Source organism: Serratia proteamaculans (genome assembly GCF_004684015.1).
In the GTDB taxonomy this organism is placed as follows: Bacteria; Pseudomonadota; Gammaproteobacteria; order Enterobacterales; family Enterobacteriaceae; genus Serratia; species Serratia proteamaculans_F.
This window is the reverse complement of the sequence record NZ_SRIA01000009.1, coordinates 1-85,909: the sequence shown is the minus strand read 5'-3', so window position 1 is coordinate 85,909 and position 85,909 is coordinate 1. Positions and strand designations below refer to the sequence as shown.

The following is an 85,909-nucleotide window of genomic DNA, read 5'->3' as shown; positions in this document are numbered from 1 at the left end:
TTGGTCGCAATTGCCCCGTTTTTCCCGTCCTCAAAGCGTTGTAGTTGTTGCGGCTTCACCATGAAAAAATTGCCTCTTGATGTGCGTAAATGGAATTGTCCGGAATGCCAGACAAGCCATGACCGTGACATTAATGCGGCACGGAATATAAAAGCTGCCGGGCTGGCAGCGTTAGCCCACGGAGAGCCTGTAAATCCTGAATCGCATCAAGCGGCTTAGGTTCGACTCAGTGAAGTGGGAATCCTCGCCCTTTAGGGCGGGGAGCAGTCAATGTTTTCTCCGCAAGTTAACGTGCATTATCACTCTTCGTTATATAAAAAATAATATAACGTCGCGCGGAAGCTTGTCATGCGGTTTATCGGCACAGTGGGAGATAACTTGAGAAACACCCGCCGAACGACGCCGACGGGTAGAGTGAAGAGGTGGTGCTAGGTGCGATTCTGTTTAGAATGACCCGCTTTGGAGAAAATGTTGAACACTTCCGCCAAGCCATAGATCAGGCCGAGTATGATGGCCATAACAACCGGCACCATCACTACGGCGAACAGCAAACTTTCCAATAATTCCAACATGGTAGCCTCACTTAACTGCCATTGAGCGGTAATGAACACCGCCACCTGTACTTTACTTTAAACCAAAACAAGCACTAGAACGTGGTTATTTTAAAGACTGTGCGAAATTTGTAACCGGCCAAACGTGCCATTTGGCGCTTTGCCCACAAATCGGCGACAATAAGTCTTTTGCAGCCGACAGGACGTGTTATGCAGGCCGAAATTCTTCTTACTCTAAAACTCCAGCAAAAACTGTTCGCCGATCCGCGCCGTATCGCGCTGCTTAAACAGGTCCGCCACACCGGTTCCATCAGTCAGGGGGCCAAACTGGCAGGTATCAGTTATAAAAGTGCCTGGGACGCGATTAACGAAATGAACCAGTTGGCGGAACAGACGGTGGTAGAGCGCGCTACCGGTGGTAAAGGCGGCGGCGGCGCTCAGGTCACTCACTATGGTGAGCGCTTGATCCAGCTTTACGATCTGCTGGGGCAGATCCAGCAAAAAGCCTTCAACGTACTGCAGCAAGACAACCTGCCACTCGATAGCCTGCTGGCGGCGATTTCCCGCTTTTCCCTGCAAACCAGCGCGCGCAACCAATTTTTCGGTACCGTGATCGAACGCGACCATCAGCAGGTGCAGCAACATCTGGATATTTTACTTAACGACGGTAAAACCCGTCTCAGTGCCGCCATTACCCAACAAAGCGCCGATCGGCTGCAGCTCTCGCCCGGTAAAGAAGTGCTGGCATTGATTAAAGCGCCGTGGGTAAAGCTGAACACCGATCCGGCATTGGCCGGGGCAGCAGACAACTCGCTGGCCGGCGTAGTGGCCAGTATCCAACCGGGTGCCGATCACAGCGAAGTATTGGTCACGCTCACCGGGGGCGAAACCCTGTGCGCTACCCTGACTACCCCAGAGTTGCAGCAACTTAAACTGCGCCCCGGCAGCGCGGTGTACGCCATGTTTAACGCCGACCGGGTGATTGTCGCCACGTTGTGTTAAACGCAACGTAACGTTGCATTTTTGCCGATTGACATCACCCTGCAATGCGCCTATTTCTAAACAAAATAATTGCATAAAAAGGAACAGGTGATGTCGTCGTTGCACATTTCGCAAGGTTCATTCCGTTTAAGCGATACCCGCACCCTGACACTGGATGCGCTGGCTATTCAGGCCGGGGACAGTTGGGCCTTTGTCGGCGCCAACGGCAGCGGTAAGTCAGCCCTGGCTCGCGCACTGGCCGATGAGCTGGTGTTATTGAGCGGCGAGCGGCGCAGCGATTTCAGCCATGCGGTGCGTATCTCTTTCGAGCAGTTGCAAAAACTGGTCAGCGATGAATGGCAACGCAACAACACCGACCTGCTGAGTCCTGGCGAAGAAGACACCGGCCGCACCGTGGCGGAAATCATTCAGGAAGAGCTCAAGGACCCAGCCCGCTGCGCGCAATTGGCCGAACAGTTCGGCATTACCCCGCTGCTGTCACGCCGCTTCAAATATCTTTCTACCGGCGAAACCCGCAAAACCTTGCTGTGCCGGGCGTTGATGCCGCAACCCGACTTGCTGATCCTCGATGAGCCTTTTGACGGGCTGGATGTCAATTCGCGCGCCCAGTTGGCTGCGCTGCTGAGCGACCTTTCGGGGCATGGCTATACCCTGGTGCTGGTACTCAACCGTTTTGACGAAGTACCGGACTTTATCCGTCAGGTGGGCGTATTGGCAGACTGTACTTTGGCAAGCCAGGGAACGCGGCAGCAGGTGATGGCGGACGCACTGGTCGCTCAACTGGCACACAGTGAAAACCTGGATGGCCTGTCGCTGCCGGAAACCGAGGATCCGGCGCAAAAAACCACGCTGCCAGCAGACCAACCCTTAATCACCCTGCGCGATGGCGTGGTCAGTTATAACGATCAACCGATCCTCAATCATCTTGACTGGCAGGTTAACCCCGGTGAGCACTGGCAGATCGTCGGCCCGAACGGCGCCGGTAAATCCACCCTGCTCAGCCTGATCACCGGCGATCATCCTCAAGGGTACAGTAACGATCTCACCCTGTTCGGCCGCCGTCGCGGCAGCGGGGAAACCATCTGGGATATCAAACGCCATATCGGCTACGTCAGCAGCAGCCTGCACCTGGACTACCGCGTCAGCGCCAGCGTGCGTACCGTCATCCTGTCCGGTTTCTTCGATTCGATTGGCATTTATCAGGCGGTGTCCGATCGCCAGCGGCAATTGGCCGACCAATGGTTGGCATTGCTGGGGCTGGGTGGCTCAAAGGGTGAAGCCCCGTTCCACAGCCTGTCCTGGGGCCAGCAACGGTTGGCATTGATTGCCCGCGCGCTGGTCAAACACCCGGCGCTGCTGATCCTCGACGAACCGCTACAGGGGTTGGATCCGCTCAATCGCCAACTGGTGCGCCGTTTTGTCGACGTGTTAATCGGCCAGGGCGCAACCCAGCTGTTGTTTGTCTCGCACCATGCAGAGGACGCGCCACAGAGTATTACCCACCGTCTGAGCTTTGTGCCTGACGGCGACGGCTACCGCTATCAACGCGATACACTGATCTGAAAAATCCGGATGGGTGGCTTTACCCCTCATCCGACGACATATCCGGCAACACTTCCCCGGTAACACATCACACTTGGCCTTTTATCATAAGGGGAAAGGATTCGTTTCTGGAGACACTATGTCCGCCGCACTGATTATTATCGATCTTATCGAGGATCTGATTGGCCCCAAAGGACGCGCAAATCATTGCCGTGAACAGGTGATCGCGCAAAATCTGATCGCCAACACCAATGCCGCTGCGGCTTACGCTCGGGTACGTAAAATTCCGGTGATTTGGGTACGCGTCGGCTTTGCCGATGACTATCACGATATTCCTGCCCATTCGCCGCTGTTTAACCACCTAAAACAGATCGGCGCGCTGCGTTTAAGCAGTCCGGGTTGCCAGTGGGATAAGGATTTGCAGGTCTTACCGGCGGATTTTCAGTTCGAAAAGAACGGTGTTTGCGCCTTTGCCGGTAACAATTTGTTAGCCTGGCTGCAGCAGCATCACTGCCATCATTTGTTGCTGGGCGGCGTCAGTACCCCGCTGGCAATCGAGAGTACCGCCAGACAGGCGCACGACGCCGGTTTTCAGGTCAGCATCTTGCAGGACTTGTGCGCCGCACCGACGCTGGAAATTCACCAGCAGAGCCTGGATATTCTGCAGAATCTAGCGGAGATCAGCCGATCGGCGGCCTGGATGAAAGGCTGAACGCACTATTTGAGCCACTGCACCGACCTTTACCATCATTTCCCTGTGCTACTATCCACATTAGCGCTCAACTTCGCCATCTTCGCACGCCGCAAGGGCACTGAGCGCCGTGTACATATTTTAAAGGGACATAGTTATGTGGGGCGTACTGGCTACGGGGTTATTCTTTTTGCCATTTAACCGGCTTATCGCCTGGTTGATTCTGGCTGCATCGGCAGGAATGGGGATGTACCACGGGGTACTGACCCCGCTCAGCCTGGCGTGTTTATTGGTCATTGCCGCTCTCGCGGGGCTACGGCATTATTATCGTGACAAACGTCCACTTGCCTTGCTGCTGGAAATTCTACTGGTTTCCTGTTCCCTGGCTTTGTTTTTGCATCTGATCCCAGGCATTAACAATTTCAAAGCCGTTGATGGCGACAAAGCTGGTCCATTAAGTGCGCCGTTCACCATGTATTACAACTTCGACAAGGCGCTGGTGCCTTTCCTGCTGTTTGCCTGCTTGCCTACGTTGTTTACCGCACAAACCGGTAAAAGTGCTAACAGATCCGCTTGGATCGCGCTGATTATCAGCGTTCCGGTCTTGCTACTGGTGGCAGTGGCACTCGGTGGTTTAAAGATTGAGCTGCATACTCCTTGGTGGATCTTGCCGTTTATCATGGCCAACCTGTTCTTTGTCTGTATGGCCGAAGAAGCCTTGTTCCGTGGCTATCTGCAGCAACGCCTCAGCCAATGGCTGGGCGCCTGGCCGGCATTGATTATCGCCGCACTGATCTTCGGCGCAGCGCACCTGGCCGGCGGTATGCTGATGGTGGCTTTCGCTACGCTTGCCGGGCTGATTTACGGTCTGGCGTGGATGTGGAGCGGCCGCCTGTGGGTGCCGATTCTGTTCCACTTCGGGCTTAATCTGACTCATCTGCTGTTGTTCACTTACCCGCTGTACCAGCACCCCTGATACTCAGAACCGGCAGGTAAATCCCTGCCGGTTCTGCCGGTGAAAACGCTATCACTCGTCCCTGATTGTTACTTTCCCTGCTTTATTCCCCCCTGGCGTACTGGCCGTATTCTTGCTTATGTCACACTGTGTAAACGATTCCATTTTTCGCTCTAGATCACCTTTTTACTCCCAAGGGCATGCTATATTTTTGGCCATAGTTATCCATTTATATGAGTCAAAGGTGCGTTAGCGGCAGGTGAAAGCGATTACACGCAGCCGTAGCGACCAAGAAAAAGGAACCGTCATGACGGATTTTAATCCCATCGATCATCCCCATCGCCGCTACAACCCGCTGACCGGCCAATGGGTATTGGTCTCCCCACACCGCGCCAAGCGTCCCTGGCAGGGCCAGCAAGAAGCCACACAGACTGAAACGCTGCCGCAGCACGATCCGGACTGCTTCCTCTGCCCAGGGAATACCCGCGTCACCGGTGACAAAAATCCGGACTATCAGAACACCTATGTGTTCACCAATGACTTTGCCGCGCTGATGACAGACACTCCGCTGGCGCCGGAGAGTCAGGATCCGTTAATGCGTTGCCAGAGCGCTCGCGGCACCAGCCGGGTAATTTGCTTCTCCCCCGATCACAGCAAAACTCTGCCGGAGCTAACGCTGCCGGCTCTGGAAAGCGTGATCGCCGCCTGGCAGGAACAGACTGCCGATCTGGGACGCAGCTATCCGTGGGTGCAGGTTTTTGAAAATAAAGGCGCGGCGATGGGCTGCTCCAACCCACACCCGCATGGTCAGGTTTGGGCCAACAGCTTCCTGCCGAATGAAGCTGCACATGAGGACCGCCTGCAACGCGAGTATTTCCAGCAGCACCACTCCTCAATGCTGTTGGACTACGTGCAACGCGAACAGGCTGACGGCAGCCGTACCCTGGTGGAAACCGAACACTGGCTGGCAGTAGTGCCCTACTGGGCCGCCTGGCCGTTTGAAACGCTGTTACTGCCGAAAACCGCAGTGCAACGCATTACCGATCTCAGCGCCGCACAAAGCAGCGATTTGGCGCTGGCATTGAAAAAGCTCACCAGCCGTTACGACAACCTTTTCCAATGTTCCTTCCCCTACTCCATGGGCTGGCACGGCGCGCCGTTCAATGATGCGGATAACCGCCACTGGCAGCTGCATGCCCATTTCTATCCGCCACTGCTGCGTTCCGCCACGGTGCGTAAATTTATGGTGGGTTATGAGTTGCTGGCGGAAACCCAGCGTGATCTGACTGCAGAACAGGCCGCAGAACGTCTGCGTGCCGTTAGCGATATCCATTACCGTGAAGCCGGAGCCAAAAAATGAGTTTGAAGAACCTTACCCACGCCCTGTTTACCGAACGTTTTGGCTACGCGCCCACGCTGACTATTCAGGCCCCGGGCCGGGTGAATTTGATCGGCGAACACACCGACTATAACGACGGTTTTGTGCTGCCGTGCGCCATTGACTATCAGACGGTGATCGCCTGCGCCAAACGCGACGATCGCCAGATCCGTGTGATCGCCGCCGATTATGAAGGCCAGCAGGATCAATTCTCGCTCGACAGCCCGATCGTCAGCCACCCTGATCAACGTTGGTCGGATTATGTCCGCGGAGTGATCAAACACCTGCAGCAGCGTAACGCCGATTTTGGCGGCGCGGATCTGGTGATTGCCGGTAATGTACCGCAGGGTGCCGGCCTCAGTTCTTCTGCCTCGCTGGAAGTTGCCGTTGGCCAGGCCATGCAGGCGCTGTATGCCCTGCCGCTCGATGGCGTGGCACTGGCGCTCAATGGTCAGGAAGCGGAGAACCAGTTTGTCGGCTGTAACTGCGGGATTATGGATCAGTTGATTTCCGCACTCGGTGAAAAAGACCATGCCTTGCTGATCGATTGTCGCTCACTGGAGACCCGGGCGGTATCGGTGCCGGAAGATATTGCCGTGGTGATCATCAATTCCAATGTAAAGCGCGGGTTGGTGGACAGCGAATACAACACCCGTCGCGAGCAGTGTGAAGAGGCCGCACGCTTCTTCGGCGTCAAGGCACTGCGCGACGTCAGCCCGGATCTGTTTTTCCCGATCCAGCATGAGCTGGATCCGATCGTCGCCAAACGCGCACGCCACGTGATCAGCGAAAACGCTCGAACCCTGGCCGCAGCCGATGCGCTGGCCGCCGGTGATATGAAACTGATGGGCAAATTGATGGCAGAATCACACGCCTCAATGCGTGATGATTTTGAAATTACCGTTCCGCCGATTGACCGGCTGGTGGAGATCGTTAAAGCAGTTATCGGCGATCGCGGCGGTGTACGCATGACCGGCGGCGGCTTTGGCGGCTGTATCGTGGCCTTGATGCCGTTGGCGCTGGTGGAGCCGGTCCGCGAAGCCGTGGCACGCGAATATCCTTTACAGACAAACGGGCTGAAAGAAACCTTTTACGTCTGCAAAGCATCAGAGGGGGCCGGTACATGCTAAGCGACAGCCAGACGCTGGCTCCGGATGGCCAGCCCTACCAGTTAACCCAGTTAAAAAACGCCGGCGGGATGACCGTTACGCTAATGGATTGGGGCGCTACCTGGCTTTCCGCCGTGCTACCGCTGAAATCAGGCAAAACACGTGAACTGCTGCTGGGTTGCCAAACACCGGCGGATTACCTGCAGCAGGCCGCCTATCTGGGGGCTACCGTCGGTCGCTATGCCAACCGTATCGCTAACGCCAGCCTGTTGATTGATGGCAAGCCGCATCCGCTGGCGGCCAATCAGGGGGAACACCAATTACACGGCGGGCCGGAAGGCTTCAACACCCGTCGCTGGCGGATTGTTCAGCGGGATGAACAGCAGGTGAGCTACGCGCTGCATTCGCCAGACGGCGACCAGGGGTTTCCCGGTAACCTCGACGTGCAGGTCAACTACCGCCTCACCGCAGATAATCGCCTGGAAATCAGCTATCAGGCGCAGACCGACAGCGCCTGCCCGGTCAACCTGACCAACCATGCCTACTTCAACCTGGACGGTGCCGGCACCGATGCCCGTCACCAGCGGCTGCAACTGTTTGCCGACCGTTATCTGCCGGTCGACAGCGAGGGGATCCCCAGCGCCTCCCTTACCCCGGTGGAAGGCAGCGGCATGGACTTCCGCCAGCCGAAAACCCTGCTGCAGGATTTTTTGAGCGATCGCGACCAGCAACGGGTAAAAGGCTACGACCACGCCTATTTGCTGCACCGCACCTGTGGCGCGCTGGATTGCCCGGCGGCTCACCTGTGGTCGGCCGATGGCCAGGTACAAATGAGCGTGTTCACCAGCGCACCGGCGTTGCAGCTCTACAGCGGCAATTATCTGGGCGGTACTCCGGCACGTGATGGTGGCAGCTATGCCAATTACGCCGGTGTGGCGCTGGAAAGCGAGTTTTTGCCAGACAGCCCAAACCACCCGGAGTGGCCACAACCCAGCTGTTGGTTGCAGCCAGGGCAGCAATATCTCAGTGCCACCCATTATCAGTTTTATCCTATTTGACCCGCTACGCCCCTTGCCACGCGGCAGGGGGCCGTTTGTTATAAATGCTTACCTTTTTACCCTTCCCCCTCGCGGGCCGCTGCCTTTCCTTATTCCAAAGTGCGCACTAGAATCAGGCTACGGTGATAAGCACAACACCTTGTGCAACGTCACAATTTTCGGCCACCCCGGCCGGTCAATAGCTGAAGGAACACCTATGCGTCTGATTACTGCACTTCCATTACTGGCAGGTTTACTGCTGAGCACCAACCTGATGGCTGCCGACACTGCGGCAAAAACGCCGTCACCGGCGCAGGCTGCACAACAGAAACGCATGACCGATTGTAATCAACAGGCCTCCAGCAAAACGCTGAAGGGCGCGGATCGCTCCACCTTTATGAGCACCTGCCTGAAATCCGAAGGCACCACTGCGACCAAAACCCTGACCCCGCAGCAGCAGAAAATGAAGACCTGTAACGCCGACGCCAAGACCAAAAGTCTGACAGGCGACGCACGTAAAACCTTTATGAGCACTTGCCTGAAAAAATCGGCCTGATTACCTCATTCTGACGCACGGCTAAATTCCCTTTAGCCGTGCTGCTTTCCCGTCCGACGCTCGCCTGATCGATTCAGCTTTTCCTCGGCACAGCACTTACTTTGCGGCAAGAAATTGGCTATGGTTAAACACTATCGATTGCCGAGCCACCGGCCGCGGCAATATAATGATTTTCGTTATCATTGAAATGTCAGATTATTAAGGAGTTAAGCTATGGCTGTAACTAAGCTGGTTCTGGTGCGTCACGGCGAAAGCCAGTGGAACAACGAAAACCGCTTCACCGGTTGGTATGATGTTGATTTGTCCGAGAAAGGCCGTACTGAAGCGAAAGCTGCCGGCGAACTGTTGAAAGAAGAAGGTTTTGCTTTTGACTTTGCTTACACTTCCGTACTCAAGCGTGCTATCCACACCCTGTGGAACATTCTGGACGAACTGGATCAAGCCTGGCTGCCGACTGAAAAATCCTGGAAACTGAACGAACGTCACTACGGTGCGTTGCAGGGTCTGAACAAAGCTGAAACCGCAGAAAAATACGGTGACGAGCAGGTTAAGCAATGGCGTCGCGGCTTCGCCGTTACCCCACCAGAGCTGACCAAAGATGACGAACGTTACCCGGGCCACGACCCACGTTATTCCGCGCTGACCGAAAAAGAACTGCCACTGACCGAAAGCCTGGCACTGACCATCGATCGCGTGATCCCTTACTGGGACGAAGAAATCCTGCCACGCATCAAAAGCGGCGAGCGCGTTATCGTTGCCGCTCACGGCAACTCCCTGCGTGCGCTGGTGAAATACCTGGATAACCTGAGCGAAGATGAGATCCTCGAACTGAACATCCCAACCGGCGTGCCGTTGGTGTATGAGTTTGACGAGAACTTCAAGCCAACCAAACGTTACTATCTGGGCAATGCCGACGAGATCGCTGCTAAAGCGGCCGCCGTGGCAAACCAGGGTAAAGCGAAGTAATTTTCGCCCGTTGATCTAAAAAGCCCCCGGTTTGGCCGGGGGCTTTTTTTTATGGCGCAAAGCGGGGCTTTACTTGTTGCGACGCACTTTCACAGCTTCCGCCAGTTCGCGCAGAACAGTTTCGGTGTCTGACCAGCCGATGCAGGCATCGGTGACGCTCTTGCCGTAAACCAGCGGATCGCCGCTTTCCAGGTTCTGGTTGCCTTCCACCAGATGGCTTTCAATCATCACGCCCATAATCGCCTTTTCACCGCCGGCAATCTGTTGGCAGACATCTGCGTTCACTTCCAGCTGCTTTTTGAACTGCTTGCTGCTGTTGGCGTGGCTGAAGTCGATCATCACCTGTGCAGGCAGACCCGCTTTGACCAGGCCTTCTTTGACTTCTTTCACGTGTGCCGCGCTGTAGTTCGGCTCTTTGCCGCCGCGCAGAATGATGTGACAGTCGCCGTTACCGCTGGTGTTAACAATGGCCGAGTGGCCCCATTTGGTTACCGACAGGAAACAGTGCGGCGCGCTGGCGGCGTTGATGGCGTCAATCGCCACCTTGATGGTGCCGTCGGTGCCGTTTTTGAAGCCAACCGGGCAAGACAGGCCGGAAGACAGCTCACGGTGCACCTGGGATTCGGTAGTCCGTGCGCCGATCGCGCCCCAGCTCATCAGATCCGCCAAATACTGCGGGGTGATCATGTCGAGGAATTCGCCGGCAGCCGGCAGGCCAGAATCATTGATATCCAGCAGCAGCTTACGCGCCAAACGCAGACCGTCGTTGATCTGGAAGCTGTTATCCATCTGCGGATCGTTAATCAGCCCTTTCCAGCCAACGGTAGTGCGTGGCTTTTCAAAATAAACGCGCATCACCACTTCCAGCTCGCCGCTCAGTTCCTGACGCAGCGCCAGCAGGCGACCAGCGTACTCTTTGGCGGCTTTGGTATCGTGGATCGAGCAAGGGCCGATCACCACCAGCAGGCGATCGTCGCTGCCACGTAGGATCTGATGAATGGCATTGCGTGCCTGTGACACCGTCTCTGCTGCGCGTTCAGTGGCCGGAAACTTTTCTAACAGGGCCACCGGTGGCAGGAGTTCCTTAATTTCTTTAATGCGTAAATCGTCATTTAGGTAGTTCATCACTTTTCCATTCGGTATCGAGAGGCGTTATTTCGCAGAGCGTAGATCAGACCAATTTAGCCTGTGAGGATAACGCTGTAAATCACCTTTGCCGCCAGCAGAATGAACGTCCGAATTAACAGCAGATTGTGCTGTTTCATCAGCAGAGCACAGTGGCTACTTTTTGGTTATGCTAGCAGCCAGGATCCGTTACCCGAGCAAAGCCATGCCTTCTTTGTTATTAGTTGATGACCACCCGGTGGTTCATGTCGCACTGGAAGCGGCGCTAATCAAATCCTCCCGCCCCTATCGTCTGCAGGCGGTCCAGGATGATGTACAGGCGCTGGCTCAGTTGGCCGCAGCCGACTTTGCACTGGTGATCCTCGATATCGGCCTGCCGCAGGTAGACGGCCTGCAACTGCTGAAAAAAATTCGCCGCCATTACCCACAGCAGTCGATCCTGATTTATACCGCGCAGGAAGAAGAAATTTACGCTCGTATGGCCTATGCGGCCGGTGCCAACGGCTTTGTCCACAAGGGCAGCCGACTGGAATATCTGGTGCTGGCCATTGAAACCGTGCTGGGCGGCGAGCTGAGCTTTCCTGCCGCGGCGATGGCGGAAGACACCCAGCCGACAGAGGGTTCGCTGCTGACGCCAAAAGAATTGCAGGTTCTCGGGTTGCTCAGCAAAGGGTTGTCCAATCTGCAAATTGCCGAGATGCTGAGCATCAGCAACAAAACCGTCAGCACCCACAAGAAAAATATTTTGCGCAAGACTGGCGCCAGTAACCTGCTGGAGCTGGTGGCGGTATTTAAAGAGCTGACGCCATGATGCGTGGACTGCTACTGCTGTTAACCCTGCTGCTGAGCCTTGCTAACGTCGCACAGGCGGCGCAGCCGGTACGTTATCAGTTGGTCAGCAACCTGAATATCCCGCTCGATATGCTGATCGCCAGTGAGAAAAACCCCTGGCGCGATGCCACCTTGCGTGTCGGCATCATCAGTGAAAATACCAGCCCCTATAACATCATTGTGGATGACGATTTGTACGGCTTGAACGCCGACTATCTTGGTTATGTTCAGCAGGTTACCGGCATTCATTTTCAGATTTACGGCTTTGCCGATCTGGCGCAGCTTGAGCAGGCGCTGCATGACGGAACTATCGATCTGGTGTATGGCATTCCGCAAAATGAAGCGCTGCACGGCCTGAAGATTTCGCAGCCTTATTACGTCAGTAATCTGCGAGTACTGCGGGATCGCAGCAACGATCGTCAGGTGATGCTCAACTCCAGCAATGCCCGGGTGGCGATCAGCACCCTGACCGATATGCAGGCCGGTCATGCGTTGCAGGCGGTGTCCTCTCACGTACAGCGTTATGACAACAACCTGCAGGCGGTGTATGCCTTGCTCAACGGCAGCAGCGACTACTTTATTGCCGACGAAGCCAGCGCCAGTTTTATTATTGACCAGTTACAGCTCGGCCAGCTTTATCAGATTGAAAGTACCGTTAACCTCGGGAATCTGTCATTCGTATTTGCCTCCGCCAACCCGACGCTGATCGAGACGCTCAACCTGGCCATCGCCGATACCCCGATGGAGTTTATGAACGCCCTTCAGAGCCGCTGGAGCAAGAAGATCCCCAGCTATCTCGATACCGGCAATGCCGATCTGACCCAGATGGAAAAAAACTGGGTGGCAACCCATCCCACCGTTTATTACGCCGCCATCGAAAATAATTTTCCGTTCGCCTACCGCGGTTCCGGCGGACAGGCGCGCGGATACGCCATCGACATTCTGAATATCGTCGCGCAGAACACCGGCCTACGCTTTATGCCACTTTGGGCACGCAACGCCGAGCAGGCCGACCAACTGGTGCAATCCGGGCAGGCGAGCTTCCGTACCGCCCTGCCGCTGGCGCGCGGCGTCAAGGCACGCTATAGCGCCAGCATGCCGATCCACCGTTCGCTGTGGGGGGTTTACGTCGGTCAGCAGGCCAACGGCATTTCCACCTGGAGCGATTTGGCCGGTAAACGTATCGGCGTGCTGCAGGGCGATCTGGCGCAAGGGCTGGTGCCGGCCAACGAAGAGCTGATCCGTTTTGCCGACAGCAAGGCCATGTATGACGCCCTGGCCAACGGTCAGTTGGATGCGCTGGTGGATAATGTGATCTCGGCAAACTTTGTCGCCCTGTCACGTTATTCCGGCGCAATAAAGCTGGCGTTCGCGGCCAATAACATCGCCTATCCAGTGGCATTCGGTGTGCGGCAAGATCAGCCGCTGCTGTTGGCTATCCTCGATAAAAATCTGATGCAAATTCCGTCTGAAACGCTGCAATCGCTGCGCGATGAATGGATTGTCGATCGCAGCAATCTGATTGATGCCGTAAATGAAAACCGCATGCAGCCGCAAACCACCTGGCTGCTGGCGCTGTTGGCGGCGGCGATCCTGCTGCTGTTGGGGCTGACCCTGCGGCGCTTCATCCTGCAACGTCGGGAAAAGCGTGAGCGTGAGGTCATCGAACAGGCTCGTCAGCATGCCGAAGCCGAGAACCGGATGAAGAGCAAGTTTCTGGCTACCGTCAGCCATGAGCTGCGCACGCCAATGCACGCCATTCTCGGCCTGCTGGAACTGGAGCTCAAACGCCAGCCGACGCCGGAGGGCTTGCCGGTGATTTACAGTTCGGCGTCGTCGTTGCTTAACCTGCTCAATGACCTGCAAGATCACGCGCGGCTGGAAACCGGTTCGTTGACGCTGGTCGCCCGGAGCGTGGCGCTGCAACCCTGGATAGCCCACATCAACGCCCTGTATCAACCGCTGATCGGCGAACGCCCGGTGACGCTAAACGTCAGTGCAGCCGACAACCTGCCCGCCGCTGTTCTCATTGATGGTGAGCGTTTACTTCAGGTAGCTAACAACCTGATAAATAATGCAATTAAGTTCACTTCTCATGGCACTATTGAGGTGAGTATCGGCTGGCATGAACAGGCTCCACCGCAGGGGGAACTGTGGCTGAGGGTGGCCGACAGCGGTTGTGGTATCGCCGCCGATGAGATAGATAAACTGTTCCAGTCGTTCTATCGCGCACGCGGCGCGCAGCGCGTATCGGTTCAGGGGACCGGGTTGGGGCTGTCTATCTGTAAAGAGATTATCGAACAAATGGGCGGTCGAATTGCGTTGCAATCGCAGCCCGGCAGCGGCACTCAGGTGACATTGACCGTGCCGGTAAGCCAGGTCGCCGTCGATCCCACGGCTCAGCAGGCCGACACACCACTCAATTTGCCGCCGCCCACCCTGCGCGTGGCGCTGATCGACGATCACCCTACCAACCTGCTGTTGATGGAGCGGCAACTGCGCCACTTCGGCCTGCAGCCGACATTATTCGAGCAGGGTTATAAGCTGTTGCAGGCCCACCGGCGGCAGCCCTTTGACTTGCTGTTTATCGATTACAATATGCCGCGTCCGGACGGCCTGACGCTGGCGAGACTGATACGTCGCGACGAGCAGCGCCATCAGCGCCCGGCCTGTCAGATCATTCTCTGCTCGGCCGACGTGCAGGAATTTACCCGCATCCCACCGGGGCTGGTGGCGATAGATCGCTTTTTAACCAAGCCAATTGCTCTGGCCGCAATAGCTCAGGCGCTACCGCAGCAACCCCAGGCGATGGAGCGGCAGTTAGTCCTTACTGACCTGCAGCGCACCCTGGTCGATATGGCCGGCAATGAGCGATCGATGATCCTGCGTCTGGCCACAACACTGCAGGCGACGCTGCGGCAAGACCAGCAACGGCTTGAGCAGGCGGCACAGAACCAGGACTGGCCAACCCTGGCGCAAACCGCGCATCGCATCAAGGGCAGCCTGCTGATGTTGCAACGGCCAACCGCAGCCAACCTGTGCCAACAACTGGCGGACGGCGGCCGTGAAGGAATATTCATTCAGGCCACCTATACTGAATTGAGTACGTTAGTAGAACAAATACTGATAGAACTGGATAATCTGGTCAGCACTGACGAGCCGTATTTTGCTATGGATAAGGAAGAATAATGTCGGACGCCCCACACGCACACCTGCCAAAAGACAGTAATAGTAAACGCCTACTGACCGCTTTTTTAGTCACTGCGGTCTTTATGGTCGCCGAAGTGGCCGGCGGGTTAATTTCAGGTTCACTGGCGCTGCTGGCGGATGCCGGCCATATGCTCACCGACGCCGCCGCACTGCTGGTGGCCTTGATGGCAGTTCACTTCTCACAGCGTAAGCCCAACGCCCGCCACACCTTCGGTTATCTGCGTCTGACCACGCTGGCGGCCTTCCTCAACGCTGCGGCGCTGTTGGTGATCGTGGTATTCATCCTGTGGGAGGCGATACGACGTTTCTTCGAGCCACAGCCGGTGATGGGTACGCCAATGCTGATTATCGCCATAGCGGGGCTGCTGGCTAACCTGTTCGCCTTCTGGCTACTGCACCGGGGCAGCGAAGAGAAGAATATCAATGTGCGCGCTGCCGCATTGCATGTGCTGGGGGATTTGCTGGGGTCGGTGGGTGCCATCGCCGCCGCCATTGTGATCCTGACCACTGGCTGGACGCCGATTGACCCGATATTGTCGGTACTGGTGTCCTGTCTGGTGATACGCAGCGCCTGGCGACTGCTGAAAGAGAGCTTCCACGAACTGCTGGAAGGCACGCCGCAGGAAGTGGACATCAACAAGCTGCAAAAAGACCTGTGCCTGAATATTCCGGAAGTGCGCAATATTCATCACGTCCATGTGTGGCAGATTGGTGAACAGAAATTGATGACGCTGCATGCGCAGGTGATACCGCCGCACGACCATGATGGCCTGCTGCGCCGTATTCAGGCCTATTTGCTGGAGCACTATCGGATTGGTCACGTGACCATTCAGATGGAATATCAGCACTGTGATACCCCCGACTGTGGGATTAACCGGGCCCCCGAGCCGAGTGACCACTCACATTCACATGTGGGACATCATCACTAGGATCCACTGGGGCGCCCTATTCGGCGCCCCAGCGTTATTATGGTGCAGAAGATAATGGCCGCGATTGATTGTTGCCGGCGCTTTTGATCCACAGCCAGGAGCCGTTCAGCGCAATCAGCGTCAGGATCACGTATTCCAGCGCCATGGCATAAACGCCCTGGTAGGCAAATATCGCCACGCTGATCACGTCAATCACCACCCACAACAACCAATTTTCCACGTATTTGCGCGTCATCAGGATCATCGCCACGATCGACAACACCATCATAGTCGAATCCCAGAATGGGAAGGCATCCGGCTGCAGCTGCGGCATTTGCACGCTCAGGCCAAGCCCCTGCATTACCGTCACCGCTGCCTGCGTCAACCAGGCAAACACGCGGTCAATGTTGAACGTCATCAAGGCGATGCCGATAACGCACACCGCCGCCCAGCTCAGCGCCTTCGGCAGCGACAACCAGCGAATCTTCAGCTCGGCCTGATTATCCTGAGTCTGACGGCTCCAGGCGTACCAGCCATAGATATTGGCGACAAAAAAGAACAGCTGCAGCAGCAGGCTGGCGTACAGCTGGATTTGGAAAAAAATCACCGCAAACAGCGTGACGTTAATCAGGCCGAACAGGTAATTGATAATTTTCTCTTTGCTGGCATACCAGATGCACAGCAGACCAAACAGGGTGCCGATAGCCTCAATCCATGACAGATCGTAGCCCCCCGCTCCCAGCGGGATATGCACCAGGATATTGCTGGTACTGAAAAAGCTCATTTTATCATCCTTATTAAACGGTTAAGCGTTCCCTTTAACCTGCACCCTTAACTCAGCGGCGAAATCCAACATCCGGTTCAGCGGGATCAGCGCCTTCTGGCGCAGCGCGGCATCGACGTGGATCTCATGCAGTGCACCGCCGTGCTCCAGCCCATCCGCGATCGCCTTCAGGCCATTCATCGCCATCCACGGGCAGTGCGCGCAGCTACGACAAGTGGCACCTTCCCCGGCGGTTGGCGCTTCGAACAGCTCTTTGTCCGGGCAGGCCTGCTGCATCTTATAAAAAATACCGCGATCGGTGGCAACAATCAGCTGCGGATTGGGCAGGGTCTTCGCCGCCTGAATCAATTGGCTGGTTGAGCCTACCGCATCGGCCAGATCTACCACCGCCTGTGGTGACTCCGGATGCACCAGTACCGCCGCGTTCGGGTACAGGGCCTTCATCCGCATCAGGGCCTGGGTTTTAAACTCGTCATGGACGATACAGGCGCCCTGCCAGCACAGCATATCGGCACCGGTTTGCTTTTGCACATAGTTGCCCAAGTGGCGATCCGGCGCCCAGATGATTTTCTCACCCAGGCTGTCGAGATGTTCAATCAGTTCAACGGCGATACTGGAGGTGACCACCCAGTCCGCTCGCGCTTTTACCGCTGCCGAGGTATTAGCGTAGACCACCACGGTCCGGTCTGGGTGGCTGTCGCAAAAGGCATTGAAGTCTTCTTCCGGGCAGCCGAGATCCAGCGAGCACTCCGCGTTCAACGTCGGCATCAGCACCCGTTTTTCCGGGCTGAGGATCTTGGCGGTTTCCCCCATAAAGCGCACCCCGGCAACCAGCAGGGTTGAAGCCGGATGATTGCTGCCAAAGCGCGCCATCTCCAGCGAGTCCGCCACGCAGCCACCGGTTTCTTCCGCCAACGCCTGGATCTCGGGATCGGTATAGTAATGGGCTACCATCACCGCATTACGCTGCTTGAGCAGGATTTTAATCTTCTCGCGGTAAAACGCCTTCTGCGCGTCGTCCAGCGGTACCGGCTTGGGCGGGAACGGGTACACCGCCGCATTAACATCAAACATTTCACTCATCGCTGCAATCTCTGTGCTAGGCTGGGTGTCTGCTGCCCGGGTATCACCCCATCGCAACCCCCTTCGTTTTATATACTAAACAAAATACCTTTATTTGTGCGAAAAGTCCGCTGATATTTTCAGTGCTGGGTCTTTATCGTTTAATGGATTGAATTTTTAATGAAAGTGATGAGATTGTAGAAAGTAAAATGCGTTTTTGAGGGCAAAGCGGATTGAAGGTGTTGTGGAAAACGTACCGGGGATACCGTGCGGGATTGATTCGGCCTTTGGCCTCACCCTGCGGGCAACGCTGCGCGTTGTCGTATCGCTGCGCGATGCTCGAACCTGAACGCAGGATCTCACCCACACGGTTCGGGTAATATTCCAGCTAGGAGTTTTTGAATAAGGAAGAGTATTTCTTTAAGAATGGTGGGCCGTGCGGGATTCGAACCTGCGACCAATTGATTAAAAGTCAACTGCTCTACCAACTGAGCTAACGGCCCACTGAGGGGATACTGCTGAACCGCGTAAGCAGGAGAGGAACTCGCTGCAATAATGGTGGGCCGTGCGGGATTCGAACCTGCGACCAATTGATTAAAAGTCAACTGCTCTACCAACTGAGCTAACGGCCCACTGACGTGGTTTACTGCTGAACAACCAATACAAAACCGAGGCTCGTATTGCGGAAAAACCATTCTGAAATGGTGGGCCGTGCGGGATTCGAACCTGCGACCAATTGATTAAAAGTCAACTGCTCTACCAACTGAGCTAACGGCCCACAGCAGTGGTGGGTGATGACGGGCTCGAACCGCCGACCCCCTCCGTGTAAAGGAGATGCTCTACCAACTGAGCTAATCACCCACTAGTGTGGTTACTGCTACTACTTCAGAAATTGGTGGGTCGTGCGGGATTCGAACCTGCGACCAATTGATTAAAAGTCAACTGCTCTACCAACTGAGCTAACGACCCAATTTCCTTGCTGCTTTAACATCTTGCAAGATGTCTTGGCAACGGCGGCATATATTACTAATTTATCTTGGCAGCGCAACCTAAATTTATAAACAACAGGTTCAACTGCTTGTTCTTCACACGAATGAGCCCAGAAAGCGGCCAAATCGACTAACTTCTGGGCTCATTTTTTTACTGACTAACCTGCTACGCGACTTTTCGCCTGTTTGGCCGCAGCACTGGTTGGGTATTGTTTAATCACCTGCTGGAACACGGCTTTGGCTTTATCGGCCTGCCCTTTTTCCTGCATGATGATACCCACCTTGTACATTGCGTCCGGTGCTTTAGGTGATTTTGCGTAATTCTTCACCACCACCGCATAATAGTAGGCCGCATCATCTTTCTTACCCTTGTTGTAGAACAACTGGCCCAGCCAATAGTTGGCGTTAGGCTGGTAAGTCGATTTTGGGTACTGTTTTACGAAGGACTGAAAAGCGGAAATAGCCTGGTCATACTGTTTTTTTTCCAGCGCCAATGAAACAGCGGCGTTGTAGTCGCTGTTTTCATCACCCGTACTGGCCGGCGCTGCTGCTGTAGCGCCCGCAGAGGCACTGTCAGCGCCGTCGGTGGACGCAGCCGCTGCTGCCCCGCCTGCGGCACCCGCTGCAGCAGCGGAGCTCTGAGCGCCGCCCTGGCTGATGCTATCCATCTGCTGATAGATCTGCTTTTGGCGTTCAACAACCTGATTCAGTTGATATTGGTTTTCCTGGATTTGCCCGCGGAGAGAGTCAATATCGCGCTGGTTGTCAGAGAGTTGTTGCTGGAGTTGGTTTAAAAGCTGGCCCTGAGCATTGCTGATGCGCTCAAGTGAGGTGACACGGTCTTCGACCGAGCCGGAGCCGACATTACTGATTGGCGCTTGGGCAGTAGCGGCCCATGGGACCGCTACGCCAACCAGTAACGACAGACTCAACAAGTGACGTCTGAAGTTACTGTTCATGCGATTCTCTTAGTAAACCAGAACTGCACGACGGTTTTTAGCATAAGCCGCTTCGTCGTGGCCCAGTACTGCTGGTTTTTCTTTACCGTAAGAAACGATAGAGATCTGGTCAGCAGAAACGCCTTTACCTTGCAGGTACATTTTGACTGAGTTAGAACGACGCTCACCCAGGGCAATGTTGTATTCCGGCGTACCGCGTTCGTCCGCGTGGCCTTCTACGGTCACTTTGTAAGACGGGTTGTTACGCAGGAATGCAGCGTGCGCGTCCAGCATCTGAGCGAACTCAGAGCTCACGTCATACTTGTCCAGGCCGAAGTAAACAATGTTGTTCTTCTGCAGTTCTTGCATCTGCAGACGAGCTTGTTCTTCAGAAGACAGGTTGCTGCTGCCATTTTCTGTACCAGTGCCAGCGCCAGCGCCCATACCAGATTGGTCGTTGTTTGCGCTTTTGTTAGAACTACAAGCCGCTACAGCCAGAACTGGCAGTGCCAGCAGAAGCCCTTTCAGCACTTTGTTCAGTTGCATTTCTTTAATCCTTTTATAGTTTGCCATACATATTTACACATGCATCACAGATACGGCGACCAGGCAGGGAATTTGACCTGTCCATCAGTTGCCGGAAGACGCGCTTTAAAACGCCCATCAGTCGATACCAGTTGCAGCACGGAGCCCATACCTTGCGTGGAGCTATAGATCACCATGGTGCCATTTGGCGCAATACTAGGCGTTTCGTCCAGGAAGGTGCCGGTCAAAACTTGAACCGCACCCGATCCGAGATCTTGTTTGGCGATATGCTGAGCACCACCGTTGGTACTCACCATCACCAGGAATTTACCATCAGAGCTGACTTCAGAATCCTGATTCTGAGAGCCTTCCCATGTCAGACGCTGTGACGCACCGCCACTGGCACTGATTTTATAAATCTGTGGTCTGCCGCCCTGATCGGAGGTATAGGCCAGAGACTGCCCATCCGGGAACCAGGTCGGTTCGGTATTGTTGCTGCGCCCGTCGGTGAGTTGAGTGATCTGGCCAGAGCCAAGATTCATCACGTACAGGTTCAGGCTACCGCTTTTAGACAGCGCAAACGCCAGGCGGCTGCCGTCCGGTGAGAACGCCGGCGCACCGTTGTGACGCGGGAACGAAGCGATCTGACGAATAGCACCGTTAGCCAGGGTTTGCACTACCAGCGCAGAACGGCCGCTCTCAAAGGTCACGTACGCCAGTTTGCTGCCGTCCGGCGACCAGGCCGGGGACATCAGAGGTTCTGGTGAACGATGTACCGTAAACTGGTTGTAGCCGTCGTAATCCGCTACGCGCAGCTCATACGGGAATTTCCCGCCGTTGGTCTGCACTACGTAAGCAATACGCGTACGGAATGCGCCCTTGATACCGGTCAGCTTTTCAAACACTTCGTCACTGGCGGTGTGAGCAGAATAACGCAACCATTGTTTGGTCACTTTATACTGGTTCTGCGCCAGAACGGTGCCTGGTGAGCCCGAAGTGTCCACCAGTTGATAAGAGATCAGGTAGCCGCCGTCTGCACCAGGTTGCACCTGACCGACCACGACCGCGTCAATGCCCAATGCAGTCCAGGCCGCCGGCGTCACTTCAGACGCAGTGGTCGGTTGCTGCGGCATACGCGCCACGTCAATTGGGTTGAATTTGCCGCTGTTGCGCAGGTCTGCGCCGACAATCTTGCCAATATCTTCCGGAGGCGTGCCTGGGCCCGCCCATTTAAACGGCACCACGCCAATCGGGCGAGCGGAGTCGACCCCCTGGGTGATTTCAATGCGAACTTCCGCGTGAAGAACGGATGCCCACAGTATTAAAAAACCTAGCGCTACTCGAAATGCCTGCTTCATCTCATCTCCCTTATCCAGGCGGAATGCCTGCGATAAATTAGCAGAATTTTAACAAACCAACTCAAACAAAACTACATAATCCCTGTTGGTTACCTTAGTACATCCCTGCGATATGTCTCAGCTAAAACAACCATTATTGTGGCTTAAACGTAAGGGGAGCATTCTTAAACACCTCATACACTGCCTGACTTGGCGGTTTCGGTATTCTTGCCTGCTTCGCTGCGGCTATTGCCGCCTGGCACAGTGCCGGATCGCCCCCTTCGGGTTTAACATCAATCAACAGGCCGTCCGGTGCCAGTTTGATTCGCAGGTCGCACTTACGCCCTTTATACAAATCTGCATCATAAAACTTGCTTTGAATCGCCGAAGTGATCTGCCCCAGATAACCGTTGATCTCGGCACCACTGGCACCCGCGGTCTTGGCATTGCCCTGACCGGCTGGTTTACCGTCACCCTTCTGCTTGCCTCCGCCTTTCGGCGCGTTTTTGCCGTCCGCCAAGTCGCCAAACAAATCGTTAACGTCCGAAGACTGCTCAGCTGCGGCTGCAGCGGCTTTCTTCTTGGCATCTGCAGCTTTCTTGGCAGCCGCCTTTTCAGCGGCAGCGGCTTTTTTCTCTGCCTCTGCGGCCGCTTTCTTCTCGGCATCCGCAGCGGCTTTTTTCTCCGCCTTCTCAGCTTCTGCGGCAGCCTTCTTCTCGGCGTCGGCAGCGGCTTTTTTCTCTGCAGCTTCAGCTGCAGCGGCTTTCTTCGCTTCTTCCGCCTGTTTCTTGGCGGTAGCCGCGGCGGCAGCTTCTTTCTTGGCTTCAGACTCGGCTTTCTTCTGCGCGTCTGCCTGTGCTTTAGCGACTTTATCCGCTTCGGCCTTGGCCTTGGCGGCAGCCGCTTCCGCTACTTTCTGTTGTTCTTTGGCTTTCGCCACGGCGTTCTCGGCCACTTTTTGCTGTTCAGCTGCCTGCTTTTGTTGCTCCGCCGCTTGCTTTTGCTGCTCTGCGGCCTGCTTTTGCTGTTCAGCCTGTTCTTTCGCGTCCTGCGCCGCTTTTTCCTGCGCGGTCAAACGTTCTTTTTCCAGCTCTTTCAGGCGCTGTTGTTCCGCCGCCTGCTTCTGCTGAAGTTCTTCGGCCTGTTGCTCCGCTTTTTTCTGGCGCTGCTTTTCAGCACGCTGCGCGTCGTTACTCTGCTGTTGCTGGCGGTTGTACTGCTCCACCACTGCTCCAGGATCGACCATCACTGCACCAACGACCGAACCCTCGCCGCCACCGCCGGCACTCATTTCGACGTTTTCTTGCAGCGAGCCCCAAATCAGCAGGGCAATCAATACAAAGTGCAGAACGACCGAAACAATAACGGCGCGGTTCAGCTTATCGTTTTGCTCAGTTGCCTTTACCAAAATAGATTCCCAAAAACTGGTGTTGCTTATACGGGGTTCCTGCACCGCAGCACAGGAACCGGGTTGCCACTGACCTTAGGGTCAAATTGGCTGGGTCATCAGCCCCACGGAAGCGACGCCCGCCTGATGGAGAATATTCAATGCCTTGATAATCTCATCATACGGAACTTCCTTCGCCCCACCGATCAAAAAGACCGTCTTGGGGTTGGCCGCCAAACGCGACTTGGCTTCGGCTGCAACCTGTTCCGGCGGCAACAGTTCCATGCGATCGTGATCCACCACCATGGTGTATTGGCCCACGCCGGAAACCTCGAGGATCACCGGCGGGTTATCACTGCTGGACACCGCTTTGGAATCGGTGGCGTCCGGCAGATCAACCTCAACGCTCTGGGTGATGATCGGCGCGGTTGCCATAAAGATCAGCAACAGCACCAGCAACACGTCAAGCAATGGAACTATGTTAATTTCGGACTTCAGCTCGCGCCGATTACGTCCACGAACTCTCGCCATGCTACCTCCTACTTATTTGCTGTCGCTGGAGAAGGCCTGACGATGCAGAATAGCGGTGAACTCTTCCATAAAGTTGTCGTAATTCTGCTCAAGCTTGTTGACGCGCTGGTTGAGGCGGTTATAGGCCATAACGGCCGGGATAGCGGCGAACAGACCGATGGCGGTTGCGATCAGTGCTTCGGCAATACCCGGTGCTACCATTTGCAGCGTGGCCTGTTTCACCGCACCCAGTGCGATAAAGGCGTGCATAATCCCCCACACGGTGCCGAACAGGCCGATATACGGACTGATCGAACCCACGGTGCCGAGGAAAGGAATGTGGTTTTCCAGCGTTTCCAGCTCGCGGTTCATCGAGATACGCATGGCGCGTGACGCACCTTCGATCACCGATTCCGGCGCATGGTTATTAGCGCGGTGTAAACGAGCGAACTCTTTGAAACCAGAGTGGAAAATTTGCTCTGAGCCGGTCAGGCTATCGCGACGTGCCTGGCTTTCCTGATACAAACGGGAAAGCTCAATACCGGACCAGAATTTGTCTTCAAAGGCTTCGGCGTCACGCGTGGCCGCATTAAGGATGCGGGTACGCTGGATGATGATCGCCCAGGAGGCCACTGAGAAGCATATCAAAATCAACATGATAAGCTTAACCAGCAGGCTGGCCTTCAAGAATAAATCTAGGATGTTCATGTCATTCACTGCTTAAACTCCGCGACAATAGACTTAGGAAGCGCTATCGGCTTCATTTGGTGTGGATCAATACATGCAATCAACACGTCGGCCTGACTCAAAAGAGTTCCGTCAGAATTGACAATGCGTTGAGCAAACGTAAGAGAAGCCCCGCGCATTGAGGTGATTTCACTCTGGACTTCCAGCTGGTCGTCAAGACGAGCAGGAAGCAGATAATCAACCGTCATGCGCCGGACAGCGAAGGCGACATTTTCACTGAGCAGCTGCTGTTGATGAAAGTTATGATGACGCAGCATCTCGGTGCGCGCTCTTTCAAAAAAAGCCACATAGCGGGCGTGATAGACCACACCACTGGCATCGGTATCTTCGTAGTAAACGCGAACCGGCCATCGAAACAACGTATTACTCACTCTACTTCCCAGCAATGCAATTTAACGGTGCTACTATACGCAAGACGGATCGGGTTGGGAATGGGTTACAAGATGGGAACGAAAATAATTATGGGCCGCGATGGCCCATAACTTGGGGGTATAGCGGAGATTATAAAGAAACGTAAAGTAATCCTGCGGCCAGGATCACAATTGCCGGAAGTGGCGCAAAAAAAGCTCGCCACAGGGTACGTTGCGGTCGGAACCCGACGCCATGAACCACCCCGGCACAGACTGCCCAAATAAGCAGCAGCCCTTCCCAAATCTCCAGCGAGCTGGTCTTCGCCGCAAAGCGGGTCGGATCCCAGAAAATGCAGCCCGCCAAAATCAACGCCAGCACCAGTGAAAGGGCCCGAACCGGGCCCTTGTCGGTGATAGCGTACAGCTTGTCAGTCAGTGACAAACTCATCACTTATCGTCTTGCTGTACTTTTGAATCTTCGTGGTGCTCAAGCGCCAGCGCCGTGATGATGCCGAAGGCACAGGCAAGAAGCGTTCCGAGAATCCAGGCAAAATACCACATGGTTTAGCTCCCTATCCTTAATACAGCGAATGCTTGTTGTTCTCGATGAAGTTCTTATCGAGACGGCCGAACATTTTGTAGTACGACCAACTGGTGTACGCCAGAACGATAGGCACAAAGATCGCCGCGACAACGGTCATCACTTCCAACGTCAACAGACTGGAGGTGGCATCCCACATGGTCAGGCTGATGTTAGGCACAGTGCTTGACGGCATCACGAACGGGAACATGGTCACCCCGGCAGTCAGGATCACACAGGCAATGGTCAGCGACGAGGTCACAAAGGCCAGCGCGTCTTTCGACATGCGCGAGAACAACACGGTGAACAGCGGCAGTATCACGCCCAGTGCAGGCAGTGCCCACAGCGACGGATACTTGTTGAAGTTGATCAACCAGGCACCGGCCTGATGAGCCACTTCTTTGCGCATCGGGTTAGACTCCGCCATGGTGTTCAGCGTCGAGGTAATCACATAACCGTCGATGCCTTTCACCAACCAGATACCGCCCAACAGGAAGAACACCGCCATCACCAGTGTGGAGATCTGCGCCGCAGCGCGAGCACGCAGGTGAATCTCACCGCTGGTACGCATCTGCAGGTAAGTTGCCCCCTGAGTCACCAGCATGGTCAAGCTGACTACGCCCGCCAACAGACCAAACGGATTGAGCAGTTGGAAGAAGTTGCCGGTGTAGAACAGGCGCATGTATTCATCCATGTGGAACGGCACGCCCTGCAACAGGTTGCCGAACGCCACGCCGAACACTACCGCAGGCACGAAGCTACCGATAAAGATGCCCCAGTCCCACATGTTGCGCCAGCGGCTGCTTTCCAGCTTCGAGCGGTAGTCAAAACCGACCGGGCGGAAGAACAAGGCTGCCAGCACCAGGATCATGGCCACATAGAAACCGGAGAACGCCGCCGCATAGACCATTGGCCAGGCAGCGAACAGTGCGCCACCGGCAGTGATCAGCCACACCTGGTTACCGTCCCAGTGTGGTGCGATGGAGTTGATCATCACCCGGCGCTCGGTATCGGTTTTACCGATAATGCGCACCAGGATGCCGACCCCCATGTCGAAGCCGTCGGTGACGGCGAAACCGATCAGCAGTACGCCAATCAGGACCCACCAGATAAATCGCAGTACTTCATAATCAAACATACGTGGACTCCTGTTTAGCGCGCTTCCTGCACGGCGGCAGTCGGTTGTTCAAAGTGGTAGCGGCCAGTTTTCAGGCTGCTTGGACCCAGACGTGCAAATTTGAACATCAGGTACATTTCAGCCACCAGGAACAGGGTGTACAAGCCGCAAATCAGCCCCATCGAGAACAGAATGTCGCCCGCAGTCAGTGAAGAGTTGGCGACCGCCGTCGGCAGCACCTCACCAATCGCCCAAGGCTGACGACCGTACTCAGCCACAAACCAGCCGGCTTCGATCGCGATCCAAGGCAACGGCAGGCCATACAGCGCCGCACGGTGCAGCCATTTTCTCTGGCCAACACGGTTGCGGATCACGCTCCAGAACGACAGACCGATGATCAACAACATCAGCACGCCACAGGCCACCATGATACGGAAGGCGAAGTACAGCGGTGCTACACGTGGAATCGAGTCTTTGGTTGCCTGCTGGATCTGCGTTTCCGTGGCGTCGGTGACGTTCTGGGTATAACGCTTGAGCAGTAAGCCGTAGCCCAGGTCTTGCTTGGCTTTATTGAACTCGGTACGTACTGCCGGGTCGGCATTGCCGCTGCGCAGCTCTTCCAGCAGCCCATAGGCTTTCATCCCGTTACGAATACGGACTTCATGCTGCGCCATCAGATCTTTCAGGCCGGTGACCTGAGTATCTGTTGAACGGGTAGCGATCAGGCCAAGCGCGTAAGGGATTTGGATCGAGTAGGAGTTTTCCATTTTATCCTGATTCGGAATACCGAACAGGGTAAAGGAAGCCGGTGCCGGTTGCGTGTCCCACTCGGCTTCGATGGCGGCCAGTTTGGTTTTCTGCACGTCGCCCATTTCGTAGCCGGATTCATCACCCAGAACGATAACGGACAGTACGGCAGCCATACCGAAGCTGGCGGCAATAGCGAAGGAGCGTTTGGCAAAGGCGAGATCACGGCCTTTCAACAGGTAGTAAGAGCTGATACCCAGAACGAACATCGCGCCACAGGTGTAGCCGGCGGCCACGGTATGAACGAACTTCACCTGCGCAACCGGGTTGAGCACCAGTTCGGAGAAGCTGAGCATCTCCATACGCATGGTTTCGAAGTTGAAGTCCGAGGCAATCGGGTTTTGCATCCAACCGTTGGCGACCAGGATCCACAGCGCAGAGAAGTTTGAGCCCAGTGCCACCAGCCAGGTAACGGCCATGTGCTGCACCTTGCCCAGACGATCCCAGCCGAAGAAGAACAGGCCGACCAGCGTCGATTCAAGGAAGAACGCCATCAGACCTTCGATGGCCAGCGGGGCCCCGAAAATATCACCGACGTAATGGGAGAAATATGACCAGTTAGTCCCGAACTGGAACTCCATGGTCAAACCGGTGGCCACACCCAGAGCAAAGTTAATTGCAAATAACTTGCCCCAGAATTTGGTCATATCTTTATAGATTTGCTTGCCTGACAGTACATATACCGTTTCCATAATTGCCAGCAAGAACGCCATACCCAGCGTTAATGGGACAAATAAGAAGTGGTACATCGCCGTTAAAGCAAACTGTAAGCGCGACAGTTCGACAATATCAAACATCTTGACTCCTTGCTCCTCGCAGGAAGACTCCGACATGCGGTTATCGATATGACTTCGGGTGAAGCTACCGGTAACGCCCCGCAGTGAATGCCCTTAAACACAACAAAAATTTGATCCAGCTTCTCCGCTTTCAACCATGCATTCGACGCGGGCCGTGCTGGCCTGTGCACAAAACACACCACTGAAAACCGACAACGGGTAACAAATGCAACAAGATCAACCATCCATATTCAGCATGGATGATACTCGCCCAATCCCACACAATAAATAGGTTTTTACGTGATGTGGGTTAGACTTTGGGTTACAGGTCAAATTTTCCCCCAAAGTGGTATTCAGGCGTAATTTGATCTGAAACAATTTAAGCCTATCCGGATTTTATTTCCAGATTCAGCTCACAATTTCTCATAATTATCTTGTGGTTATGTTACGCAATGGTTTCGTAGTCTCTCTAGGTGATTTTTGTGTTAAATAGATGTGATATTTAATGGTTGTTTGTATTTAAATCGAAGTTAGCCTGTGACTAATGTTAGCTTTTATTAACCTGACTACAGGACAAGCTTAGCTTATTTTTTTGGGCTAATAATTGTTAGGGATAAAAAAGAATATTTATGGGGGAAGGCGGCGACCCTATACGTCTGCTACGTATTATTGATGCACCGCCCAAGGGATTAACCGGCAGCCGTGACGTCCGCCACCCGCAGGGTGTAAATCATAGTGGCACCCGGCGGCACTTTTGGCGCGTAACCTTTGTCGCCATAGGCCATCTCCGGTGGTACCACCAGCATGATGGTACCGTGGTTTTTCAGCAGACCGATGGCCTCACGGAACAACGGTGGGTACGCCGCCAGCGGTTGTGACAACCGCGCGCCGCTGGCTTCCATATCCTGGATCACCGTGCCGTCGGTCAGCGTCTCTTTCACCACCACCGTCACTACCGCATCCGGCGCGATCTCACCACTGCCTGCGGCCTCAATGCGGTACCAAAAACCGGATTCGGCCTGAACCGCACCTTTTTGCTTCTGGAATGCCGCCATAAACTGCTGCCCGTGCTGCGCCTGGGTTTTAACCGTGCGCTGCCGCGCCTGATTAACCTGCTGTTCCGAGGTCTGTAACGCCTGTTCCAGCGCCGGCTGCGGTAACCGGTAGTCACCACTGAAGGCGTCCACCACCCCGGCCAGCACCTGGTTTTTGTCGGTCGTGACGCCCCAGTTCTGGCGCTCCGCCTGCAACAGTAGAATGTCTTTCCCCAGCGCCACCCCGGCGGCATAGGATTGGTTGGCCTGCGGGCTGTTTAGTTCCAGCGGCTGCGCCAATGGCCCGGCACGTTCCAGCAAGGCATCGTACTTTTGTTGCCACTGTTGTTGTTGCTGCGTCAGGCGGTGCTGGAGCTGTTGTTCCGTTGGCGTGCCCTGCCAGGCCCGGCTTAACCCCTGCGCCAGTTGCAGCAGCGGGGTCAAGTCCGGCGGGGCCACACTGGCCTTTTTCAGTTCGGCCTGCAAGGCGGCAATTTGTTGGCGTAATTGGCCCAGTTGTTGCGCCTGCTGCTGCGACTGGGTCTCTTTTTCCTGCAGGCGCTGTTGTTGCTGTTTAAGGCTGAGCGCCTGTGCCTGCCGGGCTTGCTCTTCATCCGCCTTTTTCTTTTTTTCGCGCTCGCGCTGCTGCGGGTTAACCGGCGGCGGTGCGGCCTGATAACGTTCGGCAAACTGCAACAATGCCGGAATACCCCCGCTCTGAGCCGCGGCTTCCTGCGCCTGAGCACAGGGCAGACTGCCACACAGCAAGGCCAGCAGTACCGCCGCGCTTAGTGGGTGGTACCGCTTCATTTACCCTGCTCCCCGGTTTCCATTAACCCGCTCAATACATCCTGAGAAATCTCCGCACACAGGCGGCCAACCTTATAGCGATACAGCGAATCCAGCGTATCCTGCGTCTCGTTATTGACCGAGGTGCGAATACCGCCGTATTGCGCCGCCCCGGCCATGAGCCGGTCAAACTCCGCCTTGCGCTGTTGGTAGCGCGCCGGGCTGGCCACCTGCAGCGCCGCCAGCTCACGCTGGCACTGGCCCAGACGTTCGGCCTCACCGGTGTTTTGCGCGGCCACGGGGGTCTGCACGGTGCTTTTCACCGCTATTGGGGTCAGCGGCTTGTGGCCGGGTTTGCCCTGCGGCACCGCACAGCCGCTTAACAGCGCCCCGAGCGCCAGGATTTTCCCCGCCCGTACCCCTTGTTTGATCGCGCTGTTCCACATCCCATTCATTACTTGATTCCTCCATTTAACAACCAATGCAACAACTGTGTGTTGCGCGTTATATTTAATTTTTTCATCGCGTTGCGCTTGTGGGCGCTCACGGTTTTGGCATGCAACTGCAACTGACGGGCGATCGCCACCGAGCTTAAGCCCCGGCCAATCAAGCGCAAAACGCGGTATTCCTGCGGGCTGAGCCGATGCGTGCCCGCCACCGGGCAACGCCAGGTCAGGGTGCGCCGCTGTAGCAGCGCGTCCACCCGCGCCAGCAGTGACGCCACCGTTTCGTAGGGATCCAGCCACAGCAGGGTGCGGCTATCGGCTGGGCTAATCGGCCCGCTGTTATGCAGCGCCGGGCGCTGCCCCACGGGCGCGGTCATGCCGGGCGCCAGCAGCACCAGATGAGGGGTAAAAGGATTTTTCGCGGCCTCGGCCGCTGTTTGCAGGCGGATGCCCTGCGCTGCCAGATGTTCGCTTAGCGCCAGCCGCACCCCGGCGGCATAAAAACCGTCAGGGCAGTTGAGGGTCAGGATCAATCGTTCCATGATTGTTTTCCGGGTTGGGTTAGTTATAACCAATGATCAACACACCGCTGCCTTCAAACGGCCCAGCGGCGGGGGTGCCTTTGGCCTTTAGCGTGGAGGTGATGGTGGTGGTGACGGTGCCGTTGGTTACTGCTACATTGCTGCCGGTAGTGGTACCCAGGTTTTTGCCATCAATGCTGATTTCAGCGGTTAAATCGCCTTTACGCCCCAGATCAAGACTATTACGATCAAGTCTTATTATCGCAGTGGCGTCTTGGTTACAGGTAAAAGAAAGGTTGGTGCTGGCAACTGAGCCGTTAAGTTTATTACCATCGAGGGTGCCATAGTCAATCTCCACCTTACCATTGGTGGTACAAGTCAAATCATAAGGGGGGATATAAGCACAGGCAGCATTACCTCCACGCATGGGGGTCGGATCAGGCTTGACTCCATAACCATCGTTCCTAGGTACGTTCGATTGCGAAATCATCACCCTAACGCAAACATTTTTATACCACTTCGTAACATGCTGCATGGTAGGAGTAGCTTGGGAAGGGCCTGTGAACATAGTAGAAAAGTTACCAATTTTGTTGTCCCAAGCAACTTGTGCATCACGCTCCGTACCATTGTTGGGTATTACCACCATTGGAAGGGTCCTTCCGTAAGAAGTATCGATAGGCAGATAATTTAAGCAGTAAGTAAAACCACCAGCGCCCAGCAGCGGATAACACAGTAAGACGGCACAGCCTCTGCTGTTATGGCAAATAACTTCTTTGTCATCCGTGTCATACCATGTGACCTTCCCTGTCATATATGCTGACCAGTTAACCAAATGCTGTGCTACAGGTGGCGCAGGCCCTTTAATCACTTTCATATCCAGAAAATAAGCGCTATAGGCCTTAGTCACACTGCATCCAACCACTATAAAAAGCGCCAGCAACTTCATTAGCCGCAGCAATGATAATTTCATCGTCAATATCCAATTCAAGGTTTATAAAAAAGCCACTCGGCTACGGATAATCCAGCGTAAAGGTGGCCGTAGTGCTAAAGCTGCCCAGTGTCAGGCTTTTATCGGTTATCGCCTGCGGCTCTGCGCGGACATAGGCCTGCAAGTCAATCAGCGTGCTGCCGACCTTGAGCGGGTATTTTTCACTGGCCTTGTCCAATGCCAGTGCCACCCCCGCCGGGGTTTCCAGCCCGATGGCTACCCCGCCCGCCTGGCTGGCCCCGTCCAGCGCCAGCAGCCCCGGCAGTTTGGCGTTCTCGCTGCCGCTAAAGGTGACGCGCACATCTTTGGCGATCGCCGGGTCACAACCGGTCAAACGCAGCTGGAACGCCTTGCCTTTGGTTCTGCCCATGCTGTACAAGTCTTTGTTGGCCAGTTCGCCGAAATCCAGCGCTACCTGGTCGTCACCGGCGGCCACCACGCAGGGTTCCGCCACCAGTTCGCCGTGGAACTTCATGTCGGTTGCCGCCTGCGCACCGCTCGCCAACCCGCAGGCCAGCAACCCGGCCAGCACTCTCCCTCGCTTGCTCATCCGGTGCTCCTTATTGATAATCCGCCAGCAGCGTCGCGGTGGCGTTAAATGCCCCCTCTTTCAATTTCATGCCCGGCTTTTTCACCGGCACCGCCTGCAACACCGGCAGCGCTGTGGCACTGACCACCAACCGCTGGTTAATCGGCCAGGCCTTGCCCGCCTGCAACAGCCGAATACCCAGATCGGTCACGTCGGTCTGCAGCGCCGCGGTATCAAAACCGCTGACGCTGCCGGTCACCGTCAGCCCCAGGCTCCAGCTCCCCGCCCCCGGCAGGCATGTGATCTGGTAGCTGATGGCCTGCAGATAATTAGTGCCATCCACCTTGTTGACCCCCACCGCTTTGCCGAAGTCGACGTCGATCTCTTTACCACCACTGACGGTGCAGGCCGGTGGTTCCACCAGCGTGCCGTGCATTTTCATATTGGCGGCCAGCGCCGCCCCGGCGACCAGCCAACACATCAGCACCAGCACCGACATCACAGTCCATGTTTTCATCTGCGCTTCCCGTTATTGCACATCCACCATCAGGGTGGCGGTGGCGTTAAAATCCCCACCGCTCAGCGTGACACCGGCCTTTTTCACCGGCACCATCTCCAGCACCGGCAACGTGGGGTAGGTAAAGTTGAACCAGGCGTTGATCGGCTGTTTTTTGCCGCCGTTGATCAACGCAAGCCCCAGGTCGGTTTTATCGGTGGCCAATGCCGTTGCATCAAAGCCTGCGGCGGTACCGTTAATCTGCATCTTCAGCGCATTGCTGCTGTTGCCGCTGCAACTGAGGGTGAAAACCACTCTGGTTTTGTACTGGCTACCGTCGATCAGCGCGGTCTTCAGGGTGCTGCCGAAATCGACGTCGATATCTTTACCGCCGTTGATCACGCAGCTCATGGTCTGGATCACCCCTTTAACGGTGATCGGCTCATTGGCCCATGCCAGTGGCGAGGCCAACAACAACCCTAAGATGCCGGTTCTTATCCCTTTCATGGCGGCCCTCATTCATAACTCAGGCGGAAATTCACCGTGGCGCGATAGGCCCCGGCTTGCAACGGCGCACGGGTGCGCTCCGCTGCCACATACCACACCAGCACCGCGTCACCGGGGCCGACAAACTGCGGTGCGCCCCGACTGCCCAGCCGCACATCCTGCTGTTTACTGTCCACCAGCCGCAGCCCGATCCCGCTGACACCCTGCACCTTAACCAGTTGCGGATTGTCCGCATCGGCCGGTGCCAGAAAGCTCATGGTCATCACCGGTTGCTGCCGGCCCCAGCTCAGGTTGCCAGTGCGCTCATCGCGGCTGGCACCGCTGCCGCGCAGGCAGTCGCGCAGTCGTAGCGTCACCGCCTTGGCGGCGGATCGTGCCCCCACCTGTGCCAATTCCGCCAATGGGGTAACTCCCAGGCTCACCGTCTGGTCGGCGGAATCCATCGCCAACCTGCAAGCCCCTTCGCTCAGCACGCCACTGACATTCAGCGTGCCGTTGGCCCCTTCCACCTGCCAGTTATTGGGCACCTGCCAGTTGTCGTCCGCCGCCCACAGCGGTGCCGATAACAGCCCCGCCCATACCATGAGTATTCTGGTGATTTTCATCCTGCCTCCCTGCCTGATGGTCTGTTTAAGCGCCTGACTTGGCCGCAGCCACCTGACACGCGCCGCCGTTGCAACGGAACACCAACTGCGGGCGGCCGCCGTAATCATTGATATAGGTCAGCACCGGGGTTGCCCCCAGGGCACCGGCGCTGGCCGACAGCATCGCCTGCCCTTTCGGCGGCACCATCAAGGGTTCAAAACCGGTCACGCCGTTGCCTTTGACGCTGCTGGCAGCGTCCACCAATGTGATGTAGTAAGGCGTCGGGTTATTGACCTGATAACGATCCCCCTGGCGGGTTAAGGTCAGCTTTTCCTGCCACGGATTTGCCAGCGCAGCTTTGTCCGGCACTATCGCCTGCGGGCGGTAAAACAGTTTGATGCGCGTTTGCAAAGCAATTTGCAGCGTGTTGGGCTTGCTGCTGCGCGGCGGGATCTCGCGCAAATTGAAGTAGTACAGCGTCTCGCGATCCTGCGCCAATAACTGGACGGCCGGCAGCACCTGCACCTTGACCTGGCTCTCTTTGCCAGGTTCTACCCGCTGTACCGGCGGCAGCACCGCCAGCGGGCTGCTGATTTTGTTGCCCTGCGCATCCTCTATCCACCCCTGCGCCAGATAGGGCAACTGGGTATTCTGGTTTTTGACGTTCAGGCTGACCGACTTGTCGCCGACGTTAACAATCACCCGGGTGCGATCAAGCGAAATAGCGGCCCCGGCCTGAGTGCTGACCAATGCGCCCAGTAACGTAGCGACCATAAAAGCACTGTGTTTAACGTGTTTGTTCATAGCTCACTCATGATTAGGATGAAGAAGAAGTATCCGTGTCGGTGACGCTCAACGCCCGGCACGGCAACAGCAACGCCGACTCGCCCAGTGCAGGCAGAAGTTCCGGCAAGGTGATTTCACAACGGGCGGCGCCGTCCCAGTGCACGGTCATGGTGTCGCCGTGCTGAATACCGCTGAGATACACGCTGCCGTCATCGCTGATGATGCCGGTATTCTGCTTACGGGTATTGAGCACGGTGGCGCCAAACGGCGGCGTCGAACCGTCCGCCAGGCGAACTACCGCCATGGCTTTTTCACCGGCCACCACCTCAAAACGCCGATAACCGATGGCCCCTTCGGTCAGGGTGGCCTGCGCTACCGAGCGGGACGCCTCTACGTTGTCGCCCAACTGCTGCAAGTCGATACTGGCGCGGTTGCGGTAGTAACTGTTGACGTCCGGCACCACCGCCTTGCCCCAGGCATTGGTACGGCTGGTCGGCCCCTGGCCGCGCACCGGCACATCCGGTACGCCCTGGGTGTCGAGCATCAACCGGGTGCCACCGGGCATGTTCATCCGGTGCAGCGCCGCGCCCTGTAGGGTGGCGGTCATGCCGCCGCGCGCCGTCATACCCAGCGAGGTATAGCGATTGGCCTGGTAGCTGACATTGCTGCTCAGCTCGGCGTTATCGCCGCTATGGGTGAAGTAACCGCTGGCGGTAGCACCGCGCCGCGCCGCCCCCAGACGCATCTGGTAGCTGTTGTGCTCATCGATGCGGTCGTAATAGCCCAGATCCTGGCTGTTGTTGCCACGGCTGGCGGCGGCGTTGTAACTGACGGTGCCGCGATCCCCCCAGGGCAACGACAGCGACAGCGACATGCCGTTGTCGGTGGTCTGGTTGTATTGGTTGCGATAGGCCGACAGTGACAGGCTGATATTTTTTATCTGTCCGACGTCGAAATAGCGCGACAGCGCCAGGCTGTAGCGATCGTTCGCCGGACGTTCCCAATAGCTTTGGTGGTTGTAATTGAGGTACGCGCTCAACCCCAAATCGCGGAACTGTTTGTTGAGCACCACGGTGTACATCTCTTTGCTGCCGTATTGGCGAGCACCGTACAGGCGACTAACCAGATAGTCCGCCATGGTCATGTAATCGCGCTCGGAAAAGCGGTAGGCGGCGAAGGTCACCTGGCTGTCGTATTCTTCGAAGTTTTTGGCGTAGCTCAGGCGGTATGAACTGCCACTCAGTGTGCCCCCCTGCTGCTGCGGTAATTCTGCCCGCGAGCCGGTAATATCGAACGACAGTGCGCCAAACGCCATCAGGTCACGCCCCACACCCAGCGCCAATGCGTTGTATTCGCGCCCACCAATGCCGCCACCGTACAGTGACCAACCGTTGCTGACCCCCCAGGAAAACTCCCCGGTTGCAAACGCCGGCCCATCACGACGGTGCGCGACCTCCGACGGTTGTCCCAGCGCCAGCTTGTAGCGCAGCGATCCTGGCCGGCTCAAATAAGGAATACTGGCGGTATTCAGGCTAAAACGCTGTACCGAACCATCCTGCTCTTCCACCCGCACGTCCAGGGTGCCGCTGACCGCATCATTCAAGTCCTGAATGCGGAACGGACCGGCGGCCACCTGGGTTTCATACAACACCCGCCCCAATTGGCTGATCACTACCCTGGCGTTGGTTTTGGCGACCCCGACCACTTCCGGCGCGTAACCGCGTAAATTCGGCGGCAGCATTGCATCGTCCGAAACCAGACTGGCACCGGTGAAACGCACGCTGTCGAAAACTCTCGAATCCAGATAGTCCTCACCCAGCGTCAATTTGGCACGTAGCGCCGGCAACGCCCGGTAAGCGTAATAACGGCTCCAGTCCAGACGCCGTTCACTCTGCCGATTGTTTGCCGTGGAGCTGCTGGCCTGCGCCTGCCAGTCGGCACGCAGCCGCCAGGCGCCCAGATTGCCACCGGCGGTGCCGTTGCCGCTCAGGGTCGAATCGGTACCGCTGCTCTGTTGGCGATTGACCTGACCATTGAGGTTATAGTCGAGCAATACCCCGGGGATGCCTTCGTCCCAGCGCGAAGGGGGGTCCCAGCTGTCGTCGCTGTATTCCAGATAAGCCTGCGGAATAGAAAGATACAGCGATGAAGTCCCCAGTTCGCCGCGCACCGTCATGCCTTTCAGGCTGCTAAAATCCAGGCAGTCATCACGCCAGCGCAAGCCACTTAATATGCTGTCTTTCAGACCGAGCTGTTTCACCAACGCCGGTGACAGGCAGGCGACGCTGCCCTTGGGATCGTCCGGCGGCGCGACAAACACCACCGACTGCTCCGGCAATTCCTGCTGATTGATATGCACCGTCAGGGTGTAGCGACCCGGCATAATGAAACCGCTGCGGGCAAACTGGCTGAGATCAATATTGGCGCGATCTTTCACGTCCAGCACATCGGTGTTAAACACAATGTCGTCCGCCGCCATTACCAGCGGTACCGAAGCCCCTAACGCCAGGGCGATAGCCACTCCCAACTGTGACAGGGGAGCCATGCGATAAACTGCGTCCTTATCAGCCATAACCCAAAATCCTTTTTCCATCACCGGTCAATCTGCACCGGCGCAAACCTGAACGCCTCATGCGTTCATTCACCTATACGGGCCGGTGTAGCCCGTCAGTAGTAATCGAGCTTAAAACGTACTGCGGCGCGGTAATCTCCCGGCTGCAGGGACTGGGCATTACCCACCAGCCGCAGGGTGTAAGGCAGCACCAGGGTGCCGGGTTTTACCGCCTGTGCAGGCAGCGCAACGCCTGGCAATGCAACGCGGCCATTAGCATCGGCAATTTGCAGTGCAATGCCATGAGCGGCACCGGCAATGCGGAACCTTGAGCCGTCCGCCGGGCCGTCGAAGGTGACCTGGAAGGTTTGCCAGTTTGGCTCACGCGGATCGGGCCGCGACAGCGTGCAATTCACCAGACGAATAGCGAAGGGCTGAGCCGGGCCCTGCCCTTCACGGATCAGTTGACCAATGGGTAAAGTGGACAGAGAGATAATTTGCGCCCTGCTACCAAGATCAATGGCGCAGGCGGTATCGATAATTGCGCCGGTCATGCTGACGCTGCCGTGGCCCGCGGAGGCGGTCGGCGCAGCCTGGCTGGCCGGTAACCCGGCACACAGGGCCAGTAGCATCAGATATAAAAGGGAACGAGCCATCTCCCAGCTCCTTAAGCCATGACAATCCGTTGTCAGGAAACATGCGGGGTGAACCCCGCATGTGAGGTAACCGCTAGCGCGGCACGGGGTTACTGATAGGCCAGCGTGAAGTCAACAACGGAACTGAACTCACCCGGCACAATCACCGCCGGTGTATCCTTGCCGCCAGTGGTGGTTGCCGGTGTATCAGGATCGCCCTGCAGATAGGCGGCGAACGCCAGCGTATTGTTGCCCTTCTGGATTGTTTGCTTCTCGGTGGCTTCACCCAGTTTGATCACCCGGCTGGCACCATCGGTAATGGCGATACTGGCACCCTTGGCGGTGCCGGTGATACCGAGCAGATTGGCGTTGCCGGCAGAAGCCGCGCCGCTAAAGGTAGCGGTGACGTTTTTCAAGGTAGTGACGTCACATTTGTCCAGTTTGATGCTGAAGCTTTGCGGGGTGGACTTCCCCTGTTTTACCAATGTCTTATTGGAGATTTGGCCCAGGTTGACCGTTTGGTCCACCGTTTCCGGGGTGATAGAACAAGGCGCGTCGATAATCGAACCTTTAAAGGTCACGGTGCCCGCCTGTGCAACAGAGACTGTACCCATGGCCAATCCCAGGCCCATCATCAAAGTGACCAACTGCTTAATTTTCATCTGAATTTTCCTTTTATGGTTATGCGACGGCGTCGCATAGGTTCCAATCACACATTGATTTACGTTCATCCATTTACGTTTGGTCACCGGCTGCACCTGCCCACAAAGCAGGCTAAAAAACGCAACATTTTGGGCCAAACTGTTGCATTTAGTGAATTACTCTAATTAAAAACAGATAGCATCGTTATTTACCTAAGAATTTAGGAAATAAATGCCATTTAAGAACTTATCACTGGTTTAAAAACGAGATGTAAATTTAATGAATAACAAGGATGGCTGATGGATATAAGAAAACTATGAGTTGAAAAATGGGCAAGCCGCACTGAACATTTAAATAACAATATGAATTAAAACGATAAAAATAAACTTTAGGAATATTCTCTTTCTCGTATTGACACATTTTTACGACGTAATTTAGGATATGTTCCAGTTTGGCCCAAAGTGTTACATTTTTACCCTTAATCCCCCTTTCATTGTTCCCTGCCGAAATATCCTTATTTATTGATAATATTCAGCCCGCAATATCGAACCTCGTGAATAGGTTTAAGCTATTTTCAGGAATAATCCGGCCAATTCATTCAATAGATAAATATTTATAGAGGATCGTATTCAGCAGGCAAAAAAAAGCAGGGCCAGACAAAAAGTCTGGCCCTGTTCAAATAGGGCTTGCTACAGGCGGTAAATTAGCGGTTCAGAACCGCTTTTACTGCCTCGCCGATGTCAGCCAGGCTGCGTACGGTTTTAACCCCTGCCGCTTCCAGCGCCGCAAACTTCTCGTCTGCAGTGCCTTTGCCGCCGGCAATGATGGCACCGGCGTGGCCCATACGTTTGCCTTTAGGCGCGGTAACACCCGCGATGTAGCCAACCACTGGCTTGGTCACGTGTTCTTTGATGTAGGCCGCCGCTTCTTCTTCCGCGCTACCGCCGATCTCACCGATCATCACGATCGCTTCAGTCTGCGGATCTTCCTGGAACAGTTTCAGGATATCGATGAAGTTGGAACCTGGGATCGGGTCGCCACCGATGCCCACACAGGTAGACTGGCCCAGACCGGTATCGGTAGTTTGTTTTACCGCTTCGTAGGTCAGGGTGCCAGAGCGGGAAACGATACCCACTTTACCCGGCAGGTGGATGTGGCCAGGCATGATGCCGATTTTGCACTCGCCCGGCGTGATAACACCTGGGCAGTTCGGGCCGATCATGCGCACGCCGGCTTCATCCAGCTTCACTTTCACGGTCAGCATATCCAGCGTCGGGATGCCTTCGGTGATGGTGATGATCAGTTTGATGCCTGCATCGATAGCTTCCAGAATGGAGTCTTTGCAGAACGGAGCCGGTACGTAGATAACAGACGCGGTGGCGCCGGTCGCTTCTACCGCTTCACGCACGGTGTTGAACACCGGCAGGCCCAGGTGCTCGGTGCCGCCTTTGCCCGGCGTCACGCCACCGACCATTTTGGTGCCGTAAGCGATAGCCTGTTCGGAGTGGAAAGTCCCCTGGCTACCGGTGAAACCCTGACAAATTACTTTGGTGTTCTTATCGATTAAAATGGACATTATTTGCTCCCCACTGCCGCAACAACTTGCTGAGCCGCATCAGTCAGGCTGGTCGCAGCAATGATATTCAGACCGCTGTCCGCCAGTTTCTTGGCGCCCAGCTCGGCGTTATTCCCTTCCAGACGCACCACCACCGGGACGTTAACGCCCACTTCGGCTACTGCGCCAATGATACCGTCGGCGATCAGGTCGCAACGCACGATACCACCGAAAATGTTAACCAGAACCGCTTTCACCTTGTCATCAGACAGGATGATTTTGAAGGCTTCGGTCACGCGCTCTTTGGTTGCGCCACCGCCTACGTCGAGGAAGTTGGCCGGCTCGCCGCCGTGCAGCTTAACGATGTCCATGGTGCCCATCGCCAGGCCTGCGCCGTTAACCATGCAGCCGATGTTGCCGTCGAGCGCAACGTAGTTCAGCTCCCACTGTGCCGCACGGGATTCACGTTCATCTTCCTGAGAAAGGTCACGCATTTCACGCAGTTCAGGTTGGCGGAACAGGGCGTTGCCGTCAGCACCCAGTTTGCCGTCCAGGCAGATCAGATCGCCTTGCTTGGTCACTACCAGCGGGTTGATCTCAACCATCGCCAGGTCGCGTTCCAGGAACAAGGTCGCCAGACCCATGAAGATCTTGGCGAACTGGCCGACTTGCTTGCCGCTCAGGCCCAGTTTGAATGCCAGCTCACGACCCTGGTAAGGCTGTGGGCCTGCCAGTGGATCGATGATTGTTTTGTGGATCAGTTCCGGGGTTTCTTCCGCAACTTTCTCGATCTCAACACCACCTTCGGTGGATGCCATGAACACCACACGACGGCTGGCACGGTCAACAACCGCACCCAGGTACAGTTCTTTATCGATGTCGGTCGCCGCTTCTACCAGGATCTGGTGAACCGGCTGGCCCAGTGCGTCAGTCTGGTAGGTCACCAGACGCTTGCCCAGCCAGGCTTCAGCGAAAGCACGGATATCTTCTTTGCTGTTAACCACTTTAACGCCGCCAGCTTTACCGCGACCGCCAGCATGAACCTGACATTTAACCACCCACGGGCCGGAGCCGATTTTGGATGCGGCTTCTTCCGCTTCACGCGGTGTGGTACAGGCATAACCGGTTGGTGCCGGCATACCATACCGAGCAAACAGCTGTTTTGCCTGATATTCGTGTAAATTCATGATGTTCTATCCATTCAGTTCTGAAGGTTTTAGCCGAGCCATTTTGGCGGAAAACCGCATGACTTTAGTCGGCCACATAGCACAGAGTGTGGGCACGGCGTACCGCGCCCATCAGGGTTACTAAACGTCCAGCAGCAGACGAGCCGGATCTTCCAGCATCTCTTTAACCGTCACCAGGTAGCCAACGGATTCTTTACCGTCAATCAGGCGGTGGTCGTAAGACAGTGCCAGATACATCATCGGCAAGATCACAACCTGGCCTTTCACCGCCATTGGGCGATCTTTAATGGCGTGCATGCCCAGGATGGCGCTCTGCGGTGGGTTGATGATCGGGGTAGACATCAGTGAACCGAATACGCCGCCGTTGGTAATGGTGAAGTTACCGCCGGTCAGCTCTTCCACAGTCAATTTGCCGTCACGGCCTTTAACTGCCAGTTCTTTGATTTTCTTCTCGATGTCCGCCATGCTCATGCTGTCTACATCGCGCAGCACCGGGGTCACCAGGCCACGAGGAGTAGATACCGCAATGCTGATATCGAAGTAGTTGTGGTACACCACGTCGGTGCCGTCGATAGACGCGTTCACTTCCGGGAAGCGTTTCAGCGCTTCAACCACCGCCTTGATGTAGAAGGACATGAAGCCCAGACGTACACCGTGGCGTTTTTCGAAGGCTTCACCGTACTGCTTGCGCATGTCCATGATCGGCTGCATGTTGATTTCGTTGAAGGTGGTCAGCATCGCAGTGCTGTTCTTCGCTTCCAACAGGCGCTCGGCCACGCGCTTGCGCAGACGGGTCATAGGGACGCGCTTCTCGCTGCGGCCGCTCAGAGCAGGCTGCGGAGCGGCTTCAACGGCGGCTGACTTGCCGGCTTTCTTGCCGTTGGCCAGATGCGCTTCCACGTCTTCGCGGGTGATACGGCCACCCACGCCGCTGCCTTTGATGGCAGCGGCATCGAGGTCGTGTTCGGCAATCAGGCGGCGGATAGCCGGGCTGAGTGCGTCGTTGCTTTCTTCTTCCAGGCTGGCGGTTGCGCGCTGGGCTGGAGTGGCTTCTTTAGCCTGGCTTTTTTCTTCGGTCGGCTTGCCGGAGCTGTCGCCCGGACGAATACGGCCAAGGATCTGGCGAGAAAGCACGGTTGCACCTTCTTCTTCCACGATCGCATCCAGAATGCCGGCTTCGCTTGCCGGAACTTCCAGCACCACTTTGTCAGTTTCGATTTCAACCAGAACTTCGTCACGCTGGACGCTGTCCCCTGGTTTCTTGTGCCAGGTGGCGACGGTCGCATCGGCAACCGATTCAGGAAGGTCAGGAACCAGAATATCTACGCTACTCATTTAGCTTTCCCTTAATCTTTAACAATATTCAGCGCGTCATTAACCAGAGCCTGTTGCTGCTTCTGGTGTACGGACATATAACCCACTGCCGGAGAGGCAGAGGCTGGACGTCCTGCGTAACGTAAAGAAGCCCCAAACGGCACCACTTCACGGAAGTTGTGTTGGCTGCAGTACCAGGCACCCTGGTTCAGCGGCTCTTCCTGACACCAGACGAAATCATGCACGTGAGCATACTTCTCCAGCACCGCCTGAAGGGCCTGATGCGGGAACGGGTACAGCTGCTCGATACGTACGATGGCCACATCTTTTTGGTCGTTCTTGCGACGCTGTTCCAGCAGATCGTAATAGACCTTACCGGAGCACAGCACCACGCGTTTGACCGCTTTCGGATCCAAGTCGTCAATTTCGCCAATCGCCGGCAGGAAGGTGCCATTAGCCAGCTCTTCCAGAGAAGACGTTGCCAGCGGGTGACGCAGCAGAGATTTCGGTGACATCACCACCAACGGACGGCGCATACCGCGCAGCGCCTGACGACGCAGCATATGGTAAACCTGTGCCGGGGTGGACGGGATGCACACCTGCATATTCTGCTCGGCACACAGCTGCAGGTAACGTTCCAGACGCGCAGAGGAGTGCTCTGGGCCCTGGCCTTCGTAACCGTGCGGCAGCAGCATCACCAGGCCACACATACGGCCCCATTTCTGCTCGCCGGAACTGATGAACTGGTCGATCACCACCTGAGCGCCGTTGGCGAAGTCACCGAACTGCGCTTCCCAGATGGTCAGGGTGCGAGGTTCTGCGGTGGCATAGCCATATTCGAACGCCAGAACGGCTTCTTCAGACAGTACGGAGTCCCAAACCTTGAACTCGCCCTGCCCGCTGTGGACATTGGCCAGTGGCACGTAGACCGAACCGTTTTTCTGGTTGTGCACTACCGCATGGCGGTGGAAGAAGGTGCCGCGACCGGCGTCTTCACCGGAAAGACGGATTGGAATGCCTTCGTCAACCAACGTGGCGTAAGCCAGCGTTTCTGCGGCGCCCCAGTCAAAGGCTTTGTTACCGGCGGCCATTTCTGCGCGGTCACCGTAGATTTTCGCTACGCGTGACTGCATTTCAATCGCTTCCGGCGCGGTGCTGATGCGACGGGCCAGTTCCTGCAGGCGCTTCATTTCAACCGTGCTTGGGTATTCTTCGTCCCACTCGTGGTTGAGGTACGGCGACCAGGTAAAGGAATGCAGGTTCATCGGACGCCATTCTTCAACCACGCAATCACCGCGGTCGAGTGCATCACGGTACAGGTTGACCATTTCCGTGGCATCTTCCAGGCTGGCGACCTTTTGTTCGGTCAGCACGTCAGCATAGATCTTGCGCGGCGTTGGGTGTTTCTTGATCTTCTGGTACATCACCGGCTGGGTTGCACTTGGCTCATCGGCCTCGTTATGCCCGTGGCGACGGTAGCAGACCAGATCGATCATCACGTCACGTTTGAAGGTGTTACGGAAATCCAACGCCAGACGGGTCACAAAGGCCACCGCTTCCGGATCGTCAGCATTGACGTGGAAGATCGGCGACTGCACCATCTTGGCGATGTCAGTACAGTATTCGGTAGAACGCGCATCCAGCGGGTTGGAGGTGGTGAAACCAACCTGGTTGTTGATCACGATACGCACCGTGCCGCCCACTTCATAACCGCGAGCCTGCGACATGTTCAGGGTTTCCTGAACCACGCCCTGGCCGGTAATGGCGGCGTCACCGTGGATGGTGATTGGCAGTACCATGTTGCTGCGCGCTTCGTCCAGACGGTCACGACGGGCACGTACAGACCCCATCACCACCGGGCTGACGATCTCCAGGTGCGACGGGTTAAACGCCAGCGCCAGGTGAACCATGCCGCCTTCGGTTTCTACGTCGGAGGAGAAGCCCTGGTGATATTTCACGTCACCGGTGCCGAGGTGTTCTTTATGCTTGCCGGCAAACTCGTCGAACAGGTCGGCAGGTTTTTTACCCAGCACGTTGATCAACACGTTCAGACGGCCGCGGTGGGCCATGCCCAACACCACTTCGCGCGTGCCGTTCTTACCGGCGTGGCGCACCATCTCTTTGAGCATTGGCACCAGCGCATCGCCACCTTCCAGCGAGAAGCGTTTTGCCCCTGGGAATTTGGCGCCGAGGTAGCGTTCCAGGCCTTCCGCTGCGGTCAGCTCGTTCAGGAAACGGCGTTTCTCGTCATCACTAAAGCTGGCGTGCCCCACCACCGATTCAATACGCTGCTGGATCCAGCGTTTCTCTTCGGTATTGGTGATGTGCATGTATTCCGCACCGATCGAACCGCAGTAAGTCTGCTTCAGCGCAGCGTACAGGTCGCCCAGCTTCATGGTTTCTTTGCCGATGGCGAAAGAACCCACGTTGAAGGTTTCCTGGAAGTCGGCTTCGGTCAGGTTGTGGTAGGCGGGTTCAAGGTCAGGAACTTGCTCACGCTGCCACAGGCCGAGCGGATCGAGGTTGGCATGCTGATGTCCGCGGAAACGGAAGGCGTTAATCAGCTGCAGTACCTTGACCTGTTTGGCATCGGTGTCTGGATCGTTGATGGTGGTGTTGTAACGCGCGGAGTCTTTCGCCAGGCGGCGGAAGTAGTCACGCGTTTGAGAGTGAAGCTGATCGGGTTTTACACCCGCGGTTGGTAGCTGTTGAAAAATGGAACGCCAGCTATCTTCAACGGAGCCCGGATCGGTTAAGAAGTCTTCATAGAGCTGTTCTATGTAAGACTGGTTCGCGCCCGCCAGATAGGAGGAATCCAGCCAGGCCTTCATTGCGCCGTTCTGCATCATGATCCCTTAAGCTTTGAAGCTTTAGTTTTCGCCGTGGTTAACATAATTACCGTGTTGGATACGGTTTGCCGTAAAAACGGTTCACTCGACGTACTTTTATACCCGTCGCCTTTCAAGTTACAGCGTTGTTACCTGCACTCGCTCACCCCAGTAACTTACTAAAGTAAGCGCCTGGGGATGAACGAGCTTGTCGCCTAGCTGTAACTCGAAATTCATAGGGTATAGCTATTAAGCTCGGTACGTTCTGCTATGGACCTTGCGGTCCCTTACAAGGAACCTCTAAAAACCGGCGGGCGAACCAGGCTGCTTAGTGCCGCAGCCGCGGGTCAGTTTTTAGAGGTTCCCTCCTTTGTGATGTGCGCCGGAAACTGCCCGGCGCAGCATCTCATTCCACTTATGCGCCGCGTTGCAGCAGCATAGACTTGATATGACCGATTGCACGGGTCGGATTCAAGCCCTTAGGACATACACTGACACAATTCATAATGCTATGGCAGCGGAAAACACTGAAAGCGTCGTCCAGATCGTCTAAACGTTCTTCCGTTTCCGTATCACGGCTGTCAATCAGGAAGCGGTACGCCGCCAACAGGCCAGCCGGGCCGATAAACTTGTCAGGATTCCACCAGAATGACGGGCAAGAGGTCGAACAACAAGCGCATAAAATGCACTCGTACAGACCATCGAGCTTGGCACGCTCTTCCGGGGATTGCAGGTGCTCACGCGCCGGCGGGTTCTTGCCGTCGTTCTGCAGGAAAGGCTTGATCTTTTCATACTGGGTGTAGAACTGACCCATATCGACCACCAGATCGCGCACTACCGGCAAGCCCGGCAACGGACGGATCACAATCTTTTTGTTGCCTTTGGTCAGCGACGACACCGGAGTGATACAGGCCAGGCCGTTTTTACCGTTCATGTTGATCCCATCGGAACCACACACGCCTTCACGGCAGGAACGACGGAACGACAGGCTTGGATCTTTTTCTTTCAGCTGGATCAACGCATCCAGCAACATCATGTCGCGACCTTCTTCCGCTTCCAGGCTGTAGTCCTGCATGTGCGGAGCGTCGTCAACATCCGGATTGTAGCGATAAATTGAAAATTCGAGTTTCATCAATCGATCTCCGCAATTAGTATGAACGCACTTTCGGCGGGAATGCCGGGCGCAGCTTCGGTTGCATGTTCACTTCACGACGCGTCATGCTTTCCGATTGCGGCTGATACAGCGAGTGACACAGCCAGTTGGCATCATCACGTTCCGGGAAGTCGAAGCGGCTGTGTGCGCCACGGCTCTCGGTACGGTAGTTTGCCGACACGGCGGTGGAAAACGCGGTCTCCATCAGGTTATCCAACTCCAGGCATTCGATGCGCTGGGTGTTGAATTCGCTGGAGGTATCGTCCAGACGTGCGTTCTTCAGACGTTCACGGATCTCTTTGAGTTCTTCCAGCCCTTTCGCCATCGCATCACCTTCACGGAATACCGAGAAGTTGTGTTGCATACAAGCTTGCAGCGCCTTGCGGATTTCAACCGGATCTTCACCTGAACGGGTGTTGTTCCAGCGGTTCAGACGATCCAGCGACGCTTCTACATCGGATTCGCTGGCTTCACGGCTGGCGCCCTGCTCCAGGATGGATTCCTGCAGATGCATGCCGGCGGCACGACCGAACACCACCAGATCCAGCAGCGAGTTGCCGCCCAGACGGTTGGCGCCGTGCACCGATACGCAGGCAATTTCGCCCACGGCGAACAGCCCCGGGATCACCACGTCTTCGCCTTTCTCGTTCACGGTCAACGCCTGGCCGGTCACTTTGGTCGGAATACCGCCCATCATGTAGTGGCAGGTTGGTATAACCGGGATAGGCTCTTTCACTGGATCGACGTGCGCGAAGGTGCGCGACAGTTCCAGAATGCCCGGCAGGCGGGATTCCAGCACTTCTTTACCCAGGTGATCGAGTTTCAGCTTAACGTGTGGGCCCCACGGACCGTCACAACCACGGCCTTCGCGGATTTCAATCATGATCGAACGGGCAACCACATCACGGCCCGCCAGGTCTTTGGCGTTCGGCGCATAGCGCTCCATGAAACGCTCACCGTGTTTATTCAGCAGATAACCACCTTCACCACGACAACCTTCGGTCACCAGTACCCCGGCACCGGCGATGCCGGTCGGGTGGAACTGCCACATTTCCATGTCCTGCACCGGCACGCCGGCGCGCAGCGCCATGCCGACACCGTCACCGGTATTGATATGGGCGTTGGTGGTGGACTGGTAAATACGGCCTGCACCGCCGGTCGCCAGCACGGTGGCTTTGGCTTTGAAGTAAACCACTTCACCGGTTTCAATGCAGATAGCCGTGGTACCGACCACTGCGCCATCCTGGTTTTTGACCAGATCCAGCGCGTACCACTCGGAGAAGATAGTGGTGTGATTCTTCAGGTTCTGTTGATACAGGGTGTGCAACAGGGCGTGACCGGTACGGTCAGCCGCCGCAGCGGTACGTGCCGCCTGCTCGCCACCGAAATTCAGTGACTGGCCGCCGAATGGGCGCTGATAGATGCGGCCATCGTCGGTACGGGAGAACGGCAGCCCCATATGTTCCAGCTCCAGCACCGCTTCCGGGCCGGTTTTACACATATACTCAATGGCGTCCTGGTCACCGATATAGTCGGAACCTTTCACCGTGTCATACATATGCCATTCCCAGTTATCTTCGTGGTTGTTACCCAGGGCTACGGTAATGCCGCCCTGTGCAGACACGGTATGGGAACGGGTCGGGAATACTTTGGACAGCAGGGCACAAGAAGAGCCCGCTTGAGAAATTTGCAGTGCCGCGCGCATACCTGCGCCGCCTGCACCGATAACTACAGCATCAAACTCTCTGACCGGCAGTTTCATGTTATGCACCCCACACTACGATTGTTCCGTACAGTAAATAGACCAGCAACACGACAACGATCGCCAGTTGCAACACCAGACGTACCGCTACCGGCTTGACGTAATCCGTCAGCACCTGCCACAACCCGATCCAGGCGTGAGCCAGAATCGACAGCAGCGTCAGCAGCGTGAACACTTTCGTAATAGAGGTGGCGAAGAAGCCGCGCCAGATTTCGTAGGTGAGATCCGGAGCCGTGACAAAGAAGCCCAGGATATACAGAACATACAGGGTGATGACGATAGCGGAAGCACGCAGTAACAACCAATCGTGTACGCCGTTGCGTCCTAATGCAGAAACATTGTTTACCATACGAGGACTCCAGCCAGAACTGACAGCACGACGGTGAGACCGATTGCCACCTGGGCAGAACGGGTACCGGCGGCTAAACTCTCTTCGATATAGCCAAAATCCATTAACAAATGGCGAATGCCACCGCAAATGTGATAGGCCAGCGCAGTGAGGATGCCCCAGAATATGAATTTGACAACGAAGCTATTCATGATGGCAGCAGCCTGCATGAAACCCTCTTGGGAAGAGAGTGACAGGCCCAGCAGCCAGAGGAGGATACCCACGGCAACGAAGGTAATTACGCCAGAGACTCGGTGTAAGATGGACGCTATCGCAGTTACGGGAAACTGAATCGTTTGCAGATCCAGGTTGACAGGTCTTTGTTTTTTCACGTTTTTGCCCACACAGCTCTTATTATTTTCCTTCCTCCGGCCTGGGCGGGGATCAGACAGCGTTAAGAGCCAAAACCCTCACACGTCACGCGCTCAAACAACAACATCCACTGTGCTTAAACGGCGCGTAGTTATAACGCTGGGTGCTCCTACTTCAGGGTATCCCGGAGACCTGGCGGCAGTATAGGAGGATCACATTCTGATTACAATTCCCATACAATCCCTTTGGTAACATTTCCCCCGAACAGTGATTTAGATCACGGATTTCACAATTAGCATAAAATTAATTATCTGATTTGACAAGAGATCAACAATTCCATTACATATAGGGGCACAAACGGCCCTATGATGCGCTATAGGTCAGCAGATACACTTCCCCCGATGTTCAGGATATGCAACAGTGTATTTGAAAGAACCTATCCCAATGGCGGTTTTTGCCGGTCACGTTTGCAGCACTTTGCCGCAGATAAAAACCAATAAGGCATATAAAACAGTTTATTGGGATAGGTTCAACCACCCCCGAACACGTCGTAGGTAAGATTAACAGAACATAACGAATTCCGATGAATCGTTAACAACTGGTCACCCACCTCGTTCGCCTGGTTAGCACTCTGTACCCTACCCGCGCATTTGCGCAGTCGCTCACAGAGTTAGCGTCCGCTCCATTTTTTGCGGGCAACCTGAGGAGAATTAAGGTATTTCAGTTGTTAGAGGTTTTTAAAATAAGGCGCAAAGGAGACTGTAAATGACTGATAAGAAAGCGACGCTAACCATTAACGATGGTGAAGCTCCAATCGAACTGGGCGTATTAACCCCGACACTGGGCCCCGATGTCCTCGATGTCCGCGCCCTGGGCTCCAAAGGTTATTTCACGTTTGATCCCGGCTTTACCTCTACCGCTTCCTGCGAATCCAAAATCACTTTTATCGACGGTGACAAAGGCGTACTGCTGCACCGCGGCTTCCCGATCGAACAGCTGGCGAAAGAGTCTTCCTATCTGGAAGTGTGCTACATCCTGCTGTACGGCGAAACGCCAACCGCAGAAGAGTTCGAAACCTTCAAAACCACCGTGACCCGTCACACCATGATCCACGACCAGATCACCCATCTGTTCCGTGGCTTCCGTCGTGACTCACACCCAATGGCCGTTTTGTGCGGTGTGACCGGCGCCCTGGCGGCGTTCTACCACGATGCTCTGGACGTCAACAACGAGCGTCACCGCGAGATCACCGCGTTCCGCCTGCTGTCCAAAATGCCGACCGTGGCGGCCATGTGTTACAAATATTCGCTGGGTCAGCCGTTCGTTTATCCACGTAACGAGCTGTCCTATGCCGGTAACTTCCTGCATATGATGTTTGCCACCCCGTGCGAAGAATACGTGGTGAACCCAGTGCTGGAACGCGCAATGGATCGCATCCTGATCCTGCACGCAGACCACGAGCAAAATGCTTCCACTTCTACCGTACGTACCGCAGGTTCTTCAGGCGCTAACCCGTTTGCCTGTATCGCTGCCGGTATCGCTTCACTGTGGGGCCCGGCACACGGCGGCGCCAACGAAGCCGCACTGAAGATGCTGGAAGAGATCAAAACCGTTGAGCACATTCCTGAGTTCATCAAGCGTGCCAAGGACAAGAACGACTCGTTCCGTCTGATGGGCTTCGGCCACCGCGTGTACAAGAACTACGACCCACGCGCCACCGTAATGCGCGAAACCTGTCACGAAGTGCTGAAAGAGCTGAACAAGAAGGACGACAACCTGTTGCAAGTGGCGATGGAGCTGGAACACATCGCGCTGAACGACCCGTACTTCATCGAGAAGAAACTGTACCCGAACGTCGACTTCTACTCAGGCATCATCCTGAAGGCGATGGGGATCCCTTCTTCCATGTTCACCGTTATCTTTGCCATCGCCCGTACCATCGGCTGGATTGCGCACTGGAACGAAATGCATGACGAAGGCATCAAGATTGCCCGTCCGCGCCAATTGTACACCGGCTATGCCGAGCGTGACTTCAAGTCTCAGGTGAAAAACAAATAACGCCGCTTTACCCCAGGTATTGCAGCAACAGCGCCGCCCCGATGGGCGGCGTTTTTTTTGCCCTCCCCCTGGGAAGAAGAGGGTCAGGGTGAGGGGAAACATGGAATAACCTATTTCTGGCAACCCGGGCACCAATAAAAGGGCCTCGAAGACAGCGTCGTGCGCTCAATCATCGCACCACAACGCTCGCAAGGCTCACCACTGCGGTGGAACACCTTAAAACTGAACAACGCACCATGGTGGCGGTTTTCATCCACCTGCCCGCGCGTCTGATAAGACAAACGTGGGACTGCCAGTAACGCCTCCGCCAGCCGCTGTAAAACCTCAGGTTCCAGATCCTGTGGCTTATGCTGGGGTGCCAGCTCGGCCTGCCAGAGGATTTCAGCGCGCAGGTAGTTGCCCAGCCCGGCGAGAAACGTCTGATCGAGCAACATACCGCCCAGTTGCCTGCGACGAAACGCCGGTGACAGCAACCGTTGCTCCACCGCGGCCACCGTTAACGTCATATCCAGTACGTCGGGGCCGATACGTTGCAAGAACGGATGCTGCTCGATTTCCTCACGCGGCCCGACGGTAATCTCCGAGGCGCTGTACAGCAAAATCGCCCGCTCCGCCGTTTCCAACCGCACCCGTAGATCCCGCTTGGTTTCCGGCGTCTCCCCGGCTTTCACCACTTTCCACACGCCATATAACTGGTTATGGCTATACAGCGTCAGACCGTTGGAAAAATGGGTCAGCAGTGCCTTACCTCGTGGCTCAATAGCAATAATGCGCTCACCGATTAACCGGTCACGGTAGTGTTTAAGCTGAGGAAAGGCAAAACCGACGTCGGTCAGCGGCTGGTCAATCACCGCCGCCGCCAGGGCATCCGCCGCCCGGCGAATTTCCGGTCCTTCCGGCATATGAAAACTCCTGAATGGACCCCGGCGCAGCAGGCCACACCGGGGGATAACTGCAATTAATGCGTCGCGCCGCCGACCACTTTCAGGTCATGCTCAACCTGTAGTGCAATAGAAATGGCCAGTTCCAGGGCGAACAAGACCGTAGTCGCCGCCATGCTCGGTGCGCCAGGGTGTGCGGCAGCCTGTTCCGGCAGATAAGGAATATGAATAAACCCGCCCTTGATCGCCTGCTGACCGTTTAAACGGTGCAACAGACCGTACATCACGTGATTGCAGACGTAGGTACCGGCCGTTTGCGATACCGAGGCGGGAATACCCGCTTCGCGCATCGAGTCGACAATGGCCTTGATCGGCAGCGTGCTGAAATAGGCCGCCGGTCCGCTTTCAACGATAGGTTCGTCGATCGGTTGCTGCCCCTGATTATCGGGGATGCGCGCATCATCGACGTTGATCGCCACCCGTTCGATAGTGATGTCGGTACGTCCACCAGCCTGACCAATAGCCAACACCATCACCGGCTGCACTTCATCAATCGCCGCATTCAGTGCTTCCAGCGCTGTGCCAAACACACAAGGCAGTTGGCGGGCAATAATGCGCGCGCCGGCCAGTTCCATATCATTGAGTTGCTTTACCACTTCCCACGAAGGATTAACGCGTTCGCCGCCAAAGGGCTCAAAGCCCGTGATCAATACCTTTTGCATGCGTTCTCCTTACAGGAACATCAGGAAATAAAGCAGGAATACGTTGACCAGCAGCAACAGCACCCCGGTCGGGATCTGCGCCTTGATCACCGCATTCTTGTCCGGCAGTTCCAGCAACGCCGCCGGTACAATATTAAAGTTAGCAGCCATTGGCGTCATCAGCGTGCCGCAATAGCCAGAAAACATGCCGATAGCAGCCATCACCGCCGGGTTACCACCGTGCTGCAGCACCAGGATCGGGATACCGATACCGGCGGTGACTATCGGGAAAGCCGCAAAGGCATTGCCCATGATCATGGTCAACAGCGCCATGCCGATGGCATAAACCGCCACCGCAATAAAGCGGTTATCGACCGCCAGATACTCCTGGGTCAGATGAGAAATGGCCGTGCCAACACCGGCAGCGGTAAACAGCAGGCCCAGCGTGGCGAGGATTTGCGGCAAAATAAACGCCCAACCGATGGAGTCCAGCAGGCGACGCGCTTCCTGAATCGGTTGCAGCGCTTTTTCATGGGTCATTTTCACCGCGATAATCAGGCCAAGCACACAGCCGGCGGTCATCGAGAACAGAGTAATCAGGGTAGCGTGGTTGCCGCTGCCGAATACCGCCGTTTGCAGCGCCGGAATATTGTTGAACAACAGCACGCCAATCACCGTTACCACCGGGATCGCCAGCGCCGGAATAAACAGCCGGTTGCCCAGGCGTTTGGCACTCTCTTCACGCTGCTGCGGGGTACGTTGGTGATAACTGCCCAGACGCACACCGCCGAAACCGGCGATTAACGCCATGATCACCACCACCACACCGACGATGATATGCAGCATGCGTTTCTCATTGCTTCCCTCACCCAGCACGTCGCCCAACAGGCTATAGGTCCAGTCACCGACCAGGAAAATCAGGCCGTACAACGCCCAAAAAAGACCCGTGGTGACGCGGCGTGGGTTGGCACGATCGCGGAAAGACATCACCGCCACGATCAACAGTACAACGCCCGCCAGCCAATAGAGATATTGTTGTTGGAAAGTCATTGGGCATCTCCTTTGGCCTGTAGAGCAGCCTGGTTGAGCTGCGACAGTTCAGCGCTGAGCTGTTTATCCATCCGGTAAAGCCGGAACGCATGGATCAGGAAGGCAAAGATGGCGGTAGGAATACCCCACAAGGCGATATGCAGCGGCTCGGTCTGGATGCCGCCGGATTCCAGCATAAAGTTGTGCATGAAGATGATCGCGCCGAAGGCGACAAAAATATCTTCGCCAAAGAATAACCCGACGTTATCCGTGGCGGCAGACATGGCCCGCAGGCGGTGGCGCGTACGCTCCGGCAGCTCACCGTAACGGTTTTCCGCTGCCCCTTCGGCCATCGGTGCCAACAGTGGACGCACCATTTGCGGGTGACCGCCCAGGCTGGTCAGCCCCATGGCAGCGGTAATTTCACGCACAAACAGATAGACGATCAGCAAGCGTCCGGCAGTAGCGCTTTTGATCTTGGCGATCCACGCCTGCGCGCGTTCTTTTAGCCCGTGACGTTCCAGCAGACCGATCACCGCCAGTGGCAACAGCAAGATCAGCGGCAGGTTACGGGTATTGAGGAAGCCTTCACCCAATTTTTCCAGGATCGTATCCAGTGGCATCAGCGCTGCCAGCCCGGTGATAATGCCGGCGGCAATCACCACCAGTACTGGGTTAAAGCGTAAAACGAATCCAACCACGATGGCGGCGATGCCAATCAGTGGCCATAAGTTAACGGCCTGTTCCATTATATCTCCCTTTTACCCTTCGCCTTTCAAGCCGCAGCGTTGTTACCTGCACTCGCCCACCCCAGTTACTGTAGGGGGCGAATAAATTCGCCCCGACTAATGCGGGCGCGGCATGCAGCGCCCCTACAATACCTGGGGGTGAGCGAGCTGGGCGCCTAGCTGCAGCTCGAAATTCATTGGGTAATATTGTGTTGTGTGTTTGTGTTGTATGTATTTAATTATTTTTATTCTGCGCTGACGCTGATGCCTTCCAGGGCAAAACGTTCGCGCAGCGTGCGCGCATATTCCAGCGCGTGTTCACCGTCACCGTGCAGGCAGACGGTTTCGGCCTGAACGGCGGCCCAGGTGCCGTTCAGGGTGCGAACCCGATGATGACGCACCATTTCCAGCGTTTGCGCCAGGGCCAGTTCGTCGCTGGTAATCAGCGCTCCCGGCTGGCCACGCGGTACCAATGTACCGTCGGCCTGATAGCCGCGATCGGCAAACACTTCCTGCCGTGTGACCAATCCTTGTTCTTCACCGGCGCGGATCAGCTCACTGCCCGCCAGCCCCACCAGCCGCAGCGTCGGATCGACCGCTTTAACCGCCCGGGCGATAGCCTGCGCCAGTTCCGGCTCCACTGCCGCCTGGTTGTACAGCATGCCATGTGGCTTGACGTGAACCATCACCCCGCCTTCGGCACGAGCAATCGCAGCCAGCGCGCCAAGCTGATACACCACCTGGGCATATACCGTTTCCGCGGGTAGCTGCATACGAGTACGGCCAAAGTTCTCGCGATCGGGAAAACTCGGGTGCGCACCAATAGCTACGCCGTACTGCAGCGCCCAACGCACCGATTGACGCATGGTTTGCGCATCCCCGGCGTGGAAGCCACAGGCAATATTGGCCGAGCTGACCAGTTGCAGCAGCGTCTGATCGTTGGCGCAGCCCTCGCCGAGATCGGCATTTAAATCAACGATCATCTAACCCCCAGGCGATCTGTTGGATAAAGTGCTCCTGCTCGACTCTGGCACGTTGTGCCTCGGCCAAAGTACAGGGAACAAAGTGGATGGCCTCACCCAGACGGATTTGCGCCAAATGGTAGAGATCGGCCTCGATCACGCAGGCAATACGCGGGTAACCACCGGTAGTCTGCGCATCGGCCATCAACACGATCGGCTGGCCGTTATGCGGTACCTGCACCACCCCCGGTAACAGACCATGCGATAGCATTTCGCGGTCAGTGGTGCGGCTCAACGCATGGCTACCGTGCAGACGATACCCCATGCGGTTGCTCTGCGGGCTCAGTTGCCAGGCGGTACGCCAGAAAGCCTCTTTCGCCTCTTCGCTGAATTCATCATATTCCGGCCCCGGCAACGCACGGATGCGGTTGTTGAACAGCGGTTGCTTCACACCAAAACTCTGCTTTGGCAATGAATGGCTTTGCCCCAGCGGCAGGCTGTCGCCATCCCGCAGGTTGCGCCCTTCCAGCCCGCCAAAAGCGGCTTTGTTATCGGTGCTGCGCGAACCGAGTATTTCCGCTACCGCAATGCCTCCGCTGATCGCCAGATAGGTACGCATACCGCGTTTTGGCGTTTTCAGTATCAGCTGTTGGCCCGCATTGACCGGATAGCGCCAGCCGGTCCACAGCGGTTTGCCATCAAGTTGCGCATCGCAACCGGCACCGGTCAGAGCGATCCAACCTGACTGAGTAAATTCGGCGCTAAATTGCCCAAGAGTGATTTCCAGCCCGGCGGCATTGGCAGCATTGCCCACCAGCAGGTTGGCGATCCTCAACGCAGGTTCGTCGAGCGCCCCGCCCTGGCTGACGCCCAAACGACGGAAACCGTTACGGCCCAGATCCTGCACCGTGGTGTAAATGCCCGCACGCAAGATCTTCAGCATACGCCCTCCTTCTGTGGCACAAACCGCACGCTATCGCCGGGGCGTAGCAAGGTTGGCGGCATTTCGTAAGGATTAAACAGCGCCAAAGGAGTCCGACCAATCAACTGCCAGCCACCGGGGGTGACCAACGGATAAATCCCGGTCTGGCTGCCGCCGATACCGACGGAACCTGCCGCCACCGACAAGCGCGGTTCGGCGCGGCGCGGCGTCGCCAACTTTTCCGGCATCCCGCCCAGGTAAGAAAAACCGGGCTGAAAACCGAGGAAATAGACCACGTAGGCCGCTGAGGAGTGGCATTCCACGACCTGCTGCGGCGTCATACCGGTGTGACGCGCCACTTCATCCAGGTCGGGGCCGTCCTGGCCACCGTAGATCACCGGAATATCTACCTGACGTGATTCCGGCACCAGGCTTTCCTTGCTGTCCCACCCCTGCTGCAACAGGGCCAGCATCTGCTCGGCATCGGCCTGTGGCGTATTCAGCAGCAGCGTAAGGTTATTCATGCCCGGTATCACTTCACACACATCGGGATGATGATTCAGTTTTTCGGCCAGCGCCCAGACTCGCTGCTGGCTCGGCAGCGTCACCGGAGGCGACAGTTCAAGCACTACCGCTCTTTCACCTAACAGGTAACATCGTGCTCGTTGCACCCTTTTCTCCTTATTATTATCGCGATGAAAACACAACAGTTATGCGCGACAGCGCTCTGGCTGTCAATAGAACAACCTTTGAGAAAATAAGGGATTAGGCTATTAAAAGGATTCAGCCGCGGTAAAAACCGGGCTGGATCCTGGGGGGATAATCAGGCGGGATTGGGGATATCGATAAAGGTCACGTCAAAGCCATGTTGTTGAGCCAGCCATTCACCGAGCGCCTTAACGCCACCGCGCTCAGTGGCATGGTGACCGGCGGCAAAGAAGTGAATGCCCATTTCCCGCGCGCTGTGAATGGTTTGTTCGGAGACTTCGCCACTGATAAAGGCATCAACGCCAAAGCGTGCGGCGCTGTCGATAAAGCTCTGGCCACCGCCGGTACACCAGGCTACGCGGCGGATATGCGCCGGGGCGTTATCGCCGCAGTGCAGCACGGCACGGCCAAGACGACTCTCGAGGCGCTGTTGCAGTTCAATACCGGTCAACAGCTGCTCGAATTCACCGTGCGGCACCAGCGGCTCCACTTCGCCAATCACCCGGATCCCGAGCAGATGTGCCAACTGCGCGTTGTTACCCAGCACCGGATGCGCGTCCAGCGGCAGATGATAAGCGTACAGGTTGATATCATTACTCAGCAGCGTTTTCAGTCGGTTACGCTTCATGCCACGCACCGAAGGCGCTTCGTTTTTCCAGAAATAACCGTGGTGCACCACAATGGCATCCGCCTGATGCGCCACTGCCGCATCCAACAACGCCTGACAGGCGGTCACGCCGGTGACGATACGCTGCACGTGCGCTCGCCCTTCCACCTGCAGGCCATTCGGCCCGTAATCCTGAAATGCGGCGGTGTTCAGTTCTGTGTTGATCAACTGTTCCAGATCGAGGTTACGCATAGAGTTCTCTCTTCAAATCAAAATGTCTGCCGGTCGCCCTGTTCCATCAGGATATATTTCACGCCCAGGCTGTTACCCTGTTCCAACTGCTGTTTAATGGTTGCGCGCACGTCTTCACCCTGCTTCAGGCTGGGCTTGATATGGCTGATCACCACCGGGAAATCTTTCAGCGAGCCTTCGCCGCCGCTGTACTGAGTCAGATTTTTCAACTCTTTTTGCAGCCACGCCGGCGTCAGGTGGCCATACAGGTTTTTATCCTCCACCTCATTGGGATAGGAGGTTTCGATAATCATACCTTTCAATTTTTTCTGCTCAATCAGCGGCCCCAGCGCGCGCCAGGCGCTATCGAGATTGCGCGACTGCTCAAGTGCGTCCGCCCCGGTATCACCAAAATAGGCGAAAGAGCCGCTGCGATCGGACACCAGCAACATCGAAGAAGGGTAACGGTCATGACTGAGCGGATACATCACGCCACTCAAACCGGTCATGCCCAGGGTCACGCGCTGCTGTGGCCGTACCGTTTGCAGCCGGTAAGTGCCCAGTCGCGAACCGTTGCCGGAATCGGTGAAGTTGGGCCAGGCCTTCCAGTTAAAATAATGATTACGCAGGGTCAAAATGGTATCGACCTGGGCATAGATATTCTTTTTACTGTCTTCCGGCGAACCGATAATCAGCCCGGCCACGTGGTCCAGATGACCATGGCTGATAAAGTAAGCGCCGATGAGTTGCCGGAATATATAGCCCTGCGGGGTATAAGGCGCAGCCAGTTCAGGGGTGACCTGCGGGAAACTGCCCTTTTCCAGCCCTTTGGCGATGCCCGGTAGCAGTGAGCCGGCATCCAGCGCCAGATACTGCGTCTGATTGTCGCTGCGGATCAGGTAGGAGGTCAGATTGCCGTCACTGACGCCGCCGTCCACACCCAGCGCCACCACGTCAAAGCCGGCCTGCGCCAGGGCGCAATAGCCGCTCAGGCACAGGGCCAGCACCTTTTTCATCATTATTTCGCTCCTTGCTGTTACCTTAATATTCCCCGCGCTTCGCCGCTTCAAAGGCGGCCAGCGTCTCCAGCCGTGCCTGCTTATGGTCGACAATAGGCAGCGGATAATCCAGCACGCGCTGCTGTTGTTCCGCCCAGCGATGGGGTTGATGGATAGCATTGTCCGGTACATCCGCCAGCTCGGGCAACCATTTACGGATAAAAGTGCCTTGCGGATCAAAACGTTCGCCCTGAGTGGTCGGGTTAAAGATGCGGAAGTACGGCGCAGCGTCGGTGCCGGTTGAGGCCGCCCACTGCCAACCGCCATTATTGGCTGCCAGATCGCCGTCCAATAGCTGTGACATGAAATAGCTCTCACCGGCACGCCAGTCGATCAACAAGTCTTTCACCAGAAAACTGGCGCTGATCATGCGTAATCGGTTGTGCATCCAGCCGGTGGAATTCAACTGGCGCATGGCAGCATCGACAATCGGATAACCGGTGGCGCCCTGCTGCCAGGCCTGCAAAAGTTCTTGGTTATCCCGCCAGCGTACCCTATCCGTCCAATCGATAAAGGGACGGTGCTTGCATAACGCGGGATAGGCCACCATCAGATGCCGATAAAACTCGCGCCAGATCAGTTCATTGAGCCAGCCGAAGGCACCGCTGTCATGGTTTTCCAGCAACTGCGGACATTCAGCGCGCAGGCGGTTGAAACACTGGCGCGGCGACAATACGCCAATCGCCAGATAAGGCGACAGGCTGCTGGTCCCGGCAATGGCGGGCAGATCCCGCTGTTGCAGGTAATCCTGTACCTGCTCACGACAAAAGCTGCGTAGCCGCTGTAGCGCCGCTTCTTCCCCGGCGGGAAAATCCTCGTTCAACTCTGCCGGTGGATAATCAAATGCCTCTGGGGTAGCGGTTACCGGCAACGCGCCGCTTGCCCGCGTTTTTGGCGCAGGCAAGGATTGAACGTCGGATTCGGTCAGGCGCTGGATGAAGGCTTTACGAAACGGCGTGTAGATTTTGTACATTTCGCCACCGCCGGTTTGCACGCTACCCGGTGGTAACAGCAGGCTGTCATCAAAGCTCTGGCAAATCACCTGCCCGGACAAACGCTGTTCCAACCGTTGGTCGCGCTGGCGCTCATTGATTTCGTACTGGCGATTGTAAAACAGCCTGTCCACCCGCTGCTGCGCGCAATACGCCGTCAGCCAGTCAACCGAGGCGGCAAAGTCATCACACTGGTGGTAGCCAAGCGGAATGCCCCGCTCGGCAAGGACCTGCTGCATCTGCAGCAGGTTGGCATGGATAAAGGCAGCCTGACGGGGAGCCATTTCATGCTGCCGCCACTGTTGTGGGGTGGCGATAAACACCGCCAGCACGCGGACGTCGGGATCGCTGCAGGCGGCATGCAACGCTTTGTTGTCGGTAATGCGCAAATCGTTACGCAACCAGACCAAATGCGTGGTCATAAAACTCCTTGTCAATCAGTGGCCATAACGCAGGCGCAACGCCTCGGGATAGGGTTCGAAATAACGCTGATCGGCCAGATAACGATCGGGGTATTCGGCCATGTAATGTTTGAGCAAAGTAATCGGCGCCAGCAGCGGTTGCACGCCTTGCCGATAGCGGTCGATCAACTGCGCCAGTTCCTGACGCTGCGCGCCACTCAGGTGACTGCGAAAATATCCCTGAACGTGCATCAGCACGTTGGTGTGGTTGCGGCGCGTCGCCTTGTGCGCCAACAGTTTCATCAGGCGGCTGCGGTATTCAATCGCGAACGCCTCCAGCGACTCCCATTTATCCACGTCCGCCACAAAGCGTCCCAGCTCGCGGTATTCCGGCTGTGAGTGCGCCAGCAGCGACAGCTTATAACGGCTGTGGAAGGCGATCAGCCCACCCCGAGTCAGCCCCTTGCGCCACAGCATGTTCAACTCATACAAGGCATAAACCCGTTCGACAAAGTTTTCCCGCAGCGTGGCGTCATTCAGCCGTCCGTCCTCTTCCACCGGCAGCCAGGGCATTTGGCGCTGCAGTTCGGCGGTGAACAGCCCGACACCGCTTTTACGCGCGCCTGCACCGCCCTCATCATACAATCGCACCCGTTCCATACCGCAGCTTGGCGAATTGGCGCAGACAATGTAGCCACACAGGTGCTGCAAAGCAGCAATGCGCTGAGTAGAAAACTGCTGCATCTGGTCGGTCACATCGATGCTGTCGTCGTTGCTGTAACGCAGCGCTATATGATGCTGTTTTTTGATCAACCGCAGTGCCGGACGCGGGGTCGACAGGCCGATAGCCATTTCCGGGCAAATCGCCTCAAACCGCACATAGGGCGCCAGTTGTTCCACCGCGAAAGCCAGCCGTTTATGGCCGCCGTCAAAACGCACCTTTTCACCTAACAGGCAGGCACTGATCCCGACCGGAATTTTGTCACTCATATTAGGCTCCCGCAGCGTTGGATGATGTTAAAAGTGTAGAGGAATTTCCCTCTGGAGACGAACCTTACCGCCACAATGACTGAACGACACGCATAAAAAAACCCCCGCTGCGAAGCGAGGGTTTTAAGCATGAACGGCGGCGATCAATCAGTAGAAATCGCAGGACGCCAGTTCCGCCTGTTGCAGCCAGACCGGCTTATCGCTGGTTTTTGACCAGACGCGGTGCAAATAGCTGTAAAAACGGGCGCGGTCGCTGCGAAACAGCATGACCGGTAAAGCCAATACACCTGCCAGGATCACTGCGCTGCGACGCAGGAGAATCCGATGCAATGAATAAGCTGGGTAGATAGACATGCGAACCTCCTTAAAAACGCCCGGCCGTTGATTTGTCTTGGAAACAGCACTGGCGTAAACCATTAAAATGGGATGATTTGGTAACTGGACAAAATTTTAGCGCAATTGATGAAAGTTTACTACTCATCCGACCACTAAAACGAACAAAAAATCGCAAATTAATGCGCCATTCCGTAATTTTGTTACACCAAAGTTAATAATTAACTAACCATTGGTTACATTGTGGATATTTATACCCTGTTTACGCCAAACGCTCCCTTGCCGATGACCAAGCTCAGGCCTAAACGCATCCCCTGCGGACAGCCCCCTCATTGAAAAGCCATTTTTCGCTGTAATTTCAGCCATTTTTATACTTTTTTTACACCGGTCGTCGCTATTTTTTCATCTTCTTTCTACCGCCCTCCCTACACTCGCCATATCAAAAACTACACCTCTGGAGGTGTCCTGTGAGTATCAGCGTTATTGGTGGTGCGCTGTTGGTCCTGCTGCTGTTGGGCTATCTGGTTTATGCCCTGTTCAATGCGGAGGATTTCTGATGGCAGCTTCAGCCTTTTTATTGATTGCCAGCTTTATGCTGGTGCTTTTGCTGCTGGCCCGGCCGTTAGGCAGTTTCCTGGCGCGCCTGATCGAAGGTGAACCTTTACCCGCGCTGCGTCGGGTGGAGGCCGCCGTCTGGCGTTGCTGTGGCAATACCCCCACTGAAATGAACTGGTGGCAGTATGCGCTGGCGATCTTGTGGTTCAACCTGCTCGGGCTGGTGCTGCTGTTTGTGTTGCTGATGGCGCAAGGCTCACTGCCGCTTAACCCGCAGGGCTTCCCCGGCCTGTCCTGGGATCTGGCGTTCAATACTGCCGTCAGCTTTGTCACCAACACCAACTGGCAGGCCTACAGCGGTGAAAGCACCCTTAGCTACCTTAGCCAAATGGCCGGGCTGGCAGTGCAGAACTTCCTGTCTGCCGCTACCGGTATCGCGGTGGCCTTTGCGTTGATCCGCGCCTTCACCCGCCGTTCCAGCGCCACCATTGGTAATGCCTGGATCGACATGTTCCGCATCACGCTGTACGTGTTGCTGCCGATCTCGCTGCTGATTGCGCTGTTCTTCGTCAGCCAGGGCACGCTGCAAAACTTCCTGCCTTACCTGCATATCACCACGCTGGAAGGCACGCAGCAGACGCTGCCAATGGGGCCGGTAGCCTCGCAGGAAGCAATCAAGATGCTCGGCACCAACGGCGGCGGTTTCTTCGGCGTCAACTCGGCGCATCCGTTCGAAAACCCGACCGTGCTGACCAACTTTGTGCAGATGTTGGCGATCTTCCTGATCCCTTGTGCGCTGTGCTTTTCCTTCGGCCGGGTGGCCGGTGAGAACCGTCAGGGCCATGCGCTGATCTGGGCGATGTCACTGATCTTCATCGTGGCCGTCGTAGTGGTGATGTTCGCCGAACTGGCGGGTAACCCGCATCTGAGCGAGTTGGGCAGTGCCAGCAACATCAATATGGAAGGCAAGGAATCGCGCTTTGGCATTCTCGCCACCAGTATGTTCTCGGTGGTCACCACCGCAGCGTCCTGTGGGGCCGTCAACGCCATGCATGACTCCTTCACCGCGCTGGGCGGTATGGTGCCGATGTGGCTGATGCAGATTGGTGAAGTGGTGTTCGGTGGCGTCGGTTCCGGCCTGTACGGCATGCTGCTGTTCGTGCTGCTGACGGTGTTTATCGCCGGGCTGATGATTGGGCGTACCCCGGAATATCTGGGCAAAAAAATCGACGTCTATGACATGAAAATGACCGCGCTGGCGATCCTGGTCACACCGACCCTGGTGCTGCTGGGCAGCGCGCTGGCCATCTCTACCGACGTAGGCCGTGCCGGCATTCTTAACCCGGGCGCGCACGGTTTCAGCGAAGTGCTGTATGCCCTGTCCTCCGCCGCCAATAACAACGGTAGCGCCTTTGGTGGGTTGAGCGTCAACACGCCGTTCTACAACCTGCTGCTGGCCTTTGCCATGTTCGTCGGCCGTTTCGGGGTGATCCTGCCGGTACTGGCGATCGCCGGTTCACTGTGCGCCAAGAAACGCCAGCCGGCGGGCAACGGCACCCTGCCAACCTACGGGCCGCTGTTTATCGGCCTGCTGGTCGGCACCGTGCTGCTGGTGGGCGCATTGACCTTCGTACCGGCGCTGGCGCTGGGACCGGTGGCTGAGCATTTGCAACTTTGGCTGATCAAATAACCGCGCATTCCCGTCGCCTTTCGAGCCTCAGCCAGACGGCCAGCTCAAAATCCATAGGGAATGAAACAGGAAGAGAGAATAAAAGATGACTCGCAAACAACGCGCGCTGTTTGAACCGGCACTGGTCCGTACCGCGCTGATCGATGCGCTGAAAAAGCTGGATCCGCGCACCCAGTGGCGTAACCCGGTGATGTTCGTGGTGTATATCGGCAGCATTCTGACCACCGCCATCTGGCTGGCGATCCTCGCCAAACAGACCGACGGCAGCGCCGCCTTTACCGGCAGCATCGCTATGTGGCTGTGGTTTACCGTGCTGTTCGCCAACTTTGCCGAAGCGCTGGCCGAAGGGCGCAGCAAAGCTCAGGCGGAAAGCCTGAGGGGCACCAAGAAAACCAGTTGGGCGAAGAAACTGGCCGGACCACGCCGCGAAGGGGCCACCGAGAAAGTCTCCGCTGAAAGCCTGCGCAAGGGTGACGTGGTGCTGGTCGAGGCCGGTGACACCATTCCCTGCGACGGCGAAGTGCTGGAAGGCGGCGCATCGGTGGATGAAAGCGCCATTACCGGTGAATCCGCACCGGTGATCCGTGAATCCGGCGGTGACTTCTCATCCGTCACCGGCGGCACCCGCGTGCTGTCCGACTGGCTGGTGGTGCAGTGTAGCGTCAACCCGGGCGAAACCTTCCTTGACCGGATGATTGCCATGGTCGAAGGCGCAAAACGCCGTAAAACCCCGAACGAGGTGGCGCTGACCATTCTGTTGGTAGCGCTGACCCTGGTGTTTGTGCTGGCGACCGCCACGCTGTTCCCGTTCTCGCAATACAGCGTCGACGCCGCCAACGGCGGTTCGGTAGTCAGTATCACCGTATTGGTAGCCCTGTTGGTCTGTCTGATCCCTACCACCATCGGCGGCCTGCTGTCCGCCATCGGCGTGGCCGGGATGAGCCGGATGCTGGGTGCCAACGTCATCGCCACCAGTGGCCGTGCGGTGGAAGCCGCCGGCGACGTGGATGTGCTGCTGCTGGATAAAACCGGCACCATCACGCTGGGTAACCGTCAGGCCTCCGAATTTCTGCCGGCGCCGGGAGTGAAAGAACAGGAGCTGGCTGACGCCGCGCAGCTGTCTTCACTGGCGGATGAAACGCCGGAAGGCCGCAGCATTGTGGTGCTGGCCAAACAGCGCTTTAACCTGCGTGAGCGTGACCTGCAGGCGCTGAACGCCACCTTCGTGCCCTTCTCTGCCCAGACGCGCATGAGCGGCGTCAACGTGCAGGACCGCATGATCCGTAAGGGCGCAGTAGATGCCATTCGCCGTCACGTCGAGTCCAATCAGGGCCACTTCCCGCAGGCGGTAGATGACCTGGTGGCCAGCGTGGCACGCACCGGCGGTACGCCGTTGGTGGTGGCCGAAGGGCCACGGGTGCTGGGAGTGGTAGCGCTGAAGGATATCGTCAAGGGCGGCATCAAGGAACGCTTTGTCGAACTGCGCAAAATGGGCATCAAAACGGTGATGATCACCGGCGATAACCCACTGACCGCTGCCGCCATTGCCGCCGAAGCCGGGGTGGATGACTTCCTGTCGGAAGCGACGCCGGAAGCCAAGCTGGCGTTGATTCGTCAATATCAGGCAGAAGGCCGCCTGGTGGCGATGACCGGCGACGGCACCAACGACGCCCCGGCGCTGGCACAGGCCGACGTGGCGGTGGCGATGAACTCGGGTACCCAGGCCGCCAAAGAGGCGGGCAACATGGTCGATCTGGACTCCAACCCGACCAAGCTGATTGAAGTGGTGCATATCGGTAAACAGATGCTGATGACCCGCGGTTCGCTGACCACCTTCAGTATTGCCAACGACGTGGCCAAGTATTTCGCCATCATCCCGGCGGCGTTCGCGGCAACCTATCCGCAGTTGAACGCGCTGAACGTGATGCACCTGCACTCCCCCGCTTCCGCCATTATGTCGGCGGTTATTTTCAACGCTTTGGTGATCGTGTTCCTGATCCCGCTGGCGCTGAAAGGGGTGAGTTACAAGCCAATGAGCGCCGCGGCGCTGCTGCGTCGTAACCTGTGGCTGTATGGTGTGGGCGGTCTGCTGGTGCCCTTTGTCGGTATCAAGCTGATCGACCTGATCCTGGTCGCGCTGCATATCGCCGGTTAATGATTAAGAGGAAATGAAAATGTCTTATTTACGCCCTTCGCTGGTGATGTTGATCCTGCTGACATTGATTACCGGTATTGCCTACCCGCTGTTGACCACCGGGCTGTCGCAACTGCTGTTTTCCGGCGCGGCCAAGGGCTCGCTGCTGTATCAGGGCGACAAAGTGGTAGGCTCGGCATTAATCGGCCAAAACTTTACCAAACCCGAGTATTTCTGGGGCCGCCCTTCTGCCACCGCGGATTCGGCCTATAATGCCATGGCGTCTGCCGGCAGCAATCTGGCCGCCACCAACCCGGCGCTGGATAAAGCCATTGCCGAGCGTGCAACGCAACTGCGTCTGGCCAACCCAGCGATGAAAGGCCCGATCCCGGTTGATCTGCTGACCGCGTCCGGTAGCGGTCTGGATCCACAGATCTCCCTCGCGGCGGCGCAGTATCAACTGGCCCGGGTTGCTGCGGCGCGCCAACTGGCACCGGAGCAAATCGCCAAACTGATTGATGAAAGCACCGATCAGGCCACCCCCAACTTTATGGGTGAGTCGGTGGTGAACGTGCTGAAATTGAATCTGGCACTCGACGCATTGAAATAATGCCCCGAGTGTTAAAGGATAAGTAACGGGTTCGGCGTGCCGGACCCGCTTTACATTGCTGCAAAAGGAACTCCGATGGTGGATGAGGAACAACAGCGCCCCGACCCTGACAGCCTGCTGGCGCTGGCCAATGAAAAGCCCCGCGGCCGCCTGAAGGTATTCTTCGGCGCTTGCGCCGGGGTGGGCAAAACCTACGCCATGCTGCAGGAAGCCCAGCGGCTACGTGCCCAGGGGCTGGACGTACTGGTCGGCGTGGTAGAAACCCATGGTCGCAGCGAAACCGCCGCATTGCTGGGCGGGCTGGATTTGCTGGCGCAAAAGCGCATTCAGTATCGCGGCCGACTGGTGCAGGAATTTGATCTCGACGCCGCACTGGCGCGTCACCCGGCATTGATCCTGATGGACGAACTGGCGCACAGCAATGCCCATGGCTCACGCCATCCGAAGCGCTGGCAAGATGTCGAAGAGCTGCTGGATGCCGGTATCGACGTGCTGACCACCGTCAACGTACAACATCTGGAAAGCCTGAACGACGTGGTCGGCGGCGTGACCGGGGTGCGGGTACGTGAAACGGTGCCCGATCACGTGTTCGACGAAGCCACCGAGGTGGTGCTGGTTGACCTGCCGCCGGACGATCTGCGCCAGCGACTCAATGAAGGCAAGGTGTATATCCCCGGTCAGGCCGAGCGCGCCATTGAGCACTTTTTCCGTAAGGGCAATCTGATAGCCCTGCGTGAACTGGCACTGCGCCGCACCGCCGACCGCGTCGATGAACAGATGCGTGAGTTCCGGGATAACCAGGGGCGTGAGCGCGTGTGGCACACCCGCGACAGTATCCTGCTGTGCGTCGGCCATAACAGCGGCAACGAAAAACTGGTGCGCATCGCCGCACGGCTGGCGGCCCGGCTGGGCTGCCACTGGCACGCAGTCTATGTGGAAACGCCAAAACTGCACCGCTTGCCGGAGAATCAACGCCGGGCAATTTTGCGGGCGCTGCGGCTGGCGCAGGAATTGGGGGCCGAAACCGCCACCCTGTCCGAACCCGATGAAGAACGCGCGATATTACGTTACGCCCGTGAGCACAACCTGGGCAAAATCATTATCGGCCGCCGCAGTGAACAACGCTGGAAACTGCGCGGCAGCTTTGCCGATCGCCTTGGCAAGTTGGGGCCGGATCTCGATCTGGTGATTGTCGCCCTGGAAAACGACAGCCTCCCGCAACCAGGCAAAGAACACGACAGCCGCAACTTTAGCGAGAAATGGCGTATGCAACTGCGTGGCTGCGCCGTCGCCGTCGCACTCTGCGCCCTGATCACCCTGCTGTCCCAGTGGCTGCTGCCGGGCTTCGATCAGGCCAACCTGGTAATGGTCTACCTGCTTGGCGTTGCCATTGTCGCGTTGTTTTTTGGTCGTTGGCCGTCGGTGCTGGCTGCGGTGATCAACGTCGCCAGCTTTGACCTGTTTTTCGTCCAGCCTCAATGGTCGTTTGCCGTCAGTGATATGCAGTATCTGCTGACCTTTGCCGTGATGCTGATTGTCGGTATCACCATCGGTAACCTGACCGCCGGTGTGCGTTATCAGGCACGAGTGGCCCGCTACCGCGAGCAGCGGGCCCGTCATCTGTATGAAATCTCCCGTGGGCTGAGCCAGGCGCTGACCACCGAAGACATCGCCAAAACCAGTCGCCACTTCCTCTCCAGCAGTTTCCAGGCCAAAACCGTGCTGCTGCTGCCACAGGAAGACGGCAAACTGCAACAAATGGTCGGGGAAACCGGTGGGCTGCTGTCGGTAGATGAGGCTATTGCGCGCTGGAGTTTCGACAAGGGCATGCCGGCCGGAGCCGGGACCGATACCCTGCCCGGCGTTCCCTATCAACTGTTGCCGTTAACCACGTCGAAACAAACCTTTGGCCTGTTGGCCATCGAACCCAGCAACCTGCGCCAGCTGATGGTGCCGGAGCAACAGCGGCTGCTACAGACCTTTGCGGTGTTGATTGCCAGCGCGCTGGAACGCTTGCATTTGGCGCGCAGCGCCGAGGAAGCCAAGCTGGACGCCGAACGCGAACAACTGCGCAACTCGCTGCTGGCGGCGCTGTCCCACGACTTGCGTACTCCGCTGACGGTGCTGTTCGGTCAGGCGGAAATTCTGACGCTCGATCTGGCGGCCGAAGGCTCCAACCATGCGACCCAGGCCAGTCAGATCCGCCAGCAGGTGTTGAGCACCACCCGGCTGGTGAACAACCTGCTGGATATGGCGCGCATTCAATCCGGTGGTTTTAATCTGCGTAAAGAGTGGCAATCGCTGGAAGAGATCGTTGGCGCATCGCTGCACATGCTGGAGCCGCTGATGACTCAGCATCAAATCAAGGTTGAGCTACCGGCGGAGCTGGTATTGGTGAATTGCGACGGCAGCCTGCTGGAGCGCGTGTTCACTAACCTGTTGGAAAATGCCAATAAATATGCCGGCTACGATGCTACTATCGGTATTCGTGCCCATACTCTGCCGGATTGGCTGGAAGTCGAAGTCTGGGATGATGGGCCGGGTATTCCCGAGGGGAAAATGCAGCTTATTTTCGATAAATTTTCTCGTGGCAATAAAGAATCGGCTATCCCCGGTGTGGGTTTGGGGTTAGCGATTTGCCGTGCCATTATTGAAGTGCACGGCGGCCGTATCTGGGCTGAAAACGGTGCCAACGGCGGTGCCAGCTTCCGCTTTGTACTGCCGCTGGAAAAGCCGCCTGAAATAGACAGCGAAGTCTTTGATCTTTAATCAAGCCAAGGAGTCTTGTGAGCAGCACGCCAACCAATATTCTGATTGTTGAAGATGAGAAAGAGATCCGACGTTTCGTCCGTACCGCCCTGGAAAGCGAAGGCCTGCGGGTGTTTGAAAGCGAAACGCTGCAACGCGGGCTGATTGAAGCCGGTACGCGTAAGCCGGATCTGATTATTCTCGATTTGGGGTTGCCGGACGGCGACGGACTTAACTATATCCGCGATTTACGCCAATGGAGTGCGATTCCGGTCATCGTGTTGTCGGCACGCAACGCGGAGGAAGACAAAATCGCCGCGCTGGACGCCGGGGCGGATGACTATCTCAGCAAACCCTTTGGTATTGGCGAATTGCTGGCGCGCGTGCGGGTCGCCTTGCGACGCCATTCCGGCAACCTGCAGGAAAGCCCGTTGGTCAGCTTCTCAGAAATCACCGTAGATCTGATTAATCGTCGGGTGCTGCGCCAGGGTGAAGACTTGCATCTGACGCCCATTGAGTTTCGACTGCTGGCCGAGCTGCTGGCCAACTCCGGCAAGGTATTGACCCAGCGCCAGCTTCTGAGCCATGTATGGGGGCCGAACTACGTCGAACACAGCCATTACCTGCGAATTTATATGGGTCATCTGCGGCAGAAACTGGAGGCCGACCCGGCCCGGCCAAAACACTTGCTGACTGAAACCGGTGTCGGTTACCGCTTTATGCCTTGAAGTTAATGGGCGCAGCATGCGGTTAACCTGACGCGGTGTTCGATTAAACGGGCGCAGCATGCGGCGCCCCTACGCGTTAGGACCTTTCTTTAATCCCATCATAAATTCCTTGAACGCTTCGCGCAGCGGTGCAAATACCGGATGCTTGCGGTTTTCGATCATCACTTCGGAAAACAGTTTCAGACCAACGGCAAAGGCCGCACTGTTGTTCTCGCCAAAGTTCAAATCCTCACGCGCTTTGATGCGCTCCACAATACCGAGAATATCGTCGTGGTTTTCTACTTCAAAACTCAGTGGCGCTTTCTCAACAGGTTCGCCTTTGCGATCGCTCAGGGCTTCAACGGTAATGCGAAAACGGTGGCCGGGCATCAGTCATTCTCCTGTGCTGTCGGGGCAATGTTCATTTCGCTTTCAATCGCCGCCACGGCGGTCAGCAATGCCGCATTGATGCGTTCCACCTGCTGCGGTGAAAGATCGGCACGCATCACATTGCCACGTAGCAAACTGCGCAGACGGTTCATGGCTTCAGAGATACCTTCCGCCAGATTGCCGTGATGATGATGATGACCGCGGCCGGCACCGGCCAGACGGGCCAGGATCACGTCGACAACGGCCTGGTGTTTTTGCAGTTCCCCCTGGCCAAGTTCAGTGATCTGATAGCTTTTTCGGCCGTTGCCGCTGGTGACAGGCTCGAGGAAATCCTGCTCTTCCAACAGCGTCAGCGTCGGGTAAATCACACCAGGACTTGGCACGTACAGACCGGAAGAGGCCTCATCAATGGCTTTGATCAATTCATAACCGTGGCTCGGTTTGCGTGCCACCAGTGCCAGCAGCACCAACCGCAGGTCGCCATGTTCAAACATGCGCTGACGCCCGCCACGGCCGCCGCGCCCACCCCGGCCATGCTCTTCGCCGTGATCGCCGCCAAAGTGATGGCGTCCGCCACGGTGGCGATGATGATGATCGCAACGTTCTTCATGATCAGGATGACAACGGTGACGGCGGTGTGAATCTAAACGGTGAAACATAGTGATACCTCTCAATAGACAGTTAGTTGACGAAGCTATTTAGATATATCTAAACGACCTCGATAGCTCTAATCTAGATCGATATATCTAAATGCGCAAGGGCTGATTGCAAAATAGATATATCTAAATTGCAGGCATAAAAAAAGCGCTGTAAAAACAGCGCTTTAATCGGAGGTGGGGAAAACCTACTTGGCGGAAGCCAGCACCGCGCTGACGATTTCGACCGCTTCATGCTCGATCTTTTCGCGGTGTTCAGCCCCCAGGAAGCTCTCACAATAAATCTTGTAGGCCTCTTCGGTACCGGAAGGACGCGCCGCGAACCAGCCGTTGTCGGTCATCACTTTCAGGCCGCCAATCGGTGCACCATTACCCGGTGCCGCAGTCAGACGGGCGGTGATCGGATCGCCCGCCAGGGTGTCGGCCTTGACCATTTCCGGCGACAGCTTGGACAGCGCGGCTTTCTGCGCTGAGGTTGCCGGTGCCTGAATACGGTTGTAGCTCGGCGCGCCAAAGTGTTTGGCCAGATCTTCGTAGTGATTTTGTGGGTTTTCACCGGTGACTGCGGTGATTTCCGCCGCCAGCAGGCACATGATCATGCCGTCTTTATCAGTAGACCAAGGTTTGCCGTTGAAACGCAGGAAGGAGGCACCGGCGCTCTCTTCGCCACCAAAGCCCAGGCTGCCATCATACAAACCGTCGACAAACCATTTGAAGCCCACCGGCACTTCCACCAGTTTACGGCCCAGGTCAGCAACCACGCGGTCAATCATTGCGCTGGAAACCAGCGTTTTGCCCACCGCCACATCGGCACCCCACTGTGGACGATGCTGGAACAGGTAGTTGATGGACACCGCCAGATAATGGTTCGGGTTCATCAGCCCCTTCGGCGTAACAATGCCGTGGCGGTCGTAATCCGGGTCATTGGCGAACGCCAAATCGAATTTGTCACGCAGCGCCAGCAGGCCACCCATCGCCGGAACGGACGAGCAGTCCATGCGGATCACGCCGTCGTGGTCCAGGTGCATAAAGCGGAAGGTCTGATCGATAGAGTCGTTCACCAGCGTCAGATCCAGCTTGTAATGCTCGGCAATGCGCTGCCAGTAGGCAATGCCGGAGCCGCCAAGCGGATCAACACCCAGCTTCAGGCCGGCGCGCTGGATAGCAGGCATATCGACGATATCCACCAACCCTTCGACATACGGCTGCACCAGATCTTGTGCGTGCACGCGGCCGCTGTTCCAGGCCTTGTCCAATGACTGACGCTGAACGCCTTGCAACTGCAATGACAGCAGTTCATTGGCGCGCTTTTCAATCACCGAGGTCAGATTGGTGTCGGCCGGGCCGCCATTGGTCGGGTTATATTTGATGCCGCCGTCTTCCGGGGGATTATGGGACGGGGTGATAACGATACCGTCAGCCAGTGCCCCACCGTTGCGGTTATGGCACAAAATGGCATGGGATACCGCAGGGGTCGGCGTGAAACCGTTATTTTCCTGCACGACAACATCGACGCCATTGGCGGTCAACACTTCCAGCACAGAAATAAAGGCAGGTTCGGACAGCGCATGGGTGTCTTTACCTACGTAGCATGGGCCGGTGACGCCTTGCTGGTGACGGACTTCAGCAATCGCCTGAGCAATAGCGAGAATGTGGTTTTCATTAAAGCTATGACGCAAAGCGCTGCCGCGATGGCCTGAAGTACCGAATTTCACCGCGTGTGCCGCATTGCCCGCTTCAGGTTGCAGTACATAGTACTGCGACGTCAGCTGGGCTACGTTGATCAAATCGCTTTGCTGAGCCGGTTGCCCGGCACGTGGATTATTCGCCATCGACATATCTCCCTAGTCCCTGTCCTGCAGCCTGGCAATATGTCGCTCACGGCCACCATGACGGGCTGTTCGCTAAATTAGATTGTGCCGCAAACTTTTTCTGTCAGTTCCGCTGGGAACTGCATAGCCTGCATGATGTGTTCCACCATGCTGCGTTTACGACCGGTATTGGTGTTGGTGATCACCCAGTAAGGGGTGCCCGGAACGTGCTTGGGTTTGGTGTGAGTTCCGTTCGCCAGCAGGGTTTGCTGATCGCCGGCGAAATAGGTGCGGGTACGGCCACGTAATGCCTCGGTCGCCGTGGCAAAACCGGCAGCGTCGAGGGTATACAGGGTAGAAAGTACCAGCATAAAACGGTTTACCGCTTTGTTCTGCTCGGCATACTCATCCGACAACAGCAACTCACGCACGGCGCGCACGCGATCGCGCGGGCGCGACACGGCGACAATTTTATCCTGCTCGGCACTCTGAGCGCTGGCGGCCGGTACAGCACGCAACGGCTGCCCTGCGGTAAACTTCAACATGCGGCGCAAAATATCGGACGCGCTCTCACCTATATGTTGCGTGTGGCTGGCAATATAACGGTAGAGCTCTTCGTCGACTTCAATAGTTTTCATCTTTATCCAGTACTGTTTTTTTCTACTTAGAACCTGAAGCCAGATCCTGCATTCAAGCCATGGGATTATAAGGTTAAAAGCGCAGATGCGAACATCACAATGTGCCTCAACACGGCAAAAGCAGACTATTACCTAAAGCCCGCTTGGCATTGGCTCTGCCAAACCCGCACCTTACCATGAAAAATCCGCGTTATTCATCGTGTGTTTTAATCATGATACCCTAATCTGAATCTCTCTCAGTATGAACTTCGCCATGAAATTACATTATCAACTGCTGCCCTGCGAGTCCGATGCTCTGCCGGTTGTCCTGATCCACGGGCTGTTCGGCAATCTGGACAATCTGGGCGTGCTGGCTCGCGACCTGAACCAACAACACAGCGTGATTAAAGTCGATCTGCGCAACCACGGCCTGTCACCACGTGCCGCGCAGATGACCTACCCGGAAATAGCGAAGGATCTGCTGGCGCTGCTGGATGATTTGCAGCTGGAAAAGGTCATTGTGGTCGGCCACTCGATGGGCGGTAAAGCGGCCATGGCGCTAACGGCAATCGCACCGGAGCGTATTGAGAAACTGATAGTGATAGACATTGCGCCGGTGAAGTACCCTACCCGTCACCACGACAAAATTTTTGCGGCGTTACAAGCCGTGAGCGCGGCTGGGCTTACCCAACGTCAGCAGGCAGCAGAGTTGATGCGTGACTATCTGGATGAAGAAGGAGTGATCCAGTTCCTGCTGAAATCCTTCCACCAGGGCGAATGGCGCTTTAATCTGCCGGTGCTGATTGACCAATACGAAAACATTATCGGCTGGCAGGAAGTTCCCGCCTGGCCACATTCGACATTATTTATCCGTGGTGGCCTTTCTTCTTACGTTCAAGACAGCTATCGCGCAGATATTGCACGCCAATTCCCGCAGGCCCGTGCGCACGTGGTCGCCGGTACCGGACACTGGGTTCATGCGGAAAAACCGGAGGCGGTGCTGCGCGCCATCCACCGTTTTATCGACGAAGCCTGAGCCAGCCCAGTCCCCACGCCAGTACGGTACCCTACTGAAATGGCCACCTGGCGAAAAAACGCGCTAAAGATAACGGCTTAGCGCGTTTTCGGCGCAGTTAAGCATTGTCGTTGCTCCACCTGCTGGGGTAATATGGCGCGCTATAATTTTGCCGCCGTGCCCAGCGTGTTGATTAACGCCTGGCTGGGGGTGAATTTGGGTTAGGGTTTATTGGCCCGAAGTGTGTTAACCGAACCATCCGGAAGCGTCTATGCGCTTTTTGATGCAAACTCCCTTGCAGTACCGCTACCTATGGCAAAAGAACAAACGGATCGCACGACGCTGGATCTGTTCGCAGATGAACGCCGTCCGGGGCGCCCAAAAACCAACCCGCTATCCCGAGATGAACAGCTTAGAATCAATAAGCGTAATCAGCTTCGACGCGATAAAGTCCGTGGCTTACGGCGTGTGGAACTGAAGATCAACGCGGATGCGGTGGACGCTCTGAACAAACTGGCGGAACAGCGGAATATCAGCCGCAGCGAGCTTATTGAGCAAATGCTGTTGGCACAACTGGCGGACGACCAGCCAGAACATTGATCATTGCAGCCGCACATGCGGCGCGGCGTTAAGGATGACGCCCGATCAACACCGTTTTATCCCTAACCCGGTATCGCATAAACGTGATAAAACCCCGGGGTAAATTTCTGGCATGATACGCAATTACCGGTGAGGGCTCCCCTTGCCATGGCATCATTTTAATCGGTGTTATCGTGGTCAGCGCTAACATCGTGTAATGCAATTTATTGAATTTAAAGGTTATACGCGATATGGCTAATGTAGGCATTTTCTTTGGCAGCGACACTGGCAATACCGAAAACATTGCCAAGATGATCCAGAAAATTCTTAAGCAACAGTTTGGTGACGATGTGTGCGAAATTCACGACATCGCCAAAAGCAGCAAAGAAGACCTGGAAGGTTTCGATATTCTGTTGCTCGGTATCCCAACCTGGTACTACGGTGAAGCCCAGTGTGACTGGGATGACTTCTTCCCAACGCTGGAAGACATCGACTTCAACGGCAAGCTGGTAGCCCTGTTTGGCTGCGGCGATCAGGAAGACTACGCAGAATATTTCTGTGATGCGATGGGCACCATCCGCGACATCATTGAACCGCGTGGCGCTGCGATTGTCGGCCACTGGCCAACCAAAGGCTATCATTTCGAAGCCTCGAAAGGTTTGGCAAGCGACAGCCACTTCATTGGCCTGGCCATTGACGAAGACCGTCAACCTGAACTGACCAATGAGCGTGTTGAAGGCTGGGTAAAACAAATCGTCGAAGAGCTGAGCCTGGCCGAGATCGTCGGCTAACGCCAAAGGTTGAACAAAAGCCCTGCTAAGTGCATAGTGTTGCTGGCAGGGCCATCATTGGCAGTACTGATTACTGCAATCGAAGATACATATTTGTAACTTCCCACATCGTCAAGGTAGACTGAGTTATCGGTTTATCCCGCCCATCAAGACGTTGCGTGTGCAACATGCAATAGTGCAATTATATCTTTGTTAACAACCGGCGGTTTCTATTTAGGTCAACCGGTTCTATAATGAGACGCAATTAACTCTTTGTGCCGACCGATGCCACAGGCGAGAACGCCTCAACTTGATTAGCATAGTAACAGGACTGAATCCGCATGACTGACAACAACACCGCATTGAAGAAGGCCGGCTTAAAAGTCACGCTTCCGCGACTCAAAATCCTGGAAGTACTGCAAAATCCGGAATGCCATCACGTCAGTGCGGAAGATCTGTACAAAAAACTGATAGATATGGGCGAAGAAATTGGCCTGGCTACGGTTTACCGCGTACTGAACCAATTTGATGATGCCGGCATTGTGACCCGTCACAATTTCGAAGGCGGCAAGTCCGTGTTCGAACTGACCCAGCAGCATCACCACGATCACCTGATTTGCCTGGACTGCGGCAAAGTGATCGAATTCAGCGATGAATCAATCGAAGTTCGTCAGCGTGATATCGCCAAGCAACATGGCATCAAGCTCAGCAACCACAGCCTGTACCTGTACGGCCACTGTGCAATTGGTGACTGCCGCGAAGACGAAACTCTGCACGATAAAAAATAATGCCCTCAACCCGCATTAAGAACCGCCTTTAACGGCGGTTTTTTTATGCCTGCAGTCCGGCGATGCAGAGATAAAAAAATCCCCGGACAGGCCCGGGGAAAGTTCACAGCTTGAAATACAACAATTGCAGCGGCAGTTCTTTCCTGCTTCCCACTTACACTCACTTCACCGTCAGCTCACCCGCCGACACGCGGGTGGGCAAACTCTTCACAGCTCATACTCAAGAAACAGCAACCGATCAAAGAACAACGACCAGGCCTGATCGAATACACCTCGAACACGGAACCCCTTGCTCAGATAAATTTGGCTGGCATCACTGCGTTGCCATACGCACAGCACGATATTTTTCGCCTGTTGCCGACCTGCCTGCAGCTTGATCAGCGCAAACATCTGATTAAAATGCCCTTGCCCACGGAATTGGCTCTCAATCGCCAGACTGCAGATGAAATAATCATCAGCAGCGCACTGGCTTTGCACAAAACCGTCGTAAGCCTCATCAAGCGGCTTCATTTCATCACGATAGAGGTAGTCCGCCTCTATGCCATACAGTGCTTCGATCGTCGCCGCATTGAAAAAGCCGACAAACTCCCCGCGTCGGTCGTAAGCCACCGTGATCAGATCCAGATAAGGCTCAATATTTTGCGCCAGCTGCAAGGACACCAGATCCAGCCCGGCGCGATTGCCAACAGAGCAGTATTCCAGGTAACTGGTGCTAAAAATCAGCTTCGCCATGCGGGCTTTATCGGCTTCACTCGCCTGTCGGCCAGGCAGAAAATGCAATGCCCCGCCCGGCTCCGGCAATAGCGCATCGCCCTCTCCTGCGATCGGACGCCAGTAATTGCCCGCTGCGATCTGCCGCCGGTTATCGGCGATCAGGTATTCGCCAAAAAGCTGATTGACCCGATCAAGCCGGTGGTCATGAGAAAGCACCGAATAATAGTGGTAATGCTCGATATCGGAACGGATCTGCGCCGGATAGGCCATGCGCGGGACTTCATCAATGGTGAATATCTCCGTATAGCGTGCCAGATCCAACGGCTGTTCAAGTTGCCAATCCACCTGTTCCAGCTGGCTGACGCATTGCCGGTAGCTGCGCTGTTCTTCTTCCGACAGCGGAAACCGCTCATTGGTGATCACATCTTCCAACAGACGCATACCGCGGATCCCACAGGTGACCGTCTGCGGAACTGCGTTATACAGGACGCCATAGTCTCTGCAGAAGCGATCATGACTGAGGAAAGCGCAACCAATCTGGCGACTCCACAGCTGATAAAAGGGATCGAACAGTTTCCGTTCATAAACCGAATTCTTGTCCGGCACTTCGCCGCTTTCCGCCGCATAGATCTGATCCAACCCCGCCAGCATTCGGCACAGCGAGATATCCCCTTTACGGCTGATTATCATGCCGGTTTCATCGAGAAACAGATTCAGCCAGCTAACGTGACTGACCTGGCCCCCAGGCAAGAACTGCAGGTAATCCGGCACTTCAGGCTTAACCAGAAACAGCGTCGCCGAGCGATGGGGAATCGTATCGATATCCATATACAATCCTCCCTGCTCAATCAGAATCAGAAAACGGAAGTAATCAGATAGCGTGGCGTAATAGCGCTTATCGTGCAGCTGATGGATAAAGCCCAGGTTGTCACCGACCCTTTTTTGCGCCAGTTCACTGAGAGAATGCACCTGAAGGCGATGATTACCGGCGTCATACTCCCCCAGATATCCGTCATTGATCGTGGATGCGGGGATGAAATACGCATCCCTTGCCAGCTGCCGCGCGTCCCAAACCCATAACATACCGACCCACTCATTCCCTTCAGCGTTATTCACCGCCTGCTGCGCATCCCCCCACTGAGAGATAACCTCTCTGGCGTCGTCAGGTATGGCTCCCCCCAGCCAGATACGGTGTAGCCGTTTTTCACTCGCAGCCAGCGGACGAGTGGGCACGCAAAACAGTGAAGAACAACGGGCAGCATCGAATAGATTCCCATGCGCTGCCAACCACTCACGCAGTTGCGCGACCCCACGCTGATAACGTTCCAGCAGCACCAGTGAAGTCTCACGTTGATACTTCACAAACTCAAACTTCAGGTCGCCGATCCGCGCCTCGTATTCGGCCCGAAACAGGTCGTCCCGCATAACCCCCAAATGCCCGTCGTTAAGCTTCATCGGTGGCCATCCTTATCGATGACAGCGGCACCGAAGAGCCATAACCCTGCGGGTTTTTGCTTTGCCAAGACCAGGCATCACACACCATTTTTTCCAGACTGCGTTTGGCTTGCCAACCCAGCTTTTCTGCCGCCAGCGAGGGATCGGACCAACACTCGGCGATATCTCCCGCACGCCGGGGATTAAATTGATAGGCGATTTTGAACCCACAGGCGCGTTCAAAGGCCCGAATAATCTCCAGCACCGAGTAGCCTTTACCCGTGCCCAGGTTATAGACGTTAAAACCGGGCTGCAGGTTATCCAGCGCCTTCAAATGCCCTTCGGCCAAATCCATAACGTGAATGTAATCACGTACCCCGGTCCCATCGCTGGTAGGGTAGTCGTTGCCATACACCGGCAACACCGCGAGTTTGCCAATAGCCACCTGCGCCAGATAAGCCAGAAGATTATTGGGAATGCCGGCGGGATCCTCACCGATCAAGCCGGACTCATGCGCTCCGGCCGGATTAAAGTAACGCAGCGCGGTGATTGCCATCTGCGGTGCCGTGGAAGCGAACTCCGCCAGGATCTGCTCGACAATCAGCTTTGAGGTGCCATAAGGATTGGTGGTCTGCCCAACACGGCAGTTTTCCGTCAGTGGAGTATATTCTGCCGGCCCATAGACGGTGGCTGAAGAGCTGAAAATAAATTGCTTAACGCCGGCATGGCTCATTCTGTCCAGTACGATCAATGAGCCGGAAATATTATTTTGATAATACTTCAGCGGCTCTTCGGTAGATTCCCTGACCGATTTCAATCCCGCAAGATGAATAACCGCATGAATATCATCCTGGCGGAATATATGATCCAACAAATGATGTTGCTGGATATCTCCATGATAAAAAATTACTTTTTTACCGGTTAATCGCTCCACCCGAAACAAAGACTCTGGCGAACTGTTGGACAGGTTGTCCAGTACGACAACGTCCTCCCCCCTTTCCAACAGTGCCAATACCGTATGCGAGCCGATATAACCGGCGCCGCCCGTCACCAATATAGCCATCATATTTCCTTGTTTATGCTTAAAAATAAACGATTCACTCAGAAACCACCTAAACTTCCCGGGTTTTAAAACCGACAGGTAAAGCAATACAAAGCAATAATATGGCTAACAGATAAACGGAGGAATGCGGCCCGTACTCGGTCAGGATCCCTTGTAATATTCCGGCCAGGATCACACCGGTGGAAATGCTGTTGGTGAATAAAGTGGTGGCCATGCCCGCCCTTTCCGGCATCAAATCCTGGAAATACAACATGCCGACGGTGGCAATAATGCCGATAAATATCGCGTTAAACAGCTGCCAGACCAGCAACCCGGCGGCTGAGGTAAACCACAGCATCCCGGCATAAAACAGTATGCCGGCCACCATGGCCCCCGCCATCATCAGGCGCTTGCCCACCCGGTTTACATAACGCCCTACCAGGATCATGATGGGAATTTCGATCGCGGCGGCGACGCCCATCATCCAGCCGGTCAGACTTTGCGGCAAACCCAGATCGGCCGCGATATACAACGGCACATCAATCAGATACATGGCGCTGCAGGTCCACATCAATACCGAGGCAAAAAATAACCGGCTAATATCTTTATCGAAGACCGTTTTTTGCGGTATGGCGATTTCATTGCCCACAGGGGGGCGAGCCACCTCGGGTAATATCCACCAGGCCAGCAGCGTGACCAACAGGAATATACCGGCAGCAAACATAAACATCGCCGTGAAGCCATAATTCACCACCAGCATAAAAGCCAATGGCGGACCAAAAACCCAGGCCAGAGAAAGCTGTGCGCGCATAATAGCGCTGAACATCGCCACGTTTTGCGATGAACGCTCTCCATATTCACGCGCCAGAGCGAATAATTGGGGTATTGCCGTATTGGCGATGGCAGTTAACAGTACGCCTGCGGTAATTAACGTCAGGTAATTGCGATTAAAAGCAAATAACAGACAGTTTCCCGCCGCCAATAAATAACAGATTAAAATCAAATGGCGTCGGTCACGCTGGCGATCTGATTTTTTCGCCAGCAAAAAACTGACAATAATGCCGACCCCGGAATTAACCGCATAAAAAAAACCGACCCATAATGACGTCACCCGGACCTCGGTGGTGAGGAACAGGCTTAGGGTCGGTATTTGCAGTGCCCCGGCAATGCCAGAAAAAAAAGCAACGACCATAAAGGTCAGCCGTATCGAATTCATCGCTGATTACCGCCGGTCGCTGCTGTTAACCATCAATAACGGCCCGTCTGCGAACAGACAGGCCGTGGTTCAGGAGTTACACTTTCTCGGCGCGGCTATAACGTTTACCATCCGGGCTGACCGCACGGATCAGCACCTCACCGCTGACCACTGGCTTGGCCCTGGCATCGTAACGCTGCCACTGCTTGCCGCCGTCGGTGGAATACTCAATGCCCAGACCCGGCAACGAGATATTGGCCTCCAGCTTGCCACCGGCTACGCGGGCGCCCGGCACCGGTAGCCGATAACTCACGCCGCCCTTGTCCAGTTTTGCCAATTCACGCTGGCCAAGAATATTGGCAAAGCGCAGCCAGTCGCGGTCCAGTTTTTTGCTGTCGATAAAGTGGGTTTCACCGCCTTTATATTCACGTCCCGCCTGATAATCCTGCTCCCAGCCTGCCCGGTGCCATGCGCGCTCGGCCACCGACAGTGAACGCGGGAAGATCATGTATTCCATTTGCGGGTCGGTACGCTGGGTTTCGCTCCACATCTGGGCAGAGATACCGTAAGCGCCTGGCCACGGCTTGTCGCTCTTGGCGGTAAAATGATTGCCATCGCGGTCAACCGAGGTTTCGGCGTTTTGCGGCAGGTTGTTCGGGGCAAAGCTGAACATTTTCTGCTCGTCGCTGAAACGGGTGCCCCAGTAGTAACCGCGCTCGTCCGGGTTCACCTCATACGGGAAGTCCATGTAGAGGTAATCCGGGTTGGAAAGGATCACTTCGTAGCCTTTGTTCGCCCAGTCGTTGGCGCTATCAAAACCGCCCCAATACAACGTATCCCAGAAGTTAACCCCGACACGTTGAGTGGCGAAGGCCTTGGCGTTTTTCGCATCTTTCAGGCCGTCTTGCCAGGCCTGCATTCTGTCGATGCCGTGTGCTTTCACCAGTTGACTGACTTCTACGCCAAAATAGCTCGGCAGATGTTCCATATCGGCGACTTTGCCGTCTTTGATCATCTGTTGGCACACCTGGGATTTCGCCCATGGCTTATCTTCTTTGCTCTGATCGATAAGGCCTTTGCCGGCTTCAGGCTTGGTCAGATCGGTATAGCCTGCCCCCAGGCGAATGTTTTTCGCTTCGTCGCCGCCAAAGTGCCAGGTGCGCAGTGGCTGCCCGGCCTCTTTGTGCATCTGGGCAATTTCACCGATCACCTTGTCAACAAAGCGCCTGGACGAATCCAGACAAGGGTTAAGGTAACTTTGACGGTTGAAGTACTGCACCGAGGTGGTATTGGAAGTATCGGTCGGATCCACCAGACGGAACTCATTGGCCTGCTGTTCTTTACCGGCGGCATGCAACTTTTTATAGCGCGCCTCCATCGACACAACGGCGGCACGGGCATGTGCCGGCATATCGATTTCCGGGATCACTTCAATCTGGCGTGCCTGGGCGTATTTGATAATCTCGATGTAGTCCTGACGGGAGAAGAAGCCGCCATAAACCTCAGGCCCCTGCCCGTACTGTGGCAACAGGCAAGTGGTCTCGCTCAGGTCATGACAACGTCGCCCCCCCACTTCGGTCAGTTCCGGTAAACCTGGGATGGCAATACGCCAGCCTTCGTCATCGCTCAGATGGAAGTGGAATTTATTGAGCTTGTACGCTGCCATTTGGTCGAGCAGACGCAGCACCGCATCTTTCTGATGGAAGTTGCGCGCCACGTCGAGGAAGATGCCGCGATACTGGAAGCGTGGTGCATCTTTGGCCGCCAGAGTGGCGATTTTAGTGCTGCCGTCGGTAGGTACCAGTGACAAAATAGACTGCAGGCCATAGAACACTCCGGCCTGATCGAAACCAATAACCCGCGCTTCCTTATTGCCAATACTCAGTTCATAGGCCCCCGGCACCGCCAGCTCACCTTTGAATTTACCCGGCTGAATATCGGTTTTGATCGGGTAGCCCGCTGCATTATGGGTTATGCCCAACAGTGTAAAACGTTGGGTGACTGCGTCCGCTGCCGGTTTGGCCAGCGCACTCAACTCCAGCGCAACGCCGTTGCCCAGGCTCACATCTTGTGGATGCACTTTCACTTGCAACGGCGTCGGCACAATCTGCCCGCGCAAAGAGGCGGCCGGTAAAGTTTTCAACTCGGCGTTTTTGGTAAAGCGGGAGGCCGGGGTCATCAGGATATTGTTGTCATCCTTGATGCGCTTCCATTGGTCACCACTAAAGGGCGTCACAAACTGGTTGAGATCTTCGGTATCGGTATTGACCAGAATTTTTGGCTTGGCATCGCCCGAAGTGGCGTACCAGCGTGGTACAAAGTCGGTTTTAAACAGTTGCCAATACTCGGCAATGATCGGGATCTCAACCGTTTGACCGGCCGGGAAGCCGGTAAATTTATCGGTAGGCTCCAGTTTGTACAGGTCGCCGGTCAGGTGGGTTATTTTAAATTGATCGTTGTCCACCCTCATGGTCTGACGGGCACTGTGGAAATAAATCGCCCAGTCGTGGCCTTTAATTTCCTGATGATCGTTAGTCAGGCTGATCAACACCTTGTTGCAGGCCGCCCAATCGGCACCTAACTTACCGCAATCCAGGCCGCTGTCGGCAGCCCGGTTATCGACCATTTTCAAATTCAATTTTAGCTGGCTCAGTTGATCCACCAGCGGCTGATTGGCCAGCGCATTCCCCACGCCGCCAAATAATCCAACGGTTGCCGTTAATGCGGCAAGCGTACTCAATTTGAATTTGTTCATATTTAACATCATCCTTAATTATTGTTATCGTGGATCTCTTGCCAAATTTTGCCGCACTTGGCGTCATAAGCCTGGCCGTTACCACTGTGAACCGCCTGAATGCAGTTCTGATAATCCATCACCCGCACCGTTTCTTTCTCGGCAAACTGCTGGTGCTGCTTCTCTTGTTTCAGCACGTTCAATACCGCCTGGCACGACTGCAGTTTTTCCGGCGAGCCTTCAGCGGTATTAATGCAGGCGCTGTAAGCCTGTTTCAGTTTGGCATCTTCAGGCGGTGCCGCAGGCTGTACACAGGCACTCAGCGTGACCATCGCAGCCAACATCAGCATGATTTTTTTCATCGAAGTATTCCCGTAAAGAGTCCCCGGCGTTGCCGCCGGGAAACGCATCAGAAGATGGTGAATGGCGCGATAACCATAAATTTGACGTCTTTCTCGTCCTGGAAGATGTTGCCGTAACCGCCGCCCCAGCTTGGGATGTTGGTGTGGTTGTCATACTGGGTGTAGTGCAGTTTCAGCAAGGTGCCTTTGGCACGGCCTTCCTGAATGGTGTACAACGCGTCCAGGCTCCAGGCGCTCTCTTTCAGGCGCTGGCTCTGGTCATACATTGGGTTGGTGCTCGGCTTGGCGTCCCAGGCATAAACGTAAGAACCGCCGACTGCCATGCCCGGCAGGTTCCAGTTGCTCAGGTCGTACATCACCCCGGCATAAACCGCTTTTTCACCGTTGGCGTTGAAGTCGGAACGGTTGTCCCACCAGACGTCGAGACGACCGTTGGAAGAGGCATAGGTTGGGGTCATGCGTTGCAGGAAGTAACCCTGGTTGCCCTCAGCCTTGACCATGGTACCTTCCAGACGCCAGTTGAACTGACCGGTGGTGTAGCCGAAGGTCAGCGCCTGCAGCCAGGCCAGGCCGTCGTAAATGCTGTTAGGGTCGTTCTTGTCGCTGATACGGTCTTCGGTACCGTAGAATTGGTAACTGGTGGTCAGCGGGTTGCCCACCAGATCAAACTTGTAAGACGCCTTGGTGAAGTACTGATTCACATAGCCCTGGGCCTGACCGAAGGCCGCTTCCAGCACCAAATCATTTTTAAAGTCATACTTGGCACCCAGAGAGTGCAGATAGGAGACGCCGGTTTTCTTGTCGTTCTGGCGGAAGTCGTCCATCTCGATGTGCCATGGCGCTTTGTATTTATCAGTCCACATGTAGGAGAAGCTCAGCGCCCCGGCATCGCCGTAGTCAAACTTGGCGCCTGCCTCCGCCCCCTGATAGGTGCCAGGCATAAAGCTCCAGTGGGGTGCCAGCAGCGTTTGCCCGCTTGGCTGGATATAACCGGCACGTGCCCAGACGGGGCCATACTTGAATTTAGCGGCGGCTTTATACAGGCTGATGCCACCTTTATCGCCGGAATAGTCTTCATCATAGGTACGGTTTTTGGAGGAGAACGCGATTTCATTCGGGTGGCCGCTAGCGCTGGACTCGGCCAGCTCAATGGCGGTAAAAGCCCCCACGTCCACACCGAACATGTCCCAGGCATAGCCCGAGGCGAAATCCAGGCTCAGGTTGGCAGTCGAGTGTGACAGGTTGGTGGTGTATTTATTGTAATCGTCACTGGTCGGGTTGAGATCTTTACGGTCACGTTCACGCTGCCAGTAATACACACCGCCGGTCATCGTGGAATCATCGATAAATCCTGCGGCTTTCGCCTCAGGGGCCATGGCAAACCCTGTTCCCAACAGCGCACCCGCGACTGCGAGCGCCAGCGTTTTACGCTGAGCACCGTGCGTACCCATAATGAAATTCCTCTTTGACTTAACTTTAAAAGTTGCAGTCGCCCGTGTTCACCACTGCCCTGCACGACCGCTAATAAAAAACCCAATCGGGTAAAAAATATTGCTGACGGACTAAAATCCCACAGCACTTATTGCTACAGACAGACTATTTTTCGCGACGCGAATTATCAAATGAATTATGAGAGAGATTTGTCAAAGTATGACAAAGAGCACATATCGATGAGATTATGTTACGTGGCTATGCAAAGAGGCTGTCGAATAAAAAATTCAATAAAATCAGAATAAATTTCAATATCAGGTCAATCAGAGACGATTAATGGTTTCAGCCTTAACAAAAAAGTCAGCCAAAAGAAAAAACATGAGAGCGCTCTCTAAATGACATTAATTCGCATCACGAATATATAAGATGATGTTATATGACTGCTGATTTTTTTCAAGAAATTGCTGGTACAACCGCCGGATTAAAATTTAAAAATAGATTGGGGAATGAAAAGCATTAGCGGGGAGAAAACGAGGCTGACAGGCATA

The 85,909-nt window shown here is 55.7% G+C and carries 81 protein-coding genes, 5 tRNA genes and 1 other RNA gene; 24 read left to right on the top strand and 63 right to left on the bottom strand.

Translation table 11 applies throughout. From position 1 onward, the window contains the following. Positions 1 to 219, top strand: a 219-nt coding sequence (locus E5C26_RS06670; protein WP_167796622.1) for a zinc ribbon domain-containing protein, incomplete at its 5' end; no start/stop codon positions are given. Between the two features lie 209 nt (positions 220 to 428). Here the strand turns inward: E5C26_RS06670 and E5C26_RS06665 are convergent. Further along, the gene (locus E5C26_RS06665) at positions 429 to 572 is read right to left on the bottom strand and encodes an AcrZ family multidrug efflux pump-associated protein (RefSeq protein WP_135315584.1); all 144 of its coding nucleotides are present in this window, start codon (positions 570 to 572) and stop codon (positions 429 to 431) included. 189 nt (positions 573 to 761) lie between these two features. On the opposite strand from E5C26_RS06665, the gene modE reads away from it, so the two are divergent. The 9 genes from modE to gpmA all read left to right on the top strand — a co-directional run bounded on the left by modE (position 762) and on the right by gpmA (position 9,787). Continuing rightward, positions 762 to 1,553, top strand: a complete 792-nt coding sequence (modE, locus tag E5C26_RS06660; protein WP_135315583.1) for a molybdenum-dependent transcriptional regulator — start codon at positions 762 to 764, stop codon at positions 1,551 to 1,553. A gap of 90 nt (positions 1,554 to 1,643) precedes the next feature. Further along, the gene (modF, locus tag E5C26_RS06655) at positions 1,644 to 3,116 is read left to right on the top strand and encodes a molybdate ABC transporter ATP-binding protein ModF (RefSeq protein WP_135315582.1); all 1,473 of its coding nucleotides are present in this window, start codon (positions 1,644 to 1,646) and stop codon (positions 3,114 to 3,116) included. A gap of 118 nt (positions 3,117 to 3,234) precedes the next feature. Continuing rightward, a complete protein-coding gene (locus E5C26_RS06650) occupies positions 3,235 to 3,807 on the top strand; it encodes a cysteine hydrolase family protein (protein WP_135315581.1) in 573 nt (190 codons plus the stop codon). A 136-nt stretch (positions 3,808 to 3,943) separates the two neighbouring features. Continuing rightward, positions 3,944 to 4,762 (top strand): CPBP family intramembrane glutamic endopeptidase, encoded by an 819-nt coding sequence (locus E5C26_RS06645; protein ID WP_135315580.1) that lies wholly within the window; start codon positions 3,944 to 3,946, stop codon positions 4,760 to 4,762. A 286-nt stretch (positions 4,763 to 5,048) separates the two neighbouring features. Then, entirely contained in the window at positions 5,049 to 6,101 is a 1,053-nt protein-coding gene (gene galT, locus E5C26_RS06640; protein WP_135315579.1) for a galactose-1-phosphate uridylyltransferase, read from the top strand. Then, complete coding sequence (gene galK / locus E5C26_RS06635) at positions 6,098 to 7,249, top strand: galactokinase (protein WP_135315578.1); 1,152 nt, start codon at positions 6,098 to 6,100, stop codon at positions 7,247 to 7,249. Before galT ends, galK begins: the two co-directional genes overlap by 4 nt. Continuing rightward, on the top strand, positions 7,243 to 8,286 hold the full coding sequence (gene galM / locus E5C26_RS06630; protein ID WP_135315577.1) for a galactose-1-epimerase: 1,044 nt from the start codon (positions 7,243 to 7,245) through the stop codon (positions 8,284 to 8,286). Before galK ends, galM begins: the two co-directional genes overlap by 7 nt. 196 nt (positions 8,287 to 8,482) lie before the next feature. Then, the gene (locus E5C26_RS06625; RefSeq protein WP_135315576.1) at positions 8,483 to 8,821 is read left to right on the top strand and encodes a PsiF family protein; all 339 of its coding nucleotides are present in this window, start codon (positions 8,483 to 8,485) and stop codon (positions 8,819 to 8,821) included. Between the two features lie 213 nt (positions 8,822 to 9,034). Beyond that, complete coding sequence (gene gpmA, locus E5C26_RS06620) at positions 9,035 to 9,787, top strand: 2,3-diphosphoglycerate-dependent phosphoglycerate mutase (RefSeq protein ID WP_135315575.1); 753 nt, start codon at positions 9,035 to 9,037, stop codon at positions 9,785 to 9,787. A gap of 69 nt (positions 9,788 to 9,856) precedes the next feature. On the opposite strand, the gene aroG is transcribed toward gpmA, so the two are convergent. Continuing rightward, positions 9,857 to 10,912 carry a 3-deoxy-7-phosphoheptulonate synthase AroG gene (aroG, locus tag E5C26_RS06615; protein ID WP_135315574.1) on the bottom strand — a complete coding sequence of 352 codons (1,056 nt, stop codon included), beginning with the start codon at positions 10,910 to 10,912 and terminating at the stop codon, positions 9,857 to 9,859. A gap of 205 nt (positions 10,913 to 11,117) precedes the next feature. Here aroG and E5C26_RS06610 point away from each other — a divergent pair, with 205 nt between their 5' ends. The 3 genes from E5C26_RS06610 to zitB are packed head-to-tail and all read left to right on the top strand — an operon-like array spanning position 11,118 to position 15,882. Beyond that, positions 11,118 to 11,723 (top strand): response regulator, encoded by a 606-nt coding sequence (locus E5C26_RS06610; RefSeq protein WP_135315573.1) that lies wholly within the window; start codon positions 11,118 to 11,120, stop codon positions 11,721 to 11,723. Further along, positions 11,720 to 14,932: an ATP-binding protein gene (locus tag E5C26_RS06605; protein WP_135315572.1), complete on the top strand. Its 3,213-nt coding sequence runs from the start codon at positions 11,720 to 11,722 to the stop codon at positions 14,930 to 14,932. Before E5C26_RS06610 ends, E5C26_RS06605 begins: the two co-directional genes overlap by 4 nt. Beyond that, the gene (gene zitB, locus E5C26_RS06600; RefSeq protein WP_135315571.1) at positions 14,932 to 15,882 is read left to right on the top strand and encodes a CDF family zinc transporter ZitB; all 951 of its coding nucleotides are present in this window, start codon (positions 14,932 to 14,934) and stop codon (positions 15,880 to 15,882) included. Before E5C26_RS06605 ends, zitB begins: the two co-directional genes overlap by 1 nt. Positions 15,883 to 15,919: 37 nt before the next feature. Here the strand turns inward: zitB and pnuC are convergent, their stop codons facing one another. From pnuC to sdhC, 39 genes are all read right to left on the bottom strand, one after another. Then, positions 15,920 to 16,645, bottom strand: coding sequence for a nicotinamide riboside transporter PnuC (gene pnuC / locus E5C26_RS06595; protein WP_135315570.1), 726 nt, complete (start codon positions 16,643 to 16,645; stop codon positions 15,920 to 15,922). Between the two features lie 21 nt (positions 16,646 to 16,666). Then, on the bottom strand, positions 16,667 to 17,728 hold the full coding sequence (gene nadA, locus E5C26_RS06590; RefSeq protein ID WP_135315569.1) for a quinolinate synthase NadA: 1,062 nt from the start codon (positions 17,726 to 17,728) through the stop codon (positions 16,667 to 16,669). Positions 17,729 to 17,965: 237 nt separating this feature from the next. Further along, positions 17,966 to 18,090, bottom strand: a non-coding RNA gene (locus tag E5C26_RS06585) — RtT sRNA. 44 nt (positions 18,091 to 18,134) lie between these two features. Next, positions 18,135 to 18,210 (bottom strand) — tRNA-Lys (locus tag E5C26_RS06580). Positions 18,211 to 18,263: 53 nt separating this feature from the next. Next, positions 18,264 to 18,339, bottom strand: a tRNA-Lys gene (locus tag E5C26_RS06575). Between the two features lie 70 nt (positions 18,340 to 18,409). Then, positions 18,410 to 18,485, bottom strand: a tRNA-Lys gene (locus tag E5C26_RS06570). A 7-nt stretch (positions 18,486 to 18,492) separates the two neighbouring features. Continuing rightward, positions 18,493 to 18,568 (bottom strand) — tRNA-Val (locus E5C26_RS06565). 32 nt (positions 18,569 to 18,600) lie between these two features. Next, positions 18,601 to 18,676: transfer RNA gene (locus E5C26_RS06560), tRNA-Lys, on the bottom strand. 178 nt (positions 18,677 to 18,854) lie between these two features. Then, on the bottom strand, positions 18,855 to 19,655 hold the full coding sequence (cpoB, locus tag E5C26_RS06555) for a cell division protein CpoB (RefSeq protein WP_135315568.1): 801 nt from the start codon (positions 19,653 to 19,655) through the stop codon (positions 18,855 to 18,857). A gap of 9 nt (positions 19,656 to 19,664) precedes the next feature. After that, positions 19,665 to 20,180: a peptidoglycan-associated lipoprotein Pal gene (pal, locus tag E5C26_RS06550; protein ID WP_012005714.1), complete on the bottom strand. Its 516-nt coding sequence runs from the start codon at positions 20,178 to 20,180 to the stop codon at positions 19,665 to 19,667. A gap of 44 nt (positions 20,181 to 20,224) precedes the next feature. Continuing rightward, positions 20,225 to 21,517 carry a Tol-Pal system beta propeller repeat protein TolB gene (tolB, locus tag E5C26_RS06545; protein WP_135315567.1) on the bottom strand — a complete coding sequence of 431 codons (1,293 nt, stop codon included), beginning with the start codon at positions 21,515 to 21,517 and terminating at the stop codon, positions 20,225 to 20,227. A 133-nt stretch (positions 21,518 to 21,650) separates the two neighbouring features. Next, positions 21,651 to 22,904 (bottom strand): cell envelope integrity protein TolA, encoded by a 1,254-nt coding sequence (gene tolA / locus E5C26_RS06540; protein WP_135315566.1) that lies wholly within the window; start codon positions 22,902 to 22,904, stop codon positions 21,651 to 21,653. An 81-nt stretch (positions 22,905 to 22,985) separates the two neighbouring features. Continuing rightward, entirely contained in the window at positions 22,986 to 23,414 is a 429-nt protein-coding gene (gene tolR / locus E5C26_RS06535) for a colicin uptake protein TolR (RefSeq protein WP_135315565.1), read from the bottom strand. Between the two features lie 12 nt (positions 23,415 to 23,426). Next, complete coding sequence (gene tolQ / locus E5C26_RS06530; protein ID WP_135315564.1) at positions 23,427 to 24,110, bottom strand: Tol-Pal system protein TolQ; 684 nt, start codon at positions 24,108 to 24,110, stop codon at positions 23,427 to 23,429. Next, positions 24,107 to 24,511: a tol-pal system-associated acyl-CoA thioesterase gene (ybgC, locus tag E5C26_RS06525; protein ID WP_012005710.1), complete on the bottom strand. Its 405-nt coding sequence runs from the start codon at positions 24,509 to 24,511 to the stop codon at positions 24,107 to 24,109. The genes tolQ and ybgC overlap by 4 nt, the downstream gene beginning before the upstream one ends. A gap of 130 nt (positions 24,512 to 24,641) precedes the next feature. Further along, positions 24,642 to 24,938, bottom strand: coding sequence for a cyd operon protein YbgE (gene ybgE, locus E5C26_RS06520; protein WP_012005709.1), 297 nt, complete (start codon positions 24,936 to 24,938; stop codon positions 24,642 to 24,644). Beyond that, complete coding sequence (gene cydX, locus E5C26_RS06515) at positions 24,938 to 25,051, bottom strand: cytochrome bd-I oxidase subunit CydX (RefSeq protein WP_135315563.1); 114 nt, start codon at positions 25,049 to 25,051, stop codon at positions 24,938 to 24,940. The genes ybgE and cydX overlap by 1 nt, the downstream gene beginning before the upstream one ends. Before the next feature lie 17 nt (positions 25,052 to 25,068). Beyond that, positions 25,069 to 26,208, bottom strand: a complete 1,140-nt coding sequence (cydB, locus tag E5C26_RS06510) for a cytochrome d ubiquinol oxidase subunit II (protein ID WP_135315562.1) — start codon at positions 26,206 to 26,208, stop codon at positions 25,069 to 25,071. A gap of 14 nt (positions 26,209 to 26,222) precedes the next feature. Continuing rightward, entirely contained in the window at positions 26,223 to 27,791 is a 1,569-nt protein-coding gene (cydA, locus tag E5C26_RS06505; protein ID WP_135315561.1) for a cytochrome ubiquinol oxidase subunit I, read from the bottom strand. Positions 27,792 to 28,459: 668 nt separating this feature from the next. Beyond that, complete coding sequence (locus tag E5C26_RS06500; RefSeq protein WP_135315560.1) at positions 28,460 to 29,614, bottom strand: FKBP-type peptidyl-prolyl cis-trans isomerase N-terminal domain-containing protein; 1,155 nt, start codon at positions 29,612 to 29,614, stop codon at positions 28,460 to 28,462. Continuing rightward, a complete protein-coding gene (locus E5C26_RS06495; protein ID WP_135315559.1) occupies positions 29,611 to 30,048 on the bottom strand; it encodes a hypothetical protein in 438 nt (145 codons plus the stop codon). Before E5C26_RS06495 ends, E5C26_RS06500 begins: the two co-directional genes overlap by 4 nt. Next, complete coding sequence (locus tag E5C26_RS06490; protein ID WP_135315558.1) at positions 30,048 to 30,581, bottom strand: helix-turn-helix transcriptional regulator; 534 nt, start codon at positions 30,579 to 30,581, stop codon at positions 30,048 to 30,050. Before E5C26_RS06490 ends, E5C26_RS06495 begins: the two co-directional genes overlap by 1 nt. Before the next feature lie 19 nt (positions 30,582 to 30,600). Continuing rightward, positions 30,601 to 31,530, bottom strand: a complete 930-nt coding sequence (locus E5C26_RS06485) for an MrpH family fimbial adhesin (RefSeq protein ID WP_135315557.1) — start codon at positions 31,528 to 31,530, stop codon at positions 30,601 to 30,603. Positions 31,531 to 31,570: 40 nt separating this feature from the next. Next, positions 31,571 to 32,098: a fimbrial protein gene (locus E5C26_RS06480; RefSeq protein ID WP_135315556.1), complete on the bottom strand. Its 528-nt coding sequence runs from the start codon at positions 32,096 to 32,098 to the stop codon at positions 31,571 to 31,573. A gap of 10 nt (positions 32,099 to 32,108) precedes the next feature. Beyond that, positions 32,109 to 32,594, bottom strand: coding sequence for a fimbrial protein (locus E5C26_RS06475; RefSeq protein ID WP_206194243.1), 486 nt, complete (start codon positions 32,592 to 32,594; stop codon positions 32,109 to 32,111). Positions 32,595 to 32,606: 12 nt separating this feature from the next. Next, on the bottom strand, positions 32,607 to 33,080 hold the full coding sequence (locus E5C26_RS06470) for a fimbrial protein (protein WP_240775909.1): 474 nt from the start codon (positions 33,078 to 33,080) through the stop codon (positions 32,607 to 32,609). Positions 33,081 to 33,088: 8 nt separating this feature from the next. Next, a complete protein-coding gene (locus E5C26_RS06465) occupies positions 33,089 to 33,685 on the bottom strand; it encodes a fimbrial protein (protein ID WP_135315554.1) in 597 nt (198 codons plus the stop codon). Positions 33,686 to 33,710: 25 nt separating this feature from the next. Then, the gene (locus tag E5C26_RS06460) at positions 33,711 to 34,469 is read right to left on the bottom strand and encodes a fimbria/pilus periplasmic chaperone (RefSeq protein WP_135315553.1); all 759 of its coding nucleotides are present in this window, start codon (positions 34,467 to 34,469) and stop codon (positions 33,711 to 33,713) included. A gap of 13 nt (positions 34,470 to 34,482) precedes the next feature. Next, positions 34,483 to 37,023, bottom strand: a complete 2,541-nt coding sequence (locus E5C26_RS06455) for an outer membrane usher protein (protein WP_240775908.1) — start codon at positions 37,021 to 37,023, stop codon at positions 34,483 to 34,485. A 95-nt stretch (positions 37,024 to 37,118) separates the two neighbouring features. Next, a complete protein-coding gene (locus E5C26_RS06450; protein WP_135315552.1) occupies positions 37,119 to 37,658 on the bottom strand; it encodes a fimbrial protein in 540 nt (179 codons plus the stop codon). An 89-nt stretch (positions 37,659 to 37,747) separates the two neighbouring features. Further along, complete coding sequence (locus E5C26_RS06445) at positions 37,748 to 38,299, bottom strand: fimbrial protein (protein ID WP_135315551.1); 552 nt, start codon at positions 38,297 to 38,299, stop codon at positions 37,748 to 37,750. A gap of 683 nt (positions 38,300 to 38,982) precedes the next feature. Continuing rightward, a complete protein-coding gene (gene sucD, locus E5C26_RS06440) occupies positions 38,983 to 39,855 on the bottom strand; it encodes a succinate--CoA ligase subunit alpha (RefSeq protein ID WP_012005705.1) in 873 nt (290 codons plus the stop codon). Next, positions 39,855 to 41,021, bottom strand: a complete 1,167-nt coding sequence (gene sucC, locus E5C26_RS06435; protein ID WP_135315550.1) for an ADP-forming succinate--CoA ligase subunit beta — start codon at positions 41,019 to 41,021, stop codon at positions 39,855 to 39,857. The genes sucD and sucC overlap by 1 nt, the downstream gene beginning before the upstream one ends. Before the next feature lie 120 nt (positions 41,022 to 41,141). After that, positions 41,142 to 42,356 (bottom strand): 2-oxoglutarate dehydrogenase complex dihydrolipoyllysine-residue succinyltransferase, encoded by a 1,215-nt coding sequence (gene odhB, locus E5C26_RS06430; RefSeq protein WP_135315549.1) that lies wholly within the window; start codon positions 42,354 to 42,356, stop codon positions 41,142 to 41,144. 11 nt (positions 42,357 to 42,367) lie between these two features. Next, complete coding sequence (gene sucA / locus E5C26_RS06425) at positions 42,368 to 45,181, bottom strand: 2-oxoglutarate dehydrogenase E1 component (protein WP_135315585.1); 2,814 nt, start codon at positions 45,179 to 45,181, stop codon at positions 42,368 to 42,370. 397 nt (positions 45,182 to 45,578) lie between these two features. Continuing rightward, positions 45,579 to 46,295, bottom strand: a complete 717-nt coding sequence (locus tag E5C26_RS06420; protein WP_012005701.1) for a succinate dehydrogenase iron-sulfur subunit — start codon at positions 46,293 to 46,295, stop codon at positions 45,579 to 45,581. A 16-nt stretch (positions 46,296 to 46,311) separates the two neighbouring features. Further along, positions 46,312 to 48,078 carry a succinate dehydrogenase flavoprotein subunit gene (gene sdhA, locus E5C26_RS06415; RefSeq protein ID WP_135315548.1) on the bottom strand — a complete coding sequence of 589 codons (1,767 nt, stop codon included), beginning with the start codon at positions 48,076 to 48,078 and terminating at the stop codon, positions 46,312 to 46,314. A 1-nt stretch (position 48,079) separates the two neighbouring features. Next, positions 48,080 to 48,427 (bottom strand): succinate dehydrogenase membrane anchor subunit, encoded by a 348-nt coding sequence (gene sdhD, locus E5C26_RS06410; RefSeq protein WP_012005699.1) that lies wholly within the window; start codon positions 48,425 to 48,427, stop codon positions 48,080 to 48,082. Beyond that, positions 48,421 to 48,810, bottom strand: coding sequence for a succinate dehydrogenase cytochrome b556 subunit (gene sdhC / locus E5C26_RS06405; protein ID WP_004949747.1), 390 nt, complete (start codon positions 48,808 to 48,810; stop codon positions 48,421 to 48,423). The genes sdhD and sdhC overlap by 7 nt, the downstream gene beginning before the upstream one ends. A gap of 733 nt (positions 48,811 to 49,543) precedes the next feature. On the opposite strand from sdhC, the gene E5C26_RS06400 reads away from it, so the two are divergent. Next, the gene (locus E5C26_RS06400; RefSeq protein ID WP_135315547.1) at positions 49,544 to 50,836 is read left to right on the top strand and encodes a citrate synthase; all 1,293 of its coding nucleotides are present in this window, start codon (positions 49,544 to 49,546) and stop codon (positions 50,834 to 50,836) included. Positions 50,837 to 50,946: 110 nt separating this feature from the next. Here E5C26_RS06400 and nei read toward each other — a convergent pair whose 3' ends face one another. The 12 genes from nei to E5C26_RS06340 form a co-directional block, all read right to left on the bottom strand. Beyond that, positions 50,947 to 51,738: an endonuclease VIII gene (gene nei, locus E5C26_RS06395; RefSeq protein ID WP_135315546.1), complete on the bottom strand. Its 792-nt coding sequence runs from the start codon at positions 51,736 to 51,738 to the stop codon at positions 50,947 to 50,949. Positions 51,739 to 51,794: 56 nt separating this feature from the next. After that, a complete protein-coding gene (gene pcp / locus E5C26_RS06390) occupies positions 51,795 to 52,439 on the bottom strand; it encodes a pyroglutamyl-peptidase I (RefSeq protein ID WP_135315545.1) in 645 nt (214 codons plus the stop codon). Positions 52,440 to 52,448: 9 nt separating this feature from the next. Beyond that, positions 52,449 to 53,468 (bottom strand): DUF979 domain-containing protein, encoded by a 1,020-nt coding sequence (locus E5C26_RS06385; protein ID WP_135315544.1) that lies wholly within the window; start codon positions 53,466 to 53,468, stop codon positions 52,449 to 52,451. Further along, positions 53,465 to 54,196, bottom strand: coding sequence for a DUF969 domain-containing protein (locus E5C26_RS06380; protein WP_012005694.1), 732 nt, complete (start codon positions 54,194 to 54,196; stop codon positions 53,465 to 53,467). The genes E5C26_RS06385 and E5C26_RS06380 overlap by 4 nt, the downstream gene beginning before the upstream one ends. 224 nt (positions 54,197 to 54,420) lie before the next feature. Next, a complete protein-coding gene (pxpA, locus tag E5C26_RS06375) occupies positions 54,421 to 55,158 on the bottom strand; it encodes a 5-oxoprolinase subunit PxpA (protein ID WP_135315543.1) in 738 nt (245 codons plus the stop codon). Beyond that, positions 55,148 to 56,080, bottom strand: a complete 933-nt coding sequence (gene pxpC, locus E5C26_RS06370) for a 5-oxoprolinase subunit PxpC (RefSeq protein ID WP_135315542.1) — start codon at positions 56,078 to 56,080, stop codon at positions 55,148 to 55,150. Before pxpC ends, pxpA begins: the two co-directional genes overlap by 11 nt. Beyond that, positions 56,074 to 56,730 carry a 5-oxoprolinase subunit PxpB gene (gene pxpB / locus E5C26_RS06365; RefSeq protein ID WP_135315541.1) on the bottom strand — a complete coding sequence of 219 codons (657 nt, stop codon included), beginning with the start codon at positions 56,728 to 56,730 and terminating at the stop codon, positions 56,074 to 56,076. Before pxpB ends, pxpC begins: the two co-directional genes overlap by 7 nt. A gap of 152 nt (positions 56,731 to 56,882) precedes the next feature. Beyond that, positions 56,883 to 57,626, bottom strand: coding sequence for a type 2 GTP cyclohydrolase I (locus E5C26_RS06360; protein ID WP_135315540.1), 744 nt, complete (start codon positions 57,624 to 57,626; stop codon positions 56,883 to 56,885). Between the two features lie 17 nt (positions 57,627 to 57,643). Then, on the bottom strand, positions 57,644 to 58,624 hold the full coding sequence (locus E5C26_RS06355; RefSeq protein WP_135315539.1) for an MBL fold metallo-hydrolase: 981 nt from the start codon (positions 58,622 to 58,624) through the stop codon (positions 57,644 to 57,646). A 22-nt stretch (positions 58,625 to 58,646) separates the two neighbouring features. Further along, positions 58,647 to 60,077, bottom strand: coding sequence for a deoxyribodipyrimidine photo-lyase (phrB, locus tag E5C26_RS06350; RefSeq protein ID WP_135315538.1), 1,431 nt, complete (start codon positions 60,075 to 60,077; stop codon positions 58,647 to 58,649). Between the two features lie 15 nt (positions 60,078 to 60,092). Then, positions 60,093 to 61,046: a YbgA family protein gene (locus tag E5C26_RS06345; RefSeq protein ID WP_135315537.1), complete on the bottom strand. Its 954-nt coding sequence runs from the start codon at positions 61,044 to 61,046 to the stop codon at positions 60,093 to 60,095. Between the two features lie 147 nt (positions 61,047 to 61,193). Then, positions 61,194 to 61,400 (bottom strand): YbfA family protein, encoded by a 207-nt coding sequence (locus tag E5C26_RS06340; RefSeq protein WP_135315536.1) that lies wholly within the window; start codon positions 61,398 to 61,400, stop codon positions 61,194 to 61,196. Between the two features lie 446 nt (positions 61,401 to 61,846). On the opposite strand from E5C26_RS06340, the gene E5C26_RS06335 reads away from it, so the two are divergent. From E5C26_RS06335 to kdpE, 6 genes are all read left to right on the top strand, one after another. Continuing rightward, positions 61,847 to 61,936: a K(+)-transporting ATPase subunit F gene (locus E5C26_RS06335; RefSeq protein ID WP_004949718.1), complete on the top strand. Its 90-nt coding sequence runs from the start codon at positions 61,847 to 61,849 to the stop codon at positions 61,934 to 61,936. Continuing rightward, the gene (kdpA, locus tag E5C26_RS06330; RefSeq protein ID WP_135315535.1) at positions 61,936 to 63,624 is read left to right on the top strand and encodes a potassium-transporting ATPase subunit KdpA; all 1,689 of its coding nucleotides are present in this window, start codon (positions 61,936 to 61,938) and stop codon (positions 63,622 to 63,624) included. The genes E5C26_RS06335 and kdpA overlap by 1 nt, the downstream gene beginning before the upstream one ends. A gap of 85 nt (positions 63,625 to 63,709) precedes the next feature. Next, the gene (gene kdpB / locus E5C26_RS06325) at positions 63,710 to 65,779 is read left to right on the top strand and encodes a potassium-transporting ATPase subunit KdpB (protein ID WP_135315534.1); all 2,070 of its coding nucleotides are present in this window, start codon (positions 63,710 to 63,712) and stop codon (positions 65,777 to 65,779) included. Positions 65,780 to 65,798: 19 nt separating this feature from the next. Continuing rightward, on the top strand, positions 65,799 to 66,368 hold the full coding sequence (gene kdpC, locus E5C26_RS06320; RefSeq protein ID WP_135315533.1) for a potassium-transporting ATPase subunit KdpC: 570 nt from the start codon (positions 65,799 to 65,801) through the stop codon (positions 66,366 to 66,368). Positions 66,369 to 66,443: 75 nt separating this feature from the next. Then, positions 66,444 to 69,137 (top strand): two-component system sensor histidine kinase KdpD, encoded by a 2,694-nt coding sequence (gene kdpD, locus E5C26_RS06315; RefSeq protein ID WP_135315532.1) that lies wholly within the window; start codon positions 66,444 to 66,446, stop codon positions 69,135 to 69,137. 17 nt (positions 69,138 to 69,154) lie between these two features. Then, the gene (gene kdpE, locus E5C26_RS06310; RefSeq protein ID WP_135315531.1) at positions 69,155 to 69,844 is read left to right on the top strand and encodes a two-component system response regulator KdpE; all 690 of its coding nucleotides are present in this window, start codon (positions 69,155 to 69,157) and stop codon (positions 69,842 to 69,844) included. 69 nt (positions 69,845 to 69,913) lie between these two features. Here the strand turns inward: kdpE and E5C26_RS06305 are convergent, their stop codons facing one another. The 4 genes from E5C26_RS06305 to seqA all read right to left on the bottom strand — a co-directional run bounded on the left by E5C26_RS06305 (position 69,914) and on the right by seqA (position 73,318). Continuing rightward, positions 69,914 to 70,213: a DUF3861 domain-containing protein gene (locus tag E5C26_RS06305; RefSeq protein WP_135315530.1), complete on the bottom strand. Its 300-nt coding sequence runs from the start codon at positions 70,211 to 70,213 to the stop codon at positions 69,914 to 69,916. Beyond that, positions 70,213 to 70,872 carry a PadR family transcriptional regulator gene (locus tag E5C26_RS06300; protein WP_135315529.1) on the bottom strand — a complete coding sequence of 220 codons (660 nt, stop codon included), beginning with the start codon at positions 70,870 to 70,872 and terminating at the stop codon, positions 70,213 to 70,215. The genes E5C26_RS06305 and E5C26_RS06300 overlap by 1 nt, the downstream gene beginning before the upstream one ends. Before the next feature lie 185 nt (positions 70,873 to 71,057). Continuing rightward, positions 71,058 to 72,701 (bottom strand): phosphoglucomutase (alpha-D-glucose-1,6-bisphosphate-dependent), encoded by a 1,644-nt coding sequence (gene pgm, locus E5C26_RS06295; RefSeq protein WP_135315528.1) that lies wholly within the window; start codon positions 72,699 to 72,701, stop codon positions 71,058 to 71,060. A gap of 77 nt (positions 72,702 to 72,778) precedes the next feature. Then, positions 72,779 to 73,318: a replication initiation negative regulator SeqA gene (seqA, locus tag E5C26_RS06290; RefSeq protein WP_135315527.1), complete on the bottom strand. Its 540-nt coding sequence runs from the start codon at positions 73,316 to 73,318 to the stop codon at positions 72,779 to 72,781. Between the two features lie 241 nt (positions 73,319 to 73,559). Between seqA and ybfF the strand changes: the two genes are divergently transcribed. From ybfF to fur, 4 genes are all read left to right on the top strand, one after another. Further along, positions 73,560 to 74,333, top strand: coding sequence for an esterase (gene ybfF, locus E5C26_RS06285; protein WP_135315526.1), 774 nt, complete (start codon positions 73,560 to 73,562; stop codon positions 74,331 to 74,333). Positions 74,334 to 74,624: 291 nt separating this feature from the next. Then, positions 74,625 to 74,912 carry a LexA regulated protein gene (gene ybfE, locus E5C26_RS06280; protein WP_012005675.1) on the top strand — a complete coding sequence of 96 codons (288 nt, stop codon included), beginning with the start codon at positions 74,625 to 74,627 and terminating at the stop codon, positions 74,910 to 74,912. Between the two features lie 230 nt (positions 74,913 to 75,142). Next, positions 75,143 to 75,682, top strand: a complete 540-nt coding sequence (gene fldA, locus E5C26_RS06275) for a flavodoxin FldA (protein ID WP_012005674.1) — start codon at positions 75,143 to 75,145, stop codon at positions 75,680 to 75,682. A 320-nt stretch (positions 75,683 to 76,002) separates the two neighbouring features. Next, positions 76,003 to 76,449 carry a ferric iron uptake transcriptional regulator gene (fur, locus tag E5C26_RS06270; RefSeq protein WP_135315525.1) on the top strand — a complete coding sequence of 149 codons (447 nt, stop codon included), beginning with the start codon at positions 76,003 to 76,005 and terminating at the stop codon, positions 76,447 to 76,449. Positions 76,450 to 76,656: 207 nt separating this feature from the next. Here the strand turns inward: fur and E5C26_RS06265 are convergent, their stop codons facing one another. The 6 genes from E5C26_RS06265 to chiP all read right to left on the bottom strand — a co-directional run bounded on the left by E5C26_RS06265 (position 76,657) and on the right by chiP (position 85,381). Beyond that, positions 76,657 to 78,618: a glycosyltransferase gene (locus E5C26_RS06265; protein ID WP_135315524.1), complete on the bottom strand. Its 1,962-nt coding sequence runs from the start codon at positions 78,616 to 78,618 to the stop codon at positions 76,657 to 76,659. Beyond that, positions 78,608 to 79,660: a UDP-glucose 4-epimerase GalE gene (gene galE, locus E5C26_RS06260; RefSeq protein ID WP_135315523.1), complete on the bottom strand. Its 1,053-nt coding sequence runs from the start codon at positions 79,658 to 79,660 to the stop codon at positions 78,608 to 78,610. Before galE ends, E5C26_RS06265 begins: the two co-directional genes overlap by 11 nt. 49 nt (positions 79,661 to 79,709) lie before the next feature. Further along, a complete protein-coding gene (locus E5C26_RS06255) occupies positions 79,710 to 80,855 on the bottom strand; it encodes an MFS transporter (protein WP_135315522.1) in 1,146 nt (381 codons plus the stop codon). 76 nt (positions 80,856 to 80,931) lie between these two features. Next, positions 80,932 to 83,589, bottom strand: a complete 2,658-nt coding sequence (locus E5C26_RS06250; protein WP_135315521.1) for a beta-N-acetylhexosaminidase — start codon at positions 83,587 to 83,589, stop codon at positions 80,932 to 80,934. A 14-nt stretch (positions 83,590 to 83,603) separates the two neighbouring features. Beyond that, positions 83,604 to 83,930 (bottom strand): ChiQ/YbfN family lipoprotein, encoded by a 327-nt coding sequence (gene chiQ / locus E5C26_RS06245; protein WP_135315520.1) that lies wholly within the window; start codon positions 83,928 to 83,930, stop codon positions 83,604 to 83,606. Between the two features lie 47 nt (positions 83,931 to 83,977). Continuing rightward, positions 83,978 to 85,381: a chitoporin ChiP gene (gene chiP / locus E5C26_RS06240; RefSeq protein ID WP_135315519.1), complete on the bottom strand. Its 1,404-nt coding sequence runs from the start codon at positions 85,379 to 85,381 to the stop codon at positions 83,978 to 83,980. Positions 85,382 to 85,909 lie beyond the last annotated feature (528 nt).

Excerpts from the sequence above, each read along its gene's own strand:
- E5C26_RS06665 (WP_135315584.1), bottom strand. The coding sequence starts at position 572 with ATGTTGGAATTATTGGAAAGTTTGCTGTTCGCCGTAGTGATGGTGCCG.
- modE (WP_135315583.1), top strand. The coding sequence starts at position 762 with ATGCAGGCCGAAATTCTTCTTACTCTAAAACTCCAGCAAAAACTGTTC.
- modF (WP_135315582.1), top strand. The coding sequence starts at position 1,644 with ATGTCGTCGTTGCACATTTCGCAAGGTTCATTCCGTTTAAGCGATACC.
- E5C26_RS06650 (WP_135315581.1), top strand. The coding sequence starts at position 3,235 with ATGTCCGCCGCACTGATTATTATCGATCTTATCGAGGATCTGATTGGC.
- E5C26_RS06645 (WP_135315580.1), top strand. The coding sequence starts at position 3,944 with ATGTGGGGCGTACTGGCTACGGGGTTATTCTTTTTGCCATTTAACCGG.
- galT (WP_135315579.1), top strand. The coding sequence starts at position 5,049 with ATGACGGATTTTAATCCCATCGATCATCCCCATCGCCGCTACAACCCG.
- galK (WP_135315578.1), top strand. The coding sequence starts at position 6,098 with ATGAGTTTGAAGAACCTTACCCACGCCCTGTTTACCGAACGTTTTGGC.
- galM (WP_135315577.1), top strand. The coding sequence starts at position 7,243 with ATGCTAAGCGACAGCCAGACGCTGGCTCCGGATGGCCAGCCCTACCAG.
- E5C26_RS06625 (WP_135315576.1), top strand. The coding sequence starts at position 8,483 with ATGCGTCTGATTACTGCACTTCCATTACTGGCAGGTTTACTGCTGAGC.
- gpmA (WP_135315575.1), top strand. The coding sequence starts at position 9,035 with ATGGCTGTAACTAAGCTGGTTCTGGTGCGTCACGGCGAAAGCCAGTGG.
- aroG (WP_135315574.1), bottom strand. The coding sequence starts at position 10,912 with ATGAACTACCTAAATGACGATTTACGCATTAAAGAAATTAAGGAACTC.
- E5C26_RS06610 (WP_135315573.1), top strand. The coding sequence starts at position 11,118 with ATGCCTTCTTTGTTATTAGTTGATGACCACCCGGTGGTTCATGTCGCA.
- E5C26_RS06605 (WP_135315572.1), top strand. The coding sequence starts at position 11,720 with ATGATGCGTGGACTGCTACTGCTGTTAACCCTGCTGCTGAGCCTTGCT.
- zitB (WP_135315571.1), top strand. The coding sequence starts at position 14,932 with ATGTCGGACGCCCCACACGCACACCTGCCAAAAGACAGTAATAGTAAA.
- pnuC (WP_135315570.1), bottom strand. The coding sequence starts at position 16,645 with ATGAGCTTTTTCAGTACCAGCAATATCCTGGTGCATATCCCGCTGGGA.
- nadA (WP_135315569.1), bottom strand. The coding sequence starts at position 17,728 with ATGAGTGAAATGTTTGATGTTAATGCGGCGGTGTACCCGTTCCCGCCC.
- cpoB (WP_135315568.1), bottom strand. The coding sequence starts at position 19,655 with ATGAACAGTAACTTCAGACGTCACTTGTTGAGTCTGTCGTTACTGGTT.
- pal (WP_012005714.1), bottom strand. The coding sequence starts at position 20,180 with ATGCAACTGAACAAAGTGCTGAAAGGGCTTCTGCTGGCACTGCCAGTT.
- tolB (WP_135315567.1), bottom strand. The coding sequence starts at position 21,517 with ATGAAGCAGGCATTTCGAGTAGCGCTAGGTTTTTTAATACTGTGGGCA.
- tolR (WP_135315565.1), bottom strand. The coding sequence starts at position 23,414 with ATGGCGAGAGTTCGTGGACGTAATCGGCGCGAGCTGAAGTCCGAAATT.
- ybgE (WP_012005709.1), bottom strand. The coding sequence starts at position 24,938 with ATGAGTTTGTCACTGACTGACAAGCTGTACGCTATCACCGACAAGGGC.
- cydX (WP_135315563.1), bottom strand. The coding sequence starts at position 25,051 with ATGTGGTATTTTGCCTGGATTCTCGGAACGCTTCTTGCCTGTGCCTTC.
- cydB (WP_135315562.1), bottom strand. The coding sequence starts at position 26,208 with ATGTTTGATTATGAAGTACTGCGATTTATCTGGTGGGTCCTGATTGGC.
- cydA (WP_135315561.1), bottom strand. The coding sequence starts at position 27,791 with ATGTTTGATATTGTCGAACTGTCGCGCTTACAGTTTGCTTTAACGGCG.
- E5C26_RS06500 (WP_135315560.1), bottom strand. The coding sequence starts at position 29,614 with ATGAAGCGGTACCACCCACTAAGCGCGGCGGTACTGCTGGCCTTGCTG.
- E5C26_RS06495 (WP_135315559.1), bottom strand. The coding sequence starts at position 30,048 with ATGAATGGGATGTGGAACAGCGCGATCAAACAAGGGGTACGGGCGGGG.
- E5C26_RS06490 (WP_135315558.1), bottom strand. The coding sequence starts at position 30,581 with ATGGAACGATTGATCCTGACCCTCAACTGCCCTGACGGTTTTTATGCC.
- E5C26_RS06485 (WP_135315557.1), bottom strand. The coding sequence starts at position 31,530 with ATGAAATTATCATTGCTGCGGCTAATGAAGTTGCTGGCGCTTTTTATA.
- E5C26_RS06480 (WP_135315556.1), bottom strand. The coding sequence starts at position 32,098 with ATGAGCAAGCGAGGGAGAGTGCTGGCCGGGTTGCTGGCCTGCGGGTTG.
- E5C26_RS06475 (WP_206194243.1), bottom strand. The coding sequence starts at position 32,594 with ATGAAAACATGGACTGTGATGTCGGTGCTGGTGCTGATGTGTTGGCTG.
- E5C26_RS06470 (WP_240775909.1), bottom strand. The coding sequence starts at position 33,080 with ATGAAAGGGATAAGAACCGGCATCTTAGGGTTGTTGTTGGCCTCGCCA.
- E5C26_RS06465 (WP_135315554.1), bottom strand. The coding sequence starts at position 33,685 with ATGAAAATCACCAGAATACTCATGGTATGGGCGGGGCTGTTATCGGCA.
- E5C26_RS06460 (WP_135315553.1), bottom strand. The coding sequence starts at position 34,469 with ATGAACAAACACGTTAAACACAGTGCTTTTATGGTCGCTACGTTACTG.
- E5C26_RS06455 (WP_240775908.1), bottom strand. The coding sequence starts at position 37,023 with ATGGCTGATAAGGACGCAGTTTATCGCATGGCTCCCCTGTCACAGTTG.
- E5C26_RS06450 (WP_135315552.1), bottom strand. The coding sequence starts at position 37,658 with ATGGCTCGTTCCCTTTTATATCTGATGCTACTGGCCCTGTGTGCCGGG.
- E5C26_RS06445 (WP_135315551.1), bottom strand. The coding sequence starts at position 38,299 with ATGAAAATTAAGCAGTTGGTCACTTTGATGATGGGCCTGGGATTGGCC.
- sucD (WP_012005705.1), bottom strand. The coding sequence starts at position 39,855 with ATGTCCATTTTAATCGATAAGAACACCAAAGTAATTTGTCAGGGTTTC.
- sucC (WP_135315550.1), bottom strand. The coding sequence starts at position 41,021 with ATGAATTTACACGAATATCAGGCAAAACAGCTGTTTGCTCGGTATGGT.
- odhB (WP_135315549.1), bottom strand. The coding sequence starts at position 42,356 with ATGAGTAGCGTAGATATTCTGGTTCCTGACCTTCCTGAATCGGTTGCC.
- sucA (WP_135315585.1), bottom strand. The coding sequence starts at position 45,181 with ATGCAGAACGGCGCAATGAAGGCCTGGCTGGATTCCTCCTATCTGGCG.
- E5C26_RS06420 (WP_012005701.1), bottom strand. The coding sequence starts at position 46,295 with ATGAAACTCGAATTTTCAATTTATCGCTACAATCCGGATGTTGACGAC.
- sdhA (WP_135315548.1), bottom strand. The coding sequence starts at position 48,078 with ATGAAACTGCCGGTCAGAGAGTTTGATGCTGTAGTTATCGGTGCAGGC.
- sdhD (WP_012005699.1), bottom strand. The coding sequence starts at position 48,427 with ATGGTAAACAATGTTTCTGCATTAGGACGCAACGGCGTACACGATTGG.
- E5C26_RS06400 (WP_135315547.1), top strand. The coding sequence starts at position 49,544 with ATGACTGATAAGAAAGCGACGCTAACCATTAACGATGGTGAAGCTCCA.
- nei (WP_135315546.1), bottom strand. The coding sequence starts at position 51,738 with ATGCCGGAAGGACCGGAAATTCGCCGGGCGGCGGATGCCCTGGCGGCG.
- pcp (WP_135315545.1), bottom strand. The coding sequence starts at position 52,439 with ATGCAAAAGGTATTGATCACGGGCTTTGAGCCCTTTGGCGGCGAACGC.
- E5C26_RS06385 (WP_135315544.1), bottom strand. The coding sequence starts at position 53,468 with ATGACTTTCCAACAACAATATCTCTATTGGCTGGCGGGCGTTGTACTG.
- E5C26_RS06380 (WP_012005694.1), bottom strand. The coding sequence starts at position 54,196 with ATGGAACAGGCCGTTAACTTATGGCCACTGATTGGCATCGCCGCCATC.
- pxpA (WP_135315543.1), bottom strand. The coding sequence starts at position 55,158 with ATGATCGTTGATTTAAATGCCGATCTCGGCGAGGGCTGCGCCAACGAT.
- pxpC (WP_135315542.1), bottom strand. The coding sequence starts at position 56,080 with ATGCTGAAGATCTTGCGTGCGGGCATTTACACCACGGTGCAGGATCTG.
- E5C26_RS06360 (WP_135315540.1), bottom strand. The coding sequence starts at position 57,626 with ATGCGTAACCTCGATCTGGAACAGTTGATCAACACAGAACTGAACACC.
- E5C26_RS06355 (WP_135315539.1), bottom strand. The coding sequence starts at position 58,624 with ATGATGAAAAAGGTGCTGGCCCTGTGCCTGAGCGGCTATTGCGCCCTG.
- phrB (WP_135315538.1), bottom strand. The coding sequence starts at position 60,077 with ATGACCACGCATTTGGTCTGGTTGCGTAACGATTTGCGCATTACCGAC.
- E5C26_RS06345 (WP_135315537.1), bottom strand. The coding sequence starts at position 61,046 with ATGAGTGACAAAATTCCGGTCGGGATCAGTGCCTGCCTGTTAGGTGAA.
- E5C26_RS06340 (WP_135315536.1), bottom strand. The coding sequence starts at position 61,400 with ATGTCTATCTACCCAGCTTATTCATTGCATCGGATTCTCCTGCGTCGC.
- kdpA (WP_135315535.1), top strand. The coding sequence starts at position 61,936 with ATGGCAGCTTCAGCCTTTTTATTGATTGCCAGCTTTATGCTGGTGCTT.
- kdpB (WP_135315534.1), top strand. The coding sequence starts at position 63,710 with ATGACTCGCAAACAACGCGCGCTGTTTGAACCGGCACTGGTCCGTACC.
- kdpC (WP_135315533.1), top strand. The coding sequence starts at position 65,799 with ATGTCTTATTTACGCCCTTCGCTGGTGATGTTGATCCTGCTGACATTG.
- kdpD (WP_135315532.1), top strand. The coding sequence starts at position 66,444 with ATGGTGGATGAGGAACAACAGCGCCCCGACCCTGACAGCCTGCTGGCG.
- E5C26_RS06305 (WP_135315530.1), bottom strand. The coding sequence starts at position 70,213 with ATGCCCGGCCACCGTTTTCGCATTACCGTTGAAGCCCTGAGCGATCGC.
- E5C26_RS06300 (WP_135315529.1), bottom strand. The coding sequence starts at position 70,872 with ATGTTTCACCGTTTAGATTCACACCGCCGTCACCGTTGTCATCCTGAT.
- pgm (WP_135315528.1), bottom strand. The coding sequence starts at position 72,701 with ATGGCGAATAATCCACGTGCCGGGCAACCGGCTCAGCAAAGCGATTTG.
- seqA (WP_135315527.1), bottom strand. The coding sequence starts at position 73,318 with ATGAAAACTATTGAAGTCGACGAAGAGCTCTACCGTTATATTGCCAGC.
- ybfF (WP_135315526.1), top strand. The coding sequence starts at position 73,560 with ATGAACTTCGCCATGAAATTACATTATCAACTGCTGCCCTGCGAGTCC.
- ybfE (WP_012005675.1), top strand. The coding sequence starts at position 74,625 with ATGGCAAAAGAACAAACGGATCGCACGACGCTGGATCTGTTCGCAGAT.
- fldA (WP_012005674.1), top strand. The coding sequence starts at position 75,143 with ATGGCTAATGTAGGCATTTTCTTTGGCAGCGACACTGGCAATACCGAA.
- fur (WP_135315525.1), top strand. The coding sequence starts at position 76,003 with ATGACTGACAACAACACCGCATTGAAGAAGGCCGGCTTAAAAGTCACG.
- E5C26_RS06265 (WP_135315524.1), bottom strand. The coding sequence starts at position 78,618 with ATGAAGCTTAACGACGGGCATTTGGGGGTTATGCGGGACGACCTGTTT.
- galE (WP_135315523.1), bottom strand. The coding sequence starts at position 79,660 with ATGGCTATATTGGTGACGGGCGGCGCCGGTTATATCGGCTCGCATACG.
- E5C26_RS06255 (WP_135315522.1), bottom strand. The coding sequence starts at position 80,855 with ATGAATTCGATACGGCTGACCTTTATGGTCGTTGCTTTTTTTTCTGGC.
- E5C26_RS06250 (WP_135315521.1), bottom strand. The coding sequence starts at position 83,589 with ATGAACAAATTCAAATTGAGTACGCTTGCCGCATTAACGGCAACCGTT.
- chiQ (WP_135315520.1), bottom strand. The coding sequence starts at position 83,930 with ATGAAAAAAATCATGCTGATGTTGGCTGCGATGGTCACGCTGAGTGCC.
- chiP (WP_135315519.1), bottom strand. The coding sequence starts at position 85,381 with ATGGGTACGCACGGTGCTCAGCGTAAAACGCTGGCGCTCGCAGTCGCG.